General features: G+C 70.6%; 103 protein-coding genes, 1 other RNA gene and 5 pseudogenes (2 of these 109 only partly in view). 55 read left to right on the top strand and 54 right to left on the bottom strand.

The annotated features are described in order from the left end of the window. From L3078_RS13790 to L3078_RS13775, 4 genes are all read right to left on the bottom strand, one after another. Positions 1-1379, bottom strand: the 5' portion of a protein-coding gene (locus L3078_RS13790) for an ABC transporter ATP-binding protein (protein WP_239753863.1). The gene continues 409 nt to the left of window position 1, outside the view; only the first 1379 of its 1788 coding nucleotides appear in the window; it begins with the start codon at positions 1377-1379; its stop codon lies beyond the left edge, outside the window. After that, positions 1376-2593 (bottom strand): energy-coupling factor transporter transmembrane protein EcfT, encoded by a 1218-nt coding sequence (locus tag L3078_RS13785; protein ID WP_239753862.1) that lies wholly within the window; start codon positions 2591-2593, stop codon positions 1376-1378. Before L3078_RS13785 ends, L3078_RS13790 begins: the two co-directional genes overlap by 4 nt. 9 nt (positions 2594-2602) lie before the next feature. Then, positions 2603-3334 carry an SCO2322 family protein gene (locus tag L3078_RS13780; RefSeq protein WP_239753860.1) on the bottom strand — a complete coding sequence of 244 codons (732 nt, stop codon included), beginning with the start codon at positions 3332-3334 and terminating at the stop codon, positions 2603-2605. A gap of 65 nt (positions 3335-3399) precedes the next feature. Beyond that, entirely contained in the window at positions 3400-4725 is a 1326-nt protein-coding gene (locus L3078_RS13775) for a prenyltransferase/squalene oxidase repeat-containing protein (protein WP_239753859.1), read from the bottom strand. Positions 4726-4886: 161 nt separating this feature from the next. On the opposite strand from L3078_RS13775, the gene L3078_RS13770 reads away from it, so the two are divergent. Next, the gene (locus tag L3078_RS13770) at positions 4887-6095 is read left to right on the top strand and encodes an RNA-guided endonuclease InsQ/TnpB family protein (protein WP_239753858.1); all 1209 of its coding nucleotides are present in this window, start codon (positions 4887-4889) and stop codon (positions 6093-6095) included. A 317-nt stretch (positions 6096-6412) separates the two neighbouring features. After that, complete coding sequence (locus L3078_RS13765; RefSeq protein ID WP_239753857.1) at positions 6413-7279, top strand: phosphotransferase; 867 nt, start codon at positions 6413-6415, stop codon at positions 7277-7279. A 169-nt stretch (positions 7280-7448) separates the two neighbouring features. On the opposite strand, the gene L3078_RS13760 is transcribed toward L3078_RS13765, so the two are convergent. Beyond that, positions 7449-8480: an MBL fold metallo-hydrolase gene (locus L3078_RS13760; RefSeq protein WP_239753856.1), complete on the bottom strand. Its 1032-nt coding sequence runs from the start codon at positions 8478-8480 to the stop codon at positions 7449-7451. A gap of 164 nt (positions 8481-8644) precedes the next feature. On the opposite strand from L3078_RS13760, the gene L3078_RS13755 reads away from it, so the two are divergent. The 3 genes from L3078_RS13755 (at position 8645) to L3078_RS13745 (ending at position 11301) form a co-directional block, all read left to right on the top strand. Then, positions 8645-10135: an aldehyde dehydrogenase gene (locus L3078_RS13755; RefSeq protein WP_239760305.1), complete on the top strand. Its 1491-nt coding sequence runs from the start codon at positions 8645-8647 to the stop codon at positions 10133-10135. Continuing rightward, positions 10135-10368: a ferredoxin gene (locus L3078_RS13750; RefSeq protein ID WP_239753855.1), complete on the top strand. Its 234-nt coding sequence runs from the start codon at positions 10135-10137 to the stop codon at positions 10366-10368. The genes L3078_RS13755 and L3078_RS13750 overlap by 1 nt, the downstream gene beginning before the upstream one ends. 66 nt (positions 10369-10434) lie before the next feature. Beyond that, the gene (locus L3078_RS13745) at positions 10435-11301 is read left to right on the top strand and encodes a tetratricopeptide repeat protein (RefSeq protein WP_239753854.1); all 867 of its coding nucleotides are present in this window, start codon (positions 10435-10437) and stop codon (positions 11299-11301) included. A gap of 269 nt (positions 11302-11570) precedes the next feature. Here L3078_RS13745 and L3078_RS13740 read toward each other — a convergent pair whose 3' ends face one another. After that, the gene (locus tag L3078_RS13740; protein ID WP_239753853.1) at positions 11571-12257 is read right to left on the bottom strand and encodes a TetR family transcriptional regulator; all 687 of its coding nucleotides are present in this window, start codon (positions 12255-12257) and stop codon (positions 11571-11573) included. A gap of 218 nt (positions 12258-12475) precedes the next feature. Between L3078_RS13740 and L3078_RS13735 the strand changes: the two genes are divergently transcribed. Genes L3078_RS13735 through L3078_RS13725 form a run of 3 tightly spaced genes read left to right on the top strand, consistent with a single transcriptional unit; the run spans position 12476 to position 15788 of the window. After that, a complete protein-coding gene (locus L3078_RS13735; RefSeq protein WP_239753851.1) occupies positions 12476-13948 on the top strand; it encodes a glycosyltransferase family 4 protein in 1473 nt (490 codons plus the stop codon). After that, positions 13942-14724, top strand: coding sequence for a class I SAM-dependent methyltransferase (locus L3078_RS13730; protein WP_239753849.1), 783 nt, complete (start codon positions 13942-13944; stop codon positions 14722-14724). The genes L3078_RS13735 and L3078_RS13730 overlap by 7 nt, the downstream gene beginning before the upstream one ends. Continuing rightward, positions 14721-15788, top strand: a complete 1068-nt coding sequence (locus L3078_RS13725) for a prenyltransferase/squalene oxidase repeat-containing protein (protein WP_239753848.1) — start codon at positions 14721-14723, stop codon at positions 15786-15788. The genes L3078_RS13730 and L3078_RS13725 overlap by 4 nt, the downstream gene beginning before the upstream one ends. A gap of 165 nt (positions 15789-15953) precedes the next feature. Here L3078_RS13725 and L3078_RS13720 read toward each other — a convergent pair whose 3' ends face one another. The 4 genes from L3078_RS13720 to L3078_RS13700 all read right to left on the bottom strand — a co-directional run bounded on the left by L3078_RS13720 (position 15954) and on the right by L3078_RS13700 (position 19682). Then, entirely contained in the window at positions 15954-16241 is a 288-nt protein-coding gene (locus L3078_RS13720) for a hypothetical protein (RefSeq protein ID WP_239753847.1), read from the bottom strand. 76 nt (positions 16242-16317) lie between these two features. Next, positions 16318-17328, bottom strand: coding sequence for an LLM class F420-dependent oxidoreductase (locus L3078_RS13715; protein ID WP_239753846.1), 1011 nt, complete (start codon positions 17326-17328; stop codon positions 16318-16320). 124 nt (positions 17329-17452) lie between these two features. Continuing rightward, positions 17453-18292: a hypothetical protein gene (locus tag L3078_RS13710; protein ID WP_239753845.1), complete on the bottom strand. Its 840-nt coding sequence runs from the start codon at positions 18290-18292 to the stop codon at positions 17453-17455. A 391-nt stretch (positions 18293-18683) separates the two neighbouring features. Next, entirely contained in the window at positions 18684-19682 is a 999-nt protein-coding gene (locus L3078_RS13700) for an N-acetylmuramoyl-L-alanine amidase (protein WP_239753844.1), read from the bottom strand. Between the two features lie 126 nt (positions 19683-19808). On the opposite strand from L3078_RS13700, the gene L3078_RS13695 reads away from it, so the two are divergent. Both L3078_RS13695 and L3078_RS13690 read left to right on the top strand, forming a co-directional pair. Then, on the top strand, positions 19809-20519 hold the full coding sequence (locus tag L3078_RS13695; RefSeq protein WP_239753843.1) for a hypothetical protein: 711 nt from the start codon (positions 19809-19811) through the stop codon (positions 20517-20519). 138 nt (positions 20520-20657) lie between these two features. After that, the gene (locus L3078_RS13690; RefSeq protein WP_239753842.1) at positions 20658-22904 is read left to right on the top strand and encodes a restriction endonuclease; all 2247 of its coding nucleotides are present in this window, start codon (positions 20658-20660) and stop codon (positions 22902-22904) included. Positions 22905-22954: 50 nt separating this feature from the next. Here the strand turns inward: L3078_RS13690 and L3078_RS13685 are convergent, their stop codons facing one another. Then, positions 22955-23632, bottom strand: coding sequence for a class I SAM-dependent methyltransferase (locus tag L3078_RS13685; protein ID WP_239753841.1), 678 nt, complete (start codon positions 23630-23632; stop codon positions 22955-22957). A gap of 249 nt (positions 23633-23881) precedes the next feature. Next, positions 23882-25384, bottom strand: a complete 1503-nt coding sequence (locus tag L3078_RS13680; protein WP_239753840.1) for an MFS transporter — start codon at positions 25382-25384, stop codon at positions 23882-23884. Between the two features lie 216 nt (positions 25385-25600). Here L3078_RS13680 and L3078_RS13675 point away from each other — a divergent pair, with 216 nt between their 5' ends. Beyond that, entirely contained in the window at positions 25601-26146 is a 546-nt protein-coding gene (locus tag L3078_RS13675) for a SigE family RNA polymerase sigma factor (RefSeq protein WP_239753839.1), read from the top strand. Between the two features lie 150 nt (positions 26147-26296). Here L3078_RS13675 and L3078_RS13670 read toward each other — a convergent pair. Then, positions 26297-27928 (bottom strand): annotated as a pseudogene (locus tag L3078_RS13670) (nuclease/transposase family protein). A 544-nt stretch (positions 27929-28472) separates the two neighbouring features. Here L3078_RS13670 and L3078_RS13665 point away from each other — a divergent pair. The 3 genes from L3078_RS13665 (at position 28473) to L3078_RS13655 (ending at position 31589) form a co-directional block, all read left to right on the top strand. Next, positions 28473-29333, top strand: a complete 861-nt coding sequence (locus L3078_RS13665; protein ID WP_239753837.1) for a MaoC/PaaZ C-terminal domain-containing protein — start codon at positions 28473-28475, stop codon at positions 29331-29333. Positions 29334-29387: 54 nt separating this feature from the next. Then, on the top strand, positions 29388-30464 hold the full coding sequence (locus L3078_RS13660; RefSeq protein ID WP_239753836.1) for a Zn-dependent alcohol dehydrogenase: 1077 nt from the start codon (positions 29388-29390) through the stop codon (positions 30462-30464). 132 nt (positions 30465-30596) lie between these two features. Further along, positions 30597-31589 carry a 3-oxoacyl-ACP reductase gene (locus L3078_RS13655; RefSeq protein ID WP_239753835.1) on the top strand — a complete coding sequence of 331 codons (993 nt, stop codon included), beginning with the start codon at positions 30597-30599 and terminating at the stop codon, positions 31587-31589. 87 nt (positions 31590-31676) lie between these two features. Here the strand turns inward: L3078_RS13655 and L3078_RS13650 are convergent, their stop codons facing one another. Together L3078_RS13650 and L3078_RS13645 are read right to left on the bottom strand one after the other, a co-directional pair. Then, a complete protein-coding gene (locus L3078_RS13650; protein ID WP_239760755.1) occupies positions 31677-31832 on the bottom strand; it encodes a hypothetical protein in 156 nt (51 codons plus the stop codon). A gap of 140 nt (positions 31833-31972) precedes the next feature. Further along, positions 31973-33454, bottom strand: coding sequence for a hypothetical protein (locus L3078_RS13645; RefSeq protein WP_239753833.1), 1482 nt, complete (start codon positions 33452-33454; stop codon positions 31973-31975). A 194-nt stretch (positions 33455-33648) separates the two neighbouring features. On the opposite strand from L3078_RS13645, the gene L3078_RS13640 reads away from it, so the two are divergent. The 3 genes from L3078_RS13640 to L3078_RS13630 are packed head-to-tail and all read left to right on the top strand — an operon-like array spanning position 33649 to position 36695. Continuing rightward, positions 33649-34524, top strand: a complete 876-nt coding sequence (locus tag L3078_RS13640; RefSeq protein ID WP_239753832.1) for a Nif3-like dinuclear metal center hexameric protein — start codon at positions 33649-33651, stop codon at positions 34522-34524. Continuing rightward, entirely contained in the window at positions 34521-35264 is a 744-nt protein-coding gene (locus L3078_RS13635) for a zinc ribbon domain-containing protein (protein ID WP_239760304.1), read from the top strand. Before L3078_RS13640 ends, L3078_RS13635 begins: the two co-directional genes overlap by 4 nt. A gap of 21 nt (positions 35265-35285) precedes the next feature. Next, positions 35286-36695 (top strand): bifunctional RNase H/acid phosphatase, encoded by a 1410-nt coding sequence (locus L3078_RS13630; RefSeq protein WP_239753831.1) that lies wholly within the window; start codon positions 35286-35288, stop codon positions 36693-36695. On the opposite strand, the gene eda is transcribed toward L3078_RS13630, so the two are convergent. The 4 genes from eda to L3078_RS13610 all read right to left on the bottom strand — a co-directional run bounded on the left by eda (position 36681) and on the right by L3078_RS13610 (position 39794). Next, positions 36681-37349, bottom strand: coding sequence for a bifunctional 4-hydroxy-2-oxoglutarate aldolase/2-dehydro-3-deoxy-phosphogluconate aldolase (eda, locus tag L3078_RS13625; RefSeq protein WP_239753830.1), 669 nt, complete (start codon positions 37347-37349; stop codon positions 36681-36683). The two genes, L3078_RS13630 and eda, sit on opposite strands and share 15 nt — an antisense overlap. A 71-nt stretch (positions 37350-37420) precedes the next feature. Then, entirely contained in the window at positions 37421-38203 is a 783-nt protein-coding gene (yaaA, locus tag L3078_RS13620) for a peroxide stress protein YaaA (RefSeq protein WP_239753829.1), read from the bottom strand. Between the two features lie 143 nt (positions 38204-38346). Continuing rightward, positions 38347-39006 (bottom strand): hypothetical protein, encoded by a 660-nt coding sequence (locus tag L3078_RS13615; RefSeq protein ID WP_239753828.1) that lies wholly within the window; start codon positions 39004-39006, stop codon positions 38347-38349. A 2-nt stretch (positions 39007-39008) separates the two neighbouring features. After that, the gene (locus tag L3078_RS13610) at positions 39009-39794 is read right to left on the bottom strand and encodes a MerR family transcriptional regulator (RefSeq protein WP_239753827.1); all 786 of its coding nucleotides are present in this window, start codon (positions 39792-39794) and stop codon (positions 39009-39011) included. A 185-nt stretch (positions 39795-39979) separates the two neighbouring features. Between L3078_RS13610 and L3078_RS13605 the strand changes: the two genes are divergently transcribed. From L3078_RS13605 to L3078_RS13590, 5 genes and pseudogenes are all read left to right on the top strand, one after another. Then, complete coding sequence (locus L3078_RS13605) at positions 39980-40549, top strand: Uma2 family endonuclease (protein WP_239760303.1); 570 nt, start codon at positions 39980-39982, stop codon at positions 40547-40549. An 85-nt stretch (positions 40550-40634) separates the two neighbouring features. Further along, a complete protein-coding gene (locus tag L3078_RS13600) occupies positions 40635-41459 on the top strand; it encodes a helix-turn-helix domain-containing protein (protein WP_239753826.1) in 825 nt (274 codons plus the stop codon). A gap of 19 nt (positions 41460-41478) precedes the next feature. Continuing rightward, positions 41479-42258 (top strand): annotated as a pseudogene (locus L3078_RS44930) (DMT family transporter); the annotation flags it as partial. Between the two features lie 127 nt (positions 42259-42385). Continuing rightward, an RNA gene (gene rnpB, locus L3078_RS13595) (RNase P RNA component class A) lies at positions 42386-42800 on the top strand. Between the two features lie 475 nt (positions 42801-43275). After that, positions 43276-43485, top strand: coding sequence for a hypothetical protein (locus L3078_RS13590; protein ID WP_239753824.1), 210 nt, complete (start codon positions 43276-43278; stop codon positions 43483-43485). Between the two features lie 176 nt (positions 43486-43661). On the opposite strand, the gene L3078_RS13585 is transcribed toward L3078_RS13590, so the two are convergent. Beyond that, positions 43662-44297 (bottom strand): TetR/AcrR family transcriptional regulator, encoded by a 636-nt coding sequence (locus L3078_RS13585; protein ID WP_239753822.1) that lies wholly within the window; start codon positions 44295-44297, stop codon positions 43662-43664. A 121-nt stretch (positions 44298-44418) separates the two neighbouring features. On the opposite strand from L3078_RS13585, the gene L3078_RS13580 reads away from it, so the two are divergent. Together L3078_RS13580 and L3078_RS44730 are read left to right on the top strand one after the other, a co-directional pair. Beyond that, positions 44419-45411: an aldo/keto reductase gene (locus L3078_RS13580; protein ID WP_239753821.1), complete on the top strand. Its 993-nt coding sequence runs from the start codon at positions 44419-44421 to the stop codon at positions 45409-45411. A gap of 312 nt (positions 45412-45723) precedes the next feature. Then, positions 45724-45927 (top strand): annotated as a pseudogene (locus L3078_RS44730) (hypothetical protein); the annotation flags it as partial. Positions 45928-46245: 318 nt separating this feature from the next. Here the strand turns inward: L3078_RS44730 and L3078_RS44925 are convergent. Further along, positions 46246-47324 (bottom strand): IS630 family transposase gene (locus tag L3078_RS44925; RefSeq protein WP_420864023.1). Its coding sequence is split into 2 segments (ribosomal slippage): positions 46246-46823 and positions 46823-47324, totalling 1080 coding nucleotides; the frame shifts between segments, so codons are not numbered across the junction. Positions 47325-47615: 291 nt separating this feature from the next. Here L3078_RS44925 and L3078_RS13560 point away from each other — a divergent pair. The 3 genes from L3078_RS13560 to L3078_RS13550 all read left to right on the top strand — a co-directional run bounded on the left by L3078_RS13560 (position 47616) and on the right by L3078_RS13550 (position 52306). Beyond that, positions 47616-49235 (top strand): aldehyde dehydrogenase family protein, encoded by a 1620-nt coding sequence (locus tag L3078_RS13560; RefSeq protein ID WP_239753820.1) that lies wholly within the window; start codon positions 47616-47618, stop codon positions 49233-49235. Positions 49236-49262: 27 nt separating this feature from the next. Beyond that, a complete protein-coding gene (locus L3078_RS13555; protein ID WP_239753819.1) occupies positions 49263-50651 on the top strand; it encodes an NAD(P)/FAD-dependent oxidoreductase in 1389 nt (462 codons plus the stop codon). A gap of 149 nt (positions 50652-50800) precedes the next feature. Further along, the gene (locus L3078_RS13550; RefSeq protein WP_239753818.1) at positions 50801-52306 is read left to right on the top strand and encodes a PucR family transcriptional regulator; all 1506 of its coding nucleotides are present in this window, start codon (positions 50801-50803) and stop codon (positions 52304-52306) included. Between the two features lie 8 nt (positions 52307-52314). Here L3078_RS13550 and L3078_RS13545 read toward each other — a convergent pair whose 3' ends face one another. The 5 genes from L3078_RS13545 to L3078_RS13525 form a co-directional block, all read right to left on the bottom strand. Beyond that, positions 52315-52677, bottom strand: a complete 363-nt coding sequence (locus tag L3078_RS13545) for a cupin domain-containing protein (protein ID WP_239753817.1) — start codon at positions 52675-52677, stop codon at positions 52315-52317. Between the two features lie 114 nt (positions 52678-52791). Then, positions 52792-54336 carry an APC family permease gene (locus tag L3078_RS13540; RefSeq protein WP_239753815.1) on the bottom strand — a complete coding sequence of 515 codons (1545 nt, stop codon included), beginning with the start codon at positions 54334-54336 and terminating at the stop codon, positions 52792-52794. Positions 54337-54454: 118 nt separating this feature from the next. Further along, on the bottom strand, positions 54455-55753 hold the full coding sequence (locus tag L3078_RS13535; RefSeq protein ID WP_239753812.1) for a flavin monoamine oxidase family protein: 1299 nt from the start codon (positions 55751-55753) through the stop codon (positions 54455-54457). Between the two features lie 174 nt (positions 55754-55927). Further along, the gene (gene purU, locus L3078_RS13530) at positions 55928-56779 is read right to left on the bottom strand and encodes a formyltetrahydrofolate deformylase (protein ID WP_239753810.1); all 852 of its coding nucleotides are present in this window, start codon (positions 56777-56779) and stop codon (positions 55928-55930) included. Then, positions 56779-59226, bottom strand: coding sequence for a GcvT family protein (locus tag L3078_RS13525; RefSeq protein WP_239753808.1), 2448 nt, complete (start codon positions 59224-59226; stop codon positions 56779-56781). Before L3078_RS13525 ends, purU begins: the two co-directional genes overlap by 1 nt. Positions 59227-59408: 182 nt before the next feature. Between L3078_RS13525 and L3078_RS13520 the strand changes: the two genes are divergently transcribed. The 5 genes and pseudogenes from L3078_RS13520 to L3078_RS13500 all read left to right on the top strand — a co-directional run bounded on the left by L3078_RS13520 (position 59409) and on the right by L3078_RS13500 (position 64306). Then, the gene (locus tag L3078_RS13520; RefSeq protein WP_239753807.1) at positions 59409-60266 is read left to right on the top strand and encodes a bifunctional methylenetetrahydrofolate dehydrogenase/methenyltetrahydrofolate cyclohydrolase; all 858 of its coding nucleotides are present in this window, start codon (positions 59409-59411) and stop codon (positions 60264-60266) included. A 64-nt stretch (positions 60267-60330) separates the two neighbouring features. Continuing rightward, on the top strand, positions 60331-61128 hold the full coding sequence (locus L3078_RS13515; protein WP_239753806.1) for an electron transfer flavoprotein subunit beta/FixA family protein: 798 nt from the start codon (positions 60331-60333) through the stop codon (positions 61126-61128). Positions 61129-61179: 51 nt separating this feature from the next. Next, positions 61180-62142: an electron transfer flavoprotein subunit alpha/FixB family protein gene (locus L3078_RS13510; RefSeq protein ID WP_239753805.1), complete on the top strand. Its 963-nt coding sequence runs from the start codon at positions 61180-61182 to the stop codon at positions 62140-62142. A gap of 342 nt (positions 62143-62484) precedes the next feature. After that, a complete protein-coding gene (locus L3078_RS13505) occupies positions 62485-63399 on the top strand; it encodes a transposase (protein WP_239760302.1) in 915 nt (304 codons plus the stop codon). Between the two features lie 99 nt (positions 63400-63498). After that, positions 63499-64306 (top strand): annotated as a pseudogene (locus L3078_RS13500) (IS5 family transposase). Positions 64307-64331: 25 nt separating this feature from the next. On the opposite strand, the gene L3078_RS13495 reads toward L3078_RS13500, so the two are convergent. From L3078_RS13495 to L3078_RS13475, 5 genes are read right to left on the bottom strand one after another with little or no spacing between them, the layout of a single operon-like run. Beyond that, positions 64332-65285 (bottom strand): hypothetical protein, encoded by a 954-nt coding sequence (locus tag L3078_RS13495; RefSeq protein WP_239753804.1) that lies wholly within the window; start codon positions 65283-65285, stop codon positions 64332-64334. Next, positions 65282-66457, bottom strand: coding sequence for a protein phosphatase 2C domain-containing protein (locus L3078_RS13490; protein WP_239753803.1), 1176 nt, complete (start codon positions 66455-66457; stop codon positions 65282-65284). The genes L3078_RS13495 and L3078_RS13490 overlap by 4 nt, the downstream gene beginning before the upstream one ends. Positions 66458-66465: 8 nt before the next feature. Continuing rightward, the gene (locus tag L3078_RS13485; RefSeq protein WP_239753802.1) at positions 66466-67131 is read right to left on the bottom strand and encodes a vWA domain-containing protein; all 666 of its coding nucleotides are present in this window, start codon (positions 67129-67131) and stop codon (positions 66466-66468) included. Between the two features lie 56 nt (positions 67132-67187). Continuing rightward, positions 67188-67691 carry a hypothetical protein gene (locus tag L3078_RS13480; RefSeq protein WP_045558016.1) on the bottom strand — a complete coding sequence of 168 codons (504 nt, stop codon included), beginning with the start codon at positions 67689-67691 and terminating at the stop codon, positions 67188-67190. Next, a complete protein-coding gene (locus tag L3078_RS13475) occupies positions 67688-69082 on the bottom strand; it encodes a hypothetical protein (protein ID WP_239753801.1) in 1395 nt (464 codons plus the stop codon). The genes L3078_RS13480 and L3078_RS13475 overlap by 4 nt, the downstream gene beginning before the upstream one ends. 383 nt (positions 69083-69465) lie before the next feature. On the opposite strand from L3078_RS13475, the gene L3078_RS13470 reads away from it, so the two are divergent. Next, the gene (locus tag L3078_RS13470; protein ID WP_225615707.1) at positions 69466-70032 is read left to right on the top strand and encodes a tellurium resistance protein; all 567 of its coding nucleotides are present in this window, start codon (positions 69466-69468) and stop codon (positions 70030-70032) included. A gap of 119 nt (positions 70033-70151) precedes the next feature. Beyond that, positions 70152-70379 carry a hypothetical protein gene (locus L3078_RS13465; RefSeq protein ID WP_239753800.1) on the top strand — a complete coding sequence of 76 codons (228 nt, stop codon included), beginning with the start codon at positions 70152-70154 and terminating at the stop codon, positions 70377-70379. A 28-nt stretch (positions 70380-70407) separates the two neighbouring features. Here the strand turns inward: L3078_RS13465 and L3078_RS13460 are convergent, their stop codons facing one another. Next, the gene (locus L3078_RS13460; RefSeq protein ID WP_239753798.1) at positions 70408-70671 is read right to left on the bottom strand and encodes a hypothetical protein; all 264 of its coding nucleotides are present in this window, start codon (positions 70669-70671) and stop codon (positions 70408-70410) included. A gap of 101 nt (positions 70672-70772) precedes the next feature. On the opposite strand from L3078_RS13460, the gene L3078_RS13455 reads away from it, so the two are divergent. Next, positions 70773-70913: a hypothetical protein gene (locus L3078_RS13455; protein ID WP_239753796.1), complete on the top strand. Its 141-nt coding sequence runs from the start codon at positions 70773-70775 to the stop codon at positions 70911-70913. Between the two features lie 775 nt (positions 70914-71688). Here L3078_RS13455 and L3078_RS13450 read toward each other — a convergent pair. After that, positions 71689-71889 (bottom strand): hypothetical protein, encoded by a 201-nt coding sequence (locus tag L3078_RS13450; protein ID WP_239753794.1) that lies wholly within the window; start codon positions 71887-71889, stop codon positions 71689-71691. A gap of 174 nt (positions 71890-72063) precedes the next feature. Here L3078_RS13450 and L3078_RS13445 point away from each other — a divergent pair, with 174 nt between their 5' ends. Next, positions 72064-72573: a NucA/NucB deoxyribonuclease domain-containing protein gene (locus L3078_RS13445; protein WP_239753792.1), complete on the top strand. Its 510-nt coding sequence runs from the start codon at positions 72064-72066 to the stop codon at positions 72571-72573. Between the two features lie 50 nt (positions 72574-72623). Here L3078_RS13445 and L3078_RS13440 read toward each other — a convergent pair whose 3' ends face one another. Together L3078_RS13440 and L3078_RS13435 are read right to left on the bottom strand one after the other, a co-directional pair. Next, positions 72624-72905: a hypothetical protein gene (locus L3078_RS13440; RefSeq protein WP_239760754.1), complete on the bottom strand. Its 282-nt coding sequence runs from the start codon at positions 72903-72905 to the stop codon at positions 72624-72626. A gap of 405 nt (positions 72906-73310) precedes the next feature. Further along, a pseudogene (locus tag L3078_RS13435) lies at positions 73311-74204 on the bottom strand (IS256 family transposase); the annotation flags it as partial. A 562-nt stretch (positions 74205-74766) separates the two neighbouring features. Between L3078_RS13435 and L3078_RS13430 the strand changes: the two are divergent. The 6 genes from L3078_RS13430 to L3078_RS13405 all read left to right on the top strand — a co-directional run bounded on the left by L3078_RS13430 (position 74767) and on the right by L3078_RS13405 (position 79207). After that, positions 74767-75240, top strand: coding sequence for a RipA family octameric membrane protein (locus L3078_RS13430; RefSeq protein WP_239753789.1), 474 nt, complete (start codon positions 74767-74769; stop codon positions 75238-75240). A 35-nt stretch (positions 75241-75275) separates the two neighbouring features. Next, entirely contained in the window at positions 75276-76553 is a 1278-nt protein-coding gene (locus L3078_RS13425) for a hypothetical protein (protein WP_239753788.1), read from the top strand. A gap of 421 nt (positions 76554-76974) precedes the next feature. After that, the gene (locus L3078_RS13420) at positions 76975-77529 is read left to right on the top strand and encodes a hypothetical protein (protein ID WP_239753786.1); all 555 of its coding nucleotides are present in this window, start codon (positions 76975-76977) and stop codon (positions 77527-77529) included. A 92-nt stretch (positions 77530-77621) separates the two neighbouring features. After that, positions 77622-78023 carry a hypothetical protein gene (locus L3078_RS13415; RefSeq protein ID WP_239753784.1) on the top strand — a complete coding sequence of 134 codons (402 nt, stop codon included), beginning with the start codon at positions 77622-77624 and terminating at the stop codon, positions 78021-78023. 289 nt (positions 78024-78312) lie between these two features. Beyond that, positions 78313-78702: a hypothetical protein gene (locus L3078_RS13410; RefSeq protein WP_239753782.1), complete on the top strand. Its 390-nt coding sequence runs from the start codon at positions 78313-78315 to the stop codon at positions 78700-78702. Between the two features lie 220 nt (positions 78703-78922). After that, positions 78923-79207, top strand: a complete 285-nt coding sequence (locus L3078_RS13405) for a DUF4190 domain-containing protein (protein WP_239753780.1) — start codon at positions 78923-78925, stop codon at positions 79205-79207. A 144-nt stretch (positions 79208-79351) separates the two neighbouring features. On the opposite strand, the gene L3078_RS13400 is transcribed toward L3078_RS13405, so the two are convergent. After that, complete coding sequence (locus L3078_RS13400) at positions 79352-80011, bottom strand: maleylpyruvate isomerase N-terminal domain-containing protein (protein ID WP_239753778.1); 660 nt, start codon at positions 80009-80011, stop codon at positions 79352-79354. Between the two features lie 76 nt (positions 80012-80087). On the opposite strand from L3078_RS13400, the gene L3078_RS13395 reads away from it, so the two are divergent. Further along, positions 80088-81365: a TolB family protein gene (locus L3078_RS13395; RefSeq protein ID WP_239753776.1), complete on the top strand. Its 1278-nt coding sequence runs from the start codon at positions 80088-80090 to the stop codon at positions 81363-81365. Here the strand turns inward: L3078_RS13395 and L3078_RS13390 are convergent. Further along, positions 81355-82230, bottom strand: coding sequence for an LLM class F420-dependent oxidoreductase (locus tag L3078_RS13390; RefSeq protein WP_239753774.1), 876 nt, complete (start codon positions 82228-82230; stop codon positions 81355-81357). The genes L3078_RS13395 and L3078_RS13390 overlap by 11 nt on opposite strands. Positions 82231-82504: 274 nt before the next feature. Here L3078_RS13390 and L3078_RS13385 point away from each other — a divergent pair, with 274 nt between their 5' ends. Then, the gene (locus L3078_RS13385; RefSeq protein ID WP_239760301.1) at positions 82505-83974 is read left to right on the top strand and encodes a family 43 glycosylhydrolase; all 1470 of its coding nucleotides are present in this window, start codon (positions 82505-82507) and stop codon (positions 83972-83974) included. Between the two features lie 22 nt (positions 83975-83996). Next, positions 83997-85445, top strand: a complete 1449-nt coding sequence (locus tag L3078_RS13380) for a family 43 glycosylhydrolase (RefSeq protein ID WP_239753773.1) — start codon at positions 83997-83999, stop codon at positions 85443-85445. 24 nt (positions 85446-85469) lie between these two features. On the opposite strand, the gene L3078_RS13375 is transcribed toward L3078_RS13380, so the two are convergent. From L3078_RS13375 to L3078_RS13350, 6 genes are all read right to left on the bottom strand, one after another. After that, on the bottom strand, positions 85470-86147 hold the full coding sequence (locus L3078_RS13375) for a response regulator transcription factor (RefSeq protein ID WP_239753772.1): 678 nt from the start codon (positions 86145-86147) through the stop codon (positions 85470-85472). 36 nt (positions 86148-86183) lie between these two features. Further along, a complete protein-coding gene (locus L3078_RS13370) occupies positions 86184-87458 on the bottom strand; it encodes a sensor histidine kinase (protein WP_239753771.1) in 1275 nt (424 codons plus the stop codon). Between the two features lie 115 nt (positions 87459-87573). Further along, positions 87574-89784, bottom strand: a complete 2211-nt coding sequence (locus L3078_RS13365) for an MMPL family transporter (RefSeq protein WP_239753770.1) — start codon at positions 89782-89784, stop codon at positions 87574-87576. A 177-nt stretch (positions 89785-89961) separates the two neighbouring features. Beyond that, positions 89962-90495 (bottom strand): hypothetical protein, encoded by a 534-nt coding sequence (locus L3078_RS13360; RefSeq protein WP_239753769.1) that lies wholly within the window; start codon positions 90493-90495, stop codon positions 89962-89964. Then, a complete protein-coding gene (locus tag L3078_RS13355; protein ID WP_239753768.1) occupies positions 90488-90832 on the bottom strand; it encodes a MazG-like family protein in 345 nt (114 codons plus the stop codon). Before L3078_RS13355 ends, L3078_RS13360 begins: the two co-directional genes overlap by 8 nt. 89 nt (positions 90833-90921) lie before the next feature. After that, on the bottom strand, positions 90922-91467 hold the full coding sequence (locus tag L3078_RS13350) for a DoxX family membrane protein (protein ID WP_239753767.1): 546 nt from the start codon (positions 91465-91467) through the stop codon (positions 90922-90924). 159 nt (positions 91468-91626) lie between these two features. Here L3078_RS13350 and L3078_RS13345 point away from each other — a divergent pair, with 159 nt between their 5' ends. Both L3078_RS13345 and L3078_RS13340 read left to right on the top strand, forming a co-directional pair. Beyond that, positions 91627-91953 (top strand): nuclear transport factor 2-like protein, encoded by a 327-nt coding sequence (locus L3078_RS13345; RefSeq protein WP_239753766.1) that lies wholly within the window; start codon positions 91627-91629, stop codon positions 91951-91953. 68 nt (positions 91954-92021) lie between these two features. After that, positions 92022-93017 carry an aldo/keto reductase gene (locus L3078_RS13340; RefSeq protein ID WP_239753764.1) on the top strand — a complete coding sequence of 332 codons (996 nt, stop codon included), beginning with the start codon at positions 92022-92024 and terminating at the stop codon, positions 93015-93017. A 290-nt stretch (positions 93018-93307) separates the two neighbouring features. On the opposite strand, the gene L3078_RS13335 is transcribed toward L3078_RS13340, so the two are convergent. Continuing rightward, complete coding sequence (locus L3078_RS13335; RefSeq protein ID WP_239753763.1) at positions 93308-94108, bottom strand: SDR family oxidoreductase; 801 nt, start codon at positions 94106-94108, stop codon at positions 93308-93310. Positions 94109-94268: 160 nt separating this feature from the next. Between L3078_RS13335 and L3078_RS13330 the strand changes: the two genes are divergently transcribed. Next, the gene (locus L3078_RS13330; RefSeq protein WP_239753762.1) at positions 94269-95948 is read left to right on the top strand and encodes an alkaline phosphatase D family protein; all 1680 of its coding nucleotides are present in this window, start codon (positions 94269-94271) and stop codon (positions 95946-95948) included. On the opposite strand, the gene L3078_RS13325 is transcribed toward L3078_RS13330, so the two are convergent. Further along, positions 95935-96972, bottom strand: coding sequence for a Gfo/Idh/MocA family protein (locus tag L3078_RS13325; protein WP_239753761.1), 1038 nt, complete (start codon positions 96970-96972; stop codon positions 95935-95937). The two genes, L3078_RS13330 and L3078_RS13325, sit on opposite strands and share 14 nt — an antisense overlap. 99 nt (positions 96973-97071) lie before the next feature. Between L3078_RS13325 and L3078_RS13320 the strand changes: the two genes are divergently transcribed. Then, positions 97072-98613, top strand: a complete 1542-nt coding sequence (locus L3078_RS13320) for a multidrug effflux MFS transporter (protein WP_239753760.1) — start codon at positions 97072-97074, stop codon at positions 98611-98613. Beyond that, on the top strand, positions 98565-99743 hold the full coding sequence (locus tag L3078_RS13315; protein ID WP_239760300.1) for a serine hydrolase domain-containing protein: 1179 nt from the start codon (positions 98565-98567) through the stop codon (positions 99741-99743). Before L3078_RS13320 ends, L3078_RS13315 begins: the two co-directional genes overlap by 49 nt. Before the next feature lie 354 nt (positions 99744-100097). On the opposite strand, the gene L3078_RS13310 is transcribed toward L3078_RS13315, so the two are convergent. After that, positions 100098-101039 carry an aminoglycoside phosphotransferase family protein gene (locus L3078_RS13310; RefSeq protein ID WP_239753759.1) on the bottom strand — a complete coding sequence of 314 codons (942 nt, stop codon included), beginning with the start codon at positions 101037-101039 and terminating at the stop codon, positions 100098-100100. Between the two features lie 83 nt (positions 101040-101122). Here L3078_RS13310 and L3078_RS13305 point away from each other — a divergent pair, with 83 nt between their 5' ends. Further along, on the top strand, positions 101123-102160 hold the full coding sequence (locus L3078_RS13305) for a small ribosomal subunit Rsm22 family protein (RefSeq protein ID WP_239753758.1): 1038 nt from the start codon (positions 101123-101125) through the stop codon (positions 102158-102160). A gap of 84 nt (positions 102161-102244) precedes the next feature. On the opposite strand, the gene L3078_RS13300 is transcribed toward L3078_RS13305, so the two are convergent. Continuing rightward, a complete protein-coding gene (locus L3078_RS13300) occupies positions 102245-102907 on the bottom strand; it encodes a nucleoside/nucleotide kinase family protein (RefSeq protein ID WP_239753757.1) in 663 nt (220 codons plus the stop codon). Positions 102908-102995: 88 nt separating this feature from the next. Between L3078_RS13300 and L3078_RS13295 the strand changes: the two genes are divergently transcribed. Beyond that, on the top strand, positions 102996-103499 hold the full coding sequence (locus L3078_RS13295) for a GNAT family N-acetyltransferase (protein WP_239753756.1): 504 nt from the start codon (positions 102996-102998) through the stop codon (positions 103497-103499). Next, positions 103496-104224: a VOC family protein gene (locus L3078_RS13290; protein ID WP_239753753.1), complete on the top strand. Its 729-nt coding sequence runs from the start codon at positions 103496-103498 to the stop codon at positions 104222-104224. The genes L3078_RS13295 and L3078_RS13290 overlap by 4 nt, the downstream gene beginning before the upstream one ends. A gap of 21 nt (positions 104225-104245) precedes the next feature. Here L3078_RS13290 and L3078_RS13285 read toward each other — a convergent pair whose 3' ends face one another. Next, positions 104246-104416, bottom strand: a complete 171-nt coding sequence (locus L3078_RS13285) for a DUF6243 family protein (RefSeq protein WP_420864056.1) — start codon at positions 104414-104416, stop codon at positions 104246-104248. A 124-nt stretch (positions 104417-104540) separates the two neighbouring features. Between L3078_RS13285 and L3078_RS13280 the strand changes: the two genes are divergently transcribed. Continuing rightward, on the top strand, positions 104541-105176 hold the full coding sequence (locus L3078_RS13280) for a TetR/AcrR family transcriptional regulator (RefSeq protein ID WP_239753747.1): 636 nt from the start codon (positions 104541-104543) through the stop codon (positions 105174-105176). A 320-nt stretch (positions 105177-105496) separates the two neighbouring features. Continuing rightward, positions 105497-106249: a bifunctional DNA primase/polymerase gene (locus L3078_RS13275; protein ID WP_239753743.1), complete on the top strand. Its 753-nt coding sequence runs from the start codon at positions 105497-105499 to the stop codon at positions 106247-106249. Between the two features lie 45 nt (positions 106250-106294). On the opposite strand, the gene L3078_RS13270 is transcribed toward L3078_RS13275, so the two are convergent. From L3078_RS13270 to L3078_RS13245, 6 genes are all read right to left on the bottom strand, one after another. Then, positions 106295-107389 (bottom strand): SCO2278 family lipoprotein, encoded by a 1095-nt coding sequence (locus tag L3078_RS13270; protein ID WP_239753741.1) that lies wholly within the window; start codon positions 107387-107389, stop codon positions 106295-106297. Beyond that, positions 107346-108221 (bottom strand): iron uptake transporter permease EfeU, encoded by an 876-nt coding sequence (gene efeU / locus L3078_RS13265; protein WP_239753739.1) that lies wholly within the window; start codon positions 108219-108221, stop codon positions 107346-107348. Before efeU ends, L3078_RS13270 begins: the two co-directional genes overlap by 44 nt. A gap of 4 nt (positions 108222-108225) precedes the next feature. Beyond that, positions 108226-109542 carry an iron uptake transporter deferrochelatase/peroxidase subunit gene (gene efeB, locus L3078_RS13260; RefSeq protein ID WP_239753737.1) on the bottom strand — a complete coding sequence of 439 codons (1317 nt, stop codon included), beginning with the start codon at positions 109540-109542 and terminating at the stop codon, positions 108226-108228. Positions 109543-109566: 24 nt separating this feature from the next. Continuing rightward, a complete protein-coding gene (efeO, locus tag L3078_RS13255) occupies positions 109567-110730 on the bottom strand; it encodes an iron uptake system protein EfeO (RefSeq protein WP_239753733.1) in 1164 nt (387 codons plus the stop codon). A 197-nt stretch (positions 110731-110927) separates the two neighbouring features. Next, positions 110928-111812: a heme ABC transporter ATP-binding protein gene (locus L3078_RS13250; RefSeq protein ID WP_239760299.1), complete on the bottom strand. Its 885-nt coding sequence runs from the start codon at positions 111810-111812 to the stop codon at positions 110928-110930. An 80-nt stretch (positions 111813-111892) separates the two neighbouring features. Further along, a protein-coding gene (locus tag L3078_RS13245; RefSeq protein ID WP_420864055.1) for a FecCD family ABC transporter permease crosses the window boundary here: on the bottom strand, positions 111893-112315 show its final stretch. 741 nt of this gene lie beyond the right edge of the window; the window shows 423 of its 1164 coding nt (coding positions 742-1164); the start codon falls outside the window, past its right edge; its stop codon occupies positions 111893-111895.

Raw genomic sequence — 112315 nt, 5'->3', positions numbered from 1 at the left:
TCCGACAGGTCGCGCGGGTGCGTGTCGTCCCCGATCCCGGGCAGCAGCTCGGAGGCCAGGGCCCGACAGGTGCCCGGTGCGGCCCCCGCGTCCCGGTCCGCCGCCGCGCACTCCGCCGCGACCGTGTCCGTGTAGAGCAGGTCGCGGGGCTCCTGCGGTACGAGGCCCACACGGCGTACGAGGTCCGCGGGCGCCGTCCGGTGGGGGACCAGGCCGCCCACCCGCACCGAACCGGCCGCCGGTTCCACCAGCCCGACCAGGGCGGACAGCAGCGTGGACTTGCCGGCGCCGTTGCGGCCCATGAGGGCGAGCGTCTCGCCCGGGGTGACGGTGAGGGAGACGTGGGTGAGGGCGTGGACGCGGCCGTGGTGGACGGAGAGGGCCGTGACCGTCGCCGGGGAGGGGGGCGGTGAGGGGTGCGGAGAGGGGGGTTGGGGGGTTCGGCTCTTGCCGAGGAGGCGCCGGAGGAGGGGGGAGCGTGGGGCCGGGGGGAGCTCGGGGGCTTCTGTCGTGTGCGGGGTGCGGGTGCTTTGTGGTTGATCACGCAGTTCCCCGCGCCCCTTCAGGGCGAGGGTTTCTCGGAGTGGTTCCGCTTGGCGGCGGGCGTCCCGGATGGTCAGGGGGAGGGGGGACCAGCCCGCCAGGCGGCCCAGGTCGACCACCGGCGGGTACACCGGCGAGACGGCCATCACCTCGGCCGGAGCGCCCAGCACCGGCGGGGCGCCCGGGGCCGGGAGGAGGGCGACCCGGTCGGCGTACTGCACGACGCGTTCGAGGCGATGTTCGGCCATGAGGACCGTCGTGCCCAGGTCGTGGACGAGTCGCTGGAGCACGGCCAGGACCTCCTCGGCGGCCGCCGGGTCCAGGGCGGACGTCGGCTCGTCGAGGACGAGCACACGGGGGTGCGGGGTGAGCACGGACCCGATCGCGACGCGCTGCCGCTGCCCGCCGGAGAGCGTGGCGATCGGGCGGTCGCGGAGATCGGCGAGACCCAGCAGGTCGAGCGTCTCCTCCACCCGGCGCCGCATGACGTCCGGGGCGATGCCCAACGACTCCATCCCGTAGGCGAGTTCGTCCTCGACCGTGTCCGTGACGAAGTGCGCCAGCGGATCCTGGCCCACCGTGCCGACCACGTCGGCGAGTTCACGCGGCTTGTGCGTGCGGGTGTCCCGCCCGGCCACCGTCACCCGGCCGCTCAGGGTGCCCCCGGTGAAGTGCGGCACGAGCCCGCTCACCGCCCCGAGCACGGTCGACTTGCCGACCCCCGACGGCCCGACGAGCAGCACGAGTTCACCCTCCGGGACCTCGAAGTCCACGCCCCGGACGGTGGGTTCGGCCGCTCCGTCGTACGTCACGGACACGTCCTCGAAGCGGATCATGAGGTGTCCTCCTCGGACGGGGCGACGGTCGGAGCGGGTACGGCGAACGCGGGCAGCAGGCCCAGCAGGACCGCGGCGGCGGGCAGCAGGGGCAGGTCGGGGGAGGTGAGGGGGACGACGACGGGGTGCAGGGCGGCGGGGTCGTACGCGGCGGACACGATCAGCAGCGCGGCGACGGCCACCCCGGACCCGGCCACCAGCCACGCCCGCGCACCCCACGCGTCGGGCCGGTAGCGGGTGCGCGGAGAGCGACGGCCGCCCAGCCGCAGTCCCGCCAGCGCGGCGGCCAGTCCGGCGAGCAGCACGGGCAGGCCGTAGCCCCCGCCCTCGGCGGTCAGCACGCCGTACGTTCCCGCGCACACGCCGAGCAGTCCACCGAGGGTGAGCGCGGCGGTCGTACGGCGGACGGGTGCCGGGACCTCGGCGGTACGGCCGTAGCCGCGCGCGTCCATCGCGGCGGCGAGCGCGACCGAGCGCTCCAACGCGCCCTCCAGCACCGGGAGTCCGACGTGCAGGAGCCCGCGCACGCCCCGGTCGGGCCGGCCCCGCAGCCGCCGCGCGGCCCGCAACCGCTGTACGTCCGCCACCAGGTGCGGCGCGAACGTCATCGCCACCACCACGGCCACGCCGGCCTCGTACAGGGCGCCGGGGAGGGACTTGAGGAGGCGGGCCGGGTTGGCCAGGGCGTTCGCGGCGCCGACGCAGATCAACAGGGTGGCCAACCGCAGCCCGTCGTACAGCGCGAACAGGAACCCCTCCGCCGTGACCCGACCGCCCAGCCGGATCCCCTGTGCCCAGGCGGGGAGCGGCACTTCGGGGAGCGTGAGCAGGGTGTGCGTCCCGGGGATGGGCGAGCCCAGCACGACCGCGAACCCCAGCCGAACGCCCAGCACCACCAGCCCGAGCTTCACGAACGCGGTGTACGAGCGGGCCCAGGGGGCGTCGGTCCGGTGCGTGGCCACGACGTATCCGGCCACCGCGATGAGCAGCGCGAGGAGCAGGGGGTTGGTGGTACGCGACGCGGCGGTCCCGAGCCCGAGCGCCCACCCCCACCAGGCAAGAGCGTGCACCCCACCTCGGCGCGACCCCGCGCCGGGCGGGTGCGACCTCGCGTCGAGCCGGTGCGACCTCGTGCCGGGCCGCTGAGGCACCGCCGAGTCGCGGGACCCGCCCCCGGCCGGCCCCGACTCCGTGCGTCCTGTGAACCACCGCATCGCGCCGCCCTACCCCCGGCGCCGCCGCGCCCGCCACACCGCGGCGGCGGCCAGCACGGCGACCACGCCCGCACCCACGAACAGCCCGACGGACGGCCCCTGCCCGTCCTCGGGGGCGGCCCCGGCCGTCGAACTCGGGGCGTCGGCACGACCGTCGGAGTCGGAACCGGCACCGGAGTTGGCACCAGACCCGACGTCGGCCCCGGCATCGGAGTCGACCGCCTCTCCGCACCCCTTCCCCGGATAGCCCCCGATCGCGCACAGCAGCGCGTTCGTGTCGTACCGGAGCGGCTTCGCGACGGAGGCCAGCGCCTCGGCCGTGGTCGCGTCGTCCGGCACCCGCGCACAGGCCGTACGCGCCGCCGGAGGCGTCTCGCCCTCCGGCGCGTCCGCCGCCGTACCGAAGTCGATGACCAGCGCGACCCGCTTCTCCCCGGCCCGCGCGGCCGTGTTCCCGCAGACGGAGCCGAAGTCGGCGGCGCCACGCGGCTGGATCGCGTCGGCCGAGTCCCGGCTCACGGCGAACCGGAAGCCCTGCACCGCCCCGTCCGTCGGCCGCGCGGTCGACGGCCCCTGCGTGGCGTACGCCCACGCGGAACCGTCCCGCTCCCAGAACGACCAGTACCGGTACGCGGCGGCATGGGCCTGTGTCGACCCTCCCAGCACCAGCAGCAGACCACTCAGGAAGGCGGCCGGCACCGCCACCCACAGCCGGGGCACTCCCACCCACAGCCGGGACACGCCACCCCACCTCGGGGGCACTCCGCCTCGCGGCGCGGCCGTTCCACCCCGTGGCCGACGCCCGGTCATGCCTGCGGCCGCTTCCGGGCGCCCCGCACCAGCCCGAGCCCGACCACGGCCGTGACCACGACCAGCCCGAGCCCGATCACCCACCACACGCCCGCCGCGAGACCGTCGCCGGACCTGTCCGCCTCGTCCCCGGCGGCCGTGTCGTCGACCGGCACCGAGGAGTAGTCGTCCACCTCCCCGGCCGGACCGGTCTCCTGCAGCTGGGCCACCAGATCGGCACCACCGAAGTCACGCGGGTCGCCACCGGAGGCGTGCGCCGCGAAGACGAGCTGGGCGTACGCGGCGGGCCCGGCCTTGGCCGCCCACACGCCGTGGTTCTTCTCCAGCCAGGTGAGCGGCTTCTCGGTCGCGTCCACGTCCCCGGCGGCGGCGAGCGCGACGACCGCGTCGGCGGTGTTGCCGTGGTCGGGCTGGTCCTCCGCGCCCGCGAGGGAGGACGTCAGATAGCCGTCGGCGGTGAGGGCACCGGCCAGATGGACGGCGCCGTTGTGCGCGAGGTCCTCCGGAGCGTCACCCGAGGCGCAGGCGTCGAACGAGGCCCCGCCCTTCCCCTCGCCGCTCCCCGCCCCGACCACGAACCCCTTGCCCAGGCTGCCGAGCACGGCGGCGGCCGTGGCGTCGGCGTTCGCGGCCAGACCGCCCTTCTTGTCGGGCTGAAAGGCGAAGGCCCCACCGTCCTTCGCAGCACGGTCGCCGTCGCAGGGGAGGGCGAGGGAACCGAGGGCGTCGTAGGGGGAGTTGCCGTCCTTCTTCTGCTTCCCCGGGGCGTCGCCCACGGCGGCCAGCGCGCCGATCACGACGGACGTCGAGTTCGCGTCGCTGGGGCCGCCCGCGGTGTAGCCCCAGCCGCCGTCCTCGTTCTGCTCGTCCTTCAGCCACCGCACCGCCCGGCCGGCCTCGGCGTCCCGCCCGCCGACCGCCGCGAGCGCCTGGATCGCGGCCGCCGTGCTGTTGGTGTCGACGGCCGTCGCGCTGTCGCACTCGGCGGTCGCGTCGGCGCGGTACGCCGGGAACGCCCCGCTCGCACACTGCTGCCCGACCAGCCACTCCACGGCCCCGGCGCCGGGCTTCTCCCCCACGGCGTCCAGGGCGAGCAGGGTGAGCGACTGCCGCCAGACACCGTCGTACGTGGGGTCGTTGGAGCCGTACAGACCGGTGGGTATCGCCTGGGAGGGCGAGGCGGAGGGAGCGGTGGACGCCTCGGAGGCCGTGCCGTCGGCGAGGGCGACCGGCGCGAGCCCCAGTCCGAGTCCGAGTCCCGTGCCGAGTCCGGCTGTGACGGTCAGTACGGCGACGACCGCGGCGCTGCGGCGGACATTCATCGGGGATCTCCTTCGTGGATACCCCCGGCTTCAGCCGGGGGAGGAAACGAAGCTCCTGCGGAGCAGGGCAGGGGTAGCCGGTTCGCCACCAGGGCGGACCGGCGTGCACCGGTCACCGGCCGATCTCCGTCGCTCACACGGAATCTGATACGGTGTGAGGCGTGATGCAGCAGGTCAAGCGGGCATTCAAGTACCGCTTTTACCCCACGGACGAGCAGGCGGCTGAGCTGTCCCGTACGTTCGGCTGCGTCCGTCTCGTGTACAACAGGGCGCTGGAGGAGCGCACACGGGCCTGGTACGGCGAGCAGCGCCGTGTCTCCTACGTGCAGTCGTCGGCCGCGCTGACGCAGTGGAAGAAGACCGAGGAGCTGGCCTTCCTGGCGGAGGTGTCCTCCGTTCCGCTTCAGCAGGCGCTGCGCCATCTTCAGACGGCGTTCGGGAACTTCTTCGCCAAGCGCGCGAAGTACCCGCGCTACAAGAGCCGGAAGAAGTCCCGCGCGTCGGCCGAGTACACCCGCAGCGCTTTCAAGTGGCGCGCCGGGCAGTTGACGCTGGCGAAGATGGCCGAGCCCCTGGACATCCGCTGGTCGCGCCCGCTCCCGCAGGGCGCGGAGCCGACCACGGCGACCGTGTCCCGCGACGCTGCCGGGCGCTGGTTCGTGTCCCTGCTGTGCGAGGACGCCATTACCCCGGCCCCCGCCACCGACGCGGTTGTCGGCCTGGACGCCGGGATCACCTCCCTGGTGACCCTGTCGACCGGGGAGAAGGTCACCAACCCCCGGCACGAGCGCCGGGACCGTGCCCGCCTGGCCCGCGCACAGCGTGAGCTGTCGCGGAAGACGAAGGGCTCGGCGAACCGGGAGAAATCCCGGCGCAGGGTCGCCAAGGTCCACGCGCGGATCGCCGACCGGCGCCGCGACTTCCTGCACAAACTGTCGACTCGACTCGTCCGTGAGAACCAAACGGTCGTGATCGAGGACCTCACCGTCCGCAACCTGCTGAAGAACGGCAAACTCGCGCGCGCCATCTCGGACGCCTCGTGGACGGAACTGCGCTCCATGCTGGAGTACAAGTGCGCCTGGTACGGGCGCGAACTCGTCGTGATCGACCGCTGGTTCCCCAGCAGCAAGCTGTGCGGGACCTGCGGCACGGTCGCGGTGAGGATGCCGCTGAACGTCCGCGAGTGGACGTGCGACTGCGGCGCCCTGCATGACCGCGACGTGAACGCGGCGAAGAACATTCTCGCGGCCGGGCTGGCCGTGTCTGCCTGCGGAGACGGTGTAAGACCTCAACGGGAGTCCTCCCGGACGGGGCGGTCGTCGATGAAACAGGAACCCCAGCGGGCGACCGCCGGAATCCCCCGCCTTTAGGCGGGGGAGGAAGTCAAATCGGCGGCTGCCTCTCCCCCCTGACGGGGAGCCGGGCGGCACGGCGGAGCACCGGGCGGCTCGGCTCCGTATTCCTCGACGGTGCCGTGCACCGGCGGGCCGCCGGTGACGCGAGCCGGTCACGATTCCGTCCAGGGCAGTCCGACTTGCCGCCCTCTGCCGAGGCCGGCTCACGGTTGCGGGTCAGCGCCGGATTTGCACCGGCTTCCCCCTGTACGGGTGTGATGACGACGCGGTCACTCTACCTGCCGGTAGCCGGGATCCTGAGGGCCGCCCGCGGGCCGCGATAGGTTCGGGCCATGCGTACGGGGAGACTGCTGGGCGCGGGCCGCACGGCCGACGTGTACGAACTCCACGCCGACGAGGGGGAGTCAGGACCGCACGGTCACGGCGGCCTCGACGCGGAGACCGAGGCCGGCGCCCCGGAAGGCGCCGCCGACAGTGACGGAGCCGACAGGCACACAGGGCGTACCGGACGTATCGAACCTGCCGGACGTACCGAACCTGCCGGACGTACCGAACGTGCCGGACGGGTCGGCGGAGGTGGCGCCTGGGTGCTGCGCCGCTACCGGGACGGGTGGGGCGACGCTGCCGCCGAGGCCGAGGTCATGGAGTACGTGCGCGGCCATGGCTACCCCGTGCCGCGCGTCCACTCGGCGTCCCGCTCGGAGATGGTGCTGCGACGCCTGTCGGGCCCGACCCTGTTGGAGGCCTGCGCCGCCGGTCAGGTCACCCCGGCGGAGGTCGGTGCCACCCTGGCCCAACTCCTGCGCACCCTCCACACGGTGCCACCCCGCCGCCGCCCCGGCGCCCGGGTCCTCCACCTGGACCTCCACCCGGAGAACGTCCTCCTCACCCCGCACGGCCCGCAGGTCATCGACTGGAGCAACGCCGAGGAGGGGCCGCCCGGCCTCGACTGGGCCGTCTCCGCGATGATCCTCGCCCAGGTCGCCGTCGACCCGACCGACACCCGCGCCCCCATGGCCCACGCCACCCTCACCTCCCTCCTGGCCCACCGCCCCGACCACACCATGACCCACCACGACCTGACCGAAGCGAGCCACCGCCGGGCATCCAACCCGACCATGTCCCCCCAGGAGATCGAACTCCTGGCCAAGGCAGAAGAGTTGATCCGAGACGCCCCTGAGAAGGCCGCAGGCCTTTAGGGGCGCGGGGAACTGCGCGAGAACCCCCACCGAACCGGCGGCCGACAACCGACCCGGTGGGGGTCGAAGGGGCGCAGCCCCTTGAGGATGGGACGGGTAGGGGCGGCGGGGGCGAAAAAACGAGCGAACGCCTCCCCTGGGTGCTGAGCCGCGCAACCCCGTACCGCCGTCACACCGCCACGTACCGCACCGGATCACTCCCCGGCACCATCTCCGCCCTGCCCAGCTTCACCAGCCGCCGCACATGCGCCTCCGCCTCGGAGACCGCGATGTTGCGGGAGGTGAAGGGGATCTGGGGCCAGGGACGGTTCCACTCCATGCGTTCGGCGAGCTGCCAGGCGGTGAGCGGGGAGGCGAGGAGGGTGAGCAGATCGGTCAGCCGGGACTCGTGGTGGGCCAGCAACTCCCGTACGCGCGCGGCCGTATCGGTGAACGCGTACTGATGGGCGGGAAGGATCTCGGCGGCGCCGAGACGGCCGACGCGTTCGAGTGAGTCGAGGTAGTCGCCCAGCGGGTCGGTGACCGTGTCGTCGTCCGGGTCCTCGTAGAGGCCGATGTGCGGGCTGATCTCGGGGAGGAGATGGTCGCCGGAGAACAGCCTTCCGTGACCCGGGAGTTGGGCCGGGTGCGCCTCCTCCAGATGGAGGCAGACGTGCCCCGGCGTGTGGCCCGGCGTCCAGATCGCGCGGACGCGGCGGCCGGGGAGGTCGAGGAGTTCACCGGGCACGATCTCGCGGTCGGGGAGCGCGGGGGAGAACCCGGGCAGGGCGGCGCGCGGCCGGCGCGGGGCCCGTAGCGGCGCGAGGTGTTCCTCGGGCGCGCCCGCCGCCGTGAGCTTGTCCGTCATGTAGGAGTACCAGCGGTCCGGCCCGGTCCCGCGCGTGCGCCGCACGATCGCCGTGTCCGCCGCGTGCATCGCGATCCACGCCCCGGACGCCTCGCGCACGGCCCCCGACAGGCCGTGGTGGTCGGGATGGTGGTGGGTGATCACGACCCCGTGGATCTCCGCGACCGACGTACCGCACGCGCTCAGGCCCGCGGCGAGCGTGTCCCAGGACGCCGGGTCGTCCCAGCCGGTGTCGACGAGGACAGGCCCGCGGTCGGTGTCGACGACGTACACGAGGGTGTGGCCGAGCGGGTTGTCCGGGATGGGGACCTCGATGGACCGTACGCCTCCGCCGTGATCGGTCACCTGTGTCATGAAGTCACTATAACTAGAACGAGTTCCACCAGGGATGGGCGCGGGAATACGCAGCCGCCCCCATCGGCCGACGCATGACATGGACTCCTTCCCCTGGAACTGGTATCAGTTCCCTATTCGAAACTGACGGTATGTCAGAGAAGTGGCTCCGGGAGGCAACGGCCATGACCGAACTCGTGGAACACGGACAGCTGTTCATCGGCGGGGAGTTGACCGACCCCCTGGGCGCGGACGTCATCGAGGTGGTCTCGCCGCACTCGGAGGAGGTCATCGGCCGCGTCCCGCACGCCTCGCGCGCGGACGTCGACCGGGCCGTGGCCGCCGCACGCCGTGCCTTCGACCACGGCCCCTGGCCCCGTACGACCCTCGACGAACGGATCGCGGTCGTCACCCGGATCAAGGACGCCTTCGCCGTGCGCCACGAGGAGTTCGCCCGGATCATCAGCGCCGAGAACGGCACCCCGTTCACCTCCAGCGTGATGGTGCAGGCCCTCGCGTCGATGATGGCCTGGGACGCGGCGATCACCACCGCCCGCGACTTCACCTACGAGGAGCGCCGCGACGGCGTGCTCGGCCAGATCCTCGTCCGGCGCGAGCCGGTCGGGGTGGTCGCGGCGGTCGTCCCCTGGAACGTGCCGCAGTTCACCGCCGCCGCCAAACTCGCCCCCGCCCTCCTCGCCGGCTGTCCGGCGATCCTGAAGGTGTCGCCCGAAACCCCCCTGGACGCCTATCTGTTGGCGGAGATAGCCGCCGAGGCCGGCCTGCCCGAGGGCGTGCTCTCGATCCTTCCCGCCGACCGGGAGGTCAGCGAGTACCTGGTCGGGCACCCGGGCGTCGACAAGGTCTCCTTCACCGGCTCGGTCGCCGCAGGCAAGCGCGTCATGGAGGTCGCCGCCCGCAACCTCACCCGCGTCACCCTGGAGTTGGGCGGCAAGTCGGCGGCCGTGATCCTCCCCGACGCCGACGCGCAGACCGCCGTGAACGGCATCGCCCCCTTCGCCTGGATGATCAACGGCCAGGCGTGCGTGGCCCAGACCCGCATCCTCGTCCCGCGCACCCGCTACGACGAGTTCGCCGAGGCCTTCGCGGCCTACGCCTCCGCGCTGAAGGTCGGCGACCCCCTGGACCCGGCCACCGAACTCGGCCCGCTCGTGGCCGCCCGCCAGCAGCGCCGCAGCCTCGACTACATCCGCATCGGCCAGGAGGAGGGCGCCAAGATCCTCACCGGCGGCGGCCGGCCGGCGCACCTGGAGCGCGGCTGGTACGTCGAGCCGACCCTCTTCGGCGACGTCGACAACACGATGCGCATCGCCCGCGAGGAGATCTTCGGCCCGGTCATCTGCCTCCTCCCGTACGGCGACGAGAACGAGGCCGTCCGGATCGCCAACGACTCCGACTACGGTCTCAGCGGCAGCGTCTGGACCGCCGACGACGAACGCGGCATCGACGTCGCCCGCCGGGTCCGCACCGGTACCTACTCGGTCAACACCTTCAGCCTCGACATGCTCGGCCCCTTCGGCGGCTACAAGAACTCCGGGCTGGGGCGCGAGTTCGGCCCCGAGGGGTACGGCGAGTACCTGGAGCACAAGATGATCCACCTGCCCGCCGGCTACGAGCCGCCCGCCGGTGTCACGGCGGGCAAGGGGGTCGGGTGATGGGCGACCGCTGGCACGTGGAGGTCGACCGCGCCCTCTGCATCGGCTCCGCCCAGTGCGTCCACCTCGCCCCGGACGCCTTCCGCCTCGACTCCGCCATGCAGTCCCATCCCGTCGAACCGGACACCGACGCCCACGAACGCGTCCTGAAGGCGGCCGAGGGCTGCCCGGTGGAGGCGATCACCATCACCCTGCTCGACAGCGGGGAGCCGGTGTTCCCGCCGGAGGAGTAGGGGCCTACGCTCTGCCGTCGACATACGGTCGACATACGAACGAACACACACGCGGGGCGGGAAGAAGTGCGGAAGTCCGAGGCCAAGAGGCTGATCGAGCAGGCGTACGCGGCCTGGGACGCCGAGGAGTGGCAGCGCGCCGCCGACCTCTACGAGCGGGTGCTCGCGCATTTCCCGGACGAGAAGCCGAGCGCGGGGTGGTGGTACGACGCCGCGCTCGGCCACAAGTTCCTGCGCAACTGGGACAAGGCGTACGAGCTGGGTGTCCAGGCCGCCGCCCGGGCGCCGCGCGGCGAGGGCGACCCGGCGTTCTGGAACCTCGGCATCGCGGCCACGATCCGCCGCGACTGGGCCGTGGCGCGCGACGCCTGGGCCGGCTTCGGCCTCGACGTCCCGGACGGCGAGGGCGAGATCGAGGGCCGTTTCGGCCATGCCTGTGTGCGCCTGGACACCGGGGGCGAACGCGAGGTGGTGTGGATCGAGCGGCTGTGCCCGACGCGCGGCCGCGTGGTCAACGTCCCCGTGACCGGCGGCCGCCGCTACGGCGAGATCGTCCTCCACGACGGCCGGCCCAACGGGGAACGCGTCCTCGACGGCACGACCTTCCCCGTCTTCGACGAACTGCTGCTCTTCGAGGTGTCCGACCTGCCCACCCTCCAGGTGACGGTCGCGGTCGGCGAGAGCGCCGACCTGGAGGCCCTCGTCGCCCTCTTCGCCGACCACGACTTCGGCGCGGAGACCGCCGACAGCCTCACCGTGCACTGCGCCTGCTGCAGCGAGGGCACGATCCACAAGGAGCACACCCCGGCCCGCACCGGCGCCCAGCGCCTCACCCTCGCGGCCCCGGAGGAGGACGCCCGACGGCTGCTGGACCGGTGGGCCGCCGAGAAGGCGATCGGGCGGAGCTGGAGCGGGCTGGAGATCATGGGCTGAAGAGTAAAAAATCCCCTTTGGGGGTTGTATTCCCGTATGGGCGTTCTATTGTGGAAAACAGCCTACGAGACGAGTGAGGGAGTCGACCGGAGTAGCCGACATGGGCGCGAGGTAGCAGATCCGCCGGTGCCGACGTCGACGGTCGGGCTGAGAGGCCGGAAGGCTGCAGGACAGGGCCGGAAGGCGACCTCCAGCACCTGATCCGGGTAATACCGGCGCAGGGAACCCGTCTCGTAGGTCCTTTCGTGCGCCCAGGAGCGCCCGCTCTCCTACGTCCGCGCCCGCCGTTCCGGGGCCGTCAGGTCGATCAGGCGGCACACCGTCTCGATGTCGATCTTCACCTGGGCGATGGAGGCGCGGCCGGAGAGCCAGGTGATGAGGGCCGAGTGCCAGGTGTGCTCGATGACGCGGACGGCGGAGAGCTGCTCGGCGGTCGGGTCGTCCAGCCCCATCGCGTCGAGGATGATCGCGGTCGTCTGGTGGGAGACCTGGTCGACCTCCGGGCTGACGCTGCGGTCGGCGAAGGTGAGCGCGCGCACCATGGCGTCCGCGAGGTGGGGCTCGCGCTGCAGGGCCCGGAACGCGCGCATCAGGGTCTCGGCGACCCGCTCGGCGGCCGTCTCGCCGCTCGGGGGCTTCTTGCGGAGCGTGCCGTGCATGTGCTCCAGCTGGTCCTGCATGGTGGCGACGAGCAGATGGATCTTGGAGGGGAAGTAGCGGTAGAGGGTCCCGAGGGCGACCTGGGAGGACTCCGCGACCTCGCGCATCTGCACGGCGTCGAAACCGCCCCGGCTGGCCAACTGGGCGCTCGCGTGCAGGATGCGGCGCCGGCGGGCCTCCTGGCGCTCCGTGAGGGGCGGCGAGTCGGTGCGCGCGGTGCCGCCGTCCTGCTTGGCCTCCACCTTGACCTCCACCTTGGCCTCCAGCTTGGTCTCCACCTTGGCTTCCGCAGGCATGGGTCTCGTTCCCGTGGCAGTCGTGACGGTCGGTGAGGATATGCGATCAAAGAGCATGCCAGGGCGTGTGCCGTGGCGTGAATCACCTGATCCATCTCTCACAGCGGTTCTACCAGCCGGTAGATTCAGAGCCTCTTGAGCGATCAACTCTGAAACTTGTTCTAGATTACCGTCTCGTCGTAATCTCACGGGAAATCGCAGTGAGAAGGGGGCCAGGAGTGACCGATGAGGCCAGTCGGGCGGGGTCCCGACGTGACCTTGCCGCCGACGGCGGGCGACCGCTCGACATCGCGCTCCTCACCTATAAAGGGAACCCGTTCTGCGGGGGCCAGGGCGTCTACGTACGGCACCTCTCACGCGAGCTGGCCCGTCTCGGCCACCGGGTCGAGGTGATCGGCTCCCAGCCCTATCCCGTGCTCGACGAGGACGCCGTCCCGGTTGACGGACCGGGCGGGATCTCCCTCACCGAGCTGCCGAGCCTCGACCTCTACCGCCAGCCCGACCCCTTCCGCACCCCGAAGCGGGACGAGTACCGTGACTGGATCGACGCCCTCGAAGTGGCGACGATGTGGACCGGCGGTTTCCCCGAGCCGCTGACGTTCTCGCTCCGCGCCCGCCGCCATCTGCGCGCCCGGCGCGGCGACTTCGACGTCGTCCACGACAACCAGACCCTCGGGTACGGGCTGCTGGGCGACGTGGGCGCCCCGCTCGTCACCACCATCCACCACCCCATCACCGTGGACCGGCAGTTGGAGCTGGACGCGGCCGAGGGCCGGCAGCGCCGGATGTCCGTACGCCGCTGGTACGCCTTCACCCGCATGCAGAAGCGGGTCGCGCGCCGGCTGCCGTCCGTGCTCACCGTCTCCGGCACCTCCCGTCAGGAGATCGTCGACCACCTCGGCGTGCGCGACGACCGCATGCACGTCGTGCACATCGGCGCCGACACCGACCTCTTCTCGCCGAATCCGGCGGTGCCGCAGGTGCCCGGCCGGATCGTCACCACCTCCAGCGCGGACGTGCCGCTCAAGGGACTCGTCTTCCTCGTGGAGGCGCTCGCCAAGGTGCGCGCCGAGCACACCACCGCCCATCTCGTCGTCGTGGGCAAGCGGCCCACCGAGGGCCCGGTCGCCCAGACGATCGAGCGGTACGGCCTCGAAGGCGCCGTCGAGTTCGTCAAGGGCATCTCCGACGCCGAACTCGTCGACCTGGTCCGCTCGGCCGAGGTCGCCTGCGTGCCCTCGCTGTACGAGGGGTTCTCGCTGCCCGCCGCCGAGGCCATGGCCACCGGCACGCCGCTGGTCGCCACCACCGGCGGAGCCATACCGGAGGTCGCCGGACCCGACGGCGAGACCTGCCTCGCGGTGCCCCCGGGCGACCCGGGCGCCCTGGCCGCCGCGCTCGGCCGGCTGCTCGGCGACCCCGGCCTCCGGCAGCGGCTCGGCCGTGCGGGGCGCGAGCGCGTCCTGCGCCGGTTCACGTGGGCCAAGGCGGCCGAGGGCACGGTCGCCCACTACCGCGAGGCGATCGCCCGCGCGGCCGCCGGGGCCGGCAGTGCCGCCGCAGCCGACCGAGCCCCCGAAGCCGACCGAGGCGTCCCATCCGACCAGGCCGACCGAGCCGTCGACGAAGTAGTCGAAGTAGTCGAAGCAAACCGCGAAAGCGCCGACCGCGAAAGCAGGGCCACGTGCTGACCGTCGATTTCTCCAGGTTCCCGCTCGCCCCGGGGGACCGGGTCCTGGATCTCGGCTGTGGAGCGGGCCGGCACGCCTTCGAGTGCTACCGGCGCGGCGCCCAGGTCGTGGCCCTCGACCAGAACGCCGAGGAAATCCGCGAGGTCGCCAAGTGGTTCGCGGCGATGAAGGAGGCCGGCGAGGCCCCCGAGGGCGCCACCGCCACCGCGATGGAGGGCGACGCCCTCGCGCTGCCCTTCCCCGACGAGTCCTTCGACGTCGTCATCATCTCCGAGGTGATGGAGCACATCCCCGACGACAAGGGCGTCCTCGCCGAGATGGTCCGGGTGCTCAGGCCCGGCGGGCGGATAGCCGTCACCGTGCCGCGCTACGGCCCCGAGAAGGTCTGCTGGGCGCTCTCCGACGCGTACCACGAGGTCGAGGGCGGCCACATCCGCATCTACAAGGCGGACGAACTGCTGGCCAAGATCCGCGAGGCGGGCCTCGAGCCGTACGGCACCCACCACGCCCACGCCCTGCACTCGCCCTACTGGTGGCTGAAGTGCGCGTTCGGCGTCGACAACGACAAGGCGCTGCCCGTGCGGGCGTACCACAAGCTGCTGGTCTGGGACATCATGAAGAAGCCGCTGCTCACCCGGGTCGCCGAGGAGGCGCTGAACCCGGTGATCGGCAAGAGCTTCGTGGCGTACGCGACCAAGCCGCACCTCCCCCGGATCGCCGGGGAAGCCGGGACCGAGGCCGAGGCCGGCACCGAGACCGGGGCGGACGCCAAGTGACGACCCCCCGGACAGAACACCTGGTCCTGCCCGGGGTCCTCACCGCCGAGGAGGCCGCAGCGACCGTGCGGGGCATCCTCGCGGTGCAGCGCGCCGACGGTGCCATCCCGTGGTTCCGCGGCCACCACCTCGACCCGTGGGACCACACCGAGGCGGCCATGGCCCTGGACGCGTCCGGTGAGCACGACGCCGCCGAGCGCGCCTACGAGTGGCTGCGCCGGCACCAGAACGAGGACGGCTCCTGGTACGCCGCGTACGCCGACGGGGACGCCGACAATGTCACCGACCGGGGCCGCGAGACCAACTTCGTCGCCTACATCGCCGTCGGCGTCTGGCACCACTACCTGGCCACCGGCGACGACACCTTCCTCGACCGCATGTGGCCCGCCGTCTACGCGGCCATCGAGTGCGTCCTGCGGCTCCAGCAGCCCGGCGGCCAGATCGGCTGGAAGCGCGAGGACGACGGCACCCCGGTGAACGACGCCCTGCTGACAGGTAGTTCGTCCATCCACCACGCGCTGCGCTGCGCCCTCGCCATCGCCGAGCAGCGCGAGGAGCCGCAGCCCGACTGGGAGTTGGCGGTGGGCGCGCTCCGGCACGCGATACGGCGGCACCCCGAGCGGTTCCTCGACAAGGACCGCTACTCGATGGACTGGTACTACCCGGTGCTCGGTGGCGCGCTCACCGGTGCCGAGGCCAAGTCCCGGGTGGAGGAGGGCTGGGACCGTTTCGTCGTCCCCGGCTTCGGTGTCCGCTGCGTCGTCCCCAACCCGTGGGTGACCGGCGGTGAATCGGCCGAACTCGCCCTGGCGCTCTGGGCGATGGGCGAGTCCGACCGGGCCCTGGAGATACTCCAGTCCATCCAGCACCTCCGTGACCCCGACTCCGGCCTGTACTGGACGGGGTACGTCTTCGAGGACCGGGCCGTCTGGCCCGAGGAACTCACCTCGTGGACGGCGGGTTCGCTCCTGCTGGCCGTGGCCGCGCTGGGCGGCGACGAGGCCACGTGCGCGGTGTTCGGCGGGGAGCGTCTGCCCTCCGGGCTGGACGCGGAGTGCTGCTGAAGTGAGGGGTGCGTCGTCGGGTGCGGGTGCGTGGGGCTTCTCGCGCAGTTCCCCGCGCCCCTAAAAGCAACGGCCCCTGTGGGGCCTGAAAAGCACGGGGCGCAGCCCCTGCTTTTCAGGGGCGCGGGGAACTGCGCGACCAGCCCCCACCGGACCCGCACCCGCTCAATGCCGGTGCATGCGATTGGCGATCGCGTGGCCCACGAGCAGGTAGACGACGGCTGCCAGGCCGTACCCGGCCACCACCCTGGCCCACTGCTCGTCGAACGTGAACAGGTCGTGCGACCAGCCGGCGAGCCAGCGAGCCGCGTCATGGACGAACTGCACGAAGTCGTTCGCGCCGTTCGCACCCAGCAGGTACATCAGGATCCACAGGCCGAGGATGAACGCCATGACATCGGCGACTATCGCGATGACCCGGCCCGCCTGATTGGAACCGCTATATCGAGACATGCCTGACGGGTTGCCCGTCGCCCCCCGTCGAAACCTGGCCCGCCCCCACGAGCCCCCCTCGACGCCTCACCTCCGCCTAGGAGTTCAGCTCCGCCAGCACCCGCAGAGTATGCGGATCGGGGGCCAGCACCAGCAGGTCCGTCACCGGCCCCTTCCGCCACGCCTCCAGTCGCTCCGCGATCCGTTCACGCGGTCCGACCAGCGAGATCTCGTCCGCGAAGGCGTCCGGCACGGCGAGTACGGCCTCCTCGCGCCGCCCGTCGAGGAAGAGCCGCTGGATGCGGCGGGCCTCCTCCTCGTACCCCATGCGGGCCATGAGATCGGCGTGGAAGTTGCGCCGGGCGTGCCCCATCCCGCCGATGTAGAAGCCGAGCATCGCCTTCACGGGCAACAGCCCCTCGGCGACGTCGTCACAGACCCTCGCCCGTGCCATGGGCGCGATGAGGAAGCCCTCGGGCAGGTCGGTCAGCGAGGACTCGTAGACCTCGGTCCGCGACGGTGACCAGTACAGCGGCAGCCAGCCGTCCGCGATCCGGGTCGTCTGCGCGATGTTCTTCGGTCCCTCCGCGCCGAGCAGGACGGGGAGATCGGCCCGCAGCGAGTGGGTGATGGGCTTGAGCGCCTTGCCGATGCCGGTGCCGTCCGGCCCGTCGTAGGGGAGGGGGTGATAACGCCCGTCGATCTCAACAGGGCCGTCCCGCCTGAGGACTTGGCGTACGACGTCGACGTACTCCCTCGTCGCGGTCAGCGGCGATCTCGGGAACGGCCGCCCGTACCAGCCCTCGACGACCTGCGGCCCGGAGAGCCCCAGCCCGAGCATGGCCCGACCGCCGGAGAGGTGGTCCAGGGTCAGTGCGTGCATCGCCGTGGTGGTGGGCGACCTGGCCGCCATCTGCGCGACCGCCGTGCCCAGCTTGATCCTCGACGTCCGCGCCGCGATCCAGGTGAGCGGGGTGAAGGCGTCCGAGCCCCAGGACTCGGCGGTCCACACCGAGTCGTACCCGAGCCGCTCCGCCTCCTGGGCGAGCGGGACATGGTCCGCCGAGGGGCCGCGTCCCCAGTAACCGAGTGCCAGACCGAGCCGCATACGCCTGCCTCCTGACGGAGCGTCAGCTGTAGGGGAGGGAGGCGACTGTACGACAACGGCCCCCCGCCCGGAAGGGCGAGGGGCCGCTGTACTACGGCTGTACGACTGTGTGGCGAGGTGTGGCTCAGCCGCGCTGGATGCCGCTGGTGTCCTGGAGGACACCGCGACGGCCGTCCTGCGTCTGGGCGACCAGGTTGGCGCCGCGCTGCTCGACCGCCAGGTACCAGGTGCCCGGCGCCAGTTCGGCGATCGTCGACTGCGAACCGTCCTCCGCGAACAGCGGACGGGCCACCGGCACCGCGAACCAGAACGGCGAGAAGTCACCGGCCGGCGGCTGCGGCGCCGCGGCCTGCTGCTGCGGAGCACCACCGAACGGCGCCCCCGGGCCCGGCTGACCCGGCTGCCCGGGCCCCGGCTGCCCCGCCCCGAACGGCCCCGGCGCACCGGCGCCCGGGTACCCGTAACCACCGGGCGGCTGAGCCCCGTACGGCTGCGGCGCGGCCGGCCGCGGAGCCCCGACGAGAGCGGCCTTGAGAGCGGGGACGAGGGGGGTGGCGATGGCGGCGGCGGCCAGGAGCAGAGCGGCGATGAGACCGAGGATGAGACCGGCGCCGGACTCCGGCTCGGAGCCCCCGAGGCCGCCGAAGAACTCCTCCATCGCGCCCAGCGGGTCGATGATCGACCAGAACGAGGTCCACGCGGCGAAGATCGTCAGAGCCACCCCGAGCTGGCCCAGGTCGAGACCGACGACCTTGGGCGGCTGCGGCAGCGCACGGGCGATGACGATCAGCACCGCCCCGATGATGCCGCCGACGTACATGCTCATCACCAAGCCGAGGTTGTCCCAGGCATTGGGGATGTCGTCGCCGGAGCCGTCGAACGTGTCGAGGAACGACGCGATGAACAGCAATACCGCTGCTCCGATCACGACGCCGTCGCCTCTGGTGAGGGAGCGGATATTCACTTCAGGTCCTTCGTCAGTCGTCTCGTCATCGGTGGAGGCGTCGCCGTCACCATGTCGCCGTCAGGCCGTGGTGGGAAGCGCGGGGGTGGCCCCTCATCGTAGGGACGACCTTATCGTCCGACCGACGTGGGTGTCCGCCGGGTTCACCGCGATGATCACGACCCGCCCCCTACCCGCGCAGAAAACTCACGATTCCCGCAGAGGTTCCCCTGCGCGCTTCCTGTCCGCCAGGCACCGCTGGTCAGCGGCGCCCCGTCATGGATATCGCGTATCCCCGCGCACCCGACGAACTCGGAGGGAACCGTTGACAGATTGAGACCGCGCGCACGTCATTCCGTGGCACTCCGCTTAGCGCCCGGAGCCCCATCCGTTTCCCGAAAGGGAAAGTTGTTCAATTCTTCAGGAAGCTAGTGATGCCGTCCGAGATTCCGCGGGCCGCCTTCTGGCGCCAGGTGCCGCTGGTGAGCAGGGACGCGTCCTTGCTGTCGCGCATGTTGCCGCACTCGATGAACACCTTCGGGACGGTGGAGAGGTTGAGGCCGCCGAGGTCGGTGCGGGTGACGAGGCCGGTGCCGTCGCCGACGTAGTTGGAGGGGGCGCTGCCGGTGGCGCGGACGAAGTAGCCGGCGATGCGCTCGCCGAGATCGCGGGAGGGGGCGACGATGGGCCGGGTGTCCGCGGCGCCCTCGTTCACCGAGCCCGGCAGGATGACGTGGAAGCCTCGGTTGCCGGACCCGGAACCGTCCGCGTGGATCGACACCACCGCGTCCGCCTCCGCCTCGTTGCCGATCCGCGCCCGCTCGTCGATGCACGGACCCCAGGCGCGGTCGTCGTCCTGGGTGAACTTCACCGTGGCGCCCTCCTGTTGGAGGAGCGTCCGCAGCCGGCGGGAGACGTCCAGCGTGAACTCAGCTTCCAGGTAACCGTCGTTGGTGGTCGTCCCCGTCGTGTCGCACTCCTTGGCGTGCGTCCCGATGTTCACCTTGCGGTTGATCTCGGTGGTGTGCTGGAAGTTGCCGGGGTTGTGCCCCGGGTCGATGACGACGACCTTGCCCTTCAGCGGCCCGGTGGCGGCGGGCGCGGAGGCGGAACCCGAGGGGTCCGCCTTCTTGCCGTCGCCGCCCTCGCCGCCGTCGCCGCCTTCCCCGTTCCGGGCGTCCGCGGACGCGCTGGGCTCCCCGCTCGCCGGGGGAGTGGTCGCCGACCGCGTCTGCGGCACCCGCGCGCTGTCCGACCCGCCGTCCCCGCCCCCGGAACCCCCGGTGACCTGCCAGACCCCCCACCCGGCCACCGCCCCCACCACGACCGCGGCCACCGCCACGGTCAGCGGACGGCGAAGGACGGAACGGCGGGGCTGGGGCGGATCGAAGTCCGGGCCTACGTACGACACGCCTGCCACCTTACGGGTCGCGCGGCGCACGGGCGGGACACCCCTGCGAGCGCCCCTGCGGAGCGCCACGCCCGGCGTCGCGGCACAGGCTGGACCGGGCGGCCGTCGGCAGGTCAGAGTACGGGGATGATCGAGGTGGTGATCGCGGTCCTCGGGGCCGTGGTGGGGGCTTCGGCGCTCGTCGTGAGTATCGCCGGGCACCGTCACAACGTCCGTCAGGCCGGCCGGCTGGCCGAGCGGGAGCGCCGCATCGAGGACCGTGAACGCGAGGCGGACCAGCGGGAGAAGCTGATCCAGTCGTCGATGCTGCACGTCACCATGGGCAGCAGACCCTCCGTGCTCGCGGACGGCTACGCGCGGTGGCACCTCGAAGCGGTCAACACCAGCAACCAGCCGCTCGTCCAGGTCGCCGTCCACTACGACGGCGTACGCCTCGACGGCCGCGAGATCCTGCCGGCGGGCGGCCGGCTCACCGTCGACCTCCCCATGACCTCCGCCACCGGTTCACCGCCCTCGCCGTTGCTCTGTTCCGTCGAGTTCACCGACTCCTCCGGCAGCCGCTGGCGCCGCCTGGCCACCGGCCAACTCCAGCCATGGGCGGAGTCCGGCACCGCCGATGGGACGGACTGGCAGCCGCCCGTCGCGCCCATCGTCGGGCCCCTGCCGGTCCCCCTGCTCAGCGGCAACCCCGCCGGCGGCGCCCACTCGCCGCGCCAGGCCACCCCGCCGCCCCCGCCGCCCCGTCCCCTCCCGACACGGGCGTACCGGGCGGCGGTCGTCGCGGTGATCGTGGTCGTGGCGGCGGCCGCCTACCTGCTCGTCCGGTACATGGGCTGAGCGGCCGATCAGCGCCGATCAGCGGCTGACCAGCGGTAGAGGGACGCGCCGTCGCGGGATAAAGTCGTGCGATTACGTCCGGTTGTGGGGGCGGGGCCTCGCGGGCGGTCGGGGCCCCGGTGGGAGGGCCTGTAGCGCATGAGTCGTCGCTCCAACGGGTTGGCCGGGATCTGGGCCGAGGCACAACGCCAGCAGCAGCGTCAGTCGGAGGAGCGGGCCCGGCAGCAGCGCGAGTACGAGCGACAACAGCGCGCGTACCAGCGGGAGGTGGCCCGCAGCCAGCGCGAGCAGCAGGCGGCGTACCGGCAGCAGCGCGAGGCGGAGGCCCGGCGGCGTACGGAGGAACTGGACGCGTGGGTACGGGTGTTGGAGGGGCTGTTGGTCGCGGGCTGCCGCGCCCCGGCGTTCCGGGCCGCCTCCCTCTCCCGGTCCGAGCGCCTGGAGCCGTTCTCACCGGGGCCGCTCGCTCAGCCCGTGCCCATGCCCGACCCCAACCACTACCAGGCACAGGGCGGTTGGGGCGCCCAGCGGCGCGCCCAGGCCGAGGCGCGCGCCCGGTTCGAGCACGACTGGCACGCGGCGCAGGCCGCCGAGGCCCGGCGACAGCAGCAACTGGCCCAGTATCAGCGGCAGTACGAGCAATGGGCGGAAGGGCAGCGGACCGAGATCCGGCGGCACAACGCCGGACTCGCCCAGATGGCGAGCGCACTGCGCGACGGCGACCCGGAAGCCGCCGTCGACTACTTCTCCGCCGCCCTCTACGCCTCGTCCGCCTGGCCCGAGGGTTTCCCGCGCGGTGTCCGCGCCGCCTACGACCCGGCGGCACGGCAGCTGGTCCTGGACTGGGAGCTGCCCCGGTACGACGTCGTCCCCGAGACGAAGACCGTCGTCTACATGCCGAGCGTCGACCAGGACAAGGAGCGCCCCCGCCCGGCCACCCAGCGGCGGGCCCTCTACCGCGACGTCCTCGCCCAGTGCACCCTGCTGGTGCTCCACGACCTGTTCACCGCCGACGAGTTCGGCGCGCTGGAGTCGGTCGTCCTGAACGGGTTCGTGGACGACCACGATCCCGCGACCGGCCGCCGCGCCGAGCTCTTCCTGGTGACCGTCACGGCGCCCCGGACGGTCTTCGCCGGGCTGCATCTGGAGCAGGTGAGCGCCGTCGACTGCCTGACGGACGGCCTCCGGGGCCAACTGTCCGCCCGACCGGACCAGCGCACCCCCGTCCGCCCCGGACGCAGGCCCGACGACGTCGGCGACGGTGTCGTCGTCCACGGCGGCGAGGACGAGCCCGACCTCCTGGCCATGGACCCCCTCGCCTTCGAGGCACTGGTCGCGGAGCTCTTCCGGGCCATGGGCATGCAGGCCGTCACCACCCAGCGCTCGGGCGACGGCGGGGTGGACGTCGACGCCCTGGACCCCACCCCGATCCGCGGCGGCAAGATCGTCGTCCAGGTCAAGCGCTACCGCAACACCGTCCCGCCGTCCGCCGTGCGCGATCTCTACGGCACGGTCCAGGACGCCGGGGCCAACAAGGGCGTCCTGGTGACGACGTCCAAGTTCGGGCCCGGCTCCCACACCTTCGCCAACGGCAAGCCACTGGAGCTGATCTCGGGCCGCGAACTCGTCGACCTGCTGCACGGGCACGGGCTGCGGGGCCGCCTGGGCACCGACGAGCGCCCCGCGCCGGTGTCGCCGACCGATCCCACGGTGGTGATGCCGATGGGCGATCCCACGGTGGTGGTGCCGATGGGCGATCCCACGGTGGTGGTGCCGATGGGCGATCCCACGGTGGTGATGCCCACGGCCGATCCCACGGTGACGTCCACGGCCGATCCCACCGTGGTGCTGCCCGCCCAGCGGACCAGCGCACCCCCGTCCGCCCCGGACCCGTCCCCCGAGGATCACAGCGTGCTCGGCATGTACTGGACGGGCGGCGTCGCCCTGGACGTCTGCGCGCTCGTCTGCCACGGCAACCGGGTCCTCAGCGACGACCACTTCGTGTTCTACAACAACCACCGCACCCCCGACGGCACGGTCCGCGCCGTCCCGCCGACCGCACCCGACAAGGCCGCGATCCAGGTTGCCTTCGACGCGCTGCCGGCGGAGGCCGACCGTCTCGTCCTGGTGGCCGCGATCGACCCGGCGGCCAACCCCGACGCCGACCTCTCCGGCTTCACGGACGCCGGCATCCGCCTCCTGGACCCGTCCCGCGCCGAACAGGGCCGCCTCGACGTCTCCGACGGCCGCGCCGACGAAACGGCCCTGACCCTCGGCTCGTTCCGCCGCCGCGCCAACGGCGACTGGGACTTCGTCGTCGGTGGGAAGGGGTACCGGGGCGGGTTGGAGGAACTGGTCCAGGACTACGGCATAGAGGTGGCGTAGCCGGGCCCCGCCCCTGTGCCTCAGCTACCTGGGCCTCAGCTACCTGGGCCTCAGCTACCTGTGCCCGTCCGCCGCAGCACCCGCAGGGAGTCCGTGGCCGAGACCTCCGTGAAGGCGCCGGAGGCCAGGGCGCGGAGGTAGACGCGGTACGGGGCCTGGCCGGTGAACTCGTCCTCGGGGTCGGGGAAGACGTCGTGGATGACGAGGAGACCGTCCGGGGCGATGTGCGGGGCCCAGCCCTCGTAATCGGCGGTGGCGTGCTCGTCGGTGTGGCCGCCGTCGATGAACACGAAGGCCAGGGGGGTGCCCCAGAACGCGGCGACCTGCGGGGAACGGCCGACGACCGCGACGACGTGGTCCTCCAGGCCGGCGCGGTGGAGGGTGCGGCGGAAGGTGGGGAGCGTGTCCATGCGGCCCACCTCGGGGTCGACGGTGGACTCGTCGTGGTACTCCCAGCCAGGCTGCTGCTCCTCACTGCCCCGGTGGTGGTCGACCGTGATCGCGGTGACCCCCGCCTCGCGGGCGGCGTCGGCCAGCAGGATCGTCGACCGGCCGCAGTACGTCCCGACCTCCAGCAACGGCAGCCCCAGCCGCCCCGCCTCGATCGCCGCCGCGTACAACGCCAGCCCTTCCTTCAGCGGCATGAACCCCTTGGCCCCCTCGAAGGCCTCGAGAATCTCCGCCTTGGGCGCCGGCCCGGCCGGGTTCGCGTGCGGTGCCGCGGACATGGGTCCTCCGTGTAGTCGTACGAGTCGGCTGTGCCCTGACGTGCCCGTACTCGGCGGTACGCCGTCCGGGGCGCCCCATGCTGCCATGCGGTGATCGGCGGAGGGTGCGGGGCCCGGGCGATCCGGTGGGCTGCCGGTTGCGGGTGGGAAAAGCACGGGGCGCAGCCCCTGCTTTTCAGGCGCGGGGAACTGCGCGACCAGCCCCCCCCACCGGGCCCGCAGCTGCCCTCGACTGCCACGCGACGGCCCCTAACGGGAGGCGAGGACGCCCCGCCCCTCCCCGGAGACCACGTCCGCCTCCCCGGCCCCACCCTCACCGCTCGCGCGCAGCGTCCGCGCAGGCCGCCGGCTCGGCAGGAAGAGCGCCAGCACCAGGCCGACGGCGACCGCCCCCGTGGCGATGAGGAACGAGACGCGGAAGCCGTGCATCGTGGGGATCGCCACCCCACCCACCTCGTTCGCGGTGTTCGCCAGCACCATCCCGATCACGGCGCTCGACATGGACGTACCGATGGAGCGCATGAGCGTGTTCAGCCCGTTGGCCGCCCCCGTCTCGGACGGATCGACCGCACCGACGATCAGCGCCGGGAGCGAGGAGTAGGCGAGGCCGATCCCCGCGCCCAGCACCACCGACACCACCACGGTCTGCCATGCCGCGCTCATCAGGCCGAGCCCCGCCCCGTAGCCGATCGCGATGATCAGCAGGCCCAGGATGAGCGTGCTCTTCGGCCCGTACTTGGCGGAGATCCGGGCGTAGACCGGCGCGGTGAACATCATCGTCAGCCCGAGCGGGGCCACGCACAGACCCGCGACGACCATCGACTGCCCGAGCCCGTACCCGGTGGCGGAGGGGAGCTGCAGGAGCTGCGGCAGGACGAGGGAGACGACGTAGAAGGAGACGCCGACCATGATCGAGGCGAGGTTGGTGAGAAGGACCTCGCGGCGGGCGGTGGTCCGCAGATCCACCAGCGGCGCGGCGATACGCAGCTCCAGAACACCCCAGAGCAGCAGGACCACGGCCGACGCGGCGAACAGTCCGAGCGTGGTCGCGGAGGTCCAGCCCCAGTCGCTGCCCTTGGTGATCGGCAGGAGGAAGAGGACGAGGCCGAGGGAGAGACCGAGCGCGCCGACGTAGTCGAAGCTGCCCTCCGCGCGCGTCTTCGTCTCCGGTACGGCGACGAGGGTGAGGACGATGGACAGCACCCCGAGACCGGCGGCGGCGAAGAAGAGGACGTGCCAGTCGGTGTTCTGGGCGACCGCGGCGGCCAGCGGCAGGGCGAGTCCGCCGCCGACGCCTATGGACGAGCTCATCAGGGCCATGGCGGAGGCGAGGCGTTCACGGGGCAGTTCGTCGCGCATCAGGCCGATGCCCAGCGGGATCGCGCCCATGGCGACGCCCTGGAGGGTACGGCCGACGATCATCGGGACGAGCGCGCTGGTGAAACCGCTGATCAGCGACCCGACCACCATCACGGACAGGCTGGCCAGCAGCATCCGGCGCTTGCCGTAGAGGTCGCCGAGACGGCCCATGATCGGCGTGGCCACGGCGCCGGAGAGGAGGGTCGAGGTCAGTACCCAGGTCGCGTTTCCGGCCGAGGTGTCCAGCAGCTGGGGGAGATCCTTGATCACCGGGACCAGCAGGGTCTGCATCACCGCGACCACGATCCCCGCGAAGGCCAGCACCGGGACGATCGCTCCGCCGGCGCGCGTGGTGGGGCCCTCGAGGGTCGGCGGTGTGTGCGGCTGTGTCATGGAGCGGGGCCTCCTGGCCGGGGTGAAGGTGGGTGCCATCTGAACCTCGTGCGCCTGGGCAACTATTCCGTTGTTTCGGGTGACTAATGAAAGCTTGACTTGCCCATGGGGAAGTGACGGGGCGTCAGGGCGGGTCGCGGGGCTCGGAATCTTCTCGCGGGTCGAGGCAACGGATCGGTGCCCTCATGGACTGTTAAAAGCATCTAGGAGGTGCTCATGGGGGATCGGAAGCAGGCCAGGGACGCTCGGGACGAAGGGTTCCAGAGCTTCCTCGTCGGCCGCTGGCCTCGGCTGATGCGGACGGCGTTCCTGCTCACGGGAGAGCAGCACGCCGCGGAGGACCTGGTCCAGACGACGCTGGAGCAGGTGTACGTGGCCTGGCGCCGCGTCGGTGCGACGGACGACCCGGACACCTACGTCCGGCGCGTGATGATCAACGCCCACGCGCGCAGGCACCGCAGACGCCTCAAGGAGTTCCTCGCGCCCCGGAGCGACGCGGACCTCGTGCCCGAGCTCCCCGATAGCGGTGACCGCATCGCCCAGGCCGACGACCGCAGTGCCCTGCTGAGGGCCCTGTCACAACTGCCGCCGCGCCAGCGAGAAGCCGTCGTCCTTCGCTACTGGGAGGACCTCAGCGAGAGCCGGACGGCCGAGGCGATGGGTTGTTCCGTGGGGACGGTGAAGAGCAACGCGTCGAAGGGCCTGGCGAAGCTCCGTCGCGTCCCTCGCGTCCCCGTTCGCGGCAGTCCTGCCCCCCGGTGACGAGGGCGCAGGCGGCGCCTCGAAGCGCCTGGTCATCGACCAGGTCGCCCCCACCACCCAGGAAGTGCGCGTCACCTGGTCCGACGGCACCTCGGTCGACGTGCGGCGGAACAGGGGCGACGGCTGGCACGCGGACCTGCGCAACCGTTCCTAGGGACTGAGCGGGAGTGAGTCCTGTTGCCAGAACCCATGCTCAGTCGAACGCCCCGGACGGTGTTGGGCGTTCTGGTTGCCCGCGTTCGCTCCGCGTCCGGGCGGCACGGATCGTGTCCGTGGTCCGGGAATGCGGGGGCGGGGTCCCTCACGCCCGGCAACACCTGGTCGGGCCTGGACGGTCCGATGCCCCGCACGATCACTCCGGTCGTGTGGGGGCGGTGCCGTCCGTCGCCGGACCGGGTGTCCCTGGGCGCGCCTTCCGATCGCCACGGCAGCAGCCTCATGGCGAGTCGTCTTACGGGTGGTGCTGGTGAGGGGCTTCTGCCAGTGCTGGGCACCCCACCGGCTGGTGTAGGCCGGGTCGACCGCGATGACCGCGATGCCTGTCTGGTCGGCCATCGAGGCCAGCCGGGCGCGGAGTCTGCCGGTGGGCATGCCGGAGATGAGCTTGCGGAAGCGTGTGCGGCGGCCGTGCTTCTCCCGGGTCTTCTCCGCAGCGAAGTCCAGGTCCTCCACCGCGATCGCCTGCACACCACAGCTGCGGGCCCAGTGCAGGAGACGGGTGAGGGCGTGGCGGACCTGCGCGTCCCGGTGTCCGGCGGTACCGGTCAGGTCGTAGAAGAAGCGGCGAGGGGCGCCGGTGGGGTTGCCGTGGACATCCAGGCGCCAGGCGGCCAGGTGGTCGGCGTTCATGTCGACGCCGATCACGCCATGGGCGAGGGCCGCCTCGATCGGGAGGGCGGGGGTGGTCCGAATCTGCCAGGACGCGGTCAGATACCAGCGGCCCCGGCCCGTATCCAGGTGGATGCGGTAGGCGATCGCCCGGTTCGCCGCGACGCGGTCCGCCCAGTCACCGCCCCGGTGCGCGAACGCGACCTTGCAGGCCAGGACGTACCGGCCGTGTGGGGCGTTCGCCAGGTACACGAGCGGCGTGGGCAGTTTGATGCTCACCTCGCCGTCGGGGCTGACGCGGATGGTCTCGTTGCCGTGGCGCTTGCCGGACTCCCCGTCGGCCTGGCAGAACCAGCGCTCCGCCTCCCACCGCCCACGCCACGCGGATTCCGTGAGCCGGGCCTCGTCGAGGTGGTGGCGGGTGCGGGCCAGGTGTTTGCCGCCGCGCACGATGTGCACGATCCCGGCCTCGCGGTCGGCGCGCGCGGCGGCCAGCCGGTCCTGAAGCACCCGCAGGCGCCGCGCCTTCGCGTGCCACTCCCGCCGTGACCGGTAACCTCCCGGCGCCTTCTTCGTCCCCTTCTGGCCGACCGGCAGTGCCAGCCGAGCCTCGATGGTGCGGATGCCGGCTTCCAGGTTCTGGATGTGCGCCGACTGGCAGCGGCGGGCCAGTGCCCACTGGTCGTGCGTGGCCTTGGTGATACTGCCCGCCCAGCGTGATGACGAGGCAGGTGTCAGCTCCCGCTTGCGGACCGCCCACGCCTCAGCGGAGTGCGCAAGGCCGTCCCGGCAGCGCGCCTTGAGATCCCCTGAAGCCAGCGACCCCAGATGCCCGCCCACCAGACGCAACACCGTCTCATCACCCGGCGTCAGCTGCTTGAGCCGGGTCCGGACGGCCACACCGGACGGGCCGGACGCCACGAACGGCGCCGCGATGCTCCGCAGCTCACCCACCCCGTCACCCCCGCCCGGCCCGACTCGAATACCCCGTCGCCCTGGGGAACGAGCACCGCCCATGAAGGTCACGCATTCGATGAGGGAACGTCAGTTCCCCGCCGGAAACCGGCATCACCAGCAAGGAGCGTGGCACGGCACAGGCCATCCACGCTCACCCCCGCTCACCAGAACGCCCTTGAACGCAGTCCAATGCCAGCAGTTCCCAACCCCCGCCTAGTCCACCCGAAGGGCGCCCTGGCGAGCTGGTTCATGGCGCTGGCGCCGGAGGGGGCCGAGTACGAGTCGGCGAAGGTGACCGGCTGAGCCTGAGGCGGCCCCGGCTCCGACCCCTCCCTCTCTCCTCACCGTCAGGATCTGACGTACTGTCAGGAGCCTTCACATGTGCACGAGGCTGGGCTATACAGAGGGTCGCCGGACTGGAACGCGTTCTAGGTGGGCGGGTTCCGGGTCGGCCGTGACGACCTCGGTGCGGCCGCTGGTGCGGACGGTCGTACCGAGGTTCCTCAGCCCAGTCACCCGCCCCGGACCGCCCAGGAGCCCCATGCCCATCGACGCAGCCAAGGCGCTCGCGGCAGACCCCCGTTCCGCCGAGATCGCGTGGACCCGGAAGGACGTCCTGCTCTACCACCTCGGTATCGGCGCGGGCACCCCCGCGACCGACCCCGACGAACTGCGCTACACACTGGAGTCGCGGCTGCACGTCCTGCCGAGCTTCGCGACCGTCGCGGGCGCCGGCTCGCCGGATGTGATCGGCGGGCTGAACGCACCCGGCGTCGACGTCGACCTCGCCAAGGTCCTGCACGGCGGCCAACGCGTCGAGCTCCGACGGCCGATCCCGGTCGAGGGGCGGGCGACGGCGACCTCACGCGTGGCGGCGGTGTACGACAAGGGCAAGGCGGCCGTCCTGGTGATGCGGACCGAGGTCGCCGACGCCGAGGGCCCGCTGTGGGTCAACGAGGCGCAGATCTTCGTACGGGGAGAGGGCGGCTGGGGCGGGGAGCGTGGCCCGTCCGCCCGGCAGGAACCGCCGACGACCGCGCCCGACAAGGAGGTGGAGCGGACCGTCCGCGAGGACCAGGCGCTGCTCTACCGCCTCTCCGGCGACTGGAACCCGCTGCACGCCGACCCGGAGTTCGCCGGGCGCGCCGGGTTCGACCGGCCGATCCTGCACGGGCTGTGCACCTACGGGATGACGTTGAAGGCCGTGGTGGACACGGTCCTCGGCGGGGACGTCGGCCGGGTCCGCTCGTACGGGACGCGCTTCGCGGGCGTCGTCTTCCCGGGCGAGACGCTCCGCATCCGGATGTGGCGGGCGGACGACCGGACGGTGCGGGTGACGGTGACGGCCGTGGAGCGGGACGACGCCCCGGTCCTCGCGGACACGCTCGTCGACCACGCATGAGCAGCGAATCAGCGGATCACAGGTACTTCTGATATTTCCGAGGGGAGCTGCACCATGCGCGCAGCCGTACTGCACGAGATCGGCCAGGACAAGCTGGACGTGCTCGACGACGTCGAGGCGGTGGGCTTCGGGCCGGGCAGGGTGAGGATCCGGGTGCGGGCCACCGGGCTGTGCCACTCGGACCTCTCCGCCATGGCCGGGGTGCTGCCGCAGCCGGGACCGTTCGTCCCCGGCCACGAGGGCGCCGGTGAGGTCGTCGAAGTCGGGGAAGGCGTCGGCCACTTGAAGCCCGGCGACCGGGTCCTCGTGTGCTGGCTCCCGGCCTGCGGCACCTGTCCCGCCTGCAAGCGCGGCCAGACCCACCTCTGCCTCGCCGGATTCCTGAACGCTGGCACGCCCAATTTCAAGCGGCCCGCCGGGGACGTCTTCGGCTTCGCGGGCACCGGTACGTTCGCCGAGGAGGTCGTCGTCGACGCGGGCTGTGCCGTGCCGATACCGGACGACGTGCCCTTCGACATCGCCGCCCTCATCGGCTGCGGCGTCACCACCGGCCTCGGCGCGGCTCTCAACACCGCCGACGTGGAGGCCGGTTCGTCGGTCGCGGTCATCGGCTGCGGCGGTGTCGGCATCTCGGCGATCCAGGGGGCCCGGCTCAAGGGCGCCGCCGAGATCGTCGCCGTCGACCCGGTCGTCTCACGACGCGAGGCGGCGCTCGAGTTCGGCGCCACCAAGGCGATCTCGCCGGAGGAACTGGCCGACGCCAAGCAGTCGGTCACCGGCGGCGAGGGGTTCGACTACGTCTTCGAGGTCGTCGGACGCTCCACCACGGCCCGCACCGCGTACGAGACCACCCGGCGTGGCGGCACCCTCGTCGTGGTCGGCGCGGGCGCGCTGGACGACTTCCTCCAACTCAGCATGTTCGAGCTGTTCTTCGACGAGAAGCGCATCCTGCCCTCCATGTACGGAGGCGGAGACGTCCTGCGCTCCTACGAGCGGGCCATCGCCCTCTGGCGCGCCGGCCGTATCGACCTCGCGGGGCTGATCACCCACCGGGTGCCCCTCACCGACATCAACGAGGCGCTGGACCAGATGCGGACCGGCGTGGCGCTCCGCACCTGCATAGAGATCTGACGGCTCCCGGAGCGCGACGGTCACGGAGCCGGGCGGACCACGTCGGCCGTCCGGCACGTGACGCGTGACCCGTGACCCGTACCCATGACTCCGGCTCGCGAGTGGATCGGCATCGGCGGAAGGGACCCGGCTGTGGCACTGGCACTGCCTCTTGAAGGACTGTCCGCGATCGTCACCGGCGCGGGGCGTGGCCTCGGCCGGGCCGAGGCGCTGGAACTGGCCCGCCTGGGCGCGGCCGTCGTCGTCAACGACTACGGCCGACCGGGGCGGGACGGTTCCGGTGAGGTGTCCACCGGGCCCGCCGAGGAGGTCGCGGAGTCGATCCGCGCGGCCGGCGGTGAGGCGGTGGCGCACATCGGGGACGTCGCCGACCACGAACAGGCCCGGGAACTGGTCGGGTTGGCGGTCGAACGGTTCGGCAAGCTCGACATCCTCGTCAACAACGCGGGCATCCTGCGCGACAGGATGGTCTTCTCCATGTCCGAGGACGAGTGGGACTCGGTCGTCCGGGTGCACCTCAAGGGGCACTTCAACACGACTCGCTTCGCCTCCGCCCACTGGCGGGCACGGGCCAAGGCGGGCGAGGGCGGGGGACGGGTCTACGGGCGGGTGGTGAACACCTCCTCCGAGGCCTTCCTCGCCGGATCGGCGGGCCAGCCCAACTACGCCGCCGCGAAGGGCGGGATCGTCGGGCTGACCACCTCCACGGCCCTCGCGCTCGCCAAGTACGGCGTCACCGCCAACGTCATCTGCCCGCGCGCCCGCACCCGGATGACCGAGGACGTCTTCGCGGGTCTTCCGGGCGCGCCCGACGGCGCCGACACCGGCCTCGACCCTCTCGCCCCCGAGCACGTCGCCCCCCTCGTGGGCTACCTCGCCTCACCCGCCGCCGCCCAGGTCAACGGCCAACTCCTCGTCGTCCACGGCGGCATGGTGGCGATCGTCGAACGCCCGCGCGTCCAGGCCAAGTTCGACACCAAGCAGGACGCGTTCACGTACGACGAACTGGACGGCCTGTTGACGCCGTACTACATGGACCGGCCGGAGGGCGAGACGTTCGCGGCGGCGGAGGTACTGGGGCTGCGACATGAGCCGGGGAACGGGGCCGACCCCGCCCGTTCGTGACGGGCGGGGCCGGTGCCATGGTGCTGGTCGGTTCCGGTGTCGAATTGACGTTTCTCCAGAGGTGACCAGGAGGACGTCCGTCGCCGTTCAGGCGGACGTCGTCGTCTCCGTGTGTTCGGCCGGCTTGCGGTGGCGTCCGCGAGGGCTCGTCTTCTCGGCTTCGTGGGCCGAGATCTGGCCCCGGTGCCGGCCGTGGCCTTCCGCCTCGTGGGGGTCGGCAGTGGGCGGCTGGATTGTGTGCACGTCGCTCATTGGAAGTGTTCCCCGTCGAATGATCTTCTTACCGGCGGGTGATTTTAACGGGCCGCCCCGCTCGCCCCGAAGCCGCCCGAGCGCGTGTCGCCCACACCGCGTCCACCTGGCCCGTGCCCCCCACATCACCTTCACCCGACGGCCACCTCCTCGGGCACTCGCCCCTCCAACGGCGCCTGCTGCAACGGCACGGGCCGGGCGACGACGGGCACGGACGGCTCCGCACCGACCGAGGGCGCGCCGATCGGCTCCGCACCGACCGGGGGCGCGCTGACCGACTGCGTATCGACTGATGGTGTGTCGACCGGTGGTGTGTCGACCGGAGGTGCGTCGGCGGGCACGGCTGCCGACGGGGCTGCGCCCGAGGTCCCGGTGCCCGACGGTCCCGCCCCCTCCCGGGACGGGGACTCCTCCGGACCCTCCTCCGGCTCCTCCACCCAAGGCACCCCCACCCGAGCCACCCCGCACCGCACCACCCCTGTGGCGTAGGGCAGTTGCAGCACGCCTTCTCGGCTCCACAGCCCGGCACCCGTCAACCAGCCGTCGGGCGCGGGCAGATGGAGGACGCGGCGGGCGGCCGGGCGCCAGACGCCGACCCAGCTGCCGCGCGGTCCGTCGACGCGCAACGCGACCGCACAGCTCTCGGGAGTGAGGATCTGTCCCGGCTGGATGGCGAAGGGGGTGACGCGATGCCCCTCGGGCACCCGCAGACACTCCGGGAAACGGACCGGGAGCGTACTGCCCAACACGCCCCAGCCGAGCCGGTCGTGGCCGGGGGAGGGGGCGTCCGAGCGGATCAGGAGCAGTCCGCTGTCGGGGTCGGCGAGCAGCACCCGGTCGTTGCTGTCGTCCGCGATCTGCAACAGCGGCGAGACCGCGCCGCCCTGCTCCAGATCGACGGCCACCGACTTCGTCCGGCCGCCCGACTCCTGGTCCAGAGCGAGCAGCCGGCCCGTCGCGTCCAGCCAGACGCCGCCCGAGCACCGGCCCGGCAGCTGTGCCACCAGCTCCGGCCCGAACGTTCCGCCTACCACCAGCCACACCGCCGTGGCCGTCCGGCTCAGGGCGAGGGCGTACGCCCGCTCCCCGCACGGCGAGGGCGGCAGCAGCCGCATCCGGGTCGTCGGGTCGGCGCATTCGACCGCGCCGAGCGGGAGTTCGCCGGTGCCGGGTCCGGTGGGATAGAGGAGCGAGAACAGGTGTAGGTCGCCGGCCACCCGGTGGATGAGGACCCGGCCGTCGGTCATGGGGAGCACTTCGGTGCCGGGCTCCTCCGGCTGGTTGCCGGGCAGGGGAACGGCGTACGGCTCGTGACCGTCGAGGGTCCAGCGCTCGGGGAACCAGGACTCGCCGTCGAGCGCGAGCCGCGCCGCGTACGCCCCGTCGGCGGTGATCACACAGCCGGGCGCGGGGGGCTCGTCGCCTCCGGCGCTTCCGCCCGGCCCGCCGCCTCTGCTGTCGTACCCGTCGTACTCACCACTCGCACCACGCGCACCACTGGCACCGCTCTCACAGCGATCTCCGCTCGGCGGGTCGGCGTTCGTTCCGTCCTTCTCCCGTCCCGCGTCGTTCCCGTGGCCCGTGGTGGGGGAGGGGGGTGTACAGGCCGTCATCGTTCGATCACCTCCGGCGACGAAGCTAGTTTTCGTACGCACAGACGTGGGACAACCCGCACCCCCTTCACACATAAGGGTGTTCGTCCGGCGATTCGCCTGAGGGAACGGCGACGGATGTGCTGGTCGGGGGGTGTCCGGTCAAGTGACCCGTGGCCGGTCGGGGACGGGAGGAGTGCAGGTAGCCTTTGTGCGTGCCCCGTCTGTCTGAAGTCATCGCCGCGCTCGACGCCCTCTGGCCGCCCGAGAGGGCCGAGGGGTGGGACGCGGTCGGCACGGTCTGCGGCGATCCCGACCAGGAGGTCGGCCGCGTCCTGTTCGCCGTCGACCCGGTCCAGGAGATCGTCGAGGAAGCGGTGAAGCTGGGCGCCGACCTGCTGGTGACCCACCACCCCCTCTATCTGCGCGGCACGACGACGGTCGCGGCCTCCACCTTCAAGGGCCGTGTCGTGCACACCCTCATCAAGCACGACATCGCGCTCCACGTCGCCCACACCAACGCCGACACCGCCGATCCGGGTGTCAGCGACGCCCTCGCCGGCGCGCTGGACCTCAGGGTCGTACGCCCCCTCGTACCGGACCCCGCCGACCCCGCCGGGCGGCGCGGTCTCGGCCGCGTCTGCGAGCTGGACCACCCCCTGACCGTGCGGGAGCTGGCCGCGCGGGCGGCCGAGCGGCTGCCCGCCACCGCGCAGGGCATCCGGGTCGCCGGCGACCCCGAGGCGCTCGTCCGCACGGTCGCCGTCAGCGGCGGCTCCGGCGACAGCCTCTTCGACGACGTACGCGCGGCCGGTGTCGACGCCTTCCTCACCGCGGACCTGCGCCACCACCCGGCGTCCGAGGCCGTGGCCCGGACCACGGAAGGCACCCACACACCTCTCGCGCTGCTCGACGCGGCGCACTGGGCCACCGAGTGGCCCTGGTGCGAGCTGGCGGCCGCCCAGCTCGACGAGATCTCCGACCGGGAGCGATGGGACCTGCGCGTCCACGTCTCCAAGACGGTCACCGACCCCTGGACCGCCCACGCGGCGTCCACCACCGCCACCGAATCACTGGGAGCCCCCAACTGAACGCCGCGCCCGCCGACCAGATCCGACTCCTCGACGTCCAGGCCCTGGACGTACGTCTCCAGCAGCTCGCGCACAAGCGCAGGTCGCTGCCCGAGCACGCCGAGATCGAGTCGCTGACGAAGGACCACACCCAGCTGCGCGACCTGCTCGTCGCCGCGCAGACCGAGGAGAGCGACACCGCCCGCGAGCAGACCAAGGCCGAGCAGGACGTGGACCAGGTGCGCCAGCGCGCCGTCCGCGACCAGCAGCGCCTGGACTCGGGTGCGATCACGTCCCCGAAGGACCTGGAGAACCTCCAGCGCGAGATCGCCTCGCTCGCCAAGCGGCAGGGCGACCTGGAGGACATCGTCCTGGAGGTCATGGAGCGCCGGGAGTCCGTGCAGGAGCGGGTCGCCGAGCTGACCGAGCGGGTCGGGGCCGTCCAGGGGAAGGTCGACGACGCGACCGCCCGCCGGGACGCCGCGTTCGAGGAGATCGACGGCGAGGTGGCGACGGTGACGAAGGAGCGCGAGGTCATCGCGGCGTCGGTCCCCGCGGACCTCCTCAAGCTCTACGACAAGCTGCGCGACCAGCAGGGCGGCATCGGCGCGGCCAAGCTGTACCAGCGCACCTGCCAGGGCTGCCGCCAGGAGCTGTCGATCACCGACTTCAACGACGTCCGCAAGGCCGCCGCCGACACGGTCGTCCGCTGCGAGAACTGTGGCCGCATCCTGGTGCGTACATCCGAGTCGGGCCTCTAGAGGCGGCAAGGGGCTTTCGGCGTGCGGGAGTTCATCGTCGAGGCCGACGGGGGTTCCCGGGGGAACCCGGGGCCCGCGGGCTACGGTTCCGTCGTCCTCGACGCGGTGACGGGTGAGACGTTGGTGGAGGCCGCCGAGTACATCGGGGTCGCCACGAACAACGTCGCCGAGTACCGGGGCCTCATCGCGGGCCTCAAGGCGGCGCGGGAGCTGGACCCGGAGGCCTCCGTCCGGGTCCGGATGGACTCCAAGCTCGTCGTCGAGCAGATGTCGGGCCGCTGGAAGATCAAGCACCCCGACATGAAGCCCCTGGCCGCCGAGGCCGCGCGGGTCCTCCCGCCCGGTCGCGTGACGTACGAGTGGATGCCCCGCGACCAGAACAAACACGCCGACCGCCTCGCCAACGAGGCGATGGACGCGGGCAAGCGGGGCGCACAGTGGTCGCCCACCACGTCCACGGCGGACCTGGACACCCGCGCGACCCGGTCCGCCGCGCCGGTCGCATCTGCCGAGCCTGAACCGTCGGGCCCACCCGGGGACGCGGCGGCGGGCGCGGCGAAGGCGAGGGCTGCGCTGGCGGGGGCGCGGAGCGCTTCGACTACCGTCCCCTCGCCAGGTGCTTCCCCCTCGGCCGGCGGGGCTTCATCCGTTCCCGGCGCTCCCGTGGCCCTCGGCGGCAGTGGGTCTCCCGAAGCCGAAGACGTGGCCGCACCCGCTGTCGTTGCCGGGCCCGCCACCGACACTCAATCCAAGACCGCCGCCGACCTCCGCGCCGCCAGGAACGTCGCCTCCGTCGCCCCCGATCTCGGGACACCCGCCACCTTCGTGCTGCTGCGGCACGGGGAGACGCCCCTCACCCCCCAGAAGCGGTTCTCGGGGAGCGGGGGCTCGGACCCGTCCCTCTCCGATGTCGGCCGGTATCAGGCGGAGCGGGTCGCCGCGGCCCTCGCCGCTCGCGGGACGATCCAGGAGGTCGTGTCGTCGCCCCTGGCCCGCTGCCGGGAGACCGCCGGGATCGTCGCGGCCCGACTGGGCCTGAGGGTGGCCGTGGAGGACGGGCTGCGGGAGACGGACTTCGGAGCGTGGGAGGGCCTGAGCTTCGGCGAGGTGCGGGAACGCTATCCGGACGACATGAACGCCTGGCTGGCCTCCCCGGACGCCGAACCCACCGGCGGCGGCGAGAGCTTCGCGGCCGTCGCTGAGCGCGTCGCCGCCACCAGGGACGACCTGGTCGCGGCGCACCGGGGCCGCACGGTCCTGCTCGTCACGCATGTCACCCCGATCAAGACCCTCGTACGCCTGGCCCTCGGCGCGCCCCCGGAGTCCCTGTTCCGCATGGAACTCTCGGCGGCCTCTCTGTCCGCCCTCGCGTACTACGCCGACGGCAACGCCACCCTCCGCCTCCTCAACGACACGTCACACCTGCGCTGAAGCACGGTCACGCAGCCCCGCCGCCTCCCGCGCCAGCCCCTCGATCCGCGCCCAGTCCCGCGCGGCCACGGCGTCGGGCGGCAGCATCCACGTGCCGCCCACGCAGCCGACATTGGGGAGGGCGAGGTACTCCGGCGCGTTGAGCGGCCCGACCCCACCGGTCGGACAGAACCGCGCCTGCGGCAGCGGCCCGGCGAGCGACTTCAAATACGCCGTACCGCCCGCCGCGCCGGCCGGGAAGAACTTCATCTCCCGCACCCCGCGCTCCAGGAGCGCCACGACCTCCGACGCGGTCGAGACCCCCGGCAGGAACGGCACCCCGGACACCCGCATCGCCCGCAGCAGCAGGTCCGTCCACCCCGGGCTGACCAGGAAGCGCCCGCCCGCCGCGACGGAGTCGGTCACCTGCGTGGGCGTGATGACGGTACCCACGCCGACCACCGCGCCCGGCACCTCCGCCGAGATGGCCCGTACGGCGTCCAGCGCGCCCGGCGTCCGCAGGGTCACCTCGATCGCGGGCAACCCACCAGCGACGAGCGCCCGCGCGAGCGGCACGGCGTCGGCGGGGTCGTCGACGACGACCACGGGCAGGACGGGCGCCAGGTCGAGAACGGAGACGTGTGAGGACCAGGGCGGAGGAGGCGAGGGCGACATGCCGTCATCCTGCCCCGGGGGTAACAGCATGCACAACGAATGTTGCACATGCTGCAATGCGACGGAAGGTGTCAGTGGACCTCGTCCACCAGCACATCCAGAGTCCACGCCCGCCCGGCTCCCGCCGGAGGCTCCACCTCCACCACGTACCCGAGGTCCCGCAACGCCTCCACCAGCTCCGCCGGGCCCTTGGGGGCGATCCCGGCGGACAGCAGGCTCCGCACGATGCGGCCCTTGGTGGCCTTGTTGAAGTGGCTGACCACCTTCCGCGTGGGCGCGTGCAGCACCCGTACGGTCGCGGTCCGCCCGGCGACCTCGCCCTTCGGCTTCCAGGCGGCCGTGTACGCGGAGGACCGCAGGTCGAGGACGAGCCCGTCCCCGGCGGCCTCGGGCAGGGCCGTCGCCATCGGCGTACGCCAGTGCGTGCCGAGTGCGCCGAGGCCGGGCAGCTTCACGCCCATCGAGCAACGGTAGGAGGGGATCCGGTCCGTCACCCGGACCGCGCCCCACAGCCCCGAGAAGACCAGCAGCGAACGCGCCGCCCGCTGCTTCGCGGCGGTCTCCAGGGTGGCCAGGTCGAGGGCGTCGTACAGCACACCTGTGTAGACCTGCCCGGCCGGCCGCGTGCCCGCCGTCAGCAGCTCCGCGTTCTTGGCGATCTCCCCGCGCAGCCCCTCGCTCAGCCCGAGCACCTCACGTGCCTTGTCCTCGTCGCCGGCGCACAACTCCACCAGCTCACCGATGACCGCCTCCCGCGCCTCGGTGAGCGCCGGCAGCGACAACCCCTCCAGCTTCAGGGGAGCGCCACCCGAGGAGGGTGCCTTGCCTTCGGACGGGGGCAGCAGGACGAGCACGGGTGCTCCTTGTTCTTGAGGTTCTCGGGATTCTGGGGCTTATCGGGGCTCCGCGCCAGCGTACGGGGCGGAGGACCGACCGATGACATCCCGGCCACCCGCTCCCGGGACGCCGCCGCTGGGGGAGCGGCTGCGAGTGCGGCTCACGCAGGCCGAGCCGGGAATGGCGAAGGCGCGCTTCGTGCCGGCGTGCCCTCGCTCATGAGCTCCCTGATGGTGCGGACGAATTGATCCGCCTCGTCGGCGTGGAAACGCACCAGGCGCACTTCCCTGCGGCGGCCGAAGAAGGTCAAGTAGGCGGCGGGCTCGGCCAGTTCCAGGGTGACGGTGGTCTGCGACCCGACCTCCATGGCGAGCTCGCCGTCCCGCTTCTCGTGCGTCGTCCGCAGCTCACGGCGGACGGAGGCGACGGCGCTCAGCGGGACACGCAGATCCACGGTCGCGAAGCGCCGCAGCCGCAGGGTGGTCCCGGTGAGGACGTGGGGCCGGGTCACGGAGGCGGCGTGGAGGCCGGCGACGATGAGGACCGTATAGAGGTCGAGGACGAGGAAGGCCGAGTGCACGAGCGGAAAGTCGCGCAGCAGGACGGACATGGTCACGGTCTCGACGACGCACACGAAGCCGAACCCGAACATCATGGCGCCCTGCCCCCGCGCGTACCCGTACGCCCGCGCGCCCTCCTCCCCGACCCCGTGCGGCCGCCGCGCCACCCAGCGCAACAGGCTTGCCAGCAGCAGGAGTTCATGACGTACGAGGGAGCGGGCGACTCTGTAGCCGGTGTTCCTCCTGATGATCCCGATCATCCTCACGGACGGTCCTCCCGCAGTATCCGGAGCGTGCGGCGGATGGCCTCCGCCTGGGCCGGTGCGAAGTCGGCGTAGAAGGCGCGCAGGAAGCTGCCGGTGCCGCCGTCGCCCCCGCTGTCGTCGAGGTCGATGCCGGTGCCGTGCGGGACCATCTCCGGCGGGATGAGGTCGGCCAGTACGCGGGCGGCCTCGGCCACCCGGGGATCGTCGGGCGCGGCGTCGGCGAGGGCGTCGAGCAGCGCGTACGCCTCGTGCGCCCGCTCCACCGCACCCGGGACCGACATCATGTTCTCCAGTCCCGCGAGCATCTCCGCCCGCGCCTCGGGCGTTGCGGTGGTCTCCAGGAGGGCGAACACCTCACGGTCCTTGGCGGCCATCGGAGAGTGCGGCGCGGGCCCGAACTTGCCGAAGAGGGCGGCGAGTTCGGGTGAGACGGGCCCCTCGGCCGGCAGCCGCCCGGCACGCGCCTCCTCCATCAGGACACGCAACCGCCCCCGCCGCTCCCGGATCTCGTCCTCCTGCCGTGCCAGATCCTCGTCCAACTCGCCCAGCACCTCGACGAGTTCACGCCCGGCGTCGTCCGCGAGCACGTCCCGCACCTCGGCCAGCCCGAGCCCCAGTTCCGTCAGCCGCCGGATCCGCGCGAGCACGACCATGTGCCGCAACGTGTAGTCCCGATACCCGTTGGCCCGCCGCTCCGGCTCCGGCAACAGCCCGAGATGGTGGTAGTGCCGCACGGCACGCGGGGTGACCCCGACCGCCGCGGCGAGTTCTCCGATCCGCATACGCCCAGTAGAAACGTTGACGCTGCGGCAAGGTCAAGCGACGGATCCGGTGACGAGCCGCGACTGACGGTGACCGGGGTCATGTGCCACGATCGAGGGAACGGTTCCCGATCTCAGGGTCAGGTGATCAGCCGATGTCCCAGTCTGGCGAGCGACCGAAGAAGGAGGGGCGTGACATGACTGCCATGGCCCACGAGCCGCTCTCGCAGGAAGACGTCCTGCTGGAGGGCTTTCTCGCCCTGGACACCCCGGAGGGATTCCGGGCGGAGCTGATCGAGGGGGAGATCGTTGTGACACCGCCGCCGGACGGGGACCACGAGGACTACATCGAGCTGATCGTGCAGCAGGTGTACAGGCGGTCCCGGACAGACATGCAGTTCTCCGGGAACAAAGGCCTGAAACTGGGGAGGGCCGAAGGCTGTCCGAAGGATCACGTGATCCCGGACGGTACGTTCGCGCCCCGCTCCCTGCGGCTCTACCGTGGCGCGGACCCCTGGATGCCCTGCCAGGGTGTCTCCATGGTGCTGGAGGTGACCTCCACCAGGCCGAAGGCCGACCGTGAGGTGAAACGCCGCTGCTATGCCCGCGGTGGTGTCCCCCTCTACCTGCTCATCGACCGGGACTCTTCCGAGGCGACACTCCTCAGCGACCCCCGAGACGACGACTACCGCGAACGCCGCACCGTCCCCTTCGGCAAACCGCTCTCCCTCCCCGAACCCTTCGCCTTCGACCTGGAGACCTCCGACTTTCTCTGACCCGATCCCGCCCCGGCCGGGCGTAGCCTGAAGACCGACGAGGGCGAAGTGGTGCAGGGGCGAAGCGGAGCGGGGGGCGGCAGCGGTGAGCACACACGGCGAGACCCGCTGGACCCGCACCACCCTCGGCCGCCCAGACCACCCCCTGGACCTCCTCACCGCGCGCTTCGACCGCCACCGCTACGCCCCGCACACCCACGAGGAATTCAGCATCGGCATCTGTGTCCAGGGCGCCTCGTGCATCGACTACCGGGGCGGCGCCCTCACCGTGGGGGAGGGCTCGATCGTCGTCCTGGCGCCCGGCGAGGTCCACACCGGCGAGTCGGCCTTCGGCTCTTACGCCTACCGCGCCCTCTACCCGGCCCCCGCCCTCCTCACCGACGGCATCCTCGGCGGCACCCCGCACTTCCGCGACCCCGTCGTCCACGACCCCGAACTCGCCGCCGCCCTGCGCACCGCCCACACCGACCTGAGCACCTGCCCCGACCCGCTGGAATCCGAGTCCCGCCTCCCCTGGCTGCTCACGGCCCTGGCCCGCCGGCACTCGACCTCGTTCCTCACCTCCGACAGAATCCCCGGCGCCGACTCGATCGCCCTCGCCGTACGCGACCGCCTGGCGGACGAACTCCTCTCCCCACCCTCCCTCGCTGACCTGGCCACGGACCTGGGCCTCTCCCGCTACCAGCTCCTGCGAGCCTTCCGTACGACGATGGGCATGCCCCCGTACGCATGGCTGGCCCAGCACCGGGTGAGCCGGGCCCGGGGCTTGCTGGAGGCGGGCGCCCGCCCGGCGGACGTGGCGGGCCAGGTGGGCTTCGCGGACCAGGCGCACATGACGCGCTGGTTCAGGAAGGTGCTGGGGGTGACTCCGGCGGCGTACCGCAACAGCGTTCAAGACCCACGCCGCTGATCCATCCGACACTCACCCCATGACTGCACGCGGCTGGTTCCTCTTCTCCCTGATGGGAGTCCTCTGGGGCATCCCCTATCTGATGATCAAAGTGGCGGTGGACGAGGTCTCCCCGTCCATGGTCGTCTTCGTACGCTGTGCCCTGGGCGCGGCGCTCCTGCTCCCTTTCGCGATCCGGCAGGGGAACCTGACCCGCGTGGTCCGACAGCACTGGCGCCCGATGCTCGCGTTCGCCGTGATCGAGGTCATCGGCCCCTGGTGGACCCTGACCGACGCGGAACGCCACCTCTCCAGCTCCACGGCGGGCCTGCTGATCGCCGGCGTCCCGATCGTGAGCGTGCTTCTGGCCCGCTACTTCGGCGACGCGGAACGCCTGGGAGCCCGCCGCATGACAGGCCTGGCCCTGGGCCTGGGAGGCGTGGCGGTCCTCACGATCCCGCACCTCACCGGCGGCAACATCCTCTCCCTCACGGAGGTCCTGATCACGGTGATCGGCTACGCGACCGCTCCGTTGATCATGGCCCGCCACCTGAAGCAGGTCCCGACGCTCCAGCTGATAGCCCCGGTACTACTCCTGGCGGCCTTGGTCTACGCCCCCGCGGCGGCCCTGACCCGTCCGTCCACCCTCCCGTCGACCGAGGCCCTGATCTCCCTGGCGGCCCTGGGAGTGATCTGCACGGCGTTGGCCTTCGTGGCCTTCCTGGAACTGATCCGAGAGGTGGGCCCGACCCGCGCGACGGTCTTCACGTACGTCAACCCGGCGGTGGCGGTGGCAGCGGGAGCCCTGTTCCTGGACGAGCGCCTCACCCCCGCGATCGCGGTCTCCTTCGCCTTGATCCTGGCGGGCTCGTTCCTGGCAACGGCGTCGACGGCATCGACGGGACCGACCCCTCGCTCTCGCCGGGTAGCATGGTCCACACGGCAGACGAGCCGGGCGGACGGCCGCGTGGAGTCCCCCTAGGGGGCTTCCCGAGGAACGTCCGGGCTCCACAGGGCAGGGTGGTGGCTAACGGCCACCCGGGGTGACCCGCGGGACAGTGCCACAGAAAACAAACCGCCGGGGACCGTATCCGTACGGACCTCGGTAAGGGTGAAACGGTGGTGTAAGAGACCACCAGTGCCCAGGGTGACCTGGGCAGCTAGGTAAACCCCACCCGGAGCAAGGTCAAGAGGGGCCGCCGTAAAAAGCGACCCTGCGCGGACGTTCGAGGGCTGCCCGCCCGAGTCCGCGGGTAGACCGCACGAGGCCGGCGGCAACGCCGGCCCTAGATGGATGGCCGTCTCCCCGGCCGCCGCGAGGCAGCCGGGCGACAGAACCCGGCGTACAGCCCGACTCGTCTGCCGCCACCTGCGGTTTGCCTGGGAAAGGGCCTCTGATCTGCGACGGAGGCCCTTTCCGGTCTTTCGGGGGCTTGCCGCGTCAGGCGGCGGAAAGTCCCTCGCAAGTCCCTCGGACAGCGCTGAAAGTCCCTGAAAAGTCCCTGGGGCAGAGGGGCGTAGGACGGCTCTGACCTGGTCCGAGTCGATGGGGCGTGAGGTGACGCTCTTGGACTGTGCCCACGGTTTTTGCAATCACCATGACCTAGGACGTGGGCTGACAGTGGCCGCCACTGATCCACCGCCGCCTGATCAGTAACCCGTCTTCGCCTCAGGAAGGTGCCACCAGCGAGCCCGTCCGCGATCAGGGCAACAAACGAGGCACTCGACTTCGCCACCCGATACCAGATCGCTGTAGCGGCGATCCGGGGACTGACGCACCGAGTGACAACGGGCGGCGGCTCGGTCTCCCGACCTCTCACTCGCCCGAACCGCCGCGATGCTGATCGGCGTCGGCCAGGTCGCCGAGGAACCGGAGATCCGGCTGCCCCTCGACGAGCCGTACGAGGACCGCGTCCACGTCGGCGGTGACGGCCGCCCGGTGAAACGGCTCCGGTTCCCCGCCGCTGTCGAGGACACCCCGCTGTTCTGGGAGCGGCCGTTCGAAGCGGCGGGCTCTTCCGCGCCGAAGTGGTGCACCGTGGGTTGACCTCGGCCCGCTCGTCCCTTGTCCGGACAGTACGGAAGCGGCCACGGCGGTCGCCGCGCCGCTGCCTTCAACGGCGTGGGGACCCGCCGTGGCGCTCTCGCGAGGCCTTGGCATACGCGTGCGGTTGTCGTCGCTGATCGCCCGCCGTCGTGGACGCGGACACGGGCCAGATCGGCTCACCGCGTCATGCGGGGGAAGAGACGTTCGACGGCGGCGACCACGGCGGCGCGGCGCGCGGCGAGGGACGGGTCCGTGGCCTGTTCCGCCGCTATCGCGCCGATCTCGGTCTGTGCCGCCCACGTGGTGGCGATCTGGTTGACCAGGGCGAGGACGTCGACCGGGTCCCAGGCCGGATCGAGCTGACCCGCCCGCTGTGCCTCGCGCAACTGGTCGATCTTGCCGGCGAGGGTGTTCCGAACCGTGTCGGCGCAGGACTGAGCGGTGGTGCCGGCGAGTTCGAGGCGCCCCCAGGTGATCAGCCGGTGGTGGTCCGGGCGGGCGATGGTGAAGTGGTCGTAGAGCCGGCCCGCGTAACCCGGCAGGTCGGCCGGGTCCATGGGGGTGGCCTCCGCTACCCGGGCCAGTTCAAGCAGGAAGACATGGGCGTAGAGCACCTCCTTGCCGCGGAAGTACGCATAGACGCGCTCCTTGCTGGTCCTGGCCTGCTTGGCGATGCGGTCCACCCGGGCGCCGGCGATTCCGTGACGGGCGAACTCGTCCGTGGCGGCGGCGACGATCCGCTCGCGGGTGGAGTCGGCACCTTCGGGAGCGGCGGGCTCGGAGGTCGGGTCGGTCGTGGTCGAGCGCGGCATACGGCCAGGATAAGGGACCGAACCGTTTGGTTTGGAAAAGTGGCGGGTCGATGTCTAGACTCAAACCGAACGGTTCGGTTTGGAACTGGCCGAACTCGGCACTTATGTCTGGAGAGCACTCATGCACCACCGCGTCCTCGGCTCCCAGGGCCTGCGCGTCTCCGCGCTCGGCCTCGGCACCATGGGAATGACCGTCGCCTACGGCTCCTCGAACGATGACGAGAGCACCGCCACCATCCGCCGAGCCCATGAGCTCGGGGTCGACTTCTTCGACACCGCCGAGCTGTACGGCCTCGGCACCGGCAGCAACGAGATCCTGCTCGGCAACGCCGTGAAGGACTTCCGTGACGAGGTGGTCCTAGCCACCAAGTTCGGGTTCGACATGACCGCACAGCAGATCGGCGCCGGATTCGACAGCCGACCGGAGAACATCCGCAAGGTCGCGGAAAACAGCCTGCGCTATCTGCAGACCGACCGCATCGACCTCTACTACCAGCACGCCGCCGACCCCGACGTGCCGGCCGAGGAGGTCGCGGGCGCTGTCGGCGAACTGATCGCCGAGGGCAAGGTGAAGTACTTCGGCCTGAGCAACGTCGGCCCCCAGTACATCCGCCGCGCCCATGCCGTCACTCCCGTCACGGCCCTGCAGTCCGAGTACTCCCTCTTCGAGCGGGAGGTGGAGGAGAAGATCCTGCCGGTCCTGCGGGAGCTGGGCATCGGCCTCGTCCCGTACTCCCCGCTGGGCCGCGGCTTCCTGGCCGGCGTGGTCAAGCCCGCCGCCGAGTACCCGGCGGACGACATGCGCAGCTGGGACGAGCGGTGGCAGGGCGACAACTACACGTACAACCTCAACGCCACCGAGCAGCTGAAGAAACTCGCCGCCGCCAAGGGCATCACCGCCGCCCAGCTCGCGCTGGCCTGGCTGCTCGCCCAAGGCGACGACGTGGTTCCGATCCCCGGCACCCGCAACGCCGACCGCCTGGCGGAGAACACCGCCGCGGCCGACGTCGAACTCACCGGCGCCGACCGCGAGCAGATCAGGCAGATCCTTCCTCAGGGTTCCGCGGGAAGCCGGTACCCGGCCGCGATGCTGGCCACCATGTCGACGGACTGACATTGCGGTTACCCGGCGGAAGGATGGTTGCCCGGTACCCGCCGGGTCGGGCATGCGACATGTCGTCCAAGATCCGCGGGGTGGACGGTGAGGCGCAGGAGAGCCGGACGGGCAGCTTGTCGAAGGCGACCAGTCGGTCGGTGCGGACCTCGAGCGGATCGCCGGCGCGTTCGACCGAGGAGTACCGCTCGGCGAAGAGGCCGAGGATCGCGCTGGTCCCGGCCCGTGCCAGCACTGTCCGGCACCCGCGTGGGTACCGAAGCCGAACGTCAGGTTCCGGCTCGCGTCCGGCGGTCGGTTGTAGTCGAACTGGCCGGAACCGCCGTACTGCTGTGGGGACTGGGTGTCTCGCTCGGTTTTCCTCTCGCGCTTTCGGCCGCGGGGGAGTCCTGCGTCGTGTGCGCCGTCTTCCTGGCCCCGGCGGTGGAGACCGGGGCCAGCGCTGAGGGCCCGGCCGCGAGGTGTGCCACCGATGCCGACGTACCCACCACCGCTGACGAGGCGGACTCGGCGTAGACCGCACCTGACGCCAGCGGCGCGGACACGTCGGGGCCGTGCGGGCCGGTGTTTGTCAGCGAGGTCCGAGTGCCCCTCGTCAGGGGGGACCTGATGCTGCTTGGGTTGTTGCTTGATCAAGGGCCTGCGTCGGCCCATCGCTGGGCGGTGGTGAAGGCGAGAAGGGGGGGCGCGGCCGTCTGCAGCACCGACACGAGCGCCAACTGATGTGGTGGCCATGCAGGTTGACCACGCCGCGGCAACAGAACCACGAAGTCCTGGTCGGCAAACAGCGGCCCCAGCGCCTCCCGGATCCGCATGCATACTGACTTCGGCTCGTCAGGGTGACGCTGGTTCGTCGAGGGCCAGGCCGGTGCCCGCTATGAAGCCGTCGAGGATGCCGGACCGGTACTGAAGGCGCTTGAGCCGGTTGCGTACGAGTGCTTCGAGCCGGTCGAGGGCAACGACTGCGAGGTTGGCCAGGCTGTGCTTGACGTGCGCCCATACCCACTCGACCGGGTTGAGGTCGGGTGAGTAAGCGGGCAGCAGGAATACCGTCAGCCACTCACGCTCGGCGATCAGCTCGCCCATGGCGCGGGAGACGTGGGTGTTCAGGCGGTCCCACACCAGCACGAGGGGCGCCTTGACGAGCTGGTGGACGCCGTCGATCAGCGCGATGAAGTCCCGCTCGCCCATGCTGCGACGTTTGCCTTTGCCCGCTCGGTGGGTGCGCAGGCGGTGGCACAGCCGGGTCCGGGAGCCGGGCCGCATGGCAATCATCCCGGCCACGGACAGTCGGCCCGAGCGTCGTCCGCTCACCGTCACCTGCGGGGTGTGGCCGCGCCGGCCCCAGGTGCGCCCCCTGGGCGGTCGGCGGGTGAAGCCTGCCTCGTCCTCGAAGCAGATGTAGCCCCCACAGGCCGCCCGGACTCTTTTACCTCCGCCCAGGTCGCCTCCTTCCACGCGGTGACGGCCTGCTCGTCCCGCTCGGCGACCCGCCGCGCAGGGACCTGCGGGCTGAAGCCGAGCCGGTGCATCAGCCTCGTCGCGCCCGAGACGCTGTAGGAGACGTGAAACTTCCTGCCGATCAGCGTGGCCACCCTCGCCGCGGTCCACACCTGGTCCTCCGTCCAGCCGTGCGCGGCCGGACCCTGCTCGAGATACCTGGCGAGCTTTTCCAGACAGCGTGGCGACAGGCGACACCGGCCCCCGCTCGGCCCTCGCGAAAGCAGCTCCTCGGCACCGCCTTGCCGCCACAACTGCTGCCACTGGTAAGCCGACTTCAGACTCACACGCAGCTGCCGGGCCACCTCGGGCGGTTTGACCTGCTGCGCGAACAGCTCTGCCGCCTGTATCCGCACCGCTTCCCGACGCCCCCGTGCTGCAGGCGTCAGCCCGCCCCCATCCGCGTATCTCACACGCCATGGACTACCGACAACACCGCACCCACATCGGCAAGTTCAGCAAACATCACCCTAACGAGCCGAGATCAGTAAACAGCCCTTCGGGAACGCCAGCCGGGCCACCTCAGCGGTCCGGGCCGTGACCTCACCGGCAGACGTGGACGCAGCGACACGTTGATCACCTCACGCTCGCCCCCCCCACGCCGCTCCGGCAATCCTCCCGCCGCCGCAAGGCCACTTGGCGGCGACAGCTGCGGTAGGAAGGAGGCATTCGCTTGTGCCACCGTACGAAGAACCCGGGCCCGTTTGGCTCCCCGGCGCATTGAGCTGCCTGGAGCTGCGGCAGATTCTGTGACCTCCGTCAATCGACCCTGCGGAGTGACGATCATGGATGCAGCACAGGAGCTCAGTCGACTGAGCGGCGTTTTCTACGGCGAAGGCGGGTATCGGCCGAGTTCCGGCAGCCAGGGCAGAAAGGTCGTCGACCCGGCTACGGCGAAGGTCATTGGCGAGATCACCGCTGTGACGCCCGAGGAAGTGGACCAGGTCGTTGCTGCCGCCAACGCGGCTCAGAAGAGGTGGTGGGCCGAGAGTGCCCTGCACCGCTCGGAGAAGTTGCACGAGGTGGCCAGGGAGATCGGCCGGTATGCGCCCGAGGTCGCGGAGCTGATCACCCGGGAGACGGGCAAGCCTTACAAGGAGAGCCGCGACGAGCTCGTCTGGTCGGTCTCCGCGACCGACTACTACGCGGAGCTGGGCCGTCATTCGGTCGGCTCGGTGCTGGGTCCGAGCGTTGCCGGGCAGGTCCATTACACGGTGAAGGAACCGATGGGCGTCGTGGTGGTGATCCTTCCCGCCAACTTCCCCATCCTTTTGCTGATGTGGGAGGCGGCTGCCGCGCTGGCCGCGGGCAATGCCGTGATCGTCAAGCCGTCCGAGTTCGCCTCCCTTTCCACGCTGAAGTTCATGGAGGCCTTCGATGGTCTCCCTGCGGGACTGGTGCAGTGCGTGACCGGGGGCGGAGAGGTCGGCGACCAGCTCGTGCGGCACCCGCAGACCCACATGGTGGGTTTCACCGGCAGCGTGCCGACCGGCCAGGCCATCGCGAAGGCCTGTGCGGAGCAGTTCAAGCCGTTCCTGATCGAGGCCTCCGGGAACGACGCGTTCATCGTGATGCCGTCCGCGCCGTTGCGTACCGCGGCGCGCGCCGCCGCGTTCGCGGCCTTCATGAACTGCGGCCAGGTGTGTACGTCGGCCGAGCGGTTCTTCGTGCACACGGATGTGTACGAGGAGTTCGCGGAACTCCTGGTGGAGGAGGCGGCACAGCTGCGGATCGGCAGTGGTCTCGGCAAGGTGGATGTCGGCCCCATGGAGCACGCCGGGGAGCGGGACCGCTACGAGCGGATCCTCGCGCGGGCTGTGGAGCAGGGGGCCAAGGTCGCCCACGGCGGAGGCCGGCCACAGCATCTCCCGGCCGAGAACAGGGACGGCTTCTTCGTCGAGCCGACCGTGCTCGTGGGCGTCATGCCCGACATGGATGTCATGCAGGCCGAGATCTTCGGTCCCCTCGCGCCGCTGTGCCGGGTCAGCAGCTTCGAGGAGGCGCTGGAGCTGACGAACGCTTCCGCGGTCGGACTCGGGGCGAACATCTATACGACCGATCTGCAGGAGGTCCACCGGGCGACGAGCGAGATCGTGACCGGCATGGTGTGGGTCAACGCGCCGCTCCTGGACAACGACGCCGGTCCTTTCGGCGGCCGCAAGCTCTCGGGTGTCGGCCGTCAGCTGGGGGCCGAGGGACTGGACTCGTTCCGTCACACGAAGCTCGTCATGATCGACCCTGCCGCCACCGAGCAGGACTTCTGGTGGTTCCCCTATTCCGACGACGAGGCCTGGAAGCGGCCTGGTGGCGTTGGACAGTCCTGACCGGACGAGTGCGGAGAAGGACGTTTCATGAATGACGACAGTCTGTCCGACTCGGGTCTGACCTTCTGGCACGAAGAAGCGGGTGGTGACTGGGGGCCCAAAGAGGTCCTCGACCGTGACCACCAGGTCGACGTGGCGATCGTGGGCGGCGGATACACCGGGCTCTGGACGGCCTACTACCTGGCCCGGGCCGACCCCTCGCTCCGTATCGCGGTGCTGGAGAGCCACTTCGTCGGGTTCGGGGCATCGGGCCGCAACGGCGGATGGTGCTCCGCCATCTTCCCCGCCAGCCCGCGGAAGGTCGCCGATGTCAGTTCCCGTGACTCGGCCGTCCGGATGCAGCGGGCCATGAACGACACGGTGCGGGAGATCCAGGACGTCGTCGTCGCCGAAGACATCGACTGCGACTTCGAGGCCGGCGGGTATCTGTCCGTGGCGAGGAACCCGGCCCAGTGGACGCGGGCGCAGAAGGAAGTAGCCGGCTGGCAGGACTGGGGCTTCGGCGGTGACCACATGCGGCTCGTGGAAGGCGATGAGCTGACGGGCCGCGTACGCATGGCCGACGCCCTGGGTGCGACGTTCACACCGCACTGCGCGGCACTGCAGCCCGCCAAGCTGGCCCGCGGCCTGGCCGACGTCGCCCGAGCCGCCGGGGTGCGGATCTACGAGGACACCCGTGTGCTCGGGATCGGGCCCGGCAGGCTCGACACCAACCGTGGCCAGGTCACGGCCGATGTCGTCGTCCGGGCCACGGAGGGGTACACCGCGCAGTTCCCCGGCGCGAAGCGTGACGTGGTGCCGATGTACTCCTTGATGGTGGCGACGGAGTCCCTGCCGGACGCCTCCTGGGAAGAGATCGGACTGCACGATCGCGCCACCTTCAGCGACAAACGCCACCTGCGCATCTACGGGCAGCGCACGGCCGACGGCCGCCTCGCCTTCGGTGGACGCGGCGCTCCGTACCACTTCGCCTCCCGGGTGGAACCCGCCTTCGACAGTGATCCCGCCGTCCATGCCGCGCTCCGTCGCATCCTGGTGGAACTGTTCCCGGTCATCCGTGGGGTGCGGTTCACCCATGCCTGGGGAGGCAACCTGGGCATCCCCCGGGACTGGGTCCCCTCCGTGACGTACGACCGCAGGACCGGGCTCGCCCAGGCGGGAGGGTACGTCGGGGACGGAGTCGCCACGGCGAATCTCGCCGGGCGCACGCTGGCCGCCGAGATCCTCGACCAGGACAGTGACATCCGGTCGCTTCCCTGGGTCGGCCATCGTTCACCGAAGTGGGAACCGGAACCCTTGCGCTGGCTGGGGGTGAACGCCGGAACTCTGGCCTTCACCGTGGCCGACCGAACGGAACAGCGTTCAGGCCGTCCCTCCCGCCTCGCCACGGGCTTCTGGCGAGCCCTGGGCCACTGAGGCCACTGAGACCAGCTGTCACGGACTCTGTGCGAACCCAAAAAAGGCCGCTCACGCCGTCGGCGTGAGCGGCCTAGCCTTTAGACAGAGGAAACCCGAGGGTGGGCCGGCAGCAGTTCCCTCCTCCGTATGAGAGCCCAGGTGCCGCCATGAGCATCACGATCAAGGAGCTGGTCGCTCTGCCGTCCCTGCGGACCCGGTTCCTGGCCGGGCGCTCCGGAGAGGACCGGGCGGTGCAGTGGGCCCACACGTGTGAGCTACCCGATCCGTGGAACTGGCTGGGCACCGGAGACCTGCTGCTGTGCGACGGCTACAGCTTTCCTGCCGATGCCGAGGGGCAGGTAGATTTTCTGGAGCACCTCGCGCAGGCGGCACTCTCCGGCATCGCACTCGCGGAGGGCATGCACGCGCCCGCTCTCACACCCAGGGCAGCGACCGCGGCCGACGCCCTGGCATTCCCGGTACTCGAGACGGCGTACGCGGTCCCTTTCGTCACCGTCGCCCGGATGGTGGCCGACAGCAACAGCCAGGAAGCCAGCGCCCGGCTCACCAGGATCATTCGTCTCTACGACGTCCTCCGCCGGGCGCACCAAGCAAACTTCCGTGACAACGCCCTGCTCGAACAGCTCGGCAACGAAGCCGGTGCTCGCCTGTACGCCGTGGACATCCGCACCGGGGAACCCCTGCTGCCCACCAGAGCCCCCTTCCCCGCATCGTTTCGCCAGGCACTGTTCGAGGCGGTCGAGGCGCGGAGCGGGCCCTTGCCGACGTTCCTGCGTATGTCCGTCGCCGACGAGTCCCTCCTCGCGCTTCCCCTGGAAGAGGGTCGGCGAGCCGTGCTCGTCGTCCAGCCACTGTCGCCCCGCGCTGCGCCTGACCTCATGGTGCTGCAGCACGTCGCCACCATCGCCGACCTGGAAGTGGAGCGGCGAGCGGCTGGTGCTCTCCGCCGCAGGGAGAGCGGCGCACGCCTGCTCGGCCAGTTGGTGGACGGGGCCATCGATCTCGAGGCAGCCGAGACGCGCCTGTCGGCGATGAGCCTGGGAGGCCGGCCCTGGCGCTTGGCATGCATGGGCGGTGACACGCCGATCACCGCGGAAGAGCTGCAGGCCCGGCTCGGTGCGGAGAACGTCTCTCATCTGGTGGCACAGCGGCACGACGGACTGCTGATTCTGCTGCCGGACGCTCAGACCACCGAGGAACTCTTCGGATTCGGCCGTGATCCGCGGGTCCGGGCCGGTATCAGCCCCCCGGTGCACAGTCTCAAGGCTGTGGGGGACGCGGCCCGTCAGGCCCGCTGGGCGATGGAGGCAGCGCGCAGCGAGGGCCGTTGCGTCGTGGTGTACGGGGACCAGTCACCCGCGTTCCTGCCGAGGACGGTGGCCGAAGGAGAGGCGGTCGTCGCCCGGGTACTGGGACCGGTCATCGCCTACGACGCCGACAACGACTCCCAGCTCGTCCACTCGCTCGAGGTGTTTCTGGACAGCAACCGCTCCTGGAAGGAGGGGGGCGACCGACTGGGCATCCATCGCCAGACTCTGGTCTACCGGATGCACCGGGTGGAGGAGCTGACCGGACGGAAGTTGAATCGTCTGCAGGACCAGACCGAGCTCTATCTGGCCCTGCAGACGCTGCGGATGCTCGACGGCGGGTAGACCGGCTGTCAGCTCGTGCCGTCCCGGAAGATGGCGTACGACTTGATGACCGTCTCTTCGACCACCCAGGTGCCGGTCCAGCCGTCGGGGATGACGAGGACGGTGCCCGCGCAGACGTGCCAGACGGTGCCGTCGTCGCCGCGGAGTTCGGCCGTGCCGTCGATGACGTGCATGAACTCCACGTAGCCGGTGTGGTCGGAGCGGAAGGCCCCGGGCGTGCAACTCCACAGCCCGGCGGACTTGAGACCGTCGTCGACCAGTGGCAACAGGCGGGCCTGCGGTTTTCCGGTGACAGGCTCCGGGACGTCGACCGGGGCCGGCCAGGGTGCCTCCTGGACAGCGAGGCTGCCGACGAGCGCGGTGCTCGCCATGAGGTTGAGATTGCCGAGGCCTGACACAGGGCTCCTCCTGATGGTGCGGTACGTCAACGACGGAAAAGGCGGCATCGCTGATGCGGCCGGGGCCGCATCAGCGATGTTCATCCGTTAGTGCACGCGAGGGGCGCTGTCTCCCGGCTCGAGGGCGGTTCCGACTGCCTCGACGGAGCGGCTGACCGCCAGGGGATCACCGGGTACAGCGTCCCCGTGCGGCGCGTCGCCGCGCAGATACGAGCGGGCGGCGAGCATATAGATCGCGCCTGCGCCGATGACGACCACAGCACCCAGCAGGACGATGTAGTTGTCGTACCAAGGGGTGCCGGGTGCGCTCGGCCAGCACAGGTTGACCATCGCGGCGACGCCGTAGATCAGGGCGGCGACGTTGGCGGGCAGACCCCAGCCCCCCAGTTGGAACTTGCCGGTGGGACGCCATCCCTTCAGACGGGCACGGAGCGCGGCCAGGACCACCATCTGGAAGCCGATGTAGATCCCGAGCGCGGCGAAGCTGACCATCTTGGTCAGGGCGTCGGCCGAGAGCTTCGAACCCACGACCAGCAGGCCGGGGATGACGGCGGCTGCCAGGAGCGCATAGGGAGGAACGCTCCGCCGCTCGGAGAACTTGGTGAGGGCCCGGCTGCCGAAGATCATCTTGTCTCGGCCGTAGGAGTACGCCATCCGGCTGGCGGCCGCCTGCAGGCTCATGGCGCAGGACAGGAAGGAGATGAGGACGACGGCGATGATGATCCTCGATCCGACGCCGCCGAAGGCCTCGCCCAGGATCCTGCCGACCGGGTCGGGGTCCTGGCCCGATATGACGGCGCCGAAGTCACTGACGGAGAGGATCAGCGAGAAACAGACGAAGCTCGCCGCGGCGCCGCCGATGTAGATGGTGCGCCGCATCGACGTGGGGATGCGGCGGCCGGGGTCGGGCACCTCCTCGGCCACGTCACCACAGGCCTCGAAGCCGTAGTACTGGTAGATGCCGATCAGGGCCGCGGCCAGGAAGGCGGCCGTGTAGTGGCCCTCGCCACCGGCGCCGTAGCTGTGGAAGAGCGAGCCCAGGCCATGGTGCCGGTGGGTGATCAGCAGCCACACCCCGACGACGATGGCACCGATGATCTCAGCCACGAACCCGATCACCGCGGCGGCCGACAGAACCTTGGTGCCGAGGTTGTTGATGACCGTGGCGGTCGCCAGCAGGATCAGGGCTCCTGCGATCGTGTTGTTGACGGTCGGCGTGAAGCCGAAGAGTGCGGCGATGTAGGGACCGGCTCCGTAGACGACGCCGGCGATCGTGACCAGCAGCGCCATCAGGTAGACCCAGCCGGTCATCCAACCCCATTTGCGGCCCCAGAGCCGACGGGCCCAGGGGTAGACGCCGCCGGCGACCGGGTACTGGGCGACTATCTCACCGAACACCAGGGCGACGAGGAGTTGGCCCACGCCCGCGATGAGCAGGCTCCAGAACATGGGAGGCCCGGCGGTGGCGAGCGAGAAGGCGAAGACCGTGTAGATGCCGACGACCGGCGACAGGTAGGTGAACCCGAGGGAGAAATTGGCCCACAGGCTCATGTCTCTCTTGAACTCGGACCTGTAGCCGAGCGCCGCGAGTTGCGCGTCGTCGTCCGCGGGGACGGGGGAATTCGTGGTCAAGGGGTGCTCCTGGCGTCTCGGGAGAACGCGGGAAGGGGAGGGTTGAGCGGGCCCGCCGCCCGAGCGGTGGGAGGCGGGCCGGTTGTGGGGGAAGGGGTGGGGCCGAGGGCCCCGGGGATCACTGCCGCAGCAGTGTCAGGACGGCGTCCGCCGCCCGGCCGCCGGACTCGATGGCCCCGTCGATCCATCCGGCCCAGCCGCTGGCCAGGTCGGAGTTGGCGAAGTACATCCGTCCCCGGGGCTCCTGCAGTGCCTTCGAGTGCGCGATGACCTGCCCAGGGCGGTAGGCCATCCAGGTGCCCTGGGAGAACTCGTCGGCGTTCCAGTCGTGTGCGTCGACGGCGAGCACCTCGGCCTCGGGCAGGAATTCCTGCACGGCCCGGGTGACGGCGGCCTGATCGTGCGGGTCGAGGTCGGCCGCGGCGCTGGCGAAGCCCACCAGGTAGGCGCCCTCGTCGGTGGTGTACTCGGTCGCCAGCCACTTGATGGTGGTGTGCCAGCCGACACCGAAGAAGTTGGCGTCCACGCCTCGGGTGAGTGCCCAGATCTTGACGGACTGGCCCGCCTGCTTCTCCTGGGCCATCCGGAGGTGCGAGCCCTCCAGCGCGGGTGTGAAGGTCATGCTGCCCCAGGTGTTGATCGGGGTGGCGATCACGATCGCCCTGGCCGTGAGGGCTTCGCCGGTCCGGGTGACCACGCGGACGCCGTCGGACTCCTCGGTGACGGAGTCCACCGGCGTGCTGAGGCGCACCTCCGCGTCGCAGTCGCCGATGATCCGGTCGACGAGGTTCTTCGTCCCGTCGGCGATCTTGTCGGTGAGCATGGTGAACCACGCGACGGCACTGTTGCCGAAGCCGGTCACCCAGGACAGCACGTGAAGGGCGGACAGCTGGTCCGGGTAGGCGCCGAAGTAGAAGGCCGGCCAGGCGAGGATGAAGTCGCGTGTGGTCGGTGGGAGGTTCATGGCGTCCACGAACTGCTGGAACGGCACATCGAGGTCCTCGAGTCCGTCCTGTCCCAGAGGCTCCTCGCCGAACCGGAGGCGACTGGCCTGAGCGATGATGTGGGCCAGGGCGCGTTCGAAGTCCACCCATTCCTCGGCGGGAATCGGGAAGGGCTTGTGGGCGACCTCCCCGTTCACTCCCCATCCGAACCGCTCGGGGACGGGGCTCTGGAACGTGGGGATGCCGTACCGGTCCAGCTCCGCGCCGACAAACTTCTGGTGCTGCGCGGAAATCCAGGTGCCTCCGAACTCCAGCTTCTTGTCCCGGCCGGTGAATTCCCGGTAGAACGTGCGGCCGCCCAGCCGGTCGCGTGCCTCCAGTACCAGCACGGAGAGGCCGGCCTGACTCAGGTCACGTGCCGTTGTGACACCAGCGAACCCCCCGCCCACCACGATGACATCGAAGTCAGTCATTTCAGCTCCCATTAAATCGAGCACCCAAGTGATGTTAATTCCGGAATGTCGGACCAGCGCATGATGCCGGTCACGTCCCTGAGTGCGAAGACAATGCCGCAGAGGTTCATGAATCGGCCACTAGCCGGATGGCGCAACCGGCGTCTTGCGTTTGTGGCCGTGTACAACGGCTGTTCAGCGGCGGAAGACCACGGTCTTGCCGCCGTTGATCATGACGCGGTGCTCCGCATGCGCGGTCACCGCTCGCGCAAGCGCCATCGCCTCAAGATCCCGGCCGGTCTCGGTCAGGTCCGTCGCGGAGTGACGGTGATCGACACGGACGAAGTCCTGCTCGATGATCGGCCCCTCGTCGAGGTCCCCGGTCACGTAGTGCGCGGTGGCCCCCACGACCTTGACGCCCCGGGCATGGGCCTGGAAGTAGGGGCGGGCCCCCTTGAAGCTGGGGAGCAGACTGTGGTGGATGTTGATCGCCCGGCCGTCCAGTTCCCGGCACAGAGGATCGGACAGGATCTGCATGTAGCGGGCCAGGACGACAGTCTCCGCGGAGTAGGCCGCCACGAGTTTGCGCAGTTCGTCCTCAGCCCACGGCTTGGTGTCAGGTGTGATGGGCACGTGATGGAAGGGAATCCCGTGCCATTCGACGAGTTCCCGTAGATCGTCGTGGTTGGACACGACCGCGACGATCTCCGCCCGGAGCGAGTCGGTGCGGACTCTGTGCAACAGGTCGTTCAGGCAGTGCCCCTGCTTCGACACCATGACGAGCAGACGGTGCCGATGGGCCGGATCGTGAAGCGCCGCGTTCATGCCCAGCGGTTCCGCGACGTGCCGAAACTGCGAGCGGAGTTCCGAAAGGTCCACCGAGCGGTCGGCGGCGGCGTGGACCCGCATGAAGAACAGACCGGTCTCCTGGTCCCCGTACTGCTGGCTTTCGCGAATGCTGAACCCGCGTTCGGCGAGGAAGCCGGACACCGCCGCGACAATTCCCGGTCTGTCCGCGCAGGACAGTGTCAGGACAATTTCCTTCATCAGGACTTCGGCCTTTCTGACTTCGGGTCGTACAGGGGGCGCAGGGACGCCTGTGCGGGCACCCGCCGACCCGCGACCTCGATCTCGTAGGAACCCTCTGCGAACCAGGGCCGGTGGACGGCTTCAGGAGCACTCACCCAGCCGAGGGCGACCGCCGCACCGAGCGTGTGACCGTACGAAGCGGAAGCGACCCGGCCCACCAGGGCCCCGTCCCGGAAGATGGGCTCGTCGTGGAAGAGCAGGGGCTCGGGGTCGCTCAGCACGAACTGGACGAGCCTGCGCGATATCCCCGCGTCCTTCGCCTTGAGCAGGGCATCCCGGCCGATGAATCCGCCTGGCTTGTCCCACTTCACGGTGAAACCCAGCCCGGCCTCCAGCGGGTGGTCCCCGCCCGAGATGTCGTGTCCCCAGCTCCGGTACGCCTTCTCCAGGCGCAGCGAGTTCATCGCGTGGTAGCCGACCGGCTTCAGGCCGAGGTCCGCTCCGGCGTCGAAAAGGTCGTCCCACACGTGCTGCGCGATGTCGGCCGGGATCAGCAGCTCCCAGCCCAGCTCGCCCACATAGGTCACACGGGTGGCGCGTACGAACCCGAAGCCGAGGTCGATCTCGGTCGAGGTACCGAAGGGGAACCCTTCGGCGGACAGGTCCGCGTCCGTGAGCGGCTGCAGGAGCCGACGGGCATCGGGGCCCATGACCGCGAGCATCGCCATGGTGCCGCTGACGTCGGCGACGGTGCAGAAGTCGTCGTCGCCGATTTCGCGCTCCAGATGCGCCAGATCACGGTTGACCGTCGCCGGGCCGGACAGGACGAGGAACCGGTCCTCGGCGAGCCTCGTGATCGTCACGTCCGACTCGATCCCGCCGTGCTCGTTCAGCCACTGGGTGTACGTGATGCGGCCCGGTTCGGTGTCCACGTCGTTGACCGACACCCGCTGCAGCACCCGCACGACATCGCGGCCCTGGACCAGCAGCTTGCCGAACGACGAGGTGTCGATGACCCCGACGCCCTCGCGGACTGCGCGATGCTCCGCCGCCGACTGCTCGAACCAGTTCGGCCGGCCGAAGGAGTACTCGTAGCGGCCCTTCACGCCGGAAGGGGCATACCAGTTCGCCCGCTCCCAGCCGGCCAGTTCACCGAAGACCGCGCCCGCTTCCTCGGTACGGCGGTGCAGCGGGCTGATCCTGAGGGGCCGAGCAGTGGTGCGCTGCTGGAACGGCCAGTGGACCTCGTACGACTCGTCCAGCGTCTCCAGCACCCGCTGCTCGAGGAATCTGCGGTTCGTCTCGTGCCGCTGCACCCGGCCGGGATCGGTCTCGGGCATGTCCAGGGGACTGCGTCCGTCGACGATCCAGTCGGCCAGCACCGACCCGGCCCCCGGCCCCGACAGGAAGCCCACCGAGTTGAACCCGGCCGCGACGAAGTAGTTGCGCAGCCGCGGGGCCTCTCCGAGGTGGTACTGACCATCAGGGGTGAAGCTCTCGGGGCCGCAGAAGTGCAGGCGGATTCCGGCGTCCTCCAGCACGGGCATCCGGTGCATGATCTTCTCGTAGAAGGGACCGAGATGGTCCCAGTCCTCCGGAAGCTGCACGAAACCCTTGTTCTCCGGGATTCCGCGCGAGCCCCAGACGTAACTGCCGGGCTCGAAGAACCCGACCATCAAGGCTCCGGCTTCGTCCTTGATGTAGGCGTACTCGTCGCCGCTCTTGATCGTGGGCAGGTTGCGCGGAAGGCCGGGGATCGCCTCGGTGACGACGTAATAGTGGGCAAGGGCCTGCAGGGGTATGTCGATGCCGGCCTTCGCTCCGAATTCCCGGCCCCACATTCCCGTCGCATTGACGACGTACTCCGCCTCGATGTCACCTTCGGCGGTACGTACGCCCGTGACCCGACCGTGCGCGGTCGTCACGTCGACAACCGTGACGCCCTCGAACACCTTCACACCGCGCTGCTTCGCACCCCGGATCAGAGAGATGGTCGTGTCGGTCGCGCTTCCCCGGCCGTCCTCGGGAAAGTAAAGGCTCCCTTGCAGTCCGTCCGCGTTCAGCAGCGGATGGAGTTCCAGCGTCTGCTCGACGTCGAGGAGGCGAGCCTCGATCCCGTTTCCACGGACGACACTGGCCTGGTGCCGCAGTTCCTGCAGTCGTTCGGGTGACGTGGCCAGGTTCATGGTGCCGGTCTGCACGAAGCCGGTGGAAAAGCCGGTGTCCTGCTCGAGGGACCTGAAGATCGCCAGGCTGCGCTGCACCACCTCGCGGGTCGCGTGGGTGCCTCGTGCCTGTGTCACCAGCCCGGCCGCGTGCCAGGTCGTGCCCGATGTGAGCTGGTTCTTCTCCAGCAGGACCACATCGGTCCAACCACGGCGCGCGAGATGGTAGGCGGTACTCGCGCCGATGATCCCACCGCCGACGACGACGACCTGCGCCCGTTCCGGCAATTTCACTTCCATGACCACCCTCCGTTCGAGGGCCCCAATGTGGGCGGTTTCCGCGCACGGCCGCCATGCATCGATTGCTCAAACACACCGACCTCGGTTGTGCGATCGCTCAGTACCGCCGCCTGGCGCCCTTGGGCACAGTCGAGCCCGCAAGCTGGTGAGCGATCGACGAGTGATGGGGAGCGGAACTGCCGGTGAACAGCACAGCAGCCGTCATCGACGGCAATCTCGCCGCGAGAGAGATCAAGGAGGAGCTGAGCGGTCGTATCGACCGGCTGACGGCAGCAGGCAGGCAGCCCGGCCTCGGCACCATCCTGGTCGGTGACGATCCCGCCTCTCGTTCCTACGTCGCCGGAAAGCACCGCGACTGCGCGGACGTGGGAATCAGATCCTTTCGCGTGGAACTGCCGGCGGGCGCGTCACAACGGCAGGTGCTCGCCGAGGTGGAACGCCTCAACGAGGATCCACGGTGTTCGGGCTTCATCGTCCAGCTGCCGCTTCCCGCCCAGGTGGACATGCACACGGTGCTCCAGGCCATCGATCCCGACAAGGACGCCGACGGCCTGCACCCCGCGAACCTGGGCCGTCTGGTCCTTGGCCGCCCCGGCACGCTGCCCTGCACGCCCCGGGGAATTCTGGAGTTGCTCCGGCGTGAGGGAGTGCCCATCACCGGAGCGCAGTTCTGTGTGATCGGTTGCGGAACGACCGTGGGGCGGCCACTCGCCCTCATGTTGACCCGCCCCACCGAACACGCGACGGTCACCCTGTGCCACGAGGCCACGGTCGACGTCGCCGCGCACACACGGGTCGCCGACGTGGTCATTGCCGCCGCCGGCGTCGCCCACCTGGTCAAGCCGTCATGGATCAGGCCCGGGGCCACCGTGCTGTCGGTCGGCATCACCCGCACCGTGGAGGGCATCCTCGGCGACGTCCATCCCGACGTCGAGCAGGTCGCCGGCAAATGGACGCGGGCGACCGGAGGAGTGGGCCCCATGACGCGGGCCATGCTGCTGAAGAACGTCGTGGAGCTGGCCGAGCGGCGTCTCGGCTGACCGCCCCGCGGTGGAGTTCGCTCCACGTCCCAGAGGAAGGCCCCATGAGAGCGGGAGTTTGTTCATGAGTTTGAGGATTGTCGTCCCTGTGAAGTACGTGCCCGACGCCACTGGCGACCGGCACTTCGCCGATGACCTGACCGTCGACCGGGACGACGTGGACGGTCTGCTCTCCGAGCTCGACGAGTACGCGGTCGAGCAGGCGCTGCAGATCTCGGAAGACCGTCAAGAAGCAGGCGACGACGTGGAAATCACCGTCCTGACAGTGGGCCCGGAGGACGCCAAGGACGCGCTGCGCAAGGCGCTGTCCATGGGTGCGGACAAGGCCGTCCACGTCGAGGACGACGACCTGCACGGCACCGACGCCATCGGCACCTCCCTGGTGCTGGCCAAGGCGATCGAGAAGGCCGGCTACGACCTGGTCATCTCGGGTATGGCATCGACGGACGGAACCATGGGCGTCATGCCGGCACTGCTCGCCGAGCGGCTGGGCGTGCCGCAGATGACCCTGCTGTCCGAGGTCACCGTCGAGGACGACATAGTGAAGGGGCGCCGTGACGGCGACACCGCGAGCGAGCAGCTGGAGGCGCAGCTTCCGGCGATCGTATCGGTGACCGACCAGTCGGGTGAGACGCGCTACCCATCCTTCAAGGGCATCATGGCGGCCAAAAAGAAGCCGGTGACCTCCTGGGGCCTGTCCGAGCTGGAGATCGACACCGAGAAGGTCGGTCACGAAGGCGCCTGCACGAAGGTCGACGCCGTGGCCGAGCTCCCGGCCCGCACCGCGGGCACGATCCTCAAAGACGATGGTGAGGGCGGCAAGCAACTCGCCGCCTTTCTCGCGGAGCGCAAATTCATCTGATGCAGCCTCGCGAGCCATAAGTTCATCTGATCCCGTTGGAGTTGCTTTCCCATGGCTGAAGTTCTCGTCTACGTCGACCACGTGGACGGTGCCGTCCGCAAGCCCACCCTGGAGCTGCTGACCCTGGCCCGCCGTATCGGTGAGCCGGTCGCCGTCGCGCTGGGCAACGGCGCCGGTGACACCGCCGCCGCGCTCGCCGAGCACGGCGCCGTCAAGGTGCTGACCCACGAGGCCTCCGAGTACGCCGACTACCTGGTCGTGCCCAAGGTGGACGCGTTGCAGGCCGCCGTCGAGGCCGTCCCCGCGTCCGCCGTCCTGGTCCCGTCCTCCGCGGAGGGCAAGGAGATCGCCGCGCGGCTGGCGCTGCGCATCGGCTCGGGCATCATCACCGACGCCGTCGACCTCGAGGCCGGCGACGAGGGCCCGGTGGCCACCCAGTCGGTGTTCGCCGCCTCCTTCACCACCAAGTCCCGTGTCTCCAAGGGCACCCCGGTCATCACGGTCAAGCCCAACTCGGCCGCCGTGGAGGCCGCCCCGGCCGCCGGCACCGTCTCCGAACTGAACGTGACGTTCGGAGGGTTGGCCACCGGCACCAAGGTCACCGGCCGCACCCCGCGCGAGTCCACCGGTCGTCCGGAGCTGACCGAGGCCGCGATCGTGGTCTCCGGCGGTCGCGGTGTCAACGGCTCCGAGAACTTCGCCCTCATCGAAGCCCTCGCCGACTCCCTCGGCGCGGCGGTGGGCGCCTCCCGTGCCGCGGTGGACGCGGGCTGGTACCCGCACACCAACCAGGTCGGCCAGACCGGCAAGTCCGTCTCGCCGCAGCTGTACATCGCCTCCGGCATCTCCGGCGCGATCCAGCACCGCGCCGGCATGCAGACCTCCAAGACGATCGTGGCGATCAACAAGGACGCCGAGGCCCCGATCTTCGACCTCGTCGACTACGGCGTCGTCGGCGACCTCTTCGACGTCGTCCCGCAGCTCACCGAGGGGATCAGGATTCGCAAGGGCTGAAGACCGTATGTAGGCCTGCTGGAGGAGTTCTTCACCATCACCCCGCAGAGGTGGGGCTGCGTTCCTACAGCCGCAGACATACCGGGCCCCAGCTCAGCACTCGGCGATACGGCCTGCGTGGTTCACGGACTTCGGCTGAAAGTCCCTGGGAAGTCCCAGAGGGTGAAACCGTCGGCCGGATATCGGTAAAGGTGCAGGTCGGTGCGAGGGCTCGCTGAGCGGGGCAATACTGGGCGTACAGCCCGACTCGTCTGCCACTCAATGCGCCGCCCTTACGAGTTGGTGCGTGATAGCGGGTGAGGCGTCGTGCCTGGCCGGTGGCATGATCCGTCTGTGACGATCATGGTCAATCGGGCGGTGCTGGCCCACCGGCTGTTCACAGGGATCTCTCGGCGTCACCTCGCCTGCCTGATCGAGGAGTTGGCGGTGCCGTGGCAAGCCGGAGTCGAGGGTCGTCGCCATGCTGCACGAGGTGGGGCCAGGAAGCGGGCAGCGGGAGCCGGCGCCCGCCACCAGCTGGTCTTCGTCGACCGGCTGGTGGCCACACTGATCCATCTACGGCACGACCTGCCGCACTCAGTCCTGGGGCTGCTGTTCGGTGTCGACCGTTCGACCATCACCCGTGCGATCGCAGAGATACGTACGCTCCTGGCCACGCGGGGGTGCGCGGTCCCCGACCGCCCCAGCCTGCGACTTCGGACATTGGCGGACGTCTTCGCCTACGCCCAGGCCGAGGGCATCGAGCTGCGCCTGGATGCCACTGAGATCCAGGTCCGCCGACCACCGGCCGGCCGCGGCGGACGGCGCGCATTCGTCTCCGGGAAGAAGAAGCAGAACACCATGAAGGCCACCGTCATCGCCGACTGGCGGGGCCGCACGTTATGGACCGACACCCTGCGGCCTGGTCGTATGCACGATGCCACGGCCGCCCGCAACGAGGGCATCGCCGTCTGCTTCCAGCACTTCCCCGACGTCGAGGTCCTCTTGGACGACGGCTACCTCGGCCTGAGCCGCGACCACCGCGGACAAGCCATCACCCCACCCAGAAAACCCCGGCCCGGAGCACTGCCCGGCAGAGTCCAGCAGTGGGAACGCGACCGCCACGAACACTCCTCCGACCGCATCACCGTCGAACATGCCCTCGCCGACCACAAACGCTGGAAACAACTGACGCGCTGGACCCACCGCCGCGACTGCCTGCCCGACACCTACCGCGCCATTGCCAGCCTCGTCTCCGACCGCACCATCAACGTCTGAGTACAGGTCACGCCCAGGCCAAACACGCCTCACCCGCTATCACGCACCAACTCGTTAGACGTCATTTCAGTTGGCGTGATCTTGCGGCAGTCTGGGGTGATGACTGCTGCGCTTGTCGAGCGGATGGCGCCGGAAGAGTTGTGGACGTTGTTCCAGCGGGTGGTGCCGCCGGCACCGGTTCGCCCGCAGGGTGGAGGGCACCGCCGGCGAGGGGACCGCGAGGCGCTGGCCGCGATCGTCTTCGTGGCCACCTCGGGCTGCACCTGGAACCAACTGCCGCCGGGCTTCGGGCTGTCGGGGGTCACCGCCTTCCGGCGGTTCACCGAGTGGACAGAGGCCAGGGTGTGGGCCAAGCTGCACCGCCTGGTCCTGGACGAACTCGGTGCCCGGGGTGGCCTTGACTGGTCGCGGTGCGCAATCGACTCCGTCAGCGTCCGTGCCCTCAAAGGGGGCAGCTGACGGGACCGAATCCGACCGACCGCGGCAAAAGGGGATCGAAAATCCACCTCATTGTGGACCGCCAGGGCCTGCCTCTGTCGGTCGGCATCTCCGCCGCCAACCTTCACGACAGCCAGGCACTCATCCCGCTGGTCCGCGGTATCCCGCCCATCCGTTCGCGACGCGGACCCCGACGCCGGCGGCCCGGCAAGCTGCTGGCGACAAGGGATACGACTACCGCTACCTGCGGCAATGGCTCGCTTCCCGCGGCATCCCGCACCGTCTCGCCCGCAAGGGCGTCGAGTCGTCCCAAAGCCTGGGCCGGCACCGCTGGGTCGTGGAGCGGACCGTGTCCTGGCTGTCTGGCTGCCGACGCCTCCACCGCCGCTACGAGCGCAAGCCGGAACACTTCCTCGCGTTCACCGCCATCGCCGCCACCCTCATATGTCACCGCCGACTCACCAAGTGAAATGACGTCTTATGGAAGGGCTTCTTCACTGCCTCGGTGCCCGCAGGTTGATCGGCGTTCGGTCGCGCAACCCGTCGAGGACCGTGTGGTCGATGGCGGGCCTGGGTCTGGGCGATGCCGCGGTGAGGGTGATGGTGCCCCGGTCGCTCAGCGCCGTCTGCCACTCACTGGGACGAGGCCGGGTTCCGCGCTCGCCCGCGGCCTGGGTGAAAAGCTTCCCCGCCGCGGCGGCCTGGCGCTCGTTGAGGCAGCCGGGGACGGGCCGCAGCTGCTGGTCCGGTCTGGCGTACGGATCCTGCGCGAGGATGCGCCCCGCGGTGAGGGCTGTCTTGTAGGCGTCCGTGTCGACGCTCGCCTCGGTGGACGGGGCGAGCGGATCGTTCCAGTCGGGAGTGGCGGCCTGGGCCTGAACAGCGTCTCGCCCCACCCGGCGGAAGCCGTCGCAGTCGAGGAAGTGGACGGCGGGTTCGGGTTTGAGGCACCACAGGACGTTGGCCTGTGAGATGTCACCGATCACCAGACCGGCGTCGTGGAACCAGCCGATGGCCTCGACACAGGCCAGGGCGAGAGTCCTGCGCTGGTCGGGCGTCGGCTGCGACACCTCCTGCCAGGCCACTTTCGGAGGCCTGATCAGGTACTGCAACTCCAGGAGTTTCGTCGTCCCGGTCGCGGTGCGCCACGTCATGGAGGACGGGGCCCGCCGCATGAGGAAACCGAGCGTCCGGCCCCCGTCGACAACCCGGCACAGCGGCCAAGCTGCCAGCGCGTCGAAGCGGACCCGATCGGCCTGGCCGAGCCCCTGCCGGAACGAGACGAGGTCCGCGAGCGCATGGCCGTTGACCTTGGACGGGTCCTTGTACTCCTTGTAGAGCAGTGATCCGTCACCGATGGCGTGCACCTCGCCCTGGCCGCCGCTGCCGACCCGGTTCCCCAGCGTGAGCGACGAGCGGGCGACGTCGCCGCCATCCTGTGCACTCATCCCTGCTCCTCCCACACGCAGATGACGGTCCGGTCGTCGTCGTAGGACTTGGCCCGGGTCTGCGCCTGCCACAGGAAGTCGGACAGAGAAGGGACCTCCGGCCCGCCCCAGGCCCCGGCCAGGTGGCGCGCGAACTCCGGGTCCTTCTGGGTGAGCGGGTTGGTGATGCCGTCGGTGCCCAACAGAAGGACCTCACCCGGCGCGGTACGCAGCACCGTGGCCTTGACGCTGCGGTAGGCGTGCGGGAGAGCCTCGGTGCGGGTGTCCAGGAGATCCTCGCCTCCCTCCGGATCCCCCTGCTCCCAGCGGCCGTCACGCAGTACGAACAGGCCGCCGTCGCCCACGCTGAACAGCACACGGTCACGGATGCGCGCGTCGGTGGGCACCAGGAGGACGTGCAGCGTGGTGGCGTAGTCCTGATCGGCATAGGGCCGGGGCTGGTGCTGGGCGGTGCGCGCCCACCCGGAGCGCAGTTCGGCGGCCGCGCCGGCGACGGCCTTGGTCGCCAGGACGCGCAGCTCTTCCCCATCGCCGGCGCACAGGGCCGCGTGGATGTTCTCGGCCTCCCGGTCCAAGTAGACGGCGGTGAGGCGCGAGAACTGGTAGGAGCCCACATGTGAGTACAGGGCGGAGCCCACCCCGTCAGCGACGGCCAGCAGGAGCAGCTCCGCCTCCGGTGGGCCGATCCGCGTCACCGCCATGGCGTCCTGGCGGCAACTGCCCTCCCAGTTGTGGGAGTCGCCCCGCACGGAGACGGCACGCACGGTCAGTCTCCCGATCTGGGCCCCGTCCAGCAGGACTACGGGAGAGAAGGGTGCGAAAAGGTCCGAGTCCCGCACGGAGGGGCGGCCCAGTGGATGAGGCGGATAACTGGGCGGGCGATTGCCGACGTGCGTCGGCACTCCTCGCAGGCGCTCCGTCTCCGGCCCCGGCCCCGGCTCAGTCTTCGTCTCCGGCTCCGTGAACGGCACGGCAACCTCATATGCCTGGGGGGTCGTCGGTGCCGTGGGCACTGCGGCCTCAGGCACTCCAGGGAGGATCTCGGGTGCCATGACGCCGTACGGCAGGCCCGCGATGTGCGCGTCGAGGCCGTCGGGATCGGCGGGTCCGCCCGTGCGGCGGGGGTCGTGACCCGGTTCGCCGTACACGTCGTGGGACGCGTCGTGGTTCATCGGGCCGCTCACAGCTTGTCGAGGGAGAGGCTCGTGAAACCGGGCACCTGCTCGTCGACCTGCAGTTGGAACCCGTCGCCGCCCTGTGCGGACATACTGGTCGCCGAGCTCACGATGGACCGGGTGAGGCTGGAGGCGAACTCGCGCAGCGCGACGGCCGGCGTGATGGAGGCGTCCTGCTGGATGAACGCCTTGAAGTTGGCCACCTCCGTGATGATGGCGGCGTCGGCGTCGCTGATTCCGAAGGCAATGATCTTCGGGGCGTAGCGGAACGCCTCCAGCTCCTTGAGCGCCGTACGCCAGCCGTTGTCCGTCGGGTTGCCGTCGGACAGGAAGAAGACCACGGGCCGGTAGACGTCGTGGCCGTCCGCCTTCAGTGCCGCGACATCCTTCTCGATGGTGTCCTTGAGCAGCGTGAAGGCGGCTCCGAAGGAGGTCACGCCTCCAGCCGAGAGAGAAGGCAGCTGCGTCAGCTCGCTCAGGTCCGCGAGCGGCTGCAGCACGGAGGCCTGGGTGGAGAACCCGATCAGGGCGAAACGGGTCTTGTCCGCGACACTCGGATTGGTGCTGATCTCCTGGTGTAGGTCGGGCAGGGCCGAGTTGATGGCGTCGACCCCGGTTCCCGCCATGGAACCGGACTCGTCGCACACCATGTAGAAGGGCAGGATCTGCATGGACTCTCCTGAGCGTAGGCGTGGGTGACGGCGCAGCCGTCATGAGGTGGGGAATGTCAACGGGTGTAGAAGTAGATCTCCAGATCGGCCGCGCCCGCGGTACCGCCGTTCCAGAAGTCCCGCGTCGTCGCGTCGGTGAACATGTCCGGTCGCGCCTTGCGCAGAGCCTTGTTGATCTCGCGCGCGTACGCCTGACCGTCACTGGGCTCGACGGCATGGCCGAAGGTCATCACGAAGGCGGCGGCGCGACCCTCGTAGCGGGCGGTGGCCGACCGGAGTTGCTTCACCATCCGCGTCCTGTCACCGACCGCGGCCGTCACGTGGACCTTCACCGGCTTGCGCTCCACGGACCGGGGGCCCTGCGGAGTCGGACTCGGTGTGGGCGACGACTCGGCGTCGCCCGACGAGGCGGACGGAGAAGGACGGGTGGCGGCCTGTGCGGCCAGCGGATCGCCCCGGTCGCCCATGGACACGAGGGCGAGCACGAGCAGCATGTCGGCGAAGAGCCATCCGGCGAGATGCAGCGGGGTGAAGCGGAACCCTCTTCTCACCGGGCTCACCGTGCGGATCCGATTCCGGCCCGCAGTTCCCTCGCCTGCCGCAGCTCGTCCTCGGCCCGCTTCTGGGCGGCCTCGGCCCCGGCCCGCGCCGCCTCAGCCTCGCTCCGCGCCGTCTCGGTCTCGGCGCGGGCCGTCTCGGTCTCGCGCAGCGCCCGTACCAAAGCGTCGGTGACGCCGGTGAAGCGGTCGGCTGCTTCGTGAAGGGCCTGGCTGCGGGCCTCGATGCCGAGCAGAGCCTCGCGGGAGACCTCCGCGGCCTCACCGGTGCGCTCGGCCACCGAGCCGAGGTCGTTGAGCAGCCGGCCGTTGACATCCGCGACGACCTCGACGCCGGTGGTGAACCCGCGCTGCGACGCCGCCAGTACGGTCAGGGAGTCCTCGACCTGCTGCGCCGCGTCCGACAATGCCTGGTGGACGCTGCTGCCGTTGGCGCCGACCGCCGCCTCCAGCCGATCCGCGGTCCGGGCGAGGAGATCGCGCATACCGTCCCCGGCCACCCGCACTTCCTCCAGCGCCTTGTCGAGCACGCCGGTCTGTCCGCTGACGGCGTCGGCCAGTCGCCGGCCGGCCTGCGTCACCGGATCGTCCAGGCCCTGCACGGCGGCCTGGATGGCCGTGCCGCTGTCCCGCACGGTCTCCTCCATGCGCAACACGACCTGCTCGATCGGCCGCACATACGACTCTGCCTGGGCGAGGCGCTGCTCCGCCTTGTCCATGGCCTCGCCCACCACCTGGGCGGCCCGGGTGAGTTCTTCCTGTGTGGCGATGGCCTTGGTCTGCATGCGCTGAAGTCGGCCCGCTGCCGAATTGAGCTCCGCGGCGAAGCGCTGCGGGGATGCGAATCGATGGGCGTTCAGTGCGAGTTGGGCCCGGGTGAGGACCGGCGCCAGGCGGGCGAGGGCCGCTCGGGTACGGACGCGCGCCTGCTCCTCGTCGCGTTCGGCAGCGGTGCGCCGGTAGCCGTGGACGGCGGTGAGGACGAAGAGCATCGCGAGGCTCAGGCAACCGAAGACAGCGACGTGCCCGAACCGGAAGGCCTCACCCAGGTGCCCGTCGAACCCGGACTGCCACAGCTGGAGGAAGGGCCGGCCGGCGGCCTTGGGATCGTCGCCCGTGAGCGCCCCGTACGCGCTGGACGCCTGCCACAGTCCGAACCAGGTGAACAGCAGGGGCAGGAAGACCAAGGCTCCCAGGATCCAGTCCAGTGCCGAGTTGAACCGCGCGCCTCGGCTGTCGACCACCGGCTCGGCGATGCTCTCGGGCCGGGCGAAGTGTGTCATCAGGTCCAGGTCGGCCCATGCGTCGAGGGCCTGCGTGTCGGTTGAGCCGAGCGCCTGTGCCAGTGCGCGCAGTTCCTCGGCGCGCGGTGCGAGCGCAGGGTCCTGCGCCATGTCTTCGAGGTGACGTGCCGTCACCCCTTGATCCAGTTGTGTCCCCGCGAACATTCCCACCCCTGCCCGGTGAACGCCGGGACGTACTCGCCGATCAAGCGCGGCAACGGTCAGGCTTGCCCCAGTGGCGCTTGCCCCCCGCAGCGCAGAACGAACTGGTGGAGACTTTTACATCTTCTTCACCAGGCGCGCCATACTAGACGACAATCGCATCAGCGGATGGGTGTCACGAAGCGGTATCAAACGATGTGCTGAACTTGGGGGCCTCGTTGAGTGGTGACGGTAGACGACGGGGTGTCATCCACCTGGGCGGTGGCGGGCCTCCCGCCGAGACCGAGAGGCGCACGCCGAGAGGGACGGCGCAATCGCCGCCTCCGGTTGCGGTGGAACTCACGCGACGGACGCCACGTGCCGAGATCGTGGGCCGGGGAGTCCTCCAGGTGAACCTCAACTGGTCGGTCACCTCCGAGGCCGATCTCGATCTGGGCTGCCTGGTTCTCACCCGCGACGGCGTGGGAGCCGCTGTGCAGCCCCTCGGGGAGACGTTCGGCGATCTGGACGCCTGGCCCTATGTCAGCATCGACCAGGACGACCGGACCGGCGAGACCTCGGACGGGGAGACGCTGCGGATCAGCCTGGAGCATCGGCGCCAGTTCACCAAGCTCCTCGTCTATGTGTACATCTACGAGGGCGCAGTCGACTTCCGGACACTGGGTGGCGTCGTCACCATCAGCGCGCCGAGCGGTACTTGGCGGATCCACCTCGACGACTCCCCGGCCGGGGCCACTTCGTGCGCCATCGCGCTGCTGACCCCAGGGCGTGACACCCTCGACCTGCGGCGCGAAGTGCGCTGGTTCACGGCCGATGCCTGGTCGTCGAACCAAGAACTCATCGACCGTGCCTACGGCTTCGGCTTCGAGTGGGTGCCCGGGTTCAAGCCTTCTCTGTAGCGTGGCCGCTTCCCGAAAGGCAGTCTCTTCGGCTTCCGCTTTGCGCTGGTCCGGCTGGCGGGCAGGGGCCGTGCCGTCGTGTGCCATGCTGTGGCGGTTTTCCGGAAGGGGAGGGTGAGATGACCGAGAAGGCGCTGACGCACAAGCAGGCGCTCGCCGCGGTGATCCAGGCGTTGGCCGGCACCTGGGACACCGAACGCGCTGTCCTGGCCTTGCGCGTCGCCGGGTACGAGCCGACGAGCGGCGAGGCAGCTGGCAAGGAGGCCCGCCGCATCCTGCGGGAACTGGCCGATGAGGGCCTCATCGTGAGGCCGGACCCCGGTCAGGCGGTGTATCGGCCGGCGTAGTCCTTGCCGGGGTTTCGGTGTTGCCCTGTCACGGGATGACGGGCTCCTGGAAGCCGTTCGCGGTGATGTGGGCGATGGCTGACGGATGACTGGTCAGCCACTCGCCGCACACCCGCCAGCGAGGGGAGGTGCCGTCTCTGAACTCGGGGCGTACCTCCGCGACGAGCTTGTGCTCGCACTCGTCGCGCAACGCCATCGAGCAGATCACATCGCCCTGTTGTTCAACCGCGGGTACGTACGGGTGGATCGACCGGATCGGAGAGCGCATCTCCCGCGCTGCTGCATGCGACATGGCGCGGAGAGTAACAACGTGGCTGCGCCTGGGTGAACAGGCCCGTGAGCGCCTGGGGCAGCCGACGGCTGGGAAGACACGAAGACGCCACCTTGGGCGAGATGTTCGCCACGCAGGTGACCGTCATGGCGCCGAGCGAACTCGACATGTACTTACGGGCGTTCGCCTGGCTCGCAGAACTGGCCGTGTACGGGGCCGATGCGCAGGCTCTGGTCGTGAAGGCCATCGACGCCCTCGGCTGACCCCGGGCAGCACGCGGCCCGCATAGTCACGCTCTGGGTCCGCTGCGCGTATGTGGCGGCGGCATGGGGCCCACCCGACCACAGGACCGACAAGAGCCCACGCCCGCATTCCCGGTCACGCCGTGGTGAGCACACGTCTCAAATTGCCTTGATTGGCACGCGTGTTCGATGAAGTGTGGAGTTCCCAGGGCGGCCTGAGCCCCTTGGGGCTGTCGTCATCCTTTGCTGCGCGCCAGATGAGCCTCCGTGCCGACTGTTCTGCGGGGCGTGGTGGTGTGCAGCCTCATCAGGCAAACGGGGATTATGAAGTGACGTTTCGTCGAACCTTTTCCATCACTGCGGCGACCGGTGTCCTGGTAGCTGCTTCTGCTCTGCCGGTGGCATCACCGGCCGCGGCCACACCGCCAAGCAGAGAAATGCACACCAGTGTCCTGCCGGTAGGGACGCGACTTCCCTCGCTGTCCGATCTTCAGCGGGCGGGAGGTAAAGACCTGCTCGTCAAGGAGCGTGAAGCGTTCACCGGTTCCGTGCATGCTCCCGAGGTCGTCGGTCCGGCGTCCAGGTACGGGCGCGTCAGCAGCCAGCGCTCCGCGGTGGCTGATCCGCCGGTGACCTATCCCGAGCCCGCTCGCACGATGACGCCCCAGGAGTGCATCAAGGGCTTGGGCACGGACAAGAAGTTCTTCTTCAAGTCGCGCTTCGCTTCCTGCTCCGGTGCGGTGTTCTTCACTGTGTGGTCGCAGAACGGCCGGCCCGTAGGCGAGACTCAGTTCGTCTATCTATCGGTCGGCACGATAGCGAAGGACAGCCGCGACGTACGTGTCACCCAGTACTTCACCAAGATGCAGAAGACTGGTGTGTTGCCCACATCGGCCATGATGATCAAGCCGTCGGTGAAAATACCCAAGGTGTGGCCGAGCACCGCGAAGGTCACCCAGACCGGCGCGGTGCCTGGGGCGCGGAGCTTCGATGTCATCGCCGCTCAGCAGCCCGCGGGATTCACTCGTGTCCTGAAGGCCGCCGCAGGCCAGGGGTCCAAGCCCGCTGACGCTGTCGCCTCCGTCTTCGAAGCGTCTGCTGTGATAACTCCGCCTCCCGGCTACACGGCGGCAGGGGAGCTGAGCGGGACGCTGTTCTTCCTGCCGCCCCGGTGGGACAAGGCTTCGTATCTCCCCAAGAAGGCCCAGGGGGAGCAGTTTTCACCTATCTCGTCCCGCTGGTCTACAGCACCAAGGCCGGCTCTCCGGAGAGGGCGGTCGCCAACCACATCAAGACCGCGTTCACCAAGCCGGGCAGCACCAAGCCGGCCAACGCCGGCAAGAAGGTCCCTGGGGCGAGCCCGCAGTCGCCGCTGCGTCGGCTCTACCACGACAACGCACGCCGCAAGAAGAATCGATCCACCGCGGTGAGCGCGTGCAAGAAGGCGTTCGGCAACGACTACGCCAAGGGCGGGAAGGAGTGCGACGAGTACCCCTTCGCGACCACCTATGAGGGCTGCGCTCAGAAGACGTACGAGCCCTCCGCCCCGAAGAACAACTTCTCCGTCCTGCCGCTGGCGAAGACAGACAACGGCAACGCCGGCAATCTTCTCGGACAGTTCATGACGCTCAATCGCATTCTCGACGGCGACGACGACGGCTTCTACGTCACCATCAAATAGCGGAGTGAATGCCAGGTAGCCCTGGGGGGCGTCCCCCCCAGGGCCGACTCTCACGCCTGCTGGGGCCAGAACTGCACGAGGTAGCGCTCGACGCCCTCGGCGATCCCTTCCTCCTCGATGACGCGAGCCACCTCGTCTCGGCCGGAGCAGTAGACCCGCACGTGCCAGTCCCGCTCGGAAGCCCCCAGTTCGATCACATCCTCGATCGGGCCGTACGCCACCGCCCACACCTCCAGGGTGCCCGTCGCGGATCGCACGGTGGTGTCAGCTCGCTGGTCCCACACGCGACTGGTGTCCAGGGGCGGTTCGCCGTCCCACACCTGAGTGGTCATCGCCGGCGTGTGAGTATGACCAGCGCTCTCGATATCGACCCGCCCAGGGTGGGCAGTTACGAACACGCCCTCGTCCATGACGCGGCCACCTGGATACGCGACCTGGGCGGACTCCGCATCCTGTAGGCACATCCCGTAGAAATCCACCTCGGGTTCGAGTTCCTGCTCCCGTACCATCCGGGGCTCAGACATGGCACTCCTACTCCTCGATCGCCGCCTCCACGCTAACCCGGGTAAGGGCGGGGGACTGCAAATCGTTCGGTGTAACTCCCGATCATGGAAGATGCATCGATGACCAGTGAGAACGTGCCCGAGCACGAGGCTGCCGGGTCGGCAGCGGCGGTGTCGGCGAAGGCCGTGGGCGACCAGCTGATCGACGAGCTGGTGAGCCGTGCCCAGGCCGAGGGTGAAGGCCTGCAGGTCGTGCTGGGAGGTGTAAGTGGGCCGCTGCTTTGGGGAACTTGGCCTCCAGGGCGTCCAAGACGTGTGCCATCTGTGCTCGGACGGCGTCGGTGTCGGGCTGTTCGAAGACCGTCCGCAGCAGCGTGGCCACCCACGGCTGGGCCGATTTCGGAACCTGGCTCAGCAGGTTGCGGGCGTAGTGGGTGCGGCAGCGCTGTCACGACGCGCCAGGCAGAACGGCGCCGATGGCATCGACGGGGCCGGCGTGCGCGTCCGAGATGACGAACTGGATCCCGGACAGGCCGAGGGCGATCAGTGGGCGCAGGAAGGCCAGCCAGCCCGCGCCGTCCTCGGCCGTGGCGACGTCGATGCCGAGGATCTCGCGGTGTCCGTCGGCGTTGACGCCGACCGCGATCAGCGCGTGGACGTTGATGATGCGGCCGCCCTCGCGGACCTTCTGGGTCAGCGCGTCCACCCAGACGAACGCATACGGCCCGGCGTCCAGCGGCCGGTTGCGGAACGCGGCGACCTGCTCGTCCAGGTGCCGGGCCATCGCACTGACCTGGGAGTTCGACAGCTGGGTGACCCCAAGGGACTCGGCGAGCTTCTCGACCGCCGGGTGGACACACCGAGCAGGTAGGCGGTGGCGACCACGCTGATGAGTGCCTGCTCGGCCCGCCGCCTGCGTTCCAGGAGCCAGTGCGGGAAGTAACTGCCCTGCCTCAGCTTGGGGACGGCGAGCTCGACGGTGCCGGCGCGGGTGTCCCACTCGCGTGGCCGGTAGCCGTTGCGGTGGTTGACGCGTTCGTCGCTGACCTGCCCGTATTCGGCGTTGCAGACGGCATCCGCCTCCGCGGACATGAGGGCGTGCAGGGGCAGACTGTCTGGAGCGGTCATCGTGCTGATCTCCTTCGAGGCTTCGACACTTCGAAGATCAGCCGGTGACCGTTCGTCTATGCGGGCCTCACTCTGAAGCCGGAGCAAACCCCCGGATCAGGTCGAACCCGTACACCACTTCCAAGGACGCACCCCCAGGGCCGAGGAGATGCCGGATGAGTGCGCTGACCGAGGAGGCCCTCCACTCCCTACCTAAGCAGTGCCCGATCCCAGCGCCCCACCCACGGCTGTGGTCCCGCTGGTGGGACTGAATGGGCCAACTGTCGTATGTACGGCAGGCGTTAGGCTCACCGAGACTGGCCTCATCCCGGCGCACGCCGATCCCGTGTACTCGCCGTACGCGGGACGGTAGGAACGGCCCGTGGCCCGGGACAACTAGGGGGCGCCATGTGGGCAGAAATCTCGGTGCGGCCGTCAGCGCGACGCACTTCGAGCAGCTCGCGGCTTGGAACATCGACTTTATCCGTGCGGACTCCGTGCAGGTCATACCCGCGTGACGGCCAACCGGAGTAGTCGCCGGCGGAGGCGGGATGCCCCCCGGAACGAGTCCTTGGGGTGCCAGGTGGACACGTCCTCACCCGTTCCCGATGCGGAATCGTCCGACGATCTGGAGCTGTACAAGCTCGCCGTGGAGATGGCGGACCGGGTTTCGTCGCGTCGGGGAATTGCCAACGCCTTCTTCTTGTCCGTGCAGAGCGCGATGGTGACCCTTATCGGTTTCAGCAGGCCGCAGGTCGAGCCCTCTCCCTGGTGGATTGCTCTGGCACTCGCGCTGGCAGGGGTCGCGCTTTCCGCGACCTGGTGGATGCAACTGCGTAGCTACCGAGACCTGAACCGGGCCAAGTTCGTCGTCATCAACCGGCTCGAAGAGCGGCTCCCTGTACAGATTTTCGCCGATGAGTGGCAAGTGCTCCAGAGGGACCGCAAACGTGGCTGGCGCGGCCGTTACGCCGAACTCGGTACCTCGGAACGGGTGGTTCCCATCGTGTTCGCCGGGGCTCACCTCCTGTTGTTCGCAGGCACGCTGTCCGTATGACTGCTGCGGGCGGCAATATAACGGGGCGAGGGCACATGAGCACTCCGGAGCTGATCTGGGGCACTACGAAGCTGATTTTTCAGTCGATACTCGATGGAGTCGGTTTTTTCGTGCTCGCTCTGCCGGGCTTCTATACCGGGATACTTCTCACCGCCGCGGGTATGGGGCTGGCCGAACGAGTGCTGCGTGGGCGAGGAATGCTGCCAGGCCCTCGGTCTCGCCACTGGTTCCTGCTTGCGCCGTTTCTCGTTCTCTGTTCGACCTACGCGGTGATCGTCTTCGACCACACCGACTTCTCCTCCACCTTCACCGATTCTGCGGTCGGTGCTCCCCTGGGCGCTGTGCTGGGATCGTCATCGATTCTGCTGACTTGTATCCTTCTGCGACCTCGCCGTCGTACGGGACCACGCGGAACTCTTAACGCGATCGGCGTCCGATGCCTGAATACGCTGGCCGCCGCGACAGCCCTGCTTGCTCCCGCAACGAGCTTCTATGTCGGACGCGAAGCCATGCACTCCCACGGCGTCGAGCGCTGGACGGGACTCGTGTGGACCATCCCGTCCTTTTTCGCCGTCCTGGGGACGGCAGTATTGTTCGTGGAGGCCGCAAACCGGCTCAAGTCCGATCCGGCGCAAGCGGTTATGACGCCCCGGACCCTGTATCTGCGGCCGTTCGAGTCGGAACACCAGCCCTTCGGGCAAAGCACCGGGCAGGACTCAGCGAATCTGGAGAGTGCCCTCGTCGCCGCCATGCCCGCCAAGTGGCTCCCGTTCGTCACCCTCGGCAATCCCGCTGACCGCATCGCCCCGTCCGGTGCCGTGCGGGTCTACCTGCCGGACACGGGTTGGAAGGACGTCGTGACACGGATGATCTCGGACGCGCGCTGCGTGTTCGCCGTCCCTTCCAAAGCCCCCAGCACCCTCTGGGAATTCACCCACATACGGCTGACAGGACAGCAACAGAAGTTGTTCGTTCTGACGCCGCTCGCCCCGACCACCAGAGCGGTGACGGTGCAATCCTCTGACGAGCGTTGGCTCTTGCTGGTCGTGAGTCTGTTTCTGATACCGCTCGCGGCCGTGCGCGCATGGGCCAGGGGCCCGGAGGCCCAGCCGTTCCAGTCCTGGCAGATCACGGCGAGCGCCCTGGCCGCAGCGGGTTATCTGCCCGGCGAGGATCCTGGCCCGGGGAGCCTCGTAAGCTTCGATCAGGAGGGCAGGACGCTGCTCGTGGCGACGGGGATCACCACGGTCCGCGGCTATCTGCGCGCAGCGGACCGTCACCTCGCCCAGCGGGAGGAGCCGCAACGGGGCTGACACCGAGCTTGCTCCCTGCCCCGCTGGTGGTACTTGGCCAGTACCACCAGCGCACCCAATGCACCTCCGTCTCAGCACCAGCGGGAGCGGCAGCCGCCCCAGTCGCCTCCACCGTGCTGGAACCGCCGAGGGAACACGGAAGGGTCACTGGTGGTCGGGCGAGGCTTTTCGGTGGGAGAGGGGCCACCCTATGTCGCTCGCAAGGAAGCGTCGGCCCATGTAGCATCGCCGCCTCGGGCGTATACCAGAACGGGGCGCCTGGGATCGACTTTGACGTGGTCGTCCCGAATTCGCTGTACAGCCCGTCGCGACAGCAGTGGCGGAACCTGGGAATCGTGACGCACAACGGTGTGCCCCAGCCGATTGGATCCATGCCATGAATTCATCTCGCGACGAGGGCGTGGCCCGTCTCCTGTCCGTCATGCCGGCCGACCTCGGTGAGGACCAGGAGGTCGACTGGGCTGCACTTCGAACGGCCTGGGGGCACGGGTTTCCCTCGGACTACATGACCTTCATGTCGCACTACGGAGCTGGAGCCATCGACGACTCCTTCTCGATCCTGGTGCCGAACACGCCTGCCGGGGTCGAGGAAGGCGGCATGGCGGGAGAGACGCGCAATGCGGTCGACCTGTGGGATGTGGGTTCCGTACCTCTTCTGGCCTGGGGCCTCACCGTCGCCGCGGACATCGTGTGCTGGAAGACGGAACACGAAGATCCCGACCGCTGGCCGGTCGTCGTATGGCGGCGCCAGAAGTCGTCTCCCCGATGGGCTGAGTACGACCGGGGCATGACCGGATTCCTCTGCGGCCTCTTCTACCGTGAGTTCGACGACTGTCCACTGAGCGATGCGACCTTGTGGGGAAACCTGACACCAAGGTTCATCAGCGGCGGACACGAGCAACGACTCCTGGACGAGGGGCTGAACCCCTGGACCGGGGAGCCCGACCCCTACGCGAACCTGTCGTTCGACGACTGAGCGAGCCGCAGGGCAACGGAGACGTTGACCGTGATTGGCGGTCTCTGGAAGCAGATCTGACGAAAGGGCTTCCGGAGGACTACAAGGAGTTTGTGACGGCCTACGGTCCAGGCTGTATCAGTGATCAGCTCTACCTCTTTCATCCGCGAGCGGCAGGTGGTGACCAGGGGCTGAATCTGTACTTGCTGTGGGAGCAGGCTTCCTCTGCATTCGCAGAACTGTCCAGGAGTCAGCCTGAGCTGTATCCGTTCGCTGTTCATCCGGCCCCTGGTGGATGCCTGCCCGTGTGTCGGTCGATCTCGGGCAATCATGTGTTCATCCAGCCGCCAGTGAATCCAGGGCAAGACTGGTCGGTGATCGTGGAAATGGGGGAGTGGGCTCGACTGGACATGTCGTTCACGGATTTTCTGTGGTCGGCGTTGAGAGGCGAACTCGATGTCCCGATCATTGAAGGTGATGCGTCGTTCGAGCGCGTCGGTGTCGTGGAGCCGTGACGATTGCCGTGAGCTGCTGCGTGCTTGTGTGTGGGTGGGTTCCCGGTGGCGGCACGGTTGGTGGACGCTTGGGCCATCGCGACCGGCTCTGGCCTGACAGGCGCGGCGAGCGGCTTGTTCTCCGTGTCCCCGATGGGCAGCGAGGAAGCCCTTCTCGGTGGTCCGCGCAGCCTCAACGTCCGGGTGCCGGCCACACTGGAAATGACTGAGACGTGAAGTGCCGGACAGTATCCACCACGGACGAAAGGGCCTGAAAATGCCCGAGAGAAAACGTGCACGACCATCCGCCTTGGAAACCATCTCTCTTCCGGGGCCTCAGCCGGCCGATCAAGAGCACCCTGCGGAACGGCTGATGGGGGACGTGAGGCGCGGCGTCGAACAACGCCGGTTTCTGCGCGGGCTGGTATTTCCGGAATCCGCCGTCGTGGAGAGGTTGTACGGCTTGTCGGAGGTCGAGGTGCGGTCGGTCATCAGGTGTCTCAGGGACGAGGGCCTGCTGCAACTGCACGATGACTACCAGGAGACCTACTTCATCGACGTCGGTCGTGGAATTCCGAGTCGGGAATCGGCGGACCCCGGACTCGCCGCCCAGGTGGCCGATTTGACCGCGAGACTCCAGCAACTCAGCAGCCGTGTGCAGACTCTGGAGTCCATGATTCTGAACCGTGGCGACGGGTGATCACTCGTCGCTCCTCGTCTGTCGTCGCGAACTCCGGCTCGGTGAGCGGAGGTTACCCGGCATACAGCCCGACCCCGTGACGAGCGCGCGGACCAAGGTGTCGTCGCGGTGGAGTAGAGCCGACGTGCGGGGGCACTCGGGTCTGCGGAAAGCACAGGGCGCGAAAGTGCGCCGAGAAGTGGAGCTCCATCATCAAGTACGCCTACATCAGGGGAATGTGATGACGAGTTACGGCAGTACCTCTGCCACTTCCGGATCGCGCACCAATGGTCTGGCCATTGCCAGCCTGGTCTGCGGAATCATCGGAATCTTCTTCTTCAACGTGATTCTCGGGCCGCTGGCCATCGTGCTGGGTGCGGTCGGCCTGCGGCAGGCGGGGGTGAAGGGCGGCGGCGGCTTGGCCAAGGCCGGCATCGTCCTCGGGGTCGTGGACCTGATCATCTTCGCGGTGCTGATCGCCGTGGCCGCGTCCAACGGCGGTTTCACCTGGTACGTCGGAGGCTGACCGGGGAGCGTCGCTCTCGCTCCCGGCCTACGTGGACGGCTCGGCTCAGGCCGAGCCGTCCACGTGTTCTCGGGCGACGGGGGCGAGTCGGCCCCGTGGTGCCGAAGGTGCCGAAGGTGCCGCGCAGGTGCCGGGATACACCCTTCAGCCGAGCACGAGCGGCAACTTCATAGCCAACGGCTCCAGTTCGGCACGCTGCCCGTCCGTCGTTGCCCGGCGCCCCGTGCCGATCAGTAGGACGTCCGCGTCGGTGAAGGACGCGGGGAACGCCGCTCCGGCGACCCGTTCCAGTGCCGCGCGGGAGTGGGCCAGGCTCTCCGAGGACGGGCCGGGGGCCGTCGGGACGTAGGCCGTCAGGTCCAGGTGGTGGAGGGTCCATTCCAGGACGTACGCCGTGAGGTAGTCGGCGACCGTGAGGACCTTGTCCTGGGTGGTCACCCGGGCCGTGGGGTCGGCGAGTCCGGCCGCGCGGCCCGCCGCCGCGCCCACGTCGTCCAGGTGGAATTTGAGGAGGGCCGGGTCCTCGTACGCCGCCGCCAGGCGGACCGTCAGGGCGGCGAGGGGGTCCTCGCCGGTCGGGGGGTCGTTCGTGACCTGCCAGTACGTCGTCGCGTCGGCCGTCAGGGGCGCGGTGCCGGCGGGGGTCGCCAGCGTGATCAGGACGTCCTGGGCGTCGATGACCAGGTGGCAGACGAGGTCCCTCACCAGCCAGCCCGCGCAGCCCGACGGCTGTTCGAAGTCCTTGTCCGTGAGGTCGGCCACCGCCGCGCGCAACGCCGCCCATGAAGCTGCGAAAAGGTCCACCCCCGCAAGGTAGTTCAAAGCATTGACCCTTCGTCGGCAGCGCGCTTTCATCGTGCTCCTGTTGAAGGGGGAACCAGTGAAGAGACCTGTGTTACGTGTGCTGGCGCATGCCGTCGGTTCCGTCCTGGTGACCGTGGGGGTGGCCGTGGGCGTGACGTCCGTGTCGTCCGCGTCCGCCGTCGCCCAGGACGAGTCACCGGGCGTCGTGCCGACCACCCAGCGGATCAGTGTGGCCCCGGACGGCGTCACCGGCGGCAACGGCCACTCCACCGACCCGGTCGTCAGCGCCGACGGGCGCGTCGTGGCCTTCGTGTCGTCCGCGACCAACCTCGGGCCGACGACCGACGTGCGCAACAGCGTCTACTACCGGACGGGGCCCGGTGAGCCGCTGCAACGCGTGGTCGTGCCGGGGGAGACCACCTCCACGCCTCAACTGTCCGAGTCCGGGAGGTACTTGACTTTCGGGTCGTACTCGACGGCGACCTCCACCTCCTCCGTCCACCTCATGGATCTGAGCACCGGCACCATCGAGCGTCTGACGCCCCCGGCGGTCGACGGCTATCAGCTGTCGTACGGCATCGCGCCGGTCAGCGCCGACGGGCGGTACGTCGCCTTCGTCGCCCGGTACGCCGCCGAGCCGCAGGGCTCGTTCCCGTGCCGGGTCATGCTGCTGGACCGGAAGACGCAGGAGGTGCGGCGGGTCAGCCGGGAGTCCGACGGCTCCAAGACCTCCTACCGGTGCGAGCAGGTCGCGATGAGCGCCAACGGGCGCAAGGTCGCCTACCTGGAGGGGTACACCGGGCCCGGCACCGGCGATCAGGGCGACATCCTGGTCTACGACCGGCGCAGCGGGCGTACCGTGCACGCCGACGCCACCCCCGACGGGACGCCCGCCAGTACCTCGTCCTTCGCTCCCGTGCTCAGCGGCGACGGCTCCAAGGTCGGCTTCAACTCGGCGGCCGGCGACCTCGTCCCGGACGGCGACACCAACAACGGAGTGAACGCCTTCGTCCGCGACCTGCGGACCGGCAAGCTCCAGCGGTACGACGGCCACGCCCCCACCGACCTCACGCTGCTGTCCGACCTCTCCGTCGACGGCTCCAAGCTGCTGCTCAACACGGCGGACGCGAACCGTACGTCCCTCGGGCTGGTCCTGCGCGATCTGTGCACCGGGCAGGAGGAACTGCTGTCTCCGGGGCAGGACGGCAAGCCCGTCACCGTCGGCGACGCGGCGCTGAGCGGGGACGAGTCGACGGTGGTCTTCGAGTCGTACCACCCGGGGCTCGTCCCCGAGGACAACAACCTGATCGGGGATGTGTTCGTCCGCGCCGTGGGGTCCGCGCTCAGTCCGTAGTCCGGAGCGCCCCCACCACCCCGGCCAACCGCGCCCACTCCTTCCTCGGCAGGGCGTCGCCCTCCCGCCCGTCCAGTACCTGCAGCGCCACGTGGTCCGCTCCCGCCGCGTGGAACTCGTCCACCCGCGCCCGGATCCGCTCGTCCTCGCCCCACGCGTACACCGCGTCGATCAGGCGGTCGCTGCCCCCGTCCTCCAGCTCCGCCTCGGTGAAGCCGAGGCGGAGGAAGGTGTTCGTGTAGTTCGGGAGGGTCAGGTAGAACGCGAGGTGGGCGCGGGCGATCGACCGGGCGCGGTCCGCGTCGGACTCCAGGATCACCTTCAGCTCGGGGGCCAGGAGCGGGCCCGTGCCCAGCGCCTCGCGGGCCTGTGCCGTGTGCTCCGGCGTCACCAGGTACGGGTGCGAGCCGGCCGCCCGGTCGCGGGAGAGGCGGAGCATCTTCGGGCCCAGCGCGGCCAGCACCCGGCGGTCGGCGGGGACCCCGGCCGCGTCCAGGGCGTCCAGGTAGTCGACCATCGCGGCGTACGGGCGCCGGTACTGCTCCGCGAGCTTCGCGTGGCTCACGCCCAGGCCGAGCAGGAAGCGGCCGGGGTGGGTGGCGTCCAGCTCGGCGAACCGCGAGGCCGTGTCCGCGGCCTCGTGCTGCCAGATGCTCTGGATGCCGGTGGCGACGGTGATCCGGGACGTGGCCTCGACGAGGGGCACGGCGTGCCCGACCGACGTGCTGCCGCCGAGCCAGAGCGCGCCGAAGCCGAGCTCCTCCAACTCGGCTGCCGCTTCGGCCAGTTCACCCCGCCGGGCGGGGTCCTCCGTCCGCAGACCGATGCTCCAGATGCCGTATCGCCCCAGGTTCTGATTCGCCATGCAAACGCCAACCGGTCCGCCTCGGTGATCTATTCCGGGCGATCCGTCGACATCAATCGTGTCGCATCCATTGACGCCCCTCCTGCCTCACCTTTACCTTCTGGCCGAAGTTACGCACAACGTTCGCAATATCGAACAATCTGCTCCCGCGACAACCTCCCTCGACGATCCCCCTCGACCACCCCCTCCACGATCCCCCTCGAAGACCCCCCTCTAGAGCCGCTCCCCGAAGGGACTTGCCGTGTTCCGCATTCAAGTCCGTCACTGGGTGACGATGGGGGCCGCGCTGCTGGCCCTCTTCGCGTCACTCCTCGCCGTCCAGCCGGCCTCGCCCGCGGTCGCCGCCGACGGCAAGCCCTACACCAACCCGGTCAAGTCGCAGAAGGGCGCCGACCCGTGGCTGGAGTACTACAACGGCAACTACTACCTGGTGACGACCTCGTTCACCGGTGAGCTGACCATGCGCAAGTCGCCCACGCTGGCCGGGCTGAGCACCGCGCCCAGCGTGCAGGTGTGGTCGGACAGCACCGCCACCCGCAACTGGAACATGTGGGCCCCGGAGATCCACTTCTTCGACGGCAAGTGGTACCTCTACTACTCCGCCGGGCCGCGCGCCTCCGCCTGCTGCGACGACCAGCGCACCTACGTGCTGGAGAGCGCCGGGTCCGACCCGATGGGGCCGTACACCTTCAAGAACCAGCTCGCCGGGTCCAACCTCAACCCGGGCGGCTGGCTGATCGACGTCAGCGTGCTCAAGCACGACAACAAGCTGTACCTGGCCGGCAGCGGTTCGGTGGGCGGCAGCAAGCAGAGCCTCGTCATCGCGCCCCTCAGCAACCCGTACACCCTGGCGAGCACCACCTTCACCGTCATCTCCAGCCCGACCCTGAGCTGGGAGACCCAGAGCGGCGAGGTGAACGAGGGGCCCGAGCCGCTCTACCGCAACGGCCGTACGTTCCTGATCTACTCCGCCAGCGCCTGCTGGGGCCCCGACTACAAGCTCGGACAGCTGGAGCTCACCGGGTCCAACCCGCTGCTCGCCTCCTCCTGGACGAAGAAGCAGACGCCCGTCTTCCAGCGCAGTGACGCCAACGGGGTCTACGCGCCGGGCCACAACGGGTTCTTCACCTCGCCCGACGGCACCGAGAACTGGATCGTCTACCACGCCAACGACGCGGCAAGCGACGGCTGCGACAACGGCCGTACGACCCGTGCCCAGAAGTTCACCTGGAACGCCGACGGCACCCCGAACTTCGGCACCCCCGTCGCCCTCGGGACCACCATCGCCGGGCCCTCCGGCGAGACCGCGACGACCCCGACCGCGTACACCATCGTCAACCGCAACAGCGGCAAGTGCCTGGACGTCACCGGCGGCAACGCGGCCGACGGCACCAACATCGCCCAGTGGACCTGCAACGGCGGGGCCAACCAGAAGTGGCGGATCGAGGACCGCGCCGACGACACCAGCCGGCTGGTGAACGTCGCCACCGGCAAGGTCGCCGACGTCACCGACTGCGCGAGCGCCGACGGCACCGACATCAGGCAGTGGTCCTGGCTCAACAACGACTGCCAGAAGTTCCGCATGGTCTACCTCGGCAACGACTACGTCCGGATCGTCAACGCCGCCACCGGCAAGGTCATGGACGTCGCCGACTGCGGCACCGCCAACGGCACCGACGTACGCCAGTGGTCCTGGCTGAACAACAACTGCCAGCAGTGGCGCCTCGTCCCCACCACCGCCTGATCCCGAAAGGCCCAGACAGACCATGAGACACCTCACCCGACGGGCCGTCGTGGCCGCGGCGGCCGCGCTCGCCGTGTCCACCACGATGACCACCCCCGCCCAGGCAGCCGTCCCGGCGTCCCCGGCCGTCACCTTCACCAACCCGATAGCCGAGCAGCGGGCCGACCCGCACATCTACAAGCACACCGACGGCTACTACTACTTCACGGCCACCGTCCCCGCGTACGACAAGATCGTGATGCGACGGGCGACCACTCTCCAGGGCCTCGCCACGGCCACGGAGACCACGATCTGGACCAAGCACGCCAGCGGTGACATGGGCGCCCACATCTGGGCGCCGGAGATCCACTTCATCGACGGCAAGTGGTACGTGTACTTCGCGGCCGGCGCCTCCAACGACATCTGGAAGATCCGCCCGTACGTCCTGGAGACCAGCGCGGCCAACCCGATCACCGGCACCTGGACCGAGAAGGGCCGGATCGCGCTGCCGCTGGACACCTTCTCGCTGGACGCCACGACCTTCACCCACAAGGGCACCCGCTACCTCAGCTGGGCGCAGAACGACCCGGCGGTCGGCTCCGGCACCAACCTGTACCTGGCGAAGATGTCCAACCCCTGGACCATCAGCGGCAGCCCGGTGATGATCTCCAAGCCCGAGTACTCCTGGGAGACCGTCGGTCACCGCGTCAACGAGGGCCCGGCCGTCATCCAGAAGAACGGCAAGGTCTTCATGGCCTACTCGGCCAGCGCCACCGACGCCAACTACTGCCTCGGCCTGCTGACCGCCTCCGACACCGCCGACCTCATGAACCCGGCGTCCTGGGCGAAGACCTCCACGCCGGTCTTCAAGAGCAACGCCGCCACCGGCCAGTACGGCCCCGGCCACAACACCTTCACCACGTCCGAGGACGGAAAGTCCGACATCCTCGTCTACCACGACCGCAACTACAAGGACATCAGCGGCGACCCGCTCAACGACCCCAACCGCCGCACCCGCTACCAGAAGCTGTACTGGAACGCCGACGGCACGCCCAACTTCGGCATCCCCGTCGCCGACGGCGTGACCCCGGTCCGGCTCTCCTCCTTCAACTACCCGGGCAAGTTCATCCGGCACTGGGAGTACCGCGCCAAGCTGGAGAGCAACGTCACCAACCTCGCCGACTCGCAGTTCCGGGTCGTCACCGGGCTGACGGGCAGCGGCACGGTCTCGCTGGAGTCGGCGAACTTCCCCGGCTACTACCTCCGCCACAAGAACAACGAGCTGTGGGTGGAGAAGGACGACGGCACCGCCCTGTTCGACGCGGACGCCTCCTTCTTCCAGCGCGCCGGCCTCGCGGACACGGCGGACGGCGTCTCGTACGAGTCGTTCAACTTCCCCGGCCGGTACATCCGGCACTTCAACAACCTGCTCTACACCCAGCCGGTCAGCACGACCCTCGACCGGCAGGACGCCACGTTCTACAAGGAGTAGCGAGTGGCCAGGAGTTGAGGGGGATCACTCCTGCTGGGTGACCCGCACCAGGCCCGACTGGTACGCCATGACGACCAGTTGGGCCCGGTCGCGGGCGCCCAGTTTCGTCATCGCCCGGTGGACGTGGGTCCGTACCGTCAGCGGGCTCACGTACAGCTTCTCGGCGATCTCGTCGTTGGAGTGGCCCTCGGCGGCCAGGGACATGACCTCGCGTTCCCTGGTGGTCAGCACGGTCAGCTGGTCGGGGGCGGCGAGGCGGTTGCCGGGGGTGGGACTGGCGAGGAAACGGGTGATGAGCGTCCGGGTGGCGGCGGGGGAGAGCAGGGTGTCGCCGGCGGCCACCGCGCGGATGCCGTCGAGGAGCGCGTCGGCGGTGACGTCCTTGCCGAGGAAGCCGCTGGCGCCCGAGCGCAGCGCCTGGGCCACGTACTCGTCGATCTCGAACGTCGTGAGGATCAGGACGCGGGTGTCGGCGAGCTCCTCGTCGGCGCAGATCACGGCGGTCGCGGTGAGCCCGTCCGTGCCGGGCATCCGGATGTCCATGAGGACCACGTCGGGGCGGTGGACCCGCACGAGGTCGACCGCCTCCCGGCCGTCGGTGGCCTCGGCGACCACCTCCAGGTCCGGACAGGAGTCGATGAGGATCCGGAAGGTGGCCCGCAGCAGGGCCTGATCGTCGGCGAGCAGGACACGAATGGTCATGGGCGCTGTGCTACTTCCGCTGGTCGTGGGCGGCGACTAGGTCCGCTGGTCGTGGGCCGGCTCCGGTTCCGGTGCCGGTTCCGTGGGGCGAGGGTGGTACGGCCGCAGCGGCAGGTCGGTGGTGACCTCGAAGCCGCCGCCGGGGCGGTGACCGGCGCTCAGACAGCCTCCGACGGACTGGGCGCGCTCGCGCATGCCGATGAGGCCGAAGCCGCGGCCGGGCTCGGCGGCGCCCCGCGGGCGGGGTGCGCCCTCGTCGGTGACCGTGATCGTCAGATGTGCTTCCTCGTAGACGAGGCGGACCCGCGCCGCGTCCACGGCGGCGTGCTTGCTGACGTTGGTGAGGGCCTCCTGCACGATCCGGTACGCGGTCAGGTCCACGCCGGGGTCCAGCGGCGCCGGGACGCCGTCCGTGGTGACGGTGACCGCGAGACCGGCGGACTCGCACGCCGCCGTCAGCTCCGGGAGCTGCTGGAGTCCGGGCGTGGGGGCCAGCGGCGCCTCGGGGTCGTCGGGCCGGCGCAGCACCCCGACCGTGCCCTTCAGCTCGCGCAGCGCCGACGACGTGGTGGCCGTCAGATCGGTGAGGATGCGGTGGGCCTGCTCGGGGTCGGTACGGGTCAGATGCGCGGCGGTGCCCGCCTGGGCGTTGGCGAGCGCCAGGTGGTGGGCGACCACGTCGTGCAGATCGCGGGCGATGCGCATCCGCTCCTCGGTGACCCTCAGCCGGGCCTCCTCCTCCCGGGTGCGCTCGGCGTGCTCGGCGCGGGCCTGCACCGACTTCAGATAGGCCCGCCGCACCAGCGTGCCCCGGCCCGCGGCGAGCGGCAGCAGCAGCCAGAAGACCGGGCCGATCGTCCTGAGCACCAGCGACAGATGCTCCATGGAGTCGGAGACCACGGCCGCGAGGCTCATCGCCACGATGGTGGTGCAGCCGTAGAGGCGGGTGGTCCTCCGGTCGGTGAGCGAGGCCAGCCAGTAGAGCGCCGCCATGATCGGCGCCAGCAGCAGGGGGGTGAGCAGATAGCCCAGGCCGACCGCCACGACCGTGCAGATCGCGGTGACGACGAGGGCGGAGCGCGGGTGGGTGCGGTGCTTGAGCAGCGCGAGACAGGACACGCCCATGAGGGCCACGCCGACCTTGTCCTGGTCCGGCGGCTGGGCGCCGGGCAGTGTGAGCGCGCTGCCGAGGGTGGCGCAGCCCAGCAGCGCCAGGACCAGTGCCAGGTCGACGAGGAAGGGGTGGCGGTCGGAGAACTCCTCCAGCCGGTCCGTGTAGCGCCGTTCCCGGCTGAGGCTGCTGAGGCTCATGGTGACTCCGGTCGGTGGACTGGGACCCATCGTGGTCGAAGCGGGAGGGGAACGCCCCGAGGGCCGTCCGTGTCCTTCGCCACGGACGGCCCCCGGTGGGGGTGGGGCGGTTGGATCAGGTGCGCGTCACTTCGAGCTCGGCCGTCTCGGCCGGAGCCGCCACCGGGGCGGCGCCGCGGGTCAGCGCCTCACCCTCCACATCGACGTGGGGCAGCGTCCGGTCCAGCCACTTCGGCAGCCACCACGCCTTGTCACCGAGCAGCGCCAGCACGGCCGGCACGATCGCCATCCGGACGACGAACGCGTCGAACAGGACCGCCGAGGCCAGCCCGAACCCGATCATCTTGATCATGGAGTCGCTCTCGCCGATGAACCCGGCGAACACCGCGATCATGATCAGGGCGGCGGCCACGACCACCCGGGCGCTGTGCCGGAAGCCGCTGGTGATCGCCTCGTGGGCCGGGTCGCCGTGGACGTATGCCTCCCGCATCCGCGAGACCAGGAACACCTCGTAGTCCATGGCCAGGCCGAACACGATGCCCACCAGGAAGATCGGCATCAGGCTCATGATCGGGCCGGTCTGCTCGACGCCCAGCAGCTCCGCGCCGTGGCCCTGCTGGAAGACCAGGACGACCACACCGAGCGAGGCGAGCACCGACAGCAGGAACCCGAGGGCCGCCTTGAGCGGGACCAGCAGGGAGCGGAAGACGACCAGCAGGAGGATGACGGCGAGACCGACCACGACCAGCAGATACGGGACCAGCGCGGACTGCACCTTGTCGGAGATGTCGATGTTCAGCGCGGTGGTGCCGGTGACCTCGAACGTCGCCCCCGTCTCGGACTCCAGGCCTGGCCGCTCGTCCCGGATGACGGTCACCAGGTCCTTGGTCTTCTCGTCGGTCGGCGCGGTGGTGGGCACCGCCGAGAAGACGGCCGTGTCACCGGCCTCGTTGAAGCGCGCGGGGGAGACGGACACGACGCCCTCGGTGGCGCCGATCTCCTTCGCGATCGTGTCGGCGGCGCCCTTGGCGTCGTCGACTCCCTTGGCGTCCACGACGATGGTCAGCGGCCCGTTGAAGCCGGGCCCGAAGCCCTCGGCGAGCGCGTCGTAGGCCCGGCGCTCGGTGGTCGAGGTCGACTTGGCCTCGTCGCCGGGCATGCCCAGCTGGAGGTCGGTCATCGGTATCGCGAGCGCGCCGAGGCCGACGACACCGAGGATCAGCACGGGCAGCGGGCGGCGCAGCACGAACCGCGACCAGCGGGTGCCGCCGTTGTCCTTGACGCTCTCCTCGATACGGCCGCTCTTGCGTGCCTTGCGGGACAGCACCGCGTTCGGCCAGCAGCCGAGGACGGCCGGGACCAGGGTCAGCGCGATCAGCACGGCGACCACGACGGCGCCCGCCGCGGCCAGCCCCATCTTCGTCAGCATCGGGATGCCGACCACGGCCAGACCGGCCAGCGCGATGACGACGGTGAGCCCGGCGAACACGACCGCCGACCCGGCCGTGCCGGTGGCGAGGGCGGTTGCCTCCTCGGGCGAACGGCCCTTGGCGCGCTCCTCGCGGTAGCGGGAGACGACGAACAGGGCGTAGTCGATGCCGACCGCGAGACCCAGCATCATCGCCAGGGTGCCCGTCGTGGTGGACAGGCCGAGCGCGTCGGACAGGGCGAGGATCGTGGCCATGCTGAAGCCGACGCCGACCAGCGCGGTCAGCAGCGGCAGTCCGGCGGCGGCCAGCGACCCGAAGGTGATCAGCAGCACGACGGAGGCGATGGCGACACCGATCACCTCGGCCATGCCGCCCGCGCCGCCCTGCTCGGCCATGGCGGTGCCGCCGGCCTCGACGGTCAGCCCGGAGTCCTGCGCCGCGTGGAGCGTGTCCTCCAGGTGGGACTTGCTGGCGTCGGTGAGGTCGTTCGCGGTGACCTTGTAGGTGACCGTCGCGTACGCCGTGGTGCCGTCCTTGCTCACGGCCCCGGCCTGGAAGGGGTCGACGGCGCTCGCCACCTGGGAACCGTCCGCCAGATCGGCCACGGCCTCCTCGACGGCCTTCTTGTTCTCGGCGGCGGTGACCTTCTGGCCGTTCGGGGCGACGAACACCACGCGGGCGGTGGCGCCGTCCGCCGTGACCCCCGGGAAGCGCTGTTCCATCAGGTCGAACGCCTTCTGGGACTCGATGCCCGGCATGGAGAACTCCTCGTCGGAGGCTCCCGGGGCCTTGAGGGCGCCGACCCCTACGGCGCCCAGTACCGCCAGCCACATCAAGATGACGTACCAGCGTTTGCGGAAGGCCAGTCGGCCCAGCCGATGAAGGAAGGTTGCCATGGGTCGCAGGTCTCCACGTGAGAGGTCTCGGGTGTGTGCCAAGACTCCCGTCGCGGCCCCTGTCCCGTCGTCGTGCGGCTGCCGACAATCGCGGGTACTCAGTACGCAGTACGCCGCCGACCCGGGGTCACCCCGGGGTATGACCGGGGGACGGCCGGGGTAGGACCCGTAGTCGGTCTACATGGAGTGCAGGGTGTCGCGGGAGGCCTTGATGAAGGCCCGCAGCGCGTCCCAGAACGGCGAGTAGCAGGCGTCGAAGCGGGCGGCGGCACCGGTGTCGCCCTCGATCATGGCCTCGATCGCCTTGTGGAACGGGCTCGTCGCCCGCCGGACGGTGTTGGCGAGGTCGGCGACCTCCTCGGGCCCCTCCAGCGAGACGACCCAGGTGAGGTTCCGCAGCGCCGCGTACTCGTCCCGCTGCCGCTCACGCAGCCCCCGCAGCTCCTCCACCTGTTCCGGCCCGAGCCCGCCCTCGGCGCCCCGGACCACGTCGGACACCTTCCAGTGCACGTCGTTCAGCCGCTGCGCCTGCTCGATGAACCCGGCGTACGCGGTCCGCCGCGCCTCCCGCAGCCGCTCCACCCGCTGCGCGCCCGCCGTCGTGTCCGCCTGGATGCGCGCCGCGCGCGCCGTCCCCCGGCTCGTCACCCAGCTCGCCAGCACGGCCGTGCCGGCGGTGAGCGCGGCGATCCAGAACGCGTTGTCAGCCACGGCGGGGGCCCAGCGAGCGTGCGGTGACCCCGGCGAGGTGGTCCGCGAACACCGCGCGGGCGTCCGGCGTCAGGGTGCGCAGCGCCACCAGCGCCGTGATGACGACGTCGCACAGCTCCGACCGCACGTCGTCCCAGGTGTGGGTGGTGCCCTTGCGCGGGTTCTGCCCGGTCGCGCCGATCACCGCCTGCGCGACCTCGCCGACCTCCTCCTGGAGCTTCAACATCCGCAGCAGCAGGCCCTCTCGGCCGCCGTGCGGCTGGTCCGCCTCCAGCCAGGCGTGCAGGTCGGCGACGGACTGCCAGAGGTCGTCGGGGGAGTGGTTCTGCTCGCTCATGGGCGCAGCTTGCCACGCCCCTCTGACAACGACGGCCGATCCGCCGGAACAGCGGCGCTCACACCCGGTCGAGCATCACTCCCCGAAGCTCACTCCTCGAACAGGGCCTCCTGCTCGCCCTCCTTCTCCTTGCGCACCCGCTGGTTGCGCATGCCCACGACCACGGCGGTGACCGCGGCCGTACCGGCGAGCGCCACCGGGACCATCCAGCCCCGGTCGACGACATGGCGCAGCGCGTGGTCGAGGGAGAGCCGGCCGGGCCCGGCGACGGCGAGGCCCGCGGCGGCCAGGCCCAGGGTCGCGGCGTACTCGTAGCCGCCCTCGGCGTTGAAGAAGCCGTTGGGCGCGTGGATCGCGGCCGCGCCGCCCATCGCGCCCGCCGCGGCGGCACCGGCCGCGGGCGTCGCGAGGCCCAGCGCGAGCAGGGCCCCGCCGCCCGTCTCGGCGAGCCCGGCGGCGGTGGCGCTGGCCTTGCCGGGCGTGTAGCCGACGGACTCCATGAACGCGCCGGTGCCCTCGATGCCGTGCCCGCCGAACCAGCCGAACAGTTTCTGCGTCCCGTGCGCGGCGAGCACACCGCCCGCGCCCAGCCGCAGGAGCAGCAGTCCCAGATCACGTCGGTCGAATGAGGTCATGAGCTCTCCCGGGGCAGCCGGTGCGTAGGTCCCCTCCCGCGTATCCACCGTCGCACCGATCACACCGGCCGGGCCCGTGCGGGCCGCCGTTCGGGTGGCCCCGGATCCGCCGCGCGCCTCCGGTGGCGCACCCCCGGGAACGGTGTGAGGCTGGCCGCCATGACGATCGCACCCGCCAAACTCAGCGACCCGGCCGTCCGGGCCTTCGTCGCCGCGGTGAACGCCCAGGACGAGGACGCCTTCTTCGCCCTCCTCACCGAGGACGCGACGATGTCGGACGACGGCTCCGACCGCGACCTCGCGGACTGGACCGACCGGGAGATCTTCTCCTCGCACGGCCACATCGAGGTGCAGCGCGAGTCCGCGGGCGGCCGTGCCCTGGTCGCCAACTACCGCAACGACACCTGGGGCGAGATGCGCACCGCGTGGCGCTTCACGGTGTCGGAGGACGGCAGGATCAGCCGGTTCGAGACGGGCCAGGCGTAACACCCCGTTCGATCCGGACGGTTGGGGGCTTGCGTTCGAGCGCACTCCAACTCATAACGTCCGTGGGCATGGAGACGAACACGTACACGAGGCCGTTGGGCCGCAGCGGCATCCAGGTCAGCGCCCTCGGCTTCGGCTGCTGGGCGATCGGCGGTGAGTGGCAGGACACCGACGGACAGCCCCTCGGCTGGGGCAAGGTGGACGACGAGGAGTCCGTGCGGGCGGTCCACCGCGCCCTCGACCTCGGCGTCACCTTCTTCGACACGGCCGACACCTACGGCGCCGGCCACAGCGAACGCGTCCTCGGCCGTGCCCTCGGCAAGCGCCGCGCCGACGTCGTCGTGGCCACCAAGTGGGGCAACCTCTTCGACGAGGCCACCCGCACCCTCACCGGCCAGGACGACACCCCGGCCCACGCCCGCCGCGCCCTCACCGCCTCCCTCGACCGTCTCGGCACCGACCACGTCGACCTGTACCAGCTGCACCTCTCCGACGCCGACCCCGAGCGCGCGGCCGAACTCCGCGACACCTGCGAGGAGTTCGTACGGCAGGGCCTGATCCGGGCGTACGCGTGGAGCACCGACGACGCGGAGCGGGCCGCCGTGTTCGCCGAGGGCCCGCACTGCGCGGCCGTGCAGCACCGGCTGAACATCCTCCAGGACGCGCCCGAACTCCTCGCGCTGTGCGCGGAGGCGAACCTCGCGAGCATCAACCGCAGCCCCCTGGCCATGGGGCTGCTCACCGGCAAGCACACCGGCGGGCGCGCCCTGGAGGCCGGTGACATCCGCAGCACCCCGCCCGCCTGGCTGCCCGGCTTCAGCGTGGACGGCGGCGCGGACCCGGAGTGGCTGGGCCGGGTCGAGGCGCTGCGCGAGATCCTCACCACCGAGGGCCGCACCCTCGCGCAGGGCGCCCTCGCCTGGATCTGGGCCCGCAGCCCCCTGACGGTGCCCATTCCGGGCTTCCGCTCGGTCGCCCAGGCCGAGGAGAACGCGGGCGCCCTCGCGAAGGGTCCGCTCACCGCGGACCAGCTGGCCGAGATCGACCGGATCCTGGGGCGGTGAGCCGCCCGTACGGCGGCGGATGTCGCTGAGACCGGCACTGTGGTGGCAGCCGTTCCGCGCTCCGGTGCTTACCTCGCGGTCCCACGCGAGGTCCGCCCCCTTCCGGAACACGGAACGGCTGCCGCCTCCCCCTCGGGTTGGCCACGGAAGCCGCTGCCTCCAAGTGTGAAGCTCTCGTGGAGACGCGTTCGAGCATAAGCCTGTCACGTGCTCCTATGGACCGGAGCATCAGCTTCCGTTTGTGCAGGTTGAGCCGTGGACGAGTGTGCTGTACACCCGTCCCGGCCGGCTCAGCCCCGCCCCACGTACGGCATCGTCGTCGCCATCACCGTCGCGAACTGCACATTCGCCTCCAGCGGCAGCTCCGCCATGTGCCGGACGGTCCGGGCCACGTCGGTCACGTCCATCACCGGCTCCGGCACCAGCTGTCCGTTCGCCTGGAGGACGCCGTTCGCCATGCGCTCGGTCATGTCCGTCGCCGCGTTGCCGATGTCGATCTGGCCGACCGCGATGCCGTACGGCCGCCCGTCCAGCGAGAGCGACTTGGTGAGACCGGTCAGGGCGTGCTTGGTCGCGGTGTAGGCGACGGAGTGCGGGCGGGGCGTGTGCGCGGAGATCGAGCCGTTGTTGATGATCCGCCCGCCCCGCGGGTCCTGCTCCTTCATCTGCCGGTACGCCGCCTGCGCGCACAGGAACGCCCCGTTGAGGTTGGTGTCCACGACATGCCGCCAGGCCGCGTAGTCCAGCTCCTCCACCGGCACCCCGCCGGGGCCGAACGTGCCAGCGTTGTTGAACAGCAGGTCCAGCCGTCCGAACCGGTCGCGCACGGCGGCGAGGAGCGCGTCCACGTCGCCGGGGCGTGAGACGTCCGTACGGACGCACAGCGCGTCGGGGGTCCGTGCCTCCGCGTCCGCGCCGGCCCCGGCCCCGCCCTCGGCCCTGGCTTGGGCGGCCGTCTCGGCGAGCTTGTCCTCGCGGCGGCCCGCGAGCGCCACCGACCAGCCGGTGCGCAGCAGTTCCAGGGCCACGGCACGGCCGATTCCGGAGCCCGCACCCGTCACGATCGCGATCTTGGTTCGCATAGCGTTCATGGCCTCGCAGCGTAAAGGAGGGGGACGCGCCCGGCCGCGCAGGAAAGGTCCGCCATCCGGAACTCATCCGTCCGCCATCTGGGTGTTGTGTACGTGACAGAAGATCGTCGAACCTGGCCACTCCAATGCCACGAGACAACTACCGTCAGACGAGGGCCAGATGACACCCACAGCTCGGAACTCCCAGGACTCCCAGCGGCCGACGCGGCCCCGTTCCCCGCACGCGGCCGAACTCCGCGCCGCCGCACGCCACTTCGACCGCCGCCGCTTCCTCACCGTCACGGGCGCCGCCGCCGCGCTCGCCTTCGCCACCAACCTCCCCGCCGCCGGCGCCGCGGCCGCCGCCACACTCGACGCCCGGCAGATCACCGAGGACCCCTTCACCCTCGGCGTGGCCTCCGGCGACCCGCTGCCCACCTCCGTGCTGCTGTGGACCCGGATCGCCCCGGCCCCGTACCAGCCGGACGGCGGCCTGCCCGCCGAACGGGTCGACGTCCGCTGGGAGTTGGCCCTCGACGAGAGATTCCGACGGATCGTCAGACGCGGTACCGCCACCGCCCACCCCGAGTTCCACCACACCGTCCACGTCGAGGTCGACTTCCTCACCCCCGGGCGCGTCTACTACTACCGCTTCCGCACCGGCACCTGGATCAGCGAGACCGGCCGCACCCGCACCGCCCCCGGCCGCACCCACCTCACCGGCGCCACCGCCCTCTCCTTCGCCGCGGTCTCCTGCCAGCGCTACGACCAGGGCTACTACACCGCCTACCGGCACCTGGCCGACGAGGACATCGATGTCGTCTTCCACCTCGGCGACTACCTCTACGAGTACGCCGTGAACTCCGTCGGCGGCGCCCGCAACTACACCGACCGCGTCCTGCCCGACGTCTTCAACCACGAGACGGTCACCCTGGAGGACTACCGACTTCGGTACGCCCTCCACAAGACCGACCCCGACCAGCGGGCCGCCCACGCCGCGCACCCCTTCGTCGTCACCTGGGACGACCACGAGACCGAGAACAACTACGCGGGCGAGAACCCCGATGGCGGCGAGCCCTCCGAGGAGTTCCTGCTGCGCCGCGCCGCCGCCTACCGCGCGTACTGGGAGAACCAGCCGCTGCGCCGCCCCCAGCGCCCCGACGGGCCCGACATGAAGCTCTACCGCCGCTTCCGATGGGGCCGCCTCGCCCAGTTCGACATACTCGACACCCGCCAGTACCGCTCCAACCAGGCCCAGGGCGACGGCTGGCAGATCCCCGGCCCGGAGGCCGCCGACCCCGCCCGCACGATGACCGGCGCCACACAGGAACGCTGGCTCCTGGACGGCTGGAACCGGTCCGACGCCGTCTGGAACGTCGTCCCCCAGCAGGTCACCTTCTCCCAGCGCCGCAACGCCGTCGGCGACGTCTACCGGGTGGCGATGGACGCCTGGGACGGCTACACCGCCTCCCGCGAGCGCCTCCTCGCGGGCGCGGAGGCCGCCGGCGTCGAGAACCTCATGGTCCTCACCGGCGACGTCCACGTCGGCTACGCCTTCGACATCAAGCGCGACTTCGACGACCGCTCGTCCCGCACCGTCGGCACGGAACTCGTCGCCACCTCGATCAGCAGCGGCGGCAACGGCTCCGACAAGCCCGCGAACTGGGACACCTACATGACCGCCAACCCCCACATGCGCTTCTACAACGGCCGGCGCGGCTACCTCACGGTCGCCCTCGACCGCGAGGCCGCCCGCGCCGACTTCAAGGCCGTGCCGTACGTGACGACGACCGGGGCCGGGATCTCCACGGTCGCGTCGTTCGCGGTGGAGGCGGGCAACCCGGGGCTCACGCCGGCGTAGTCACCAGCGCGTCGCCCAGATGGTCGTCCTCGCCGGGATAGCGCACCCCGATACGGTCGCGGATCGCGTCCAGGGTGCGCATCACGGCGAGGGTGCCGTCGAGCGGGACGAGCGGGGACTCCGTCTCACCGGCGCGCAGGGCCCGCATCACCTCCCGGGCCTCGTGACGGAAGCTGCCCCGGGGCCCGTCCGCCGGGTCCGCGGCGAACACCTCCGGCTCGCGCCCCTCGCGGTGCAGGACGAAACGGTCCGCGAAGAAGAAGCCGTCCGGGATGTCGATCCGGCCCTCGGAGCCGGTGACCGACGCGCTGGTGGCCGTGCCGCCGACGATGGAGCAGTGCACCGACGCGAGGGCACCGCTCTCCCAGGAGAGCAGCGCGCCGGTCTGGAGGTCGACGCCCTCCTTCGACAGCACTGCCTTCGCCGTCACGTCCGAGGGCTCCCCGAGCAGCAGATGCGCGAACGAGATCGGGTACACCCCCAGGTCGAGCAGCGCGCCTCCGCCCTGCGCCGGGTCCCGCAGCCGGTGCGTCGGCGCGACCGGCCCGAGGATGCCGAAGTCGGCGTGCACGGTGCGCACCTCACCGATCGCGCCGTCCCGCACCATCGCCGCGAGCCGGCGCACCACCGGATTGCAGTACGTCCACATGGCCTCCATCAGGAACCGCCCGCGCTCCCGCGCCAGCGCGACCAGCTCCTCCGCCTCGCGCACGTTCAGCGTGAACGGCTTCTCGCACAGCACGTTCCGCCCGGCCTCCAGACACATCCCGGCGGCCGTCCGGTGCGCCGAGTGCGGTGTGGCGACGTACACCACGTCCACCTCCGCGTCCTCGGCGAGCGCGCGCCAGTCGCCGTACGCCCTCGGTATCCCGAACCGTTCCGCGAAGGCCCGCGCGGAGTCCTCGCTGCGCGAGGCCACCGCCACGACCTCGGCGTCCGGCAGGTCGACGAGGTCGGCCGTGAAGGCCGCGGCGATCCCTCCGGTCGCCAGGATCCCCCACCGCACACGTCCGTCGTTCGACATCGCCACCCCTGTCCTCGGCCCCGGGGCGGGACTGTGACCCCACCCACGTCGTACGAGCTGAGAGCATAGGTGGCGGATCCAACGAAGAGGGAGGGGCACATGCCCGAGGGGCACATACCGGGCTCGGCACCGGCCGAGTCGAACACGGGGGCGCCGATGGCGGAGCACGCGGGGCCGGGCCGGGCCGGGACGCCGGGACGGGGCGCTTCTCCCGCACAGGCCGTTTCCTCCGCACAGGCCGTCTCCTCCGCGCAGGCCGTCTCCTCCGGACAGGCCGTTCCCTCCGTCCAGGCCGGTCCTCCGGCAGTGGCGGGGCCCCCCGGGAAGCCGCGGTCGAAGCCGGGCTCCACCACCCTCCGCCGTACCGGTCTCCTCGTCACCCTCATCCTCGGGGGGCTCACCGCCACCCCGCCCCTCGCGATGGACATGTACCTCCCGGCCCTGCCGGAGGTCACCACCGCCCTCCACACCCCCGCCACCACGGTCCAGCTCACCCTCACCGCCTGCCTCGCCGGCATGGCGCTCGGCCAGCTGCTCATCGGCCCGATGAGCGACCGCTGGGGCCGCCGCCGTCCCCTCCTCCTCGGCCTCGCCGTCTACATCGTCGCCACCGCGCTCTGCGCCCTCGCCCCCACCATCGAGACCCTCATCGCCTTCCGTCTGGTGCAGGGGCTCGCCGGTTCGGCCGGGATCGTGATCGCGCGGGCGGTCGTCCGCGACCTGTACGACGGTGACGCGATGGCCCGGTTCTTCTCCACGCTGATGCTGATCTCCGGGGTCGCCCCGGTCGTCGCACCGCTGATCGGCGGTCAGATCCTCCGCGTCACGGACTGGCGCGGGGTCTTCGTCGTCCTCACGGCCATCGGCATCGCCCTGCTCGCGGTCGTCTGGGCGAAGCTCCCCGAGACGCTGGCCCCCGCCGAACGCCACAGCGGCGGCATCGGCGAGACGCTGCACGCCATGCGCGGCCTGCTCACCGACCGCGTCTTCATGGGCTACACGCTCGCCGGCGGCTTCGCCTTCGCCGCCCTCTTCGCGTACATCAGCGCCTCCCCGTTCGTGATCCAGGAGATCTACGGCGCGTCCCCGCAGACGTTCAGCCTGCTCTTCGGCGTCAACTCCGTCGGCCTCGTCATCGTCGGCCAGATCAACGGCAAGATCCTGGTCGGCCGGGTCAGCCTGGACAAGGTGTTCGCGGTGGGCCTCGGCATCGTCGCCGTCTCCGCGACCGCGCTGCTGCTGATGTCCCTGGGCGTCTTCGGCGAGGTCGGCCTCGTCCCGGTGTCGGCCGCTCTCTTCGTGCTGATGTCCGCGATGGGCGTCACCCTGCCGAACACCCAGGCACTCGCCCTGATGCGGGTCCGCCACGCGGCGGGTTCCGCGTCGGCCCTGCTGGGTACCTCGTCCTTCCTGATCGGCGCGATAGCGTCCCCCCTGGTCGGCGTCGCGGGCGAGGACACGGCCGTCCCCATGGCCGTCGTCCAACTGACCGCGACACTGGTGGCCGCGGCCTGCTTCGTGGCACTGTGCCGTCCTTGGAACAGGCGTACGGCAGTGGGTACTTCGACTTCGACGGGCACTTCGACGGGCACATCGACGGGTACTTCGACAGGCACGACAGTGGAGGGAGCGGAGAGCTGAGCGCGCCGAGACTGCGCACGGACACCCCGGAACGGGCCGGACTCGACCCCGAGGAACTGCGCCATCTCGCGCGAGAGGTGCGCGCGCTGACGGAAGGCGACAGCCCCCGGGCGCCCGCCGCCGTGGTCCTCGCCGGCCGCGGGCCCGTCGTCGCCGTCGAGGAGGCCGCGGGCTGGGCCGTCCGCTACGAGGCCTACGACGAGCGCGCCGACTCGGGGGTGGAACTGCCGGGCGCCGCCCGGGTCCCGGCGCGGCCGGACACCCCGTTCGACCTGGCCTCCCTCACCAAGCTGTTCACCGCCGTGGCCGCCGTCCAGCAACTGGAGCGCGGCACCCTCGGCATCGACGCGAAGGTGGCGGCGTACCTGCCCGACTTCACGGGCGCCGCCGCGCACGGGCTGACCGTCCGCCACCTCCTCACCCACACCTCCGGGCTGCGCCCCGAACTCCCGCTGTACGACTGCCCGTCGGCGGAGGCCCGGCTGGCGATGCTCCGCTCGGAGGCCCCGACGGCGGCCCCCGGCACGGCCCACGTCTACTCCGACCTGAACCTCCTGCTCCTCCAGCACGTCCTGGAGCGCCTCACCGGCCGGACCCTCGACGTCCTGATCCGCGACGGCATCACCCATCCCCTGGGCATGGTGTCGACGACCTTCGGACCCTGCCCGGCCGCCGCGGCGACGGAGGACCAGCGCCGGCCCTGGGCGAAGGCGGACCGTGGCATGATCCGCGGCCTGGTCCACGACGAGAACGCCTGGGCGCTCGGCGGTGTCGCCGGCCACGCGGGTCTCTTCTCCACCGCCCGTGACCTGGCCGTCTTCTGCCGCACCCTGCTGGCCGGCGGTTCCTACGGCCCCGCCCGCATACTCGGCCCCGACTTCGTCGAGCTGATGCTGACCCCGCCGGGCCTCGGCTTCGCCCTCGACCAGCCCTGGTTCATGGGCGAACTCGCGGGCCGGGGCGCGGCCGGCCACACCGGCTTCACGGGCACGTCCCTGGTCCTGGACCGCGCGACGGACACCTTCCTCATCCTCCTCACCAACGCGGTCCACCCCCGCCGCCGCGACCCGATCAACAGGGCCCGAGCGGCAGCGGGGACCCGGCTGGCGCGGGCGGTACGGGGGATGTGACCGGCCGAGCCCTGAAGCCGGGCCGTCGCGTCGCGCGGAGGTGGCGGCAGCCGGCTGGGCGGGAGGGCCGGGATGAGTGGCGGTCTGCGCGCGGGCCGGGTGGCAGGTAGGTGGGTTGCGAGGTGTCGCATGGCGCCGGGTGCGCGGGCGGTGGCTGATGGTGTCGCGGTTCATAGCGCGTGCGGGCCGGGTGCCGGGCAGGCAGGCGGGTCGCGAGGTGTCGCATGGCGTCGGGGTGCGCGGGCGAGGGCTGGGCGTGTCGTGGTTCGGTGCGCGCGGGCCGGGGCGGCGGTAGGTGGTTCGCGACCGTCGGGGGCGTCGGCGTGCGCGGCCGGTGGGTGATCGTGTCGTGGTTCAGTGCGGGTGGGCCGGGGCGGTCAGGCGCTCCGCCAGGTGGTCCACGAACGCGATGAGCCACTCCAGGCGGGGGCCGCCGCGAGCCACCCGGAAGCCGTGGCGGCGGGCGTGGAACGCGGCCCGGACGGCTTCCACCTGCGCCCAGCGCCGCAGCCGCTCCCCGTCGACCTCGGCGGTCTCGGCGAAGACGTCCAGCACCCGGCGGACGGCCGCGCCGAGGTCGTCCGCCGTGATGAGGCTCAGCGCCCGCGACTTCAGCAGCGTGCCACCGTCGTAGGCCGGGTCCCCCGCCAGCCCCTTGGGATCGACGGCCAGCCACGGCTCACGTTCGGCCCGCAGGATGTTCCTGGCGTGGAGATCGCCGTGCACGACGGTCTCCGGCTGGTCGGGGCCCAGTTCACGCAGCGTGGCCAGCGCGGCGTCGACCGTGCGGCGGGGCAGCGCGTGCGACAGCTCCCCGGCGTCCGCCCGCAGTTCCTCCGCCCAGGCGTCGGTCCGCTCCCGCAGCCGGGGCAGCCCGGCCGGCGCGGGCACGGCCAGCCGCCGGCTGAGCCGCCCGGCGACCGTCACGATCTCGTCCTCGTCGCCCAGCTCCGCCAGCGTCGACGGCCGGACCCGTTCCAGCAGCATCGCGAACCGCTCGTCGTCCCGCCGGTACAGCCGTACGGCCCCGCACCCGCCCCACGTCTCGAAGGCGTCCGGCTCATGGACGTTCCCGGGGTGCGGGAACGACACCTTCAGGACGGCGGCCGGCTCCCCCCGCCGCGCCACCGGGACGATCACCCCGACACCGCCGTGCACGACGTCCCCGTCCGGCACACACCCCCACCGCTCCAGCAACTCGCCCACGATCCGGGGCAGTTCGGCGAGCCACACCGCCCCCGGCTCGCCCTCCCGCTCGACCGTGCTCCGTACGAACGCGTCGGGTACCTCGATCATCCCGGCACCCTACGCTCCGCCCCGGCCCGGGGACCGGCGCCGAGGCGGGCGGACCGGCCCACGCCCCCTCGTAGAATCACCCCGTGAACGCCCCCGCCTCCTTCCCCTCCTCCCCGTCATCCCCGTCCTCCTCGGCCGACACCCTCCGCACCGCCCTCGCCGGTCTGCTCGACGGGCTGCCGCCGAAGTCGGCCACGCGGGCGGTCGAGCGGCTGATCGCGAACTACCGGGGGCGGACGCCGACGGACGCGCCCGTGCTGCGGGACCGGTCGGACGTCGTCGCGTACGCGGCGTACCGGATGCCGGCGACGTTCGAGGCGGTGTGCGCGGCGCTGGAGGCGTTCGCGGCGGCGGTGCCCGGGTGGGTGCCCGGCGGTCACGTGGACGTGGGCGGGGGCACCGGCGCGGCGACCTGGGCGGTCAACGCCACCTGGGAGGGCACGCGGCCGGTGACGGTGCTCGACTGGGCGGAACCGGCGCTCGCGCTCGGACGGGAGATCGCCGCGGCGAACCCGGAACTGAAGGCCGCCGAGTGGCAGCGCTCCCGTATCGGATCGGCGCTCACGATCGAGGGCACCGACCTCGTGACCGTCTCGTACGTCCTGGGCGAGCTGACCCCGGCCGACCGCACGGCCGTCGTGGAGGCGGCCGCGACCGCCGCCCAGGCCGTCGTGATCATCGAGCCCGGCACCCCCGACGGCTACGCCCGTGTCATCGAGGCCCGGGACCGTCTGATCGCCGCCGGCTTCCACATCGCCGCCCCCTGCCCGCACAGCGCCGCCTGCCCCATCGTCCCCGGAGAGGACTGGTGCCACTTCTCGGCCCGGGTCAGCCGCTCCTCCCTGCACCGCCAGGTCAAGGGCGGTTCCCTGTCGTACGAGGACGAGAAGTTCAGCTATGTCGCCGCCACCCGCTTCCCCCCGACGCCGGCTCCTTCCCGCATCGTCCGCAGGCCCCAGATCCGCAAGGGCCAGGTCCTCCTCGACCTCTGCGCCCCCGAGCCGGCCCTCGCCCGCACCACCGTCACCAAACGCCACGGCCTCCTCTACCGCGCGGCCCGCGACACGGACTGGGGCGACGCCTGGCCGCCGCGGCCCGAGGACGACGAGCAGGCGCCCTGAGACGGGCCGACGAGACGCCGCGACGGCCACCGGAAGGCCATAGCACGGACGCTACGGCCGTCTCTACAGCCGTCTCAGCCGTCGCTACGGCCGTAATGCGGGCCCCAGCCCCCGCCGCGCGACCCACAGCACCTCGTCCGGCGGTAGCTCATCGGCTCGTGAGACCGTCACCAGCCCCCAGCGTGCCCGTCCGACCACGTCGAGGGTCACCGCGCGTTCGCGCCGCAGGTACCGCGCCGCCGAGGCGACATCGGACACCGGTGGGCGCACCTCGTACCGGGCGAGCTTCCCGACATAGCGGTCCAGCCACCCAGCGCCCTCTCTCCTCGCGGCGCGGGCCAACGCGGTCTCGGCGTTCCCGTCGAGGTAGACCATGACGGGGCGGACCGGGGCGAGCACCGCGGTCAGGTCGGTCATGAACGCATCGATCGTTTCCTCGTCGTGGCCCATGGCGAGCAGCGTCGGCACATACGGCACCAACGCGTCCGCGATCACGACGTCACAGCCACGCGCCCGTACCGACTCGACGAACCGTCCCGTCGCCGAGAGCAACGTCCCCGGCTCGACCCTGCCCGTGGCCCGGAACTCCTCGGCGACCGCGGCGAACTGCGGGCGTGTCAGGATCTCATCCTCGCGGAAGTGGTCCACCCGCAGCCCCGTGCCGGCCAGCCATCGGTACAGCTCGGTGCACAGCGTCGACTTGCCCATGCCGGGAGAAGTCCCGCACACCGTGATCAGAACGGTCATGGTCACCTGCCCGATATCGGTCCGCGCGTTCTCGCGCACCCGAAAACCAGTTGCGCCGCGCACGCGGTCTCCGGCTATCTCATCGAACATGTCCACCACCCCGCACCTGGCCGAGATAACCCCCGCCAACCTCGACGCCGCGCTCGGCGTACGTGTCCGTCCCGATCAGGAACACCTGGTGGAGACGGTCGCGCAGTCGCTGGCCGAGGCGTATGTCCACCCCGGGGTCGCCTGGCCCCGGCTCATCATGGACGGGGAGCGGGCGGTCGGCTTTTTGATGGCCTTCCTCGACATCGACTGGAAGGGCGACGGCTCGGGCACCGACATCCGTTCCGGGCTCTGGCGGCTCAACATCGCCGCCGACGAGCAGGGGAGGGGGTACGGCCGCTTCGCCGTGGAGTCCGTGGCCGCCGAGATCCGCCGCCGAGGCGGCGACTCCCTCTTCGTCACCTGGCACCCCGGCCCCGACGGCCCGGAGAACTTCTACCTGGGTCTCGGCTTCCGCGCGACGGGCGAGACCAGCGGTGACCAGCCGGTCGGCGTGTTGGAACCACTCGGACCGGAGCCGGCCGGACCGGGGTCGGCCGGATGACCGTGCGTCTCGGTTCTCCGGGTGAGTTCTGCTGGATGGACCTCAAGACCCGCGACCTGCCCGGCACCACCGCCTTCTTCGCCGCCACCCTGGGCTGGCACCTCGCGGTGGACGAGGAGGACCCGCGCCGGGCCACGACGATCACCACGGGGGACGGCCATCGCGTCGGCGGAGCGAGCGACCTGGCGAACCCCGTCTACCCGCCGGGCACCCCGGCCCACATCGCCTTCTACCTGGCGGTCGACGACGTCGACGCCCGCACCGCCACCGCCGTGGCGAACGGTGCGCGGCTCGTCCTCCCGCCGTTCGACGCCGGAGACCAGGGGCGCGTCGCCACCCTGGTCGACCCGGTGGGGGCCGCCGTCTCCCTGTGGCAGCCGTACCGGTTCACCGGATGGGGGTTTCCGCCGGGCGCCCCCACCACCCCGCACCGCATGGTCCTGGCCTGCCAACGCCCGGACACCGCGAGGGAGTTCTATCGGGAGGTGACCGGAACGGCCCTCGTCCACGCCGACTTCGCCCCGGGTGACGTCGACCCGGGCGACGCACCCCAGTGGGAAGTCATCGTCGCCCTCGACGACTTGGAGGCGGTCGCCGCCCGCGCGCGCCCCCTCGGTCAGGTCGCGTGGTCGGCGGACCGTGGGCGTCCCGCGCTGCGGCTGACCAGCCCGGAAGGGCTCACCCTCCGGGTGGTCCAGCTCCGCCACGGTCTCGGGGGCCGCTGAGACAGCGGCCCCCTCGCCCGTTCACGACGCCCCGTCGGCCGTACGGCCCTCCTGTCGTTTCTCCTGCAGCTTGCGCAGCAGCTCCCGCTTCTGGGCCTGGGGGTCGAGGCCGCCGCCGACGCGGCCGCTTCCGTGGCCGCCGCGCAGGGCCTCGCGGCCGAGGTTCCGGCGGGCGCCCCCCACTCCCAGCATGTTTCCTGCTCCACCTCGGGTCATGACGGTCTCCCTCTTCCCACGGGGCGAGACGGTTCGTCTCGCCTATGTCCACCACCATGAGGCGAGACGCACCGTCTTGTCAACCTGGTAAATTCGGGGCATGGCCAAAAAGACCGCCCCTGATTCAGCCCGGCGCAGCGAGAAGTCGCGCCGCGCCATCTACGACGCCGCCCTCGCCCTCATCGGCGAGGTCGGGTACCAGAAGACGACCATCGAGGGCATCGCCGCCCGCGCGGGCGTGGGCAAGCAGACGATCTACCGCTGGTGGTCCTCGAAGGCGGAGGTGCTGCTGGAGGCGTTCGTCGACCTGAGCAACCAGGCGGCGGACGCCGCGGCCCGGCCCGAGGTGATCGGGGAGCGGGCCGAGTACGAGATCCCGGACACCGGGGACCTCGAAGCCGACCTCAAGGCCGTCCTGCGCGCGACCGTCGACGAACTCCTCGACCCCAAGTTCGAGGTCCCCTCCCGCGCCCTGGCCGCCGAGGGAGTGATCAACCGGGAGCTGGGCGTCGAGTTCGTCGGCAAACTGCTCGAACCCCAGCTCCAGTTGTATGTGAAGCGGCTGCGCGCGGCCCAGGAACAGGGCGCCGTACGCCCCGACATCGACCCGCGCATCGCCCTGGAACTCTTCGTCTCCCCGCTCGCCCAGCGCTGGCTGCAGTACACGGGCCCCATCTCGTACGAGTACACGGACGCCCTCGTCGAGTACGCCCTGCACGGCCTCGCGCCCCGCTGACCCTCCCGCCCGGCCGGTCAGGCGCCCCCGCTGACCCTCGCACCCGGCCGGTCAGGCCCCCCCCGCCGCCCCTCCCGCCCCGCCGGTCAGGCCCCGCTGACCGGGCCGCCCCGCCCGATGTGACCAAGACGACCCGGCGCCGATCGCGCGGGGCCGGACCGTGGGCGGTAAATCCCCTCAAAACAGGGGATAGCCCGCCATCCCTGTCCGCGCTCCGGCATCGCCCCACCTACCCCGGATGTGGGCTCCGGCCACCCCCGGCGCAGGATGGTGGGACCATGGGGACATGCTGTCCGCACCACAGCGAGGCGAGGCGATAGATGAGCGCGACGTTCGGCGGCCGGACCGGTCGGCAGGGCAGGTTCTCCGAGTGGCTGCGGGCCCGTCGTACCGGCCGCCCGCTCGACCAGGCCGCCGACGACACCGGCCGTGAGGAACTGCTGCTCGCCGCGGCCGCCGCCGGACTCCCGCTCGCGCCCGCCGCGTACCCCTCGGGCTACCGGTGTTCGTGCGACCGCGTCGGCTGTCCCACCCCCGCCCGGCACCCGGTGTCGTTCGCCTGGCAGACGCAGTCCACCACCGATCGTGGCCAGCTCACGCGCTGGGCCCGGCACCAGCCGCAGGCCAACTTCATCACCGCGACCGGCATGGTCCACGACGTGCTGGACGTCCCGCTCGCCGCCGGACGCGAGGCCCTGGAGCGGCTGCTCGCCGCCGGGATCGAGGTCGGCCCCGTCGCGGAGTTCGAGTCCGAGTCCGACAACGGGCGGCTGCTCTTCTTCACCCTCACCCGGGGCACCCCCGAGGACGAGGACGAGTGGTGGCCCTGCGAACTGGACTGCCACCCCGAGACCATGGACGAGCACCCCGGCCTGCGCTGGCACTGCCGGGGGTCCTACGTCCTCGTTCCGCCGGCCCGGCTCCCCGGTGACCTCGGTGTCCACTGGGTACGCGGCCCCGAGCACCCGCTGCCGGACCCGCTGAGCCTGCTGGAGATCCTCACCGAGGCCTGCTCACGCCACGTGGGCGAGCAGCCGGACCACGCGAACACGGCCTGGCCGTCCCGAGGCTGACACCACCCGAGTGACCGCCCGGCGGTCAGGGCCGCTACAGGGCCCCTACTCGCCCTTCGCCCCCGTCAGCCCGCCCACCTGGCTCACGACCCGCACCTGCTGGTCCGACTGCGTCTTCGCCGGGTCGAGGACCGCCTGGTTGTTCACGAACTCCAGGGTCAGCGACTGCTTCGGCTCGCCCGTCATCAGGGCGCGCACGGCCGCGTCGTTGACGGGGATGCTCACCCCCTGCGCGGCGGTCTGCTTCTGGTAGTGGCGGGTGGTGAAGAAGACCAGCGCCCCGCCGTCCGTGGTGCGCAGACCGACCGGCGCGTAGTCGCCGTTGGTGAGGGCCTCGTCGATGTACTGCCGCGCCAGACCCGGCTTCTCCGCGTTCCGCTGGCGCCGCGCGCGCTCCTCGGAGGTGTACGGGCCGTCCGCGAAGAGCGCGCTGTCCTCCTTCAGGTACGTCACGTACCGGTCGGGCAACTGCGCGGGTTCCACGGAGAGTTCGGCGTCGTCGGGCTGCACCGCCTGGGCGTGGCCGTCCGCGTCCTTCTTGAACTCGGGCATGTCGGCGGCGGGCACGATCGTGAGGAAGGAGACCTCCCACAGATCGGTCAGCCCGTCCCGGGTGAACACGAACAGCCAACGGGCCGTCTTGTCGCCCTTGTTGGCGGTGGCGTCGGCGACGAACCAGCGCGGCCAGCCCGCCTTCTCCGGGATCGTGTACGTGATGTCGGCCAGCTCGAGCGGCACATGGTTCGGGTTGCCGCCCGGGTTGATCTTCGCGCCCGAGCGGAGCTTGCCGCCGTCGATGTCCGCGAGCGCGCCGGTGACCCGGGCGGCGTCCTGGGACTGGTCGTTCGCCTTGTCCGCCTTGTTGTACGCGGTGGTGAAGTCCTGCAGCGCGCGCTCCGCCTCCCCCCGGGTCGCGGTCGGGAGGACCTCCAGATCGCCCCGGACCACCACGCAGCCGCTCGCCGTCAACGACAGCGCGGTCACCGCCGTGGTCACCAACGCGCCCCGCCCGTACGCGAGAAGCCCGCCCCGACGACGAACTCCGCCCCGGCGCAGCAGCCCGAGGAACCTCCCGCCCGTACGAACCGGACGAACCTCACGAAGCCCCAGTGGACTCCGAACCCCGCGCACCCTGCTCATCAGGAATCTTCACCTTCCCCTTCCCGGAGGCGAACCCTACCGGGGCCAGGAACAGCGCGAGCGTCGGGATCAGATAGAGGAGCCAGACCGTGACTTGCAGGACCGTCGGGTCGGGCTGGAAGTTGAACACACCCTTCAGGAGCGTGCCGTACCAGCTGTCCGGCGGGATCGTCCCGGAGATGTCGAACGCCTTGTCCGTCAGACCGGGCACGAAGTCGGCCTCCTGGAGGTCGTGGAAGCCGTACGCGAGGACACCGGCCGCGACCACGACCAGCATGCCGCCGGTCCAGGTGAAGAACTTCGCGAGGTTGATGCGCAGCGCTCCCCGGTAGAACAGCCAGCCGAGCACCACCGCCGTCGCCAGACCCAGCAGGACGCCGATCAGCGGGCCCTCGGTGCCGTCGCTCGACGCCCGGACCGACGTCCACACGAACAGCGAGGTCTCCAGGCCCTCCCGGCCCACCGCCAGGAACGCGGTCGCCACCAGCGCGCCCGTGCCCATCCGCAGGGCCGCGTCCAGTTTGCCGTGCAGGTCGGCCTTGAGATGCCGGGCGGTGCGCCGCATCCAGAAGACCATCCAGGTCACCAGGCCCACCGCGATGATCGACAGGGAGCCGCCGAGCGCCTCCTGCGCCTGGAACGTCAGCTCCTGGGAGCCGAATTCGAGGACGCAGCCGAAGGCGAGGGCCAGCCCGACGGCGACCCCGATCCCGGTCCAGATGGGCTCCAGCGCGTCCCGGCGGTCCGTCTTCACCAGATAGGCGATGAGGATGCAGACGACGAGACTGGCCTCCAGGCCCTCCCGCAGACCGATCAGATAGTTCGCGAACACGGCCTCAGCCCTTTGTCGATGAGCCGGTGAACAGCGCCCGCCCCCACCAGTCGTCCGCGTCCCGGACGCCCGGCGGCACCGCGAAGATCGCCGAACCCACGTGCTGGATGTACTCGTTGAGCGCGTCCGTGGCCAGATTGCGCTGCACCGGGATGAACCCCCGGCGCACATCACGCTGGTACGCGAGGAAGAACAGACCCGCGTCCAGCCGGCCGAGACCGTCCGTGCCGTCGGTGAAGGAGTAACCGCGCCGCAGGAGCGTCGCCCCGCCGTTGGAGTCGGGGTGCGCGAGCCGTACGTGCGCGTCCGGCAGCATCGCCTTCAGGAACGGCTCGTCCCGCTCCTTCGCCTTGCCCACGGGCGCGCCCTCGCCCTTGTCGCGGCCGAAGATGTCCTCCTGCTCCCGCAGCGAGGTCCGGTCCCACGGCTCGATGTGCATGCGGATGCGCCGGGCGACGAGGTACGAGCCGCCGGTCATCCAGGCCGAGTTCGCGTCGACGTCCTTCTCGTCCACCCACACGAACTTCTTCAGCCGGTCCGTCTCGTTGCCGGCGATGTTGCGGGTGCCGTCCTTGAACCCCATGAGGTTGCGCGGGGTCTGCGCCTCGGGGGTGGTCGAGGAGGTCTTGCCGAACCCGAGCTGCGACCAGCGCACCGACACCTTGCCGAAGCCGATGCGGGCGAGGTTGCGGACGGCGTGCACCGCGACCTGCGGATCGTCCGCGCAGGCCTGGACGCACAGATCCCCGCCGCTGCGGGCCTTGTCGAGGTTGTCGCCGGCGAACTGCGGCAGGTCCACCAGGGCCTCGGGCCGCCGCCCCGCCAGACGGAACTTCTCGAACAGCGACGGCCCGAACCCGATCGTCAGCGTCAGCCGGGACGGCTTCAGCCCCAGCGCCTCCCCGGTGTCGTCCGGCGGGGCCTCCGGCAGACCGCCGTACGCGCCGTCGCCGACCGCCTTCCCGGCCGTCATCCGGCGCGCGGCGGCCGTCCAGTCCTTCAGCATCGCCACGAACGCGTCGCGGTCGTCCGTCTCCACGTCGAACGCGGCGAAGTGCAGCCGGTCCTGCACGGGCGTGGCGATCCCGGCCTGGTGGGCGCCGTGGAAGGCGACGGCCCCACCGGCGGTGGGGGCCGCCTCGTCGCCGGTGCGCGCCACGGCGACCGCGCCGCCGGCCACGGCGGCACCGAGCGCGAGCCCGGCACCGCCCCAGCCGATCAGCGCACGCCGGGTGGGCGCCTGTGCGTTGCCGGCCGCTTCAGCCGCTTCAGCCGCTTCAGCCGGTCCGGTCGGTTCGGTCGGTCCCGTCGGTTCTGTCATCAGTCGACTCCCGTACCCGCCCGGTTACTTGACGACCGCCGCGGCGAGCTGCGACAGCGGCTCGGCGAGCGCGTTGACGGCGTCCGACAGCTCCTTGCGCTCCGCCTCGCCGACCTTGTCGTAGGAGACGAAGTCGTACCCGGTCTTGTCCGCGCGGTACTTGTCGAGGAGCGTGTTCAGCGCCGCGAACTGCTGGTCGAGTTCCTTCGTCAGCTCCGGGTCGTTCTCGGCGGCGACGGACTTCAGCAGCTCGTACGACTCCTCGGCGCCCTCGACGTTGGCCTTGAAGTCGACGAGGTCGGTGTGCGAGTAGCGCTCCTCCTCGCCGGTGACCTTGCCGGTGGCGACCTCGTCGAGGAGCTCCTTGGCGCCGTTGGCCATGGAGGTCGGGGTGATCTCCGCCGTGCCGACCCGCTTCTGCCAGTCCTCCAGGTCGGTCACCAGCTGGTCGGCCAGCTCGGAGTCGCGGTCGGTGAGCTTGCCGTCCTGCCACAGCGAGCGCTCCAGACGGTGCCAGCCCGTCCAGTCCTTCTCCGGGTCCTGGCCCTCCTCCAGACCGTCCTCGCGCACATCGACCTTGGGGTCGATGTCACCGAAGGACTCGGCGACCGGCTCGGTGCGCTCCCAGCCGATGCGGGAGGGCGCGTACGCCTTCTTCGCGGCCTCGACGTCCCCGTCCTTGACGGCGTCGGCGAACACCTTCACCAGCGGAATGGTCTCGTCGGCCTGCGCCTGCGCGTACTTGCGGTACGAGGCGACCGCCTTGTCGAGCCGGGGGTCGCGCTCGGCGATCTTCCCGCTGCCGGTGGCCGTGACGGTCTGGCGTATGCCGTCGCCCTTCATGCCGGGCTTGCAGGCGATCTGGTACTCGCCCTCCTTCACCTCGGCGGTGACCTTCTGCTTGGTGCCGGGGCCGATGTTCTCGCGCTCGGTCACCACCCGGTCGTCCGGGAACAGGACGTAGACCTCGGTGACCTTGGAGCCCTTGTTCTCGATGGCCAGCTCGACGTGGCCCGCCGGGAACTCCTTCTTCGACACCTCGCACGTCGTGTCGGTCGCGGTCACCGCGATGACCCCGTCCGCGCCCGCGCTGCTCTTCTCGGTGCAGCCGGTGACGGCGGTCAGGGCTGCCACGGTCGTGGCGGCCGTGACGACGGAGAGTCTGAAGGGGCGACTGAGGGGGCGCATTTCGGCTCCAAGGGAGTACACAGGGGACACACAGAGAAGGTGAGGCGGCCCCGTAGTTATCTGAGGCTAACCTCACCAAATCGCTGTCTTCCCAGTGAAGCCCTCTCCTCGGAACCGTACGAGCACGGCCCGATCACGGTGGCTCAAAACAGCCGCCATAGTCCGGTCAAGAGGGGGTCAAGAGCCCCAATCCGCAGTCAAGAACCCCGTTTCGGCGTGATCGGGACATCGCCCGTCCGCTTCGGTGCGATCAGGACATCACCCGTCCGCGGATGCGGGAACACCTCCACCGGCTGCCGGTAGACCTCCGACAGCAACCCCTCCTCGAAGACCCCGGCCGGGGGCCCCTCTGCCGCGATCCGCCCGTCGCGCAGCACGGCCACCCGGTCCGCGTACGCCGCCGCCAGCCCGAGATCGTGCAGGACGACGACCACCGCGTCCCCGGCCCGCGCCCGCGCCCGGCACACCCGCAGCACCAGCTCCTGATGCCTCAGGTCCAGCGCGGCCGTCGGCTCGTCCAGCATCAGCAGCGGCGCCCGCTGCGCGAGCACCCGCGCCAGCGCCACCCGGGCGCGCTCGCCGCCGCTCAGTGCGGAGAAGGGCCGTGCCGCGAACCCGGTGACCTCGGTCAGGGCCATCGCCTCCGCCACGGCCACGTCGTCGGAGTCCACCGCGCCGTCCCCGTCCGGCTGCCGCGCCCAGGGCGCCCGCCCCATCCGTACCACCTCCTCCACGGTGAAGGGGAACGACACGGCGGCCGACTGCGGCAACACGGCCCGCCGCAGCGCCAGTTCGGGCGCCGACCAGCCACCCACCGGCCGCCCGTGCACCCGTACGACCCCACCGGACACCGGCAGGTCCGCCGCCAGCGCGCCCAGCAGCGTCGACTTGCCCGCGCCGTTGGGCCCGACCAGCGCGAGCACCTCACCGGCGCGGGCCGCGACGGACACACCGTGCAGGACCTCGCGCGCACCGAGGCGGACGGTGACGTCGTCGGCCTCGGCGAGGACGTCACCGGGGCCGGCCGGGCCCGGGGGAGTGGGCGCCCCCGAGCGCAGTCGCCCCAGGAGCCGCCCACGCAGGGACCCCGTGCCCGATGAAGCGGACCTCGTGCCCGTCGTGGACCTCGTGCCCGTCGTGGACCTCGTGCCCGATGTGGACCTCACGCCCAGCCTCCCTGCTTGCGACGGGTCCTGCGGAGGAGCCAGAAGAAGAACGGGCTGCCGATCAGGGCGGTGAGGACACCCAGCGGCAGCTCGGCCGGCTGCACGATCGTGCGGGCCGCGAGGTCCGCCGCCAGCAGGACGACCGCCCCTGCGAGCGCGCTGCCCGGGATCAGGAACCGGTGCCCCGGCCCGGCCGCCATCCGCAGCAGATGCGGGACGACGAGCCCCACGAACCCGATGACGCCCGACACGCTCACGGCGGCGGCGGTCAGCAGCGCGACGACCAGGATCAGCACGACCCGCAGCCGCTCCACGTCCACCCCGAGATGCCGCGCCGGCCGCTCACCCAGCGCGAGCAGGTCCAGCTTGCGCGCGTAGAACGGCGCCACGGCCAGCCCGATCACCGCACACGGCAGCAC

This window comes from Streptomyces deccanensis, assembly GCF_022385335.1.
Lineage (GTDB): Bacteria > Actinomycetota > Actinomycetes > Streptomycetales > Streptomycetaceae > Streptomyces > Streptomyces deccanensis.
Note: the sequence above shows the minus strand (reverse complement) of the source record. Positions and strands in the feature narration are given on the sequence as shown.

Excerpts from the sequence above, each read along its gene's own strand:
- L3078_RS13755 (WP_239760305.1), top strand. The coding sequence starts at position 8,645 with ATGACCGAACTCGTGGAACACGGACAGCTGTTCATCGGCGGGGAGTTG.
- L3078_RS13375 (WP_239753772.1), bottom strand. The coding sequence starts at position 86,147 with ATGACCATTCGTGTCCTGCTCGCCGACGATCAGGCCCTGCTGCGGGCC.
- L3078_RS13615 (WP_239753828.1), bottom strand. The coding sequence starts at position 39,006 with ATGATCGGGATCATCAGGAGGAACACCGGCTACAGAGTCGCCCGCTCC.
- L3078_RS13695 (WP_239753843.1), top strand. The coding sequence starts at position 19,809 with ATGATCGAGGTGGTGATCGCGGTCCTCGGGGCCGTGGTGGGGGCTTCG.
- L3078_RS13335 (WP_239753763.1), bottom strand. The coding sequence starts at position 94,108 with ATGAACGCTATGCGAACCAAGATCGCGATCGTGACGGGTGCGGGCTCC.
- L3078_RS13320 (WP_239753760.1), top strand. The coding sequence starts at position 97,072 with ATGCCCGAGGGGCACATACCGGGCTCGGCACCGGCCGAGTCGAACACG.
- L3078_RS13605 (WP_239760303.1), top strand. The coding sequence starts at position 39,980 with ATGGCCCACGAGCCGCTCTCGCAGGAAGACGTCCTGCTGGAGGGCTTT.
- L3078_RS13475 (WP_239753801.1), bottom strand. The coding sequence starts at position 69,082 with ATGGCGCAGGACCCTGCGCTCGCACCGCGCGCCGAGGAACTGCGCGCA.
- L3078_RS13645 (WP_239753833.1), bottom strand. The coding sequence starts at position 33,454 with ATGACGGCCTGTACACCCCCCTCCCCCACCACGGGCCACGGGAACGAC.
- L3078_RS13580 (WP_239753821.1), top strand. The coding sequence starts at position 44,419 with ATGCACCACCGCGTCCTCGGCTCCCAGGGCCTGCGCGTCTCCGCGCTC.
- L3078_RS13385 (WP_239760301.1), top strand. The coding sequence starts at position 82,505 with ATGGGGGCCGCGCTGCTGGCCCTCTTCGCGTCACTCCTCGCCGTCCAG.
- L3078_RS13675 (WP_239753839.1), top strand. The coding sequence starts at position 25,601 with ATGGGGGATCGGAAGCAGGCCAGGGACGCTCGGGACGAAGGGTTCCAG.
- L3078_RS13325 (WP_239753761.1), bottom strand. The coding sequence starts at position 96,972 with ATGTCGAACGACGGACGTGTGCGGTGGGGGATCCTGGCGACCGGAGGG.
- L3078_RS13610 (WP_239753827.1), bottom strand. The coding sequence starts at position 39,794 with ATGCGGATCGGAGAACTCGCCGCGGCGGTCGGGGTCACCCCGCGTGCC.
- L3078_RS13290 (WP_239753753.1), top strand. The coding sequence starts at position 103,496 with ATGACCGTGCGTCTCGGTTCTCCGGGTGAGTTCTGCTGGATGGACCTC.
- L3078_RS13680 (WP_239753840.1), bottom strand. The coding sequence starts at position 25,384 with ATGACACAGCCGCACACACCGCCGACCCTCGAGGGCCCCACCACGCGC.
- L3078_RS13390 (WP_239753774.1), bottom strand. The coding sequence starts at position 82,230 with ATGGCGAATCAGAACCTGGGGCGATACGGCATCTGGAGCATCGGTCTG.
- L3078_RS13715 (WP_239753846.1), bottom strand. The coding sequence starts at position 17,328 with ATGCGGCTCGGTCTGGCACTCGGTTACTGGGGACGCGGCCCCTCGGCG.
- L3078_RS13590 (WP_239753824.1), top strand. The coding sequence starts at position 43,276 with ATGCTGATCGGCGTCGGCCAGGTCGCCGAGGAACCGGAGATCCGGCTG.
- L3078_RS13425 (WP_239753788.1), top strand. The coding sequence starts at position 75,276 with ATGAGCACTCCGGAGCTGATCTGGGGCACTACGAAGCTGATTTTTCAG.
- L3078_RS13465 (WP_239753800.1), top strand. The coding sequence starts at position 70,152 with ATGACCGAGAAGGCGCTGACGCACAAGCAGGCGCTCGCCGCGGTGATC.
- efeO (WP_239753733.1), bottom strand. The coding sequence starts at position 110,730 with ATGCGCCCCCTCAGTCGCCCCTTCAGACTCTCCGTCGTCACGGCCGCC.
- L3078_RS13365 (WP_239753770.1), bottom strand. The coding sequence starts at position 89,784 with ATGGCAACCTTCCTTCATCGGCTGGGCCGACTGGCCTTCCGCAAACGC.
- L3078_RS13420 (WP_239753786.1), top strand. The coding sequence starts at position 76,975 with ATGCCGGCCGACCTCGGTGAGGACCAGGAGGTCGACTGGGCTGCACTT.
- L3078_RS13300 (WP_239753757.1), bottom strand. The coding sequence starts at position 102,907 with ATGACCGTTCTGATCACGGTGTGCGGGACTTCTCCCGGCATGGGCAAG.
- L3078_RS13775 (WP_239753859.1), bottom strand. The coding sequence starts at position 4,725 with ATGAATGTCCGCCGCAGCGCCGCGGTCGTCGCCGTACTGACCGTCACA.
- L3078_RS13340 (WP_239753764.1), top strand. The coding sequence starts at position 92,022 with ATGGAGACGAACACGTACACGAGGCCGTTGGGCCGCAGCGGCATCCAG.
- L3078_RS13585 (WP_239753822.1), bottom strand. The coding sequence starts at position 44,297 with ATGCCGCGCTCGACCACGACCGACCCGACCTCCGAGCCCGCCGCTCCC.
- L3078_RS13720 (WP_239753847.1), bottom strand. The coding sequence starts at position 16,241 with ATGTCTCGATATAGCGGTTCCAATCAGGCGGGCCGGGTCATCGCGATA.
- L3078_RS13490 (WP_239753803.1), bottom strand. The coding sequence starts at position 66,457 with ATGAACCACGACGCGTCCCACGACGTGTACGGCGAACCGGGTCACGAC.
- L3078_RS13685 (WP_239753841.1), bottom strand. The coding sequence starts at position 23,632 with ATGTCCGCGGCACCGCACGCGAACCCGGCCGGGCCGGCGCCCAAGGCG.
- L3078_RS13525 (WP_239753808.1), bottom strand. The coding sequence starts at position 59,226 with ATGGAAGTGAAATTGCCGGAACGGGCGCAGGTCGTCGTCGTCGGCGGT.
- L3078_RS13345 (WP_239753766.1), top strand. The coding sequence starts at position 91,627 with ATGACGATCGCACCCGCCAAACTCAGCGACCCGGCCGTCCGGGCCTTC.
- L3078_RS13545 (WP_239753817.1), bottom strand. The coding sequence starts at position 52,677 with ATGGCGAGCACCGCGCTCGTCGGCAGCCTCGCTGTCCAGGAGGCACCC.
- L3078_RS13690 (WP_239753842.1), top strand. The coding sequence starts at position 20,658 with ATGAGTCGTCGCTCCAACGGGTTGGCCGGGATCTGGGCCGAGGCACAA.
- L3078_RS13485 (WP_239753802.1), bottom strand. The coding sequence starts at position 67,131 with ATGCAGATCCTGCCCTTCTACATGGTGTGCGACGAGTCCGGTTCCATG.
- L3078_RS13510 (WP_239753805.1), top strand. The coding sequence starts at position 61,180 with ATGGCTGAAGTTCTCGTCTACGTCGACCACGTGGACGGTGCCGTCCGC.
- L3078_RS13515 (WP_239753806.1), top strand. The coding sequence starts at position 60,331 with ATGAGTTTGAGGATTGTCGTCCCTGTGAAGTACGTGCCCGACGCCACT.
- L3078_RS13380 (WP_239753773.1), top strand. The coding sequence starts at position 83,997 with ATGAGACACCTCACCCGACGGGCCGTCGTGGCCGCGGCGGCCGCGCTC.
- L3078_RS13660 (WP_239753836.1), top strand. The coding sequence starts at position 29,388 with ATGCGCGCAGCCGTACTGCACGAGATCGGCCAGGACAAGCTGGACGTG.
- L3078_RS13355 (WP_239753768.1), bottom strand. The coding sequence starts at position 90,832 with ATGAGCGAGCAGAACCACTCCCCCGACGACCTCTGGCAGTCCGTCGCC.
- eda (WP_239753830.1), bottom strand. The coding sequence starts at position 37,349 with ATGTCGCCCTCGCCTCCTCCGCCCTGGTCCTCACACGTCTCCGTTCTC.
- purU (WP_239753810.1), bottom strand. The coding sequence starts at position 56,779 with ATGAAGGAAATTGTCCTGACACTGTCCTGCGCGGACAGACCGGGAATT.
- L3078_RS13740 (WP_239753853.1), bottom strand. The coding sequence starts at position 12,257 with ATGCCTGCGGAAGCCAAGGTGGAGACCAAGCTGGAGGCCAAGGTGGAG.
- L3078_RS13295 (WP_239753756.1), top strand. The coding sequence starts at position 102,996 with ATGTCCACCACCCCGCACCTGGCCGAGATAACCCCCGCCAACCTCGAC.
- L3078_RS13750 (WP_239753855.1), top strand. The coding sequence starts at position 10,135 with ATGGGCGACCGCTGGCACGTGGAGGTCGACCGCGCCCTCTGCATCGGC.
- L3078_RS13405 (WP_239753780.1), top strand. The coding sequence starts at position 78,923 with ATGACGAGTTACGGCAGTACCTCTGCCACTTCCGGATCGCGCACCAAT.
- L3078_RS13785 (WP_239753862.1), bottom strand. The coding sequence starts at position 2,593 with ATGCGGTGGTTCACAGGACGCACGGAGTCGGGGCCGGCCGGGGGCGGG.
- efeB (WP_239753737.1), bottom strand. The coding sequence starts at position 109,542 with ATGACAGAACCGACGGGACCGACCGAACCGACCGGACCGGCTGAAGCG.
- L3078_RS13450 (WP_239753794.1), bottom strand. The coding sequence starts at position 71,889 with ATGACATCGAAGCTCCGCGCCCCAGGCACCGCGCCGGTCTGGGTGACC.
- L3078_RS13765 (WP_239753857.1), top strand. The coding sequence starts at position 6,413 with ATGCGTACGGGGAGACTGCTGGGCGCGGGCCGCACGGCCGACGTGTAC.
- L3078_RS13310 (WP_239753759.1), bottom strand. The coding sequence starts at position 101,039 with ATGATCGAGGTACCCGACGCGTTCGTACGGAGCACGGTCGAGCGGGAG.
- L3078_RS13275 (WP_239753743.1), top strand. The coding sequence starts at position 105,497 with ATGAGCGCGACGTTCGGCGGCCGGACCGGTCGGCAGGGCAGGTTCTCC.
- L3078_RS13285 (WP_420864056.1), bottom strand. The coding sequence starts at position 104,416 with ATGCTGGGAGTGGGGGGCGCCCGCCGGAACCTCGGCCGCGAGGCCCTG.
- L3078_RS13330 (WP_239753762.1), top strand. The coding sequence starts at position 94,269 with ATGACACCCACAGCTCGGAACTCCCAGGACTCCCAGCGGCCGACGCGG.
- L3078_RS13460 (WP_239753798.1), bottom strand. The coding sequence starts at position 70,671 with ATGTCGCATGCAGCAGCGCGGGAGATGCGCTCTCCGATCCGGTCGATC.
- L3078_RS13665 (WP_239753837.1), top strand. The coding sequence starts at position 28,473 with ATGCCCATCGACGCAGCCAAGGCGCTCGCGGCAGACCCCCGTTCCGCC.
- L3078_RS13440 (WP_239760754.1), bottom strand. The coding sequence starts at position 72,905 with ATGACCACTCAGGTGTGGGACGGCGAACCGCCCCTGGACACCAGTCGC.
- L3078_RS13455 (WP_239753796.1), top strand. The coding sequence starts at position 70,773 with ATGTTCGCCACGCAGGTGACCGTCATGGCGCCGAGCGAACTCGACATG.
- L3078_RS13495 (WP_239753804.1), bottom strand. The coding sequence starts at position 65,285 with ATGAGTGCACAGGATGGCGGCGACGTCGCCCGCTCGTCGCTCACGCTG.
- L3078_RS13550 (WP_239753818.1), top strand. The coding sequence starts at position 50,801 with ATGAGCATCACGATCAAGGAGCTGGTCGCTCTGCCGTCCCTGCGGACC.
- L3078_RS13555 (WP_239753819.1), top strand. The coding sequence starts at position 49,263 with ATGAATGACGACAGTCTGTCCGACTCGGGTCTGACCTTCTGGCACGAA.
- L3078_RS13270 (WP_239753741.1), bottom strand. The coding sequence starts at position 107,389 with ATGAGCAGGGTGCGCGGGGTTCGGAGTCCACTGGGGCTTCGTGAGGTT.
- L3078_RS13350 (WP_239753767.1), bottom strand. The coding sequence starts at position 91,467 with ATGACCTCATTCGACCGACGTGATCTGGGACTGCTGCTCCTGCGGCTG.
- L3078_RS13370 (WP_239753771.1), bottom strand. The coding sequence starts at position 87,458 with ATGAGCCTCAGCAGCCTCAGCCGGGAACGGCGCTACACGGACCGGCTG.
- L3078_RS13535 (WP_239753812.1), bottom strand. The coding sequence starts at position 55,753 with ATGACTGACTTCGATGTCATCGTGGTGGGCGGGGGGTTCGCTGGTGTC.
- L3078_RS13760 (WP_239753856.1), bottom strand. The coding sequence starts at position 8,480 with ATGACACAGGTGACCGATCACGGCGGAGGCGTACGGTCCATCGAGGTC.
- L3078_RS13280 (WP_239753747.1), top strand. The coding sequence starts at position 104,541 with ATGGCCAAAAAGACCGCCCCTGATTCAGCCCGGCGCAGCGAGAAGTCG.
- L3078_RS13505 (WP_239760302.1), top strand. The coding sequence starts at position 62,485 with ATGGTCAATCGGGCGGTGCTGGCCCACCGGCTGTTCACAGGGATCTCT.